This is a genomic window from Pseudomonas sp. Marseille-Q7302, from assembly GCF_965111925.1.
Map to the genome: position 1 here is coordinate 2,297,899 of NZ_CBCOPK010000001.1, position 112,569 is coordinate 2,410,467.

At 65.0% G+C, this 112,569-nt stretch carries 100 protein-coding genes, 3 tRNA genes and 1 pseudogene (2 of these 104 cut by a window edge); 54 read left to right on the forward strand and 50 right to left on the reverse strand.

The window, feature by feature from the left end; all coding sequences use genetic code 11:
* From pgsA to ACWPW1_RS10830, 4 genes are all read left to right on the forward strand, one after another.
* Positions 1-146: the 3' portion of a CDP-diacylglycerol--glycerol-3-phosphate 3-phosphatidyltransferase gene (gene pgsA, locus ACWPW1_RS10815; RefSeq protein ID WP_434776466.1), read on the forward strand. It extends 415 nt beyond the left edge of the window; only the last 146 of its 561 coding nucleotides appear in the window; its start codon lies beyond the left edge, outside the window; its stop codon occupies positions 144-146.
* Positions 147-207: 61 nt separating this feature from the next.
* Positions 208-283: transfer RNA gene (locus tag ACWPW1_RS10820), tRNA-Gly, on the forward strand.
* Positions 284-319: 36 nt separating this feature from the next.
* Positions 320-393: transfer RNA gene (locus ACWPW1_RS10825), tRNA-Cys, on the forward strand.
* 105 nt (positions 394-498) lie between these two features.
* A tRNA-Leu gene (locus ACWPW1_RS10830) sits at positions 499-585 on the forward strand.
* A 43-nt stretch (positions 586-628) separates the two neighbouring features.
* Here ACWPW1_RS10830 and ACWPW1_RS10835 read toward each other — a convergent pair.
* The 6 genes from ACWPW1_RS10835 to sseA form a co-directional block, all read right to left on the reverse strand.
* Complete coding sequence (locus ACWPW1_RS10835; RefSeq protein WP_059314739.1) at positions 629-889, reverse strand: hypothetical protein; 261 nt, start codon at positions 887-889, stop codon at positions 629-631.
* A gap of 126 nt (positions 890-1,015) precedes the next feature.
* Positions 1,016-1,243 carry a TIGR02450 family Trp-rich protein gene (locus tag ACWPW1_RS10840; protein ID WP_059314740.1) on the reverse strand — a complete coding sequence of 76 codons (228 nt, stop codon included), beginning with the start codon at positions 1,241-1,243 and terminating at the stop codon, positions 1,016-1,018.
* Positions 1,240-1,905: a gamma-glutamylcyclotransferase gene (locus ACWPW1_RS10845; RefSeq protein ID WP_059314741.1), complete on the reverse strand. Its 666-nt coding sequence runs from the start codon at positions 1,903-1,905 to the stop codon at positions 1,240-1,242. Before ACWPW1_RS10845 ends, ACWPW1_RS10840 begins: the two co-directional genes overlap by 4 nt.
* A gap of 211 nt (positions 1,906-2,116) precedes the next feature.
* Positions 2,117-3,676, reverse strand: a complete 1,560-nt coding sequence (gene ahpF / locus ACWPW1_RS10850; protein WP_313647563.1) for an alkyl hydroperoxide reductase subunit F — start codon at positions 3,674-3,676, stop codon at positions 2,117-2,119.
* Positions 3,677-3,759: 83 nt separating this feature from the next.
* A complete protein-coding gene (gene ahpC / locus ACWPW1_RS10855) occupies positions 3,760-4,323 on the reverse strand; it encodes an alkyl hydroperoxide reductase subunit C (RefSeq protein ID WP_059314743.1) in 564 nt (187 codons plus the stop codon).
* Positions 4,324-4,491: 168 nt separating this feature from the next.
* A complete protein-coding gene (gene sseA, locus ACWPW1_RS10860; protein WP_434776467.1) occupies positions 4,492-5,343 on the reverse strand; it encodes a 3-mercaptopyruvate sulfurtransferase in 852 nt (283 codons plus the stop codon).
* A gap of 114 nt (positions 5,344-5,457) precedes the next feature.
* On the opposite strand from sseA, the gene epsC reads away from it, so the two are divergent.
* Positions 5,458-6,402 (forward strand): serine O-acetyltransferase EpsC, encoded by a 945-nt coding sequence (gene epsC / locus ACWPW1_RS10865; RefSeq protein WP_059314745.1) that lies wholly within the window; start codon positions 5,458-5,460, stop codon positions 6,400-6,402.
* Here epsC and tcyN read toward each other — a convergent pair.
* From tcyN to ACWPW1_RS10890, 5 genes are all read right to left on the reverse strand, one after another.
* Positions 6,393-7,157 carry an L-cystine ABC transporter ATP-binding protein TcyN gene (tcyN, locus tag ACWPW1_RS10870; RefSeq protein WP_454252902.1) on the reverse strand — a complete coding sequence of 255 codons (765 nt, stop codon included), beginning with the start codon at positions 7,155-7,157 and terminating at the stop codon, positions 6,393-6,395. The two genes, epsC and tcyN, sit on opposite strands and share 10 nt — an antisense overlap.
* On the reverse strand, positions 7,154-7,828 hold the full coding sequence (gene tcyL / locus ACWPW1_RS10875; RefSeq protein ID WP_059314747.1) for a cystine ABC transporter permease: 675 nt from the start codon (positions 7,826-7,828) through the stop codon (positions 7,154-7,156). Before tcyL ends, tcyN begins: the two co-directional genes overlap by 4 nt.
* Positions 7,825-8,622 carry a cystine ABC transporter substrate-binding protein gene (gene tcyJ, locus ACWPW1_RS10880; RefSeq protein WP_434776469.1) on the reverse strand — a complete coding sequence of 266 codons (798 nt, stop codon included), beginning with the start codon at positions 8,620-8,622 and terminating at the stop codon, positions 7,825-7,827. Before tcyJ ends, tcyL begins: the two co-directional genes overlap by 4 nt.
* A 111-nt stretch (positions 8,623-8,733) precedes the next feature.
* Positions 8,734-9,726, reverse strand: a complete 993-nt coding sequence (locus tag ACWPW1_RS10885; RefSeq protein ID WP_434776470.1) for a D-cysteine desulfhydrase — start codon at positions 9,724-9,726, stop codon at positions 8,734-8,736.
* A gap of 68 nt (positions 9,727-9,794) precedes the next feature.
* Positions 9,795-10,448 (reverse strand): 7-cyano-7-deazaguanine/7-aminomethyl-7-deazaguanine transporter, encoded by a 654-nt coding sequence (locus ACWPW1_RS10890; protein WP_059314750.1) that lies wholly within the window; start codon positions 10,446-10,448, stop codon positions 9,795-9,797.
* A gap of 192 nt (positions 10,449-10,640) precedes the next feature.
* On the opposite strand from ACWPW1_RS10890, the gene ACWPW1_RS10895 reads away from it, so the two are divergent.
* From ACWPW1_RS10895 to ACWPW1_RS10905, 3 genes are all read left to right on the forward strand, one after another.
* A complete protein-coding gene (locus ACWPW1_RS10895; RefSeq protein WP_434776471.1) occupies positions 10,641-11,678 on the forward strand; it encodes an NADP(H)-dependent aldo-keto reductase in 1,038 nt (345 codons plus the stop codon).
* Between the two features lie 198 nt (positions 11,679-11,876).
* A complete protein-coding gene (locus tag ACWPW1_RS10900) occupies positions 11,877-12,368 on the forward strand; it encodes a hypothetical protein (protein ID WP_454253912.1) in 492 nt (163 codons plus the stop codon).
* Positions 12,365-12,721: an antibiotic biosynthesis monooxygenase family protein gene (locus ACWPW1_RS10905; RefSeq protein ID WP_454252903.1), complete on the forward strand. Its 357-nt coding sequence runs from the start codon at positions 12,365-12,367 to the stop codon at positions 12,719-12,721. The genes ACWPW1_RS10900 and ACWPW1_RS10905 overlap by 4 nt, the downstream gene beginning before the upstream one ends.
* On the opposite strand, the gene ACWPW1_RS10910 is transcribed toward ACWPW1_RS10905, so the two are convergent.
* Both ACWPW1_RS10910 and ACWPW1_RS10915 read right to left on the reverse strand, forming a co-directional pair.
* The gene (locus ACWPW1_RS10910; RefSeq protein WP_271654714.1) at positions 12,687-13,061 is read right to left on the reverse strand and encodes a hypothetical protein; all 375 of its coding nucleotides are present in this window, start codon (positions 13,059-13,061) and stop codon (positions 12,687-12,689) included. The genes ACWPW1_RS10905 and ACWPW1_RS10910 overlap by 35 nt on opposite strands.
* Before the next feature lie 151 nt (positions 13,062-13,212).
* Positions 13,213-13,695 (reverse strand): hypothetical protein, encoded by a 483-nt coding sequence (locus tag ACWPW1_RS10915; protein WP_454252904.1) that lies wholly within the window; start codon positions 13,693-13,695, stop codon positions 13,213-13,215.
* 239 nt (positions 13,696-13,934) lie between these two features.
* Here ACWPW1_RS10915 and galU point away from each other — a divergent pair, with 239 nt between their 5' ends.
* Together galU and gorA are read left to right on the forward strand one after the other, a co-directional pair.
* Positions 13,935-14,765 (forward strand): UTP--glucose-1-phosphate uridylyltransferase GalU, encoded by an 831-nt coding sequence (gene galU, locus ACWPW1_RS10920; protein WP_059314756.1) that lies wholly within the window; start codon positions 13,935-13,937, stop codon positions 14,763-14,765.
* A 125-nt stretch (positions 14,766-14,890) separates the two neighbouring features.
* A complete protein-coding gene (gorA, locus tag ACWPW1_RS10925; protein ID WP_313647568.1) occupies positions 14,891-16,264 on the forward strand; it encodes a glutathione-disulfide reductase in 1,374 nt (457 codons plus the stop codon).
* A gap of 23 nt (positions 16,265-16,287) precedes the next feature.
* Here the strand turns inward: gorA and ACWPW1_RS10930 are convergent, their stop codons facing one another.
* Positions 16,288-17,295 (reverse strand): bile acid:sodium symporter, encoded by a 1,008-nt coding sequence (locus tag ACWPW1_RS10930; RefSeq protein WP_434776475.1) that lies wholly within the window; start codon positions 17,293-17,295, stop codon positions 16,288-16,290.
* 76 nt (positions 17,296-17,371) lie between these two features.
* On the opposite strand from ACWPW1_RS10930, the gene ACWPW1_RS10935 reads away from it, so the two are divergent.
* Positions 17,372-18,166, forward strand: coding sequence for a helix-turn-helix domain-containing protein (locus ACWPW1_RS10935; RefSeq protein ID WP_434776476.1), 795 nt, complete (start codon positions 17,372-17,374; stop codon positions 18,164-18,166).
* A 3-nt stretch (positions 18,167-18,169) separates the two neighbouring features.
* Here ACWPW1_RS10935 and ACWPW1_RS10940 read toward each other — a convergent pair whose 3' ends face one another.
* From ACWPW1_RS10940 to ku, 6 genes are all read right to left on the reverse strand, one after another.
* Complete coding sequence (locus tag ACWPW1_RS10940) at positions 18,170-18,826, reverse strand: glycosyltransferase (protein ID WP_271654717.1); 657 nt, start codon at positions 18,824-18,826, stop codon at positions 18,170-18,172.
* Positions 18,823-19,422, reverse strand: a complete 600-nt coding sequence (locus ACWPW1_RS10945; protein ID WP_434776477.1) for an SAM-dependent methyltransferase — start codon at positions 19,420-19,422, stop codon at positions 18,823-18,825. The genes ACWPW1_RS10940 and ACWPW1_RS10945 overlap by 4 nt, the downstream gene beginning before the upstream one ends.
* Positions 19,419-20,180 carry a PIG-L deacetylase family protein gene (locus tag ACWPW1_RS10950; protein WP_454252905.1) on the reverse strand — a complete coding sequence of 254 codons (762 nt, stop codon included), beginning with the start codon at positions 20,178-20,180 and terminating at the stop codon, positions 19,419-19,421. Before ACWPW1_RS10950 ends, ACWPW1_RS10945 begins: the two co-directional genes overlap by 4 nt.
* Positions 20,168-21,190 carry an acyl-CoA dehydrogenase gene (locus ACWPW1_RS10955; protein ID WP_454253913.1) on the reverse strand — a complete coding sequence of 341 codons (1,023 nt, stop codon included), beginning with the start codon at positions 21,188-21,190 and terminating at the stop codon, positions 20,168-20,170. The genes ACWPW1_RS10950 and ACWPW1_RS10955 overlap by 13 nt, the downstream gene beginning before the upstream one ends.
* Before the next feature lie 108 nt (positions 21,191-21,298).
* Positions 21,299-23,875 (reverse strand): DNA ligase D, encoded by a 2,577-nt coding sequence (gene ligD, locus ACWPW1_RS10960; protein WP_454252906.1) that lies wholly within the window; start codon positions 23,873-23,875, stop codon positions 21,299-21,301.
* 11 nt (positions 23,876-23,886) lie between these two features.
* A complete protein-coding gene (ku, locus tag ACWPW1_RS10965) occupies positions 23,887-24,762 on the reverse strand; it encodes a non-homologous end joining protein Ku (protein WP_454252907.1) in 876 nt (291 codons plus the stop codon).
* Between the two features lie 145 nt (positions 24,763-24,907).
* Between ku and ACWPW1_RS10970 the strand changes: the two genes are divergently transcribed.
* The 8 genes and pseudogenes from ACWPW1_RS10970 to ACWPW1_RS11005 all read left to right on the forward strand — a co-directional run bounded on the left by ACWPW1_RS10970 (position 24,908) and on the right by ACWPW1_RS11005 (position 36,843).
* Positions 24,908-25,897 (forward strand): XdhC family protein, encoded by a 990-nt coding sequence (locus tag ACWPW1_RS10970; protein WP_434776481.1) that lies wholly within the window; start codon positions 24,908-24,910, stop codon positions 25,895-25,897.
* Positions 25,898-25,899: 2 nt separating this feature from the next.
* Positions 25,900-26,337 (forward strand): annotated as a pseudogene (locus ACWPW1_RS10975) (nucleotidyltransferase family protein); the annotation flags it as partial.
* Between the two features lie 210 nt (positions 26,338-26,547).
* The gene (locus ACWPW1_RS10980; RefSeq protein WP_059316868.1) at positions 26,548-27,057 is read left to right on the forward strand and encodes a CinA family protein; all 510 of its coding nucleotides are present in this window, start codon (positions 26,548-26,550) and stop codon (positions 27,055-27,057) included.
* Positions 27,054-27,884 carry an ammonia-dependent NAD(+) synthetase gene (gene nadE, locus ACWPW1_RS10985; RefSeq protein WP_271654724.1) on the forward strand — a complete coding sequence of 277 codons (831 nt, stop codon included), beginning with the start codon at positions 27,054-27,056 and terminating at the stop codon, positions 27,882-27,884. Before ACWPW1_RS10980 ends, nadE begins: the two co-directional genes overlap by 4 nt.
* 459 nt (positions 27,885-28,343) lie before the next feature.
* Positions 28,344-30,347 (forward strand): maltotransferase domain-containing protein, encoded by a 2,004-nt coding sequence (locus tag ACWPW1_RS10990; protein WP_434776483.1) that lies wholly within the window; start codon positions 28,344-28,346, stop codon positions 30,345-30,347.
* Positions 30,348-30,482: 135 nt separating this feature from the next.
* Positions 30,483-33,812, forward strand: coding sequence for a maltose alpha-D-glucosyltransferase (treS, locus tag ACWPW1_RS10995; protein WP_454252908.1), 3,330 nt, complete (start codon positions 30,483-30,485; stop codon positions 33,810-33,812).
* The gene (gene glgB, locus ACWPW1_RS11000; protein WP_454252909.1) at positions 33,809-36,028 is read left to right on the forward strand and encodes a 1,4-alpha-glucan branching protein GlgB; all 2,220 of its coding nucleotides are present in this window, start codon (positions 33,809-33,811) and stop codon (positions 36,026-36,028) included. Before treS ends, glgB begins: the two co-directional genes overlap by 4 nt.
* 86 nt (positions 36,029-36,114) lie before the next feature.
* Positions 36,115-36,843 (forward strand): polysaccharide lyase family 7 protein, encoded by a 729-nt coding sequence (locus ACWPW1_RS11005; RefSeq protein WP_434776485.1) that lies wholly within the window; start codon positions 36,115-36,117, stop codon positions 36,841-36,843.
* Between the two features lie 7 nt (positions 36,844-36,850).
* Here ACWPW1_RS11005 and ACWPW1_RS11010 read toward each other — a convergent pair whose 3' ends face one another.
* The 10 genes from ACWPW1_RS11010 to ACWPW1_RS11055 all read right to left on the reverse strand — a co-directional run bounded on the left by ACWPW1_RS11010 (position 36,851) and on the right by ACWPW1_RS11055 (position 52,705).
* Positions 36,851-37,900, reverse strand: coding sequence for a lysylphosphatidylglycerol synthase domain-containing protein (locus tag ACWPW1_RS11010; protein WP_434776486.1), 1,050 nt, complete (start codon positions 37,898-37,900; stop codon positions 36,851-36,853).
* On the reverse strand, positions 37,897-39,144 hold the full coding sequence (gene clsB, locus ACWPW1_RS11015; protein WP_454252910.1) for a cardiolipin synthase ClsB: 1,248 nt from the start codon (positions 39,142-39,144) through the stop codon (positions 37,897-37,899). Before clsB ends, ACWPW1_RS11010 begins: the two co-directional genes overlap by 4 nt.
* Entirely contained in the window at positions 39,141-39,902 is a 762-nt protein-coding gene (locus ACWPW1_RS11020) for an endonuclease/exonuclease/phosphatase family protein (protein WP_059314772.1), read from the reverse strand. The genes clsB and ACWPW1_RS11020 overlap by 4 nt, the downstream gene beginning before the upstream one ends.
* On the reverse strand, positions 39,899-42,088 hold the full coding sequence (gene glgX, locus ACWPW1_RS11025) for a glycogen debranching protein GlgX (RefSeq protein ID WP_271654730.1): 2,190 nt from the start codon (positions 42,086-42,088) through the stop codon (positions 39,899-39,901). The genes ACWPW1_RS11020 and glgX overlap by 4 nt, the downstream gene beginning before the upstream one ends.
* Before the next feature lie 249 nt (positions 42,089-42,337).
* Positions 42,338-42,826, reverse strand: coding sequence for a DUF2934 domain-containing protein (locus ACWPW1_RS11030; protein WP_323148071.1), 489 nt, complete (start codon positions 42,824-42,826; stop codon positions 42,338-42,340).
* On the reverse strand, positions 42,823-45,630 hold the full coding sequence (treY, locus tag ACWPW1_RS11035) for a malto-oligosyltrehalose synthase (protein WP_454252911.1): 2,808 nt from the start codon (positions 45,628-45,630) through the stop codon (positions 42,823-42,825). Before treY ends, ACWPW1_RS11030 begins: the two co-directional genes overlap by 4 nt.
* Positions 45,627-47,693: a 4-alpha-glucanotransferase gene (gene malQ, locus ACWPW1_RS11040; protein ID WP_434776488.1), complete on the reverse strand. Its 2,067-nt coding sequence runs from the start codon at positions 47,691-47,693 to the stop codon at positions 45,627-45,629. The genes treY and malQ overlap by 4 nt, the downstream gene beginning before the upstream one ends.
* Positions 47,690-49,495 (reverse strand): malto-oligosyltrehalose trehalohydrolase, encoded by a 1,806-nt coding sequence (gene treZ, locus ACWPW1_RS11045; RefSeq protein ID WP_454252912.1) that lies wholly within the window; start codon positions 49,493-49,495, stop codon positions 47,690-47,692. Before treZ ends, malQ begins: the two co-directional genes overlap by 4 nt.
* A gap of 159 nt (positions 49,496-49,654) precedes the next feature.
* Positions 49,655-51,238, reverse strand: a complete 1,584-nt coding sequence (gene glgA / locus ACWPW1_RS11050) for a glycogen synthase GlgA (RefSeq protein ID WP_271654735.1) — start codon at positions 51,236-51,238, stop codon at positions 49,655-49,657.
* 345 nt (positions 51,239-51,583) lie between these two features.
* Positions 51,584-52,705, reverse strand: coding sequence for a mechanosensitive ion channel family protein (locus ACWPW1_RS11055; RefSeq protein WP_059314777.1), 1,122 nt, complete (start codon positions 52,703-52,705; stop codon positions 51,584-51,586).
* Positions 52,706-53,042: 337 nt separating this feature from the next.
* Here ACWPW1_RS11055 and ACWPW1_RS11060 point away from each other — a divergent pair, with 337 nt between their 5' ends.
* A complete protein-coding gene (locus ACWPW1_RS11060; RefSeq protein WP_059314778.1) occupies positions 53,043-53,414 on the forward strand; it encodes a response regulator in 372 nt (123 codons plus the stop codon).
* Positions 53,415-53,516: 102 nt separating this feature from the next.
* Here ACWPW1_RS11060 and ACWPW1_RS11065 read toward each other — a convergent pair whose 3' ends face one another.
* The 3 genes from ACWPW1_RS11065 to ACWPW1_RS11075 all read right to left on the reverse strand — a co-directional run bounded on the left by ACWPW1_RS11065 (position 53,517) and on the right by ACWPW1_RS11075 (position 55,124).
* The gene (locus ACWPW1_RS11065; protein ID WP_257721115.1) at positions 53,517-53,651 is read right to left on the reverse strand and encodes a hypothetical protein; all 135 of its coding nucleotides are present in this window, start codon (positions 53,649-53,651) and stop codon (positions 53,517-53,519) included.
* Positions 53,652-53,754: 103 nt separating this feature from the next.
* Complete coding sequence (locus tag ACWPW1_RS11070) at positions 53,755-54,978, reverse strand: acyl-CoA dehydrogenase family protein (RefSeq protein ID WP_434776490.1); 1,224 nt, start codon at positions 54,976-54,978, stop codon at positions 53,755-53,757.
* Positions 54,975-55,124, reverse strand: a complete 150-nt coding sequence (locus ACWPW1_RS11075) for a hypothetical protein (RefSeq protein ID WP_454252913.1) — start codon at positions 55,122-55,124, stop codon at positions 54,975-54,977. The genes ACWPW1_RS11070 and ACWPW1_RS11075 overlap by 4 nt, the downstream gene beginning before the upstream one ends.
* A 559-nt stretch (positions 55,125-55,683) precedes the next feature.
* Here ACWPW1_RS11075 and ACWPW1_RS11080 point away from each other — a divergent pair.
* Entirely contained in the window at positions 55,684-56,691 is a 1,008-nt protein-coding gene (locus tag ACWPW1_RS11080; protein WP_454252914.1) for a fatty acid desaturase, read from the forward strand.
* 204 nt (positions 56,692-56,895) lie between these two features.
* Here the strand turns inward: ACWPW1_RS11080 and ACWPW1_RS11085 are convergent, their stop codons facing one another.
* A complete protein-coding gene (locus ACWPW1_RS11085; protein WP_434776493.1) occupies positions 56,896-57,810 on the reverse strand; it encodes a LysR substrate-binding domain-containing protein in 915 nt (304 codons plus the stop codon).
* 125 nt (positions 57,811-57,935) lie between these two features.
* Between ACWPW1_RS11085 and ACWPW1_RS11090 the strand changes: the two genes are divergently transcribed.
* The 9 genes from ACWPW1_RS11090 to solA all read left to right on the forward strand — a co-directional run bounded on the left by ACWPW1_RS11090 (position 57,936) and on the right by solA (position 67,929).
* Positions 57,936-58,763 (forward strand): FAS1-like dehydratase domain-containing protein, encoded by an 828-nt coding sequence (locus ACWPW1_RS11090; protein ID WP_434776494.1) that lies wholly within the window; start codon positions 57,936-57,938, stop codon positions 58,761-58,763.
* 34 nt (positions 58,764-58,797) lie between these two features.
* Positions 58,798-59,961 (forward strand): acyl-CoA dehydrogenase family protein, encoded by a 1,164-nt coding sequence (locus ACWPW1_RS11095; RefSeq protein WP_434776495.1) that lies wholly within the window; start codon positions 58,798-58,800, stop codon positions 59,959-59,961.
* Positions 59,962-59,971: 10 nt separating this feature from the next.
* On the forward strand, positions 59,972-61,321 hold the full coding sequence (locus ACWPW1_RS11100) for an MmgE/PrpD family protein (RefSeq protein ID WP_434776496.1): 1,350 nt from the start codon (positions 59,972-59,974) through the stop codon (positions 61,319-61,321).
* Between the two features lie 16 nt (positions 61,322-61,337).
* Positions 61,338-62,537 (forward strand): CaiB/BaiF CoA transferase family protein, encoded by a 1,200-nt coding sequence (locus tag ACWPW1_RS11105; RefSeq protein ID WP_454252915.1) that lies wholly within the window; start codon positions 61,338-61,340, stop codon positions 62,535-62,537.
* The gene (locus ACWPW1_RS11110; protein ID WP_454252916.1) at positions 62,534-63,397 is read left to right on the forward strand and encodes an HpcH/HpaI aldolase/citrate lyase family protein; all 864 of its coding nucleotides are present in this window, start codon (positions 62,534-62,536) and stop codon (positions 63,395-63,397) included. Before ACWPW1_RS11105 ends, ACWPW1_RS11110 begins: the two co-directional genes overlap by 4 nt.
* Before the next feature lie 91 nt (positions 63,398-63,488).
* Positions 63,489-64,490 carry a TRAP transporter substrate-binding protein gene (locus ACWPW1_RS11115; RefSeq protein ID WP_454252917.1) on the forward strand — a complete coding sequence of 334 codons (1,002 nt, stop codon included), beginning with the start codon at positions 63,489-63,491 and terminating at the stop codon, positions 64,488-64,490.
* A gap of 55 nt (positions 64,491-64,545) precedes the next feature.
* Complete coding sequence (locus ACWPW1_RS11120; protein WP_271654745.1) at positions 64,546-65,187, forward strand: TRAP transporter small permease; 642 nt, start codon at positions 64,546-64,548, stop codon at positions 65,185-65,187.
* Positions 65,184-66,467 (forward strand): TRAP transporter large permease subunit, encoded by a 1,284-nt coding sequence (locus ACWPW1_RS11125; protein WP_434776500.1) that lies wholly within the window; start codon positions 65,184-65,186, stop codon positions 66,465-66,467. Before ACWPW1_RS11120 ends, ACWPW1_RS11125 begins: the two co-directional genes overlap by 4 nt.
* Before the next feature lie 292 nt (positions 66,468-66,759).
* Positions 66,760-67,929 (forward strand): N-methyl-L-tryptophan oxidase, encoded by a 1,170-nt coding sequence (gene solA / locus ACWPW1_RS11130; RefSeq protein ID WP_434776501.1) that lies wholly within the window; start codon positions 66,760-66,762, stop codon positions 67,927-67,929.
* Here solA and ACWPW1_RS11135 read toward each other — a convergent pair.
* On the reverse strand, positions 67,926-68,582 hold the full coding sequence (locus ACWPW1_RS11135) for an ion channel (RefSeq protein WP_271654748.1): 657 nt from the start codon (positions 68,580-68,582) through the stop codon (positions 67,926-67,928). The genes solA and ACWPW1_RS11135 overlap by 4 nt on opposite strands.
* An 89-nt stretch (positions 68,583-68,671) precedes the next feature.
* On the reverse strand, positions 68,672-69,904 hold the full coding sequence (locus tag ACWPW1_RS11140; protein ID WP_059314782.1) for an MFS transporter: 1,233 nt from the start codon (positions 69,902-69,904) through the stop codon (positions 68,672-68,674).
* A 178-nt stretch (positions 69,905-70,082) separates the two neighbouring features.
* On the opposite strand from ACWPW1_RS11140, the gene ACWPW1_RS11145 reads away from it, so the two are divergent.
* Complete coding sequence (locus tag ACWPW1_RS11145) at positions 70,083-70,535, forward strand: MarR family winged helix-turn-helix transcriptional regulator (protein WP_059314783.1); 453 nt, start codon at positions 70,083-70,085, stop codon at positions 70,533-70,535.
* A 49-nt stretch (positions 70,536-70,584) separates the two neighbouring features.
* Positions 70,585-70,848, forward strand: a complete 264-nt coding sequence (locus ACWPW1_RS11150; protein ID WP_059314784.1) for a hypothetical protein — start codon at positions 70,585-70,587, stop codon at positions 70,846-70,848.
* Positions 70,849-70,855: 7 nt separating this feature from the next.
* Here the strand turns inward: ACWPW1_RS11150 and ACWPW1_RS11155 are convergent, their stop codons facing one another.
* Positions 70,856-72,055: an MFS transporter gene (locus ACWPW1_RS11155; RefSeq protein WP_434776502.1), complete on the reverse strand. Its 1,200-nt coding sequence runs from the start codon at positions 72,053-72,055 to the stop codon at positions 70,856-70,858.
* 162 nt (positions 72,056-72,217) lie between these two features.
* Between ACWPW1_RS11155 and ACWPW1_RS11160 the strand changes: the two genes are divergently transcribed.
* Entirely contained in the window at positions 72,218-73,888 is a 1,671-nt protein-coding gene (locus ACWPW1_RS11160) for a methyl-accepting chemotaxis protein (protein WP_454252918.1), read from the forward strand.
* Between the two features lie 18 nt (positions 73,889-73,906).
* Here the strand turns inward: ACWPW1_RS11160 and ACWPW1_RS11165 are convergent, their stop codons facing one another.
* Positions 73,907-74,938 carry a GGDEF domain-containing protein gene (locus ACWPW1_RS11165; protein ID WP_454252919.1) on the reverse strand — a complete coding sequence of 344 codons (1,032 nt, stop codon included), beginning with the start codon at positions 74,936-74,938 and terminating at the stop codon, positions 73,907-73,909.
* Between the two features lie 152 nt (positions 74,939-75,090).
* Positions 75,091-75,864, reverse strand: coding sequence for an IclR family transcriptional regulator (locus tag ACWPW1_RS11170; protein WP_323148061.1), 774 nt, complete (start codon positions 75,862-75,864; stop codon positions 75,091-75,093).
* A gap of 98 nt (positions 75,865-75,962) precedes the next feature.
* Here ACWPW1_RS11170 and hmgA point away from each other — a divergent pair, with 98 nt between their 5' ends.
* On the forward strand, positions 75,963-77,285 hold the full coding sequence (hmgA, locus tag ACWPW1_RS11175; protein WP_454252920.1) for a homogentisate 1,2-dioxygenase: 1,323 nt from the start codon (positions 75,963-75,965) through the stop codon (positions 77,283-77,285).
* Complete coding sequence (gene fahA / locus ACWPW1_RS11180; RefSeq protein WP_454252921.1) at positions 77,282-78,580, forward strand: fumarylacetoacetase; 1,299 nt, start codon at positions 77,282-77,284, stop codon at positions 78,578-78,580. The genes hmgA and fahA overlap by 4 nt, the downstream gene beginning before the upstream one ends.
* 3 nt (positions 78,581-78,583) lie before the next feature.
* Here fahA and ACWPW1_RS11185 read toward each other — a convergent pair whose 3' ends face one another.
* Positions 78,584-79,066, reverse strand: a complete 483-nt coding sequence (locus tag ACWPW1_RS11185) for an Lrp/AsnC family transcriptional regulator (protein ID WP_059314791.1) — start codon at positions 79,064-79,066, stop codon at positions 78,584-78,586.
* A 148-nt stretch (positions 79,067-79,214) separates the two neighbouring features.
* On the opposite strand from ACWPW1_RS11185, the gene ACWPW1_RS11190 reads away from it, so the two are divergent.
* The 7 genes from ACWPW1_RS11190 to ACWPW1_RS11220 all read left to right on the forward strand — a co-directional run bounded on the left by ACWPW1_RS11190 (position 79,215) and on the right by ACWPW1_RS11220 (position 87,418).
* On the forward strand, positions 79,215-81,311 hold the full coding sequence (locus ACWPW1_RS11190; protein ID WP_454252922.1) for an alpha-ketoacid dehydrogenase subunit alpha/beta: 2,097 nt from the start codon (positions 79,215-79,217) through the stop codon (positions 81,309-81,311).
* 1 nt (position 81,312) lies between these two features.
* Entirely contained in the window at positions 81,313-82,572 is a 1,260-nt protein-coding gene (locus ACWPW1_RS11195) for a dihydrolipoamide acetyltransferase family protein (RefSeq protein WP_454252923.1), read from the forward strand.
* A 102-nt stretch (positions 82,573-82,674) separates the two neighbouring features.
* The gene (gene maiA, locus ACWPW1_RS11200) at positions 82,675-83,313 is read left to right on the forward strand and encodes a maleylacetoacetate isomerase (protein WP_454252924.1); all 639 of its coding nucleotides are present in this window, start codon (positions 82,675-82,677) and stop codon (positions 83,311-83,313) included.
* Positions 83,314-83,450: 137 nt separating this feature from the next.
* Positions 83,451-84,530, forward strand: coding sequence for a 4-hydroxyphenylpyruvate dioxygenase (gene hppD / locus ACWPW1_RS11205; RefSeq protein ID WP_454252925.1), 1,080 nt, complete (start codon positions 83,451-83,453; stop codon positions 84,528-84,530).
* 90 nt (positions 84,531-84,620) lie between these two features.
* On the forward strand, positions 84,621-85,709 hold the full coding sequence (locus ACWPW1_RS11210) for a CdaR family transcriptional regulator (protein ID WP_454252926.1): 1,089 nt from the start codon (positions 84,621-84,623) through the stop codon (positions 85,707-85,709).
* An 87-nt stretch (positions 85,710-85,796) separates the two neighbouring features.
* On the forward strand, positions 85,797-86,933 hold the full coding sequence (locus tag ACWPW1_RS11215; protein WP_454252927.1) for a glycerate kinase: 1,137 nt from the start codon (positions 85,797-85,799) through the stop codon (positions 86,931-86,933).
* An 80-nt stretch (positions 86,934-87,013) separates the two neighbouring features.
* Entirely contained in the window at positions 87,014-87,418 is a 405-nt protein-coding gene (locus ACWPW1_RS11220) for a hypothetical protein (protein WP_454252928.1), read from the forward strand.
* Between the two features lie 69 nt (positions 87,419-87,487).
* Here the strand turns inward: ACWPW1_RS11220 and ACWPW1_RS11225 are convergent, their stop codons facing one another.
* On the reverse strand, positions 87,488-88,333 hold the full coding sequence (locus ACWPW1_RS11225) for a GNAT family N-acetyltransferase (protein WP_454252929.1): 846 nt from the start codon (positions 88,331-88,333) through the stop codon (positions 87,488-87,490).
* Positions 88,334-88,516: 183 nt separating this feature from the next.
* Here ACWPW1_RS11225 and ACWPW1_RS11230 point away from each other — a divergent pair, with 183 nt between their 5' ends.
* From ACWPW1_RS11230 to argE (ACWPW1_RS11280), 11 genes are all read left to right on the forward strand, one after another.
* The gene (locus ACWPW1_RS11230; protein ID WP_454252930.1) at positions 88,517-89,992 is read left to right on the forward strand and encodes an aldehyde dehydrogenase family protein; all 1,476 of its coding nucleotides are present in this window, start codon (positions 88,517-88,519) and stop codon (positions 89,990-89,992) included.
* A 164-nt stretch (positions 89,993-90,156) separates the two neighbouring features.
* Positions 90,157-90,828: a haloacid dehalogenase type II gene (locus ACWPW1_RS11235; RefSeq protein WP_271654765.1), complete on the forward strand. Its 672-nt coding sequence runs from the start codon at positions 90,157-90,159 to the stop codon at positions 90,826-90,828.
* 27 nt (positions 90,829-90,855) lie between these two features.
* Positions 90,856-92,148 (forward strand): NAD(P)/FAD-dependent oxidoreductase, encoded by a 1,293-nt coding sequence (locus ACWPW1_RS11240; protein WP_271654766.1) that lies wholly within the window; start codon positions 90,856-90,858, stop codon positions 92,146-92,148.
* 603 nt (positions 92,149-92,751) lie between these two features.
* The gene (locus ACWPW1_RS11245; RefSeq protein ID WP_454252931.1) at positions 92,752-94,389 is read left to right on the forward strand and encodes an ABC transporter substrate-binding protein; all 1,638 of its coding nucleotides are present in this window, start codon (positions 92,752-92,754) and stop codon (positions 94,387-94,389) included.
* A 73-nt stretch (positions 94,390-94,462) separates the two neighbouring features.
* Positions 94,463-95,419 carry an ABC transporter permease gene (locus tag ACWPW1_RS11250; protein WP_059314804.1) on the forward strand — a complete coding sequence of 319 codons (957 nt, stop codon included), beginning with the start codon at positions 94,463-94,465 and terminating at the stop codon, positions 95,417-95,419.
* Entirely contained in the window at positions 95,416-96,318 is a 903-nt protein-coding gene (locus tag ACWPW1_RS11255; protein ID WP_454252932.1) for an ABC transporter permease, read from the forward strand. Before ACWPW1_RS11250 ends, ACWPW1_RS11255 begins: the two co-directional genes overlap by 4 nt.
* 1 nt (position 96,319) lies before the next feature.
* Complete coding sequence (locus ACWPW1_RS11260) at positions 96,320-98,164, forward strand: ABC transporter ATP-binding protein (RefSeq protein ID WP_313648129.1); 1,845 nt, start codon at positions 96,320-96,322, stop codon at positions 98,162-98,164.
* Positions 98,161-98,466 carry a (2Fe-2S)-binding protein gene (locus ACWPW1_RS11265; RefSeq protein ID WP_059314807.1) on the forward strand — a complete coding sequence of 102 codons (306 nt, stop codon included), beginning with the start codon at positions 98,161-98,163 and terminating at the stop codon, positions 98,464-98,466. Before ACWPW1_RS11260 ends, ACWPW1_RS11265 begins: the two co-directional genes overlap by 4 nt.
* Positions 98,451-99,866, forward strand: coding sequence for an FAD-dependent oxidoreductase (locus ACWPW1_RS11270; RefSeq protein WP_454252933.1), 1,416 nt, complete (start codon positions 98,451-98,453; stop codon positions 99,864-99,866). The genes ACWPW1_RS11265 and ACWPW1_RS11270 overlap by 16 nt, the downstream gene beginning before the upstream one ends.
* Positions 99,863-101,023, forward strand: coding sequence for an NAD(P)/FAD-dependent oxidoreductase (locus ACWPW1_RS11275; RefSeq protein WP_454252934.1), 1,161 nt, complete (start codon positions 99,863-99,865; stop codon positions 101,021-101,023). Before ACWPW1_RS11270 ends, ACWPW1_RS11275 begins: the two co-directional genes overlap by 4 nt.
* A complete protein-coding gene (argE, locus tag ACWPW1_RS11280; protein ID WP_454252935.1) occupies positions 101,020-102,171 on the forward strand; it encodes an acetylornithine deacetylase in 1,152 nt (383 codons plus the stop codon). The genes ACWPW1_RS11275 and argE (ACWPW1_RS11280) overlap by 4 nt, the downstream gene beginning before the upstream one ends.
* An 18-nt stretch (positions 102,172-102,189) precedes the next feature.
* Here argE (ACWPW1_RS11280) and ACWPW1_RS11285 read toward each other — a convergent pair whose 3' ends face one another.
* A complete protein-coding gene (locus ACWPW1_RS11285) occupies positions 102,190-103,116 on the reverse strand; it encodes a 2-hydroxyacid dehydrogenase (protein WP_454252936.1) in 927 nt (308 codons plus the stop codon).
* A 231-nt stretch (positions 103,117-103,347) separates the two neighbouring features.
* On the opposite strand from ACWPW1_RS11285, the gene ACWPW1_RS11290 reads away from it, so the two are divergent.
* Positions 103,348-104,061, forward strand: a complete 714-nt coding sequence (locus ACWPW1_RS11290; RefSeq protein ID WP_454252937.1) for a cupin domain-containing protein — start codon at positions 103,348-103,350, stop codon at positions 104,059-104,061.
* Between the two features lie 53 nt (positions 104,062-104,114).
* Here the strand turns inward: ACWPW1_RS11290 and ACWPW1_RS11295 are convergent, their stop codons facing one another.
* The 8 genes from ACWPW1_RS11295 to argE (ACWPW1_RS11330) form a co-directional block, all read right to left on the reverse strand.
* The gene (locus ACWPW1_RS11295; protein ID WP_007161776.1) at positions 104,115-104,606 is read right to left on the reverse strand and encodes an Lrp/AsnC family transcriptional regulator; all 492 of its coding nucleotides are present in this window, start codon (positions 104,604-104,606) and stop codon (positions 104,115-104,117) included.
* 29 nt (positions 104,607-104,635) lie between these two features.
* Positions 104,636-105,325 (reverse strand): hypothetical protein, encoded by a 690-nt coding sequence (locus tag ACWPW1_RS11300; protein ID WP_454252938.1) that lies wholly within the window; start codon positions 105,323-105,325, stop codon positions 104,636-104,638.
* Positions 105,326-105,521: 196 nt separating this feature from the next.
* Entirely contained in the window at positions 105,522-106,811 is a 1,290-nt protein-coding gene (gene gabT, locus ACWPW1_RS11305) for a 4-aminobutyrate--2-oxoglutarate transaminase (RefSeq protein WP_454252939.1), read from the reverse strand.
* 143 nt (positions 106,812-106,954) lie between these two features.
* Positions 106,955-108,418, reverse strand: coding sequence for an NAD-dependent succinate-semialdehyde dehydrogenase (locus ACWPW1_RS11310; protein ID WP_313648136.1), 1,464 nt, complete (start codon positions 108,416-108,418; stop codon positions 106,955-106,957).
* A gap of 141 nt (positions 108,419-108,559) precedes the next feature.
* The gene (locus tag ACWPW1_RS11315) at positions 108,560-109,462 is read right to left on the reverse strand and encodes a LysR family transcriptional regulator (RefSeq protein WP_454252940.1); all 903 of its coding nucleotides are present in this window, start codon (positions 109,460-109,462) and stop codon (positions 108,560-108,562) included.
* Between the two features lie 76 nt (positions 109,463-109,538).
* Positions 109,539-111,566 carry a 2Fe-2S iron-sulfur cluster-binding protein gene (locus ACWPW1_RS11320; RefSeq protein ID WP_454252941.1) on the reverse strand — a complete coding sequence of 676 codons (2,028 nt, stop codon included), beginning with the start codon at positions 111,564-111,566 and terminating at the stop codon, positions 109,539-109,541.
* 30 nt (positions 111,567-111,596) lie between these two features.
* On the reverse strand, positions 111,597-112,208 hold the full coding sequence (locus tag ACWPW1_RS11325; protein WP_454252942.1) for a glutathione S-transferase family protein: 612 nt from the start codon (positions 112,206-112,208) through the stop codon (positions 111,597-111,599).
* A gap of 127 nt (positions 112,209-112,335) precedes the next feature.
* On the reverse strand, positions 112,336-112,569 hold the 3' end of the coding sequence (argE, locus tag ACWPW1_RS11330; protein WP_454252943.1) for an acetylornithine deacetylase. 918 nt of this gene lie beyond the right edge of the window; the window shows 234 of its 1,152 coding nt (coding positions 919-1,152); its start codon lies beyond the right edge, outside the window; it ends in the stop codon at positions 112,336-112,338.

Below are 112,569 nucleotides of genomic sequence, written 5' to 3' on the forward strand. Positions count from 1 at the left end.
TGTTGGCCAACCCGCCGCAACTGACCTTCTGGGTGATCAGTGGTTACACCTTGCTCATCGTCGCCGCGGCGCTGACGCTGTGGTCCATGTACACCTATCTGATGGCGGCCTGGCCCCATCTGATGAGCGCTGAGAAAAAGAAATAAGTTTTTTGAATCAATGGCTTGACATGGTGGGTGGCTCATATAAAATGGCGCCCGTCACCAAGCGGGAATAGCTCAGTTGGTAGAGCACGACCTTGCCAAGGTCGGGGTCGCGAGTTCGAGTCTCGTTTCCCGCTCCATGTTTTACATGAGTGTCGCAAGACATTCAGGTTTGAGGCCGGGTGGCAGAGTGGTCATGCAGCGGATTGCAAATCCGTGTACGCCGGTTCGATTCCGACCTCGGCCTCCACTATTGAAAGCCCCGTAGATTTAGGTCTACGGGGCTTTTCATCATCCAGGGATGTATAAATACTGGGTCACGTTTTACAAGCCTGCTTTACGTAGGTTTGGTTTTGCCCGAGTGGTGAAACTGGTAGACACAAGGGACTTAAAATCCCTCGACTTCACGGTCGTGCCGGTTCGATTCCGGCCTCGGGCACCATCCAATTGAAAAAGGCCACTCCTGTATGAGTGGCCTTTTTCGTTTAGGAGGGAATCGTCCAGTAGGGCGTTTCGTCCGCATCGCGTTCGATGCGCGAACGGCTGTCGAAGATGAAGGCTTCGAGCATGGCGGCATCGAGCAGCTCGGTACGGGCTATGGGGCGTTTGAGTACCGACTGGCCGCTGCGGGAAAAGACCTCGACATCGTAAGCTCGCTGATCTCTTGTTGAAATCACACAGCGCAACGGCTCGAAGCCGCCTTTCAGGGTGTTGAAGGCGCTGGCGAGTTCGACATAAAGGGTCATCCGGAAGAGCTTCCTGTTCAAAGGTGGCACTGTGACAGCATCGACTGCTACAGGGTTTCACCTTTGCAGAACAGTGCCGTCATATCGCGATGCTAGTCGCAAAATCCCGGCCCTGCGTTCGGAGTTTCATTGCCAGCCTTGCAGCCAGCATTCTGCATCCTGCAACTCGTGCCAGTCCAGCGTCCAAGTGCGACGAGTGAGAACGGCTTGTAGATCTATTTGCGAGATGGGGTCGGTCTCGACTTCAGGGGTGTGGACGTGGGTGACGATAAAGTGCTTTTGCCGTTCGCGTGGCTGGACAGCTGTCCATTTGCTCAGCAACAGTTTCTTGGGGTTGATCTGTCGCGATTTCATCCCTGCATCGCCTCCAGCAGCGGTGCGCCGCGATAACGCTGCAGCAGAGCTTCCAGGTTACGATCGGGCATGGCATGGGCCCTGAGCGCTGAAATGGTGCGTTCGACGTACTCCAGGGTGGTGCCGAAATGGCCGGAGGCTTCGGTCAGCACCCGATTGAGGATGTCGTCCGGCAGATTGCCCGCGTAGCAGGGGAGGTTGCGTTTCAACACGAAACCGAGCGCCTGCACCTTGCTGCCATCTTCCAGGTGGCATTGCAGCCAGCGGGGACGGTAGGAGCCATCCGGCATCTCGCGCTTCCACAGGGCCAGCAGATGGTCATCCAGCTGCTCATCGGGCAATTGGTAGGCGAAGCCCGAGCAGGAACCGCCACGATCCAGGCCCAGTACCAGGCCAGGCTGCTCCGGTGTACCGCGATGCAGCTGCGACCAGAGATAGAGGCCGCGGTGATAGCCATGCACCCGCGCGCGGCGTACGGCGACGGCCGGGCACTCGGGGCGCCAGATCAGCGAGCCGTAGGCGAACAGCCAGACGGGGCCAGGCTGGCGTTGAGCCAGGGTGGCTTCCAGAGAGGCGACGAGCTGCGGATGGGTGAGCGGCGTGGCAGGCGCGAGTTTGGGTGGATAGGAGTCGTGGATGCTGGAAGAAATCTGTCTGTGCATGAATGGCCTGTTCCTCAACCGCTGGAGCTGCCAGGTCTGCAGGACCCGGCCATAAGATCCTAACGAAAGTCCGAGGAGAACTCCTAGACCGTTCGTGCCCATCTTTATGACGCTTGGTTAGGTTGCAGCGAGAAACATGCCAAGGCGCTCGGGAAACGCACAGGCAAAAAAAGCCCGGCAGATGCCGGGCGGGAAAAGGAGAGCGGATCGATTAGGCGCTGGTGCGAATCATGTGATCGAAGGCAGCCAGGGACGCCTTGGCACCTTCGCCCAGGGCGATGACGATCTGCTTGTAAGGCACGGTGGTGACGTCGCCTGCGGCGAAGACGCCAGGTAGGGAGGTCTGGCAGCGGGCGTCCACTTCGATCTCGCCACGCGGCGACAACTCTACGGTGCCCTTGAGCCAATCGGTATTGGGGACCAGACCGATCTGCACAAAGACGCCTTCGAGCTCGATGTGATGGAACTCGCTGGAATTGCGATCCTTGTAGACCAAACCGTCGACTTTTTGACCATCACCTTTCACTTCGCTAGTGAGGGCGCTGGTGATGACGGTCACGTTGGGCAGGCTGAACAGCTTGCGCTGCAGCACGGCGTCGGCACGCAGCTGACCGTCGTATTCGATCAGGGTCACCTGGGCGACGATGCCGGCGAGGTCGATGGCGGCCTCGACACCCGAGTTACCACCGCCGATCACGGCAACGCGCTTGCCCTTGAACAGGGGGCCATCGCAGTGGGGGCAGTAGGCCACGCCGCGGTTGCGGTATTCCCGTTCGCCTGGAACGTTCATTTCACGCCAGCGGGCACCGGTGGCGAGGATCAGCGTCTTGGCCTTGAGCGAGCCGCCATCGGCGAAGCGGACTTCGTGCAGGCCGCCGGCTTCATGAGCCGGAATCAGCTGCTCGGCGCGCTGCAGATTCATGATGTCGACTTCATACTGCTTGACGTGTTCTTCCAGCGCCATGGCGAGCTTGGGACCTTCGGTCTCCTTGATGGAGATGAAGTTCTCAATGGCCAGGGTATCCAGCACCTGACCGCCGAAGCGCTCGGCGGCGACGCCGGTACGGATGCCCTTGCGTGCGGCGTAGACGGCTGCCGCGGCACCGGCAGGGCCACCGCCGATGACCAGGACGTCGAAGGCGTCCTTGGCGTTGAGCTTGTCGGCGGAGCGGGCAGCGGCGCCGGTGTCGAGCTTGGCGACGATTTCTTCCAGGCCCATGCGGCCTTGGCCGAAGGGTTCGCCGTTGAGGTAGACGCTAGGCACGGCCATGATCTGGCGGCGCTCGACTTCTTCCTGGAACAGGGCGCCGTCCACGGCGACGTGCTTGACCCGGGGATTGAGCACGGCCATCAGGTTCAGCGCCTGGACCACGTCCGGGCAGTTCTGGCAGGACAGGGAGAAATAGGTTTCGAACTGGTAGTCGCCGTCGAGGGCCTTGACCTGCTCAATGACATCCTGGCTGGCCTTGGATGGATGGCCGCCGACCTGCAGCAGTGCCAGTACCAGGGACGTGAATTCATGGCCCATGGGCAGGCCGGCGAAGCGCAGGTTGATGTTCTGGCCGGGGGTCAGCAGGGCGAAGGAGGGACGACGCTCATCGCTGCCGTCGGTGCTGAGGCTCACCTGATCGGACAGGCTGGCGATGTCCTGCAGCAAGCTGTGCATTTCACGGGACTTCGCGCCATCGTCGAGGGACGCGACGATCTCGATGGGGCGCGTGACGCGTTCGAGGTAGGTCTTGAGCTGGGCTTTCAGATTTGCGTCCAACATGGCGACGTGGCTTCCGTAAAAAATGGGCAAAAAAAGAGCGCGCGGGCAAGGCGCCCGGGCGCTCGGGCTAGATCAGGCGGGCGTTAGATCTTGCCGACCAGGTCCAGCGAGGGGGTCAGGGTCGCTTCGCCTTCTTTCCATTTGGCGGGGCAGACTTCGCCCGGGTGGTTGGCGACGTACTGGGCAGCGCGGACCTTGCGCAGCAGCTCGCTGGCGTCACGGCCGATGCCGTTGTCGTGGATTTCGCACAGCTTGATCTGGCCTTCCGGGTTGATCAGGAAGGTGCCACGCAGGGCCAGACCTTCTTCTTCGATCAGGACTTCGAAGTTGCGTGCCAGGCGCGCGGTGGGGTCGCCAACCAGCGGGTAGTTGACCTTCTTGATGGCGTCCGAGGTGTCGTGCCAGGCCTTGTGGGCGAAATGGGTGTCGCAGGACACGCCGTAGATCTCGACGCCCAGCTTCTGGAACTCGGGGTACAGGTCAGCAAGGTCTTCCAGTTCGGTGGGGCACACGAAGGTGAAGTCAGCCGGGTAGAAGACGATGGCGGACCACTTGCCCTTCAGATCGGCCTCAGTCACCTGGACGAATTTGCCGTTGTGGTAGGCGGTCGCGGTGAAAGGCTTCACTTCGGTGTTGATCAGGGACATTGATGACTCCTTGATGGGTTTAAGTCAGGGTTGAAATCGATAGGACGCATACTAATCGCATTTTGACGATTCACCTCATTGTTAAAGGCGATGTCGGCGATTGGGCGTCTCTATCGAATACTACAGGTTTTGTGTGAAATCAGAGTCTTAGCGCTGGCAAGCCCGGCGCTAGGCGGAGCCTAGGACCTTGATGGTGGCCGGGTGCTGCCCCCATTCGCTCCAGGAGCCGTCGTAGAGTCGCCCATCCGGCAGCCCTGCGACATTGAGCGCGAGCAGCAGGACCGCCGCGGTAACGCCGCTGCCGCAACTGGTGATCACCGGATGCAGGCCATCGACGCCCAGTGCCTGGAAGCGCTGGCGCAATTCCTGGGGTGGCAACAGGGTGCCGTCTTCGGCGAGCAGGCTGTCATAGGGGAGGCTTTGGCTACCAGGCATATGGCCGGATGCCACGCCCGGGCGTGGCTCGGGGATCTCGCCAGTGAAGCGCTTGGCGCCACGCGCATCCAGCACCTGGGTCTGGCCTACGCTAAGTGCGGTCTGGACGTCGCCCAGGCCGCAGAGCAGGCGATTGTTGAGGATGGTGGGATAGGGCGGCTGGGGCACGGGCTGGTTCACGCCAGCTTCCAGTGGCAGCCCCTGGTCACGCCAGAGCGGCAGGCCGCCATCCAGGACCGCGACCTGATCGTGACCGAACAGGCGGAATAGCCACCAGGCGCGAGCGGCGGAAAAGAGGCCCTTCTGGTCGTAGATCACCAGGGATGTCGTGGGTGTGACACCTAGCTCGCCAGTGAGTCTGGCGAAGCGCCCGGCGCTGGGTACCATGTGCGGCAGCGGCGTATCCGGATCGGAAAAGTGTTCGATGTCGAAACGCAGGGCACCGGGAATGTGCTGCTGCCGATAGGTTTCGTCGGCGACCTGAGGCTCGTTCGGTAGATAGAGACTGGCATCGAGGATCATGAGATCCGTGCGGCCGAGTTGATCTTGCAGCCAGGCGGCGGTGACCAGCGGGGAGGCGATCATGGAGCACTCCTTGATGGGCGAAGGGCGACAGCTTACCGCGCCTGGTGCGACGCAGGCTGTCAGGGATGATCGGATACTTTATCCTCGTCAGCCTGGCAACTGGGTAGATGACTTATGAGCGAATTTAATGGGCAACCCACGGGTGGCAACGACTGGCAGCTGAGTCGCATCGTTGGCGAACTGCATGCCGCACGCAGCCAATGGCGCGAAACGCACGGGCGCTTCCGTGAATTCAGCGGCCGCGAACTGCCATCACGCAGTGTCATGGCCAGCGTGATCGAATCCCTGAGCGGCGCGCTCTTTCCGCTGCGGCTCGGACCGGATCAGCTGCGCCAGGAAAGCGAGGACTTCTATGTCGGCTTCGAACTGGAACGCGCGCTCAATGCCCTGATGATCCAGGCGAAGCTGGAGCTCGACTATTTCGGCAAACAGCGTGGTGAGAACGGTGTCGATCGCGCCGACGAGGCCCGGCGGCTGGTACAGGCCTTCGCCCTGGCCCTGCCAGATCTGCGCCGTCTGCTGGACACCGACGTCATCGCCGCCTACCAGGGCGACCCGGCCGCGCGCAGCGTGGACGAGGTGCTGCTCTGCTATCCGGGCATCCACGCCATGATCCACCACCGCATCGCCCATCATTTCTATCGCAGCGGGCTGCCGCTGCTGGCGCGCATGGTGAGCGAGCGGGCACATTCGGCCACTGGCATCGACATCCACCCGGGCGCCCAGATCGGCGAAGGCTTCTTCATCGACCATGGTACCGGCGTGGTGATTGGCGAGACCTGCATCATCGGTGACCGGGTACGCATCTATCAGGCGGTGACCCTGGGCGCCAAGCGCTTCCCGGCCGATGCCGAGGGCAACCTCAAGAAGGGGCATCCGCGCCACCCCATCGTCGAGGACGACGTGGTGATCTATGCCGGGGCCACCATCCTCGGGCGCATCACCATCGGCCAGGGCTCGACCATTGGCGGCAACGTCTGGCTGACCCATGGCGTGCCAGCCAACAGCAACGTCAGTCAGGCCAGCCTGCAGGGGTGTGCCGGTCTGGCTCAGGAGTAGTCGGCAGCGCTATCACGAACGAACTTGGCAAGAAAACGCCGGGTTCGTTCCTCCCGCGGTCGATTGAACAGCTCGGCCGCCGGGCCCTGTTCGACGATGTGGCCACCGTCCATGAACAGCACGCGGTGGGCGACGTCGCGGGCGAACGCCATCTCATGGGTCACGATGAGCAGGGTACGGCCTTCCTGGGCCAGCCCACGAATCGTCTCCAGCACCTCGCCGACCCGCTCGGGATCGAGCGCCGAAGTCGGTTCGTCGAAAAGAATGGCCTGAGGCCGCATGGCCAGCGCGCGAGCGATGGCGACCCGTTGCTGCTGCCCACCGGACAACTGCCCTGGATAGCTGTCGGCCTTGTCGGCCAGGCCGACCTTGGACAAGAGTTCGCGGCCGTGGGCGAGGGCGCTGGCACGGTCCTCGCCCTGGACGATGAGCGGGCCTTCGATTACGTTCTCCAGCGCGGTGCGATGGGGAAACAGATTGAAGTTCTGGAAAACGAAACCCATGCGCTGGCGCACCTGGCGGATGGTCGCCTGCTGGGATTTCAGCGGCCGGCTCACGTCGATGGTCAACTCGCCCAAGCGGATGCTGCCGGCATCCGGCGTTTCCAGCAGGTTCAGGCAGCGCAACAGGGTGGTCTTGCCCGAACCGCTGGGGCCGATGATGGCCACCACCTCGCCCTGGGCTACCTCCAGATCGATGGCCTGGAGCACGGTCTGCTGCCGGAAGGACTTGGACAGCCCCTTCACCTGGATCATGACTGGCCTCGTTCGTTGATGTGGCGCCCGTAGTGCCGTTCCAGCCGGTTCTGCAAGGTGGACAGCAGGCTGGCGAGGATCCAGTAGAGCAGGGCTGCCGCCAGATAGAGACTGAAGATCTCGAAGGTGCGGGCGGTGATCAGCTGGGCCTGGCGGAAGAGTTCGGGCACCTGGATGGTGGCGGCCAGCGAGGTGTCCTTCACCAGTGAAATGAAGCTGTTGCCCAGCGGTGGCAGGGCGATGCGCAGGGCCTGGGGCAGGATGGCGCGTCTCAGGGTCTGCAGAGGCGTCATGCCGATGCTGGCGGCGGCTTCCCATTGGCCGCGGTCGATGGCACCGATGGCCGAGCGAATGATCTCCGCCGTATAGGCCGCCATGTTCAGCGAGAAGCCGATCAGTGCCGCCGGGAGCGGATCGAGTTGCAGGCCCAGCTCGGGCAGGCCGTAGTAGATGACGAACAACTGCACCAGCAGCGGCGTACCCCGGAAAAACGAGATGTACAGCCGCGCGAGGCTACGTAGCAGCAGATTGGATGAACGCCGCAACAGGGCCAGGCCGAAGCCCAGCAGCAGTCCGAAGAACATGCCGCCAAGGCTCAGGACCACGGTCCAGATCGCGCCCTTCAGCAGGAAGGGCAGCGAATCGAGCAGGAGCTGAAGGGTGCCACTCATTGGGTGACGTCGGCCTTGAACCACTTCTCGGAGATCTTCGCCAGGGTGCCGTCAGCGCGCAGCTTGGCGATGGCCTGGTCGACCGCGGCGTGGAATTCCGGATCGCCCTTGCGCTCGGCGACGCCCGATTCCTGACGGCTGAAGGGTTCGCCGGCCAGTGCCAGGCGGTCCTTGGTCTTGGACAGCAGCTCCAGGGCGGCCAGGCGGTCGACGAGGATGGCGTCGATGCGGCCTACGCGCAGGTCCTGGTATTTGGTCGGGTCGTCTTCGTAGGTGCGGACATCCGCCTTGGGTACGTTCTGGCGCAGCCACTGCTCATAGTTGGTGCCCAGACCGACGCCGACCTTCTTGCCGGCGAGATCGGCGGCGGTCTTGATGCTGTCGACGTCGTCCTTGCGTACCAGGGCCTGGATGCCGGAGACGGTGTAGGGGGTGGAGAAGTCGTATTTCTTCTTGCGCTCCTCGCTGATGGTCACCTGATTGATCACCACATCCAGGCGACGTGACTCAAGGGCGGCCAACAGGCCGTCCCACTTGCCGGGCTGGATCTTGGCATCGACGCCCAGTTCCTTGGCCAGGGCCTTGGCGAAGTCCACTTCGAAACCGGTCAGCTGGCCCTGCTCGTCCTGGAAGCTGAAGGGCGGGTAGGTACCCTCCAGCCCGACGACGAGCTGGCCGCGCTGCTTGACGGTCTGCAGCAGGTCTTCGGCCTGAGCGGTGGCCTGGTGCGCCAGGCCCAGGGCCAGCAACAGGGCAGCACTACGGAACAGACGCTGGGAGAGAGGTTTGCGCATGAGGTGATCCTTGAGTGTATGAGGGTGCGCCACTATGAGGGTGTCTGATCTGACATCCCAAGTCCGAAAACTGCTGACGTTATGCCATCGCCCAGTCAGTTGGCTAGCCGATCAAGCCAACCAATCGCCGTAGGCAAAGGTGCCCGGCGCCCCGCCGGTGTGCAGGAACACCACTGGCCCGGGTGGCAAGGCATCGGTAGTCACCAGGTCCAGCAGGCCGGCCATGGCCTTGCCGGTATAGACCGGATCCAGCACCAGGCCTTCCAGGCGGCCCAGGCAGCGGATGGCGGCCAGGGTGCCGGGATTGGGTTCGCCATAGCGTGGGCCAAAGTAGCCGTCGCGCAACACCGGGGGATCCTCAGGCGCGGTGACTTCCAGCAGCTCGGCGAGTTGTTGGCGCAACAGGGTCACCTTGGGCAACTGCTCGGCCTGAGTGCGTGAGACGGTGATGCCGATCACCGGCATGCCCGGTCGCAGATGATGGAAGGCGAGGTCCAGCCCGGCCTGGGTGCCGGCGCTGCCGGAGGCGAGAATGACGGCGGCCGGTTGCAGGTTCAGGGCATCCAGTTGCCCGGCCAGCTCCAGGCCGGCGCGGACATAGCCGAGAGCACCCAGGGCGCTTGAACCGCCGATGGGGATCACACGTGGCGTGCGCCCCTGCTGGCGCAGACGCTCGGCCTCGGCTTCCAGCTGATTGAGCGGATCATCGAGGGCCGCGACCGAACGGATCTGGGCGCCAAACAGCTCCAGTAGAAGGCGATTGCCGCCGTGCAGATAACCGGGATCTGTTGTGCCGAGGGGATTTTCCAGCAGGGCCACGCACTCCAGCCCCTGCTGGGCCGCGACGGCCGCGGTCTGGCGAACGTGGTTGGACTGGATGGCGCCCGCGGTCACCAGGGTGTCGGCACCTGCAGCCAGGGCCTCGGCGACGAGGTACTCCAGCTTGCGCACCTTGTTGCCGCCCAGGGCCAGGCTGGTGGTGTCGTCGCGCTTGCAATAGATCGGTCGGCCAAGTTCCGCCGACAGCCGTGGCAGGACATCCAGCGGGGTTGCCGAGGGTTGTAGCGTCAGGCGCGGGAAGCGGGCGAGGGCGGTGGCGAGCATGGCGAGGCCTGATGCGGGGAGCGGGTCGTCACTCTAGGCCGAAGCCGCGCTCGCCAGCAATCCTGGCCTCAGGCCAGATCAGGGCGGCGCGCCAGGGCCTGGGGCACCAGGGAGCGCAACAGCACCCCGTAGAGCGGCACGAAGAGCAGCAGGCTGACCGTCAGCTTGACGCCATAGTCGACCAGGGCGATCTCCGGCCAGTGACTGGCCATGAAGGGGTTGTCGCTGCGCCAGAAGGCCACGAAGAAGAAGGCGAGGGTATCGAGCCCATTGCCGAACAGGGTCGAGGCGGTTGGCGCCAGCCACCAGTGGGGTGAGCGCCGCAGCCGGTCGAACACCTGAATGTCGAGCAGTTGGCCGAGCACGTAGGCGCAAAAGCTGGCCAGCGAAATGCGCAGGACAAAGACGTTGACCACGGCCAGCGCCGTCCAGCCCTGGAAGCCGCCGTCCTGGAACAGCACGGAAACCAGGTAGGAGACCACCAGCGCCGGGACCATTACCCGCGCGATGACCTGGCGCGCAGGAGCCTTGCCCATTACCCGGACGGTAAGGTCGGTGGCCAGGAAGATGAAGGGGAAGCTGAAGGCGCCCCAGGTGGTATGCCAGCCGAAGAGCTGCAGCGGGAGCTGCACCAGGTAATTGCTGGCGATGATGATGAGGATGTGGAAACCGACGAGGGCGGCCACCAGGGCACGCCGCGGGGTAGCAGGCAAGGCAGACATGGGCAGTCCTTTTTTGATTACCTGGGGTGAGGGAACCCAGGGCGCTGAGGCGGGGCGGCATTCTACGGATTCACAATGCCCCTGGCGAGTGCGGCCCGGCGGGGGATGACCAAAAGACCCCGTTGAGCGATGGGCAGACCCCTCGGGCTCCTGATAACTTGTACGACTTCCGCACGAACAGAGAGCTTCCAGATGCACTTTCGATCGCTGGGTCGTACCGATCTCAAGGTTAGCGCCATCGCGCTGGGCACCATGACCTGGGGTGAGCAGAACACCGAAGCCGAGGCCTTCGAGCAGCTGCGCGCTGCCAAGGCTGCCGGGGTCAACTTCATCGACACGGCGGAGATGTATCCGGTACCGCCGCGCGCCGAAACCTATACCCGTACCGAAACCATCATCGGCAACTATTTCCGCCAGCAGGGTGACCGCGCCGACTGGATACTGGCCAGCAAGGCGGCCGGTCCCGGGCGCGACATGGACTATATCCGCGAGGGCGGGCTGGCGTTCACCAAGGCCAATCTCACCGCGGCGCTGGATGCCAGTCTCAAGCGCCTCAACACCGACTACCTGGATCTCTACCAGCTGCACTGGCCGGATCGCCGGACGAACTACTTCGGTCAGCTGGGTTATGAGCACAGCGGGGCGGCCTTCACGCCCCTGGAAGAGACTCTCGAAGCCCTCGACGGCCTGGTGCGCGCGGGCAAGGTCCGCCATGTGGGCCTGTCCAACGAGACGCCCTGGGGCGTACAGCAGTTTCTGCACCTGAGCGAGACTCGGGGCTGGCCACGGGTGGTCTCCATCCAGAATCCCTACAACCTGCTCAATCGCAGCTTCGAAGTCGGTCTGGCCGAGCAGGCCATCCGTGAGCAGGTGGGCTTGCTGGCCTATTCGCCGCTCGCCTTTGGCGTGCTGGCCGGCAAGTACCTGCAGGGCGCCCGTCCGGACGGTGCGCGGCTGACCCTGTTCGAGCGCTTCCAGCGCTACAGCAATCCCCAGGCGCAGCGTGCCGCCCAGGCCTATGTCGAGTTGGCGCGGGACCGTGGTCTGGATCCGGCGCAGATGGCCCTGGCTTTCGTTACCAGCCGCCCCTTCGTGACCAGCAACATCATCGGTGCCACCTCGCTCGCCCAGCTGGAAAGCAATCTGGCGAGCAGCGAACTGGTACTGGACAGCGAAACGCTGGCCGCCATCGAAGCCATCCACGTCGCCCAGCCCAATCCGGCGCCTTGATCCACGCGGCATCCCAACGCCCGGGTACAGCACTGTACCGGGCGTGTTTTTTGGGGAGATCCAGTGCCCAACAGGAGCAGCCGGTACGGCTGCGCTCGACAGGGCAGCGGCGCAAGGCCTGCTGACCCTGACGCCTATTAAAACCTTGGCCTTGACGCCCTAGAGTCGGTCGGACCTTTCCTCACGCGTGCAGGTGTCCTGGCGACGATCCGCATGGTCCGGGAGCAGCGGATTCCGTTTCTCGGTACCTGCGGCGGTCTGCAGTATGCCTTGCTGGAATACGCCCACTCGGTGCTGGGCTGGGCCGATGCCGCCCACGCCGAGGAAAATCCACTGACGACACGGGCATTGCTGGCGCCGCTGAGCTGTGCCCGCGTTGAATTTCACAATGAACTCCGTCTGCTAGCGGATTCGCGGCTGATAGGGCTGGACGGAAGCGAGCGGGCCGGGGCTGCCTATCATTGTCGCTTCGGCGTGAATGCCGACTACCTGCCGGCGCTGCTCGCCGCGGGCTGGCGCGTGCTGGCCTGGGATGACGAAGAGCTGCCGGTCGCCTTCGAACTCCAGACCCATCCCTGTCATTTCGGCACCCTCTACCAGCCGGAACGCGAAGCGCTGGCCGGGAAGGTGCCCGTGGCGGTGCGGTCCTGGCTGAAGGCGGTTATCGCCGCCCGGGCAGGGCAGCCATGAGCCGGGTGGCCGTGCCTGAGGACTGTGTGGTCGTCGCCTTCGTCTCACAGCGCGCGGACGAGGATCCCGGCTATGAGCGGATGGCCAGGCGCATGCTGGAGCTGGCGCAGGAGCAGCCGGGCTTTCTGGGGGTGGAGTCGGTGCGTGGCGCCGATGGCCTGGGCATCACGCTGTCCTACTGGGTCGACCAGGCCTCCGCAGCGGCCTGGGGAGCCCATCCGGAGCATCGTGAGGCGCAACGGCTGGGCCATGAACGCTGGTATCGCTGGCATGACACCCGGGTCATGCGGCTGCTGTCGTCGCGGTCCGGGGCCGCCGTCACTCCACCCGAACCGCCCCCAGGGCCGGCGTGACGCGAATCCAGCCGACGCGGCTGTCTTCACCGATCAGCATGACCTTCTTCCAGGGGCGGAAGGGCGCGCTGTCCAGGACCAGGATGCGATCACCGGGGTTGAGCAGGGTGATCAGCTGGCGGTTGGCGACCACGCTACGTTCGGGCATGGAGGGATACTGCATCAACGGAATCTGCCCGCCGCGAATCTGCCAGGTCTCGCCGCTGGAGGCGTTGATGAAGGTGGGCAGGCGCGTCAGCACGATGGCCAGCGCGAAGAACCCCAGCAACAACAGGACGAGGCGATGCGTCACCGTGCGGGCGGCGGCGATATCGGGTGACAGCTTTCCAAGCGAGGACATGGAAAAGGCTCTGGGCGGCAGGACGGTGGAGCTTGAATGCTACCGTCAGGCGGCCAATTGACATCATTCGAATGAACGAAAGGTCAACGGCTACTCATTCGCCAGTGCCAGAGTGTGACCGGCCGCAAAGCAGCCGGCTAGAGAGGTCGCCTCAAGGGGCCAGTTGGCGAGTGACTTCCACGGCCTTGTCGAAGGACGGATAGCCGCTCTTGGCCACGGCGAGCTCCGCATAGGCGCTCTTGTAGGTCTGCGCCTGGATGGGATCCGCCTCGGGCACCAGGAAGGGATCGGTGTACATGCGATAGAGCAGGGCGTACGCCAGGGGATAGTGGTGGCTGGCCGACGTGTTCAGCAGTTCCAGCACATCGTCGGTCTGCGGCCCCTGCTTGATGGCCACCACCGCCCGGTAGAATTCCACCTCCCCATCGGCACTGCTGCCACCGTTGCGCAACAGGAGGGCATCCGCGAGCTTGAGCTGTTCTTCACTGCCGCCCAGCACCAGCAGCTTGGCCTGCAAGAGGTCGTTCTGGCGCAGCAGGGCGGTCTGTTCCGCGGTCAGCGGGCGCGTCTCCTCGGCCTCGTGGTGACCGCCCAGGGAGCAGCCGGCGAGGGAAACACACAGCAACGGGAGCATCCATTTCTTCATATCGAGATCTATCCGCGGAGTCGTGACGCTGGTTCCAAACTTTGGACGATAGCAGTTCTTTGGCGCTTTGCGCAGAACCGGAAGCCAATCCTGGAGTCGTATCCGCACGTCCACTGAGCGCCCATGCCTGGCTATTTCCAGCGTCGCGCGCTTCGGGCATTGTATGCGACAAGCGGCTGGATAGACCGCCGTTCGTTTCGCCTTCACGTACAGATCAAAGGACTCCCATGATCACCAAATGTCTGTTTCCGGCAGCCGGCTATGGCACTCGTTTTCTCCCCGCGACCAAGGCCATGCCCAAGGAAATGCTGCCCATCGTGAACAAGCCTCTGGTGCAGTACGCCGTGGAGGAAGCTCTGGAGGCGGGCCTGCATCAAATCGGAATCGTCACCGGCCGTGGCAAGCGTTCGCTGGAAGACCATTTCGACATCAGCTACGAGCTGGAAAGCCAGATCAAGAACACCGACAAGGAAAAGTACCTGGTCGGCATTCGTAAACTGATCGACAACTGCACCTTCTCCTACACCCGTCAGGTGGAGATGAAGGGCCTGGGCCACGCCATCCTGACCGGCCGTCCGCTGATCGGTGACGAGCCCTTCGCCGTGGTGCTGGCGGACGACCTTTGCCTGAACCTCGATGGCGACAGCGTCCTCAAGCAGATGGTCAAGCTCTACAACCAGTTCCGTTGCTCCATCGTGGCCATCCAGGAAGTCCCGGCCAACGAGACCAACAAGTACGGTGTGATCGCCGGCGAGATGATCCGTGACGACATCTACCGCGTGAACAACATGGTCGAGAAGCCCAAGCCGGAAGATGCCCCTTCCAACCTGGCGATCATCGGTCGCTACATCCTGACGCCGGACATCTTCGACCTGATCGAACAGACCGAGCCGGGCAAGGGTGGCGAGATCCAGATCACCGACGCCCTGATGAAGCAGGCCCAGGACGGTTGCGTGCTGGCCTACAAATTCAAGGGTCAGCGATTCGATTGCGGTAGCGCGGAAGGCTTCGTCGAAGCCACCAACTTCTGCTTCGAGAATCTATACAAGGCGCTGTAAGCCGCTGCGTGCAGTCGAGAAGGCCACCTGCGGGTGGCCTTGTCGTTTCTGGCGGCTGGCCACTGGCACCGCGCCAGGGGTGGCTTGCGTTATGCTGACGCCAGCAGCAGCAGAGAGAAAGCTTCATGACGACCTATGATTTCGACCTCTTCGTGATAGGCGCCGGTTCGGGCGGGGTGCGTGCCGCACGCTTCGCCGCCGACCTCGGTGCCCGGGTGGCGGTAGCGGAAAGCCGCTACCTGGGTGGCACCTGCGTCAACGTGGGCTGCATGCCCAAGAAATACTTCATCTACGGCGCCTCCTTTCGCGATGAATTTCGCCAGGCGCGTGGCTATGGCTGGGATGCCGAGGTGCCGGCCTTCGATTGGAATACCCTGGTCGCCAGCAAGGACCACGAGATCCGCCGGCTGAATGGCATCTACCGGGCGCTGCTGGTCAACAGTGGGGTGACCCTGCTGGAAGCCCACGCGCGCATCCTCGACCCCCATACCGTCGAGGTGGAAGGCCAGCGCTACCGGTGCGAGCGCATCCTCATCGCCACCGGTGGCTGGCCGGACGTACCCGACTTCCCGGGGCGCGAGCACGCCATCACCTCGAACGAGGCGTTCTATCTGCCTGAGCTGCCCAAGCGGGTCGTGGTGGTGGGCGGTGGCTACATCGCCGTGGAATTCGCATCGATCTTCCAGGGCCTCGGCGCCAAGACCACCCTGTTGTATCGCCGGGAGCTGTTCCTGCGTGGCTTCGACCGCGGGGTGCGCGAACATCTGCGCGACGAGATGCTCAAGCGTGGCCACGACCTGCAATTCAACGCCGACGTGGCGCGGATCGACAAGGCCGCCGATGGCAGCCTGCAGGTGACGCTCAAGGACGGTCGCGTCCTGGAAGCCGATTGCGTCTTCTACGCCACCGGCCGCCGGCCGATGCTGGATGACCTGGGCCTGGAAAACACGGGCGTCGCCCTAGACGAGCGCGGCTTCATCGAGGTGGGCGAGACCTTCCAGACCTCCGAGCCCTCGATCTATGCCATCGGCGACGTCATTGGCCGGGTGCAGCTGACTCCCGTTGCCCTGGCCGAAGGCATGACCCTGGCGCGCCACCTGTTCAGTCCGGACAGCTATCGTCCACTGAACTACGACCTGATCGCCAGCGCCGTCTTCAGCCTGCCCAACCTGGCCAGCATCGGCCTGAGCGAGGAGGAGGCCCGCGAACGGGGCCATCGCCTGAAGATCTTCCAGAGCAGCTTCCGGCCGACCAAGCTCAGCCTGACCGAGGTGCAGGAGCGCACCCTGATGAAGCTGGTGGTGGATGCCGACAGCGATCAGGTACTGGGCTGCCACATGGTCGGACCGGATGCCGGCGAGCAGATCCAGTGCCTGGCCATCGCCCTCAAGGCCGGGGCGACCAAGGCCTGCTTCGACGATACCCTGGGCATCCATCCCACGGCAGCGGAGGAGTGGGTGACGATGCGCAAGCCGGTCCGCGAGGACGAGGCGCGCTAGGCAGGCGCCTCACCTTCAGTAGATCACTTGGAAAGCGGCGCCGCGACGGGCGCGGCTTCCACCGCCTCACGCCGGGCATAGCGCTGCGCCAGCACCGCGCAGACCATCAGCTGGATCTGGTGGAACAGCATGATCGGCAGCAGCACCGGACCCATGGTGCTGCCGGCGAACAGCACCTTGGCCATGGGTACGCCCGTGGCCAGGCTCTTCTTGGAGCCGCAGAAGACCACGGTGATCTCGTCTTCCTTGCTCATGCCCAGCAGCCGTGCGCTGTAACAGGTGGCGAGCAGCACCAGGGTCAGCAGGGTCGCGCAGATGAACACCAGGCCCACCAGCGACAGCATCGGCGTTTCTCGCCACAGGCCTTCGATCACCGCGGCACTGAAGGCGGTATAGACCACCAGCAGGATGGAACCCTGGTCGACGAACTTGAGCTTGCCCTTGTGGCGGTCCACCCAGTGGCCGATGACCGGGCGCAGCAGCTGGCCGGCGACGAAGGGCAGCAGTAACTGGACGCAGATCTTGACGATGGCGTCCAGGGTGCTCTGGCCGTCAGAGCCGCCATGGGCGTCGAGCAGCAGCCGTACCAGCAGCGGCGTGAGGAAGATACCTAGCAGGCTGGACAGGGAGGCACTGCAGACCGCCGCCGACACATTGCCGCGGGCCATGGAAACGAAGGCAATGGAAGACTGCACCGTGGCCGGCAGGGCGCACATGAACAGCACACCAAGGTAGAGCTCCGGCGTCACCAGGGGCGCCAGCAGCGGCTGCAACGCCCACCCGAGCAGTGGAAAGGTGACGAAGGTGAAGGCAAACACCAGCAGGTGCAGCCGCCAGTGGGTGATGCCCGCCACCAGTGCCTGGCGGGACAGCTTGGCGCCGTGCAGGAAGAACAGCAGGCCGATGGCGATGTTGGTCACCACGTTGGCGATCTGGGCCGCGAGGCCGCGGCAGGGCAGCACGCTGGCGAGGATCACCGTGGCGACCAACAGCAGGGTAAAGTTATCGGGCATCAGGCGGGGACGAGCCATGGTCTCTCTCGGGTTGTCTGCGAATAGCCTCAAGGCTATCGTCTCCTGATCGAGCCGACTAACGCGAAAAGCCCCAATGATGTCGTCAAACGGACAGTCTGCGGTCGAACGTCCCGTTCCCGAACTCACCAACCTGCCACGGCGCCTCTATGCCCGGGTCGAATCCCTGGCGCAACCCGCCTGGACGCCCTGGCACCGGCACCCCTGGGGGCAGCTGTCCTATGCCATCAGGGGTGTGCTGACGGTGACCACGGCCGAAGGCAGCTACGTGGCACCGCCACAGCGGGCGGTGTGGATCGCCGCCGATGTCGAGCACCAGGTGCGCTCTTCGCCCAAGGCCGAGATGCGCAGTCTCTATGTGGGCGCCGAGGCAGCGCCCTACGTAGGCGAGCGCTGTCGGGTGGTGGCGGTGAGTCCGTTGATTCGCGAGCTGATCAAGACCTTCAGTGGCTTCGCCCGGGAGTATGACGAGGCAGGGCCCGAGGGTAGGCTGGTGTCGGTGATGCTGGACCAGTTGCAGGCGGCGCCGGAAGTGGGGCTGTCCCTGCCAGCGCCGCAGGACGGTCGGTTGCGTCTGCTGTGCGAGGCGCTGGCGGCCAATCCGTCGGACGAACGCACCCTGGCGCAGTGGTCAGGGGTGCTGGGAGCTTCGGAAAAGACCCTGAGTCGGGCCTTCCTGCGTGATACCGAGTTGACCTTCCGAACCTGGCGGCAGCGGTTGCGGCTGATCAGTGCGCTGGAGCGCCTGGAGCAGGGCGTTGCGGTCACGGAAGTCGCCCTGGACTGCGGCTACAACTCACCGTCGGCCTTTATCGCCGCCTTTCGCCGGCAGTTCGGCGCGACACCCGGGGCTTTCGCCTTGGGCGTCTAGGGATCAGGCGGTGGCGCCGAGCAGGCTCAGGTAATCACCAAAGCCACCCCGGGCGCGGCAATCCAGCCGCGAGCTGGTACGGACGCGTACGCTGTTGCTCCAGGCGATCCGCGCGCCCTGGGTCTTGAGCGCCGTGACCAGGGTGACGTCCTCGTCCACGGTCATGGACGGGAAGCCCCCAGCCTGCAGATAGGCCGTCGCCGAGATGCCGAAGTTGGCACCATGGATGTGCTGATGGCCTTCACGGTCATGATAGGCCGCCTCGTAGCGGGCTCTCAGGCTGGGCGAATGGGGAGCCCAGTCGTCCACCTCGACTACGCCACAGACCGCGTCGGCACCATAGGCGAGCTGGGCGGCGAACCAGTCCGGCGCCACCTCGGAGTCCGCATCGGTGCAGGCCAGCCAGCGGGCGCCGCGTTGGATCAGATGGGCCGCGCCCGTCGCCCGGGTCAGGCCCACGTTGCACGCCCAGACCTCCAGGGCGGTCACCGGCAGACGCCGGACGATGTCGGCGGTGCCATCGGTGCAGCTGTCCAGGACGATGACGATCTGGACCTCTTCACCCAGCAGGGCCGGATGCCGTGCGGCGCGTAGAACGGATTGCAGACAGCGTTCGACGTGTTGCTCTTCGTTATGGGCAGGTATCACGGCACCTATCATAGAAGCTGCTCCCGGCGGGCGACGGAGGTGGGGTCGGAGGACCAGAGGGTAAGAACGAAATCGGCTTCTTCGAGCTGGCTCAGGCGGTGCAGGCCGGGCAGGGCGGCTATTCGCGCGTGGACCTGGTCGCCGGTCAGGGCGCACCCCTCGATGGGATGGCGCCAGTGGCAGCCGAGCAGTACGCCGCCAGGGAGCAGGGCACGTTGCGCCTGCGCCAGCAGGGTGTCGAGACCGTCAGCGCCGAGGTAATAGCCGATCTCGCTGATGACGATGAGATCGAAGCTGCCTTGCGGCCATGCGCCGGGCAGCAGCAGATGACGCACCTCGACATGGCTCTGGTCGGCCAGGCGTTCGCTGGCGGTGGCCACCGCCGAGGCGTTGCCGTCGCTCACCAGCAGCCGGTCGCAGCGCTCGGCCAGGCGGCGTGACAATTCGCCGGTAGAGCAACCGGGTTCATAGCCCTGGGCGTAGCGTTGATGAGGCAGCATGGCCAGGGTCAGGTCGCGCTTGCGCGCTTCGTACCAGCGGTGGCGATAGTCCCAGGGGTCTTCACTGTCGGCGTAGAGCGAGTCGAAATAGCTCATGGAGACGGTCATGTGAGGTAGACCTCCCAGGCACGCGTCAGGCGGGTGACGACGGTGTCCGGCAGAATCGGCCCCTGGCCCGTGCTGCTGTCCTCGGTCAACTGACTGCCGAAGGCATTCACCGCCTGCTTCTTGAGCGCCACGACGTCGTCTTGCAGATCGAGGCGCTGGGCGCGGGCCCAGGGTACCCGGGCATCGCCGGGCGCCGCCCAGTGCCAGGTCCAGATCGGCACCTCGATGCAGCGGGCTCCCCGTACCCGGCAGGCTTCCACCGCGGCGCGGCCGGTGGCCTCGTGATCGGGGTGACCATCCAGGCGCCAGGTGGCGAAGACCACGTCCTCGGGCGTGAAGAAATCAAGCAGGCGTTGGCACAGGAGGTCTTCCTGCTCGCTCACCTGGCCATCGGGGATCGCCAGCCGGGTCACGGTGGTACGCTCCAGCTGCAGACGGCGCAGGGCTTCGCGGGTTTCCAGTGGTCGAGTGTTGCGTAGTCGGCTGGCTGGCCACAGCGTCGATTGCGGATGGCTACCATCGCCGTCGGTGACCGCTACCAGCGCCAGGCGCCGACCCAATTCGCCCAGCAGGCAGAGCAGCCCGCCGCAACCGAGAATTTCATCATCCGGGTGAGGGGCGACGACCACCGCCCGGTGCCCCGGTGGTACCAGCTGGGAAGCTTCCACGGCCGGCATGTCGGCAAAGCCGCTCCACTGCAGCCAGGCTTCGGCTGTGGTGCCTGTTCCTTGAATCTGACGATCACCTACAGTTGCCAAGGAGCACCCTCCAGCAGATTGAGATCACCCAGCACGGCCAGGTCGCGTTCGGCGTGGCTCTGGCGTAGATAGACGGGCAGATCCGCCATATGGCGCGCGCAATAGGCGTCACGACACAGCGGGGCGGCGCCAAAGGCGCGACCGGCATGGCGAATAACGATCTCCGAGCACTGTTCCACCACGGCACGTAACTGGCAGATGGGATAGCGGGCATCTGCGGTGGGTTCGCGATCTATCCAGGCGGCCGCCTGGCGAAGCGCGGTCGCCGCGCCAAGCAGGGCGGCGTCCACATGCCCCAGGTGGGCCAGGGCGTGAGGTTCGCGATGGCGCTTGCAATGGGCCCGCAAGGTATCGGCCAAGGCGGTAGCCGAGCCATACCAGCAGGCCGCGATGCCGCCACCGCCATGCCAGAAGCCGGGACGATGCAGATAGCGACCCGGCGCACCAACGAGAACGCCCGCGGCGCCGTCGAACAGGACGTCGACGCTACCGGTGGCCTGCATGCCGACGGCGCGCCAGCCGTCCTGGGTCACCTCGACGCCGGGTTGATTCATTTCCACGGCGACCAGCATCGGATGATCGTCCATCCAGGCGGTCACCAGCGCGTGGCTGACCAGTGAAGCGCCCGAGCACCAGGACTTGCGGCCATGCAGGGTGACCATGCTGTCGGCGCCATAGCGGACCAGCAGGCGTGCATCCGGCGGTTCGGCCGCCCAGACACCCCAGAGGCTGTCGGGCAATGGCACGAAACCATCCAGTTCGCTCAGGATGGCGAGGGCATCGGTGTGGCCTTCGTACAGCTTGACCAGACCTAGGTCGTGATTGGCCACCTTGGCCAGGGCGCGCCAGCGATCCAGGGTCTTACCCTGGCCTGGCAGCGGCAGGCGGTCGAGACCACGCTGATTGAGAATCTGGAGGCGGTGTTGCAGCAGTACAGGAGTGACCTCTTCATAGGCCCACTCGTCCAGGGTGTCCTGAAGGCTATCCAGATCGATCGACATCGGCTCCATCCCGTGGCTGGCGACGGCGCTGTCCACGACAACGCTCGTTAGTGCAGACCACGGGTAGCGATAAGGGGTTTCGCTTAGGCGGTACGTTGGCCGACGATAGGCGCGTCGCTAATCCGCGCCCAAACGTTCGCGCCGCGCCCGGGTAAGCCCCTGGCGCACCTTCGCATATCCCGCCCAAGGGTCGTCCTTGAGCCCTTCGATGCGCTGCAGCAGGGTATCGAGGCGCCATTGGTCGCTGGCCTGGAGGGTCGACAGCTCGTCGCGGGCAATGGGTACCGAAACGCCGAGGTGCGGCCGGGCGCGCAGGGAAAAGGCGCTGACCGTGGTGGCGCCATGGCGGTTGCGCAGGTAGTCGACGAAGATCCGGCCCTGCCGATTCTGCGCGCCCATCTTGGCGGCAAAGAGCTTGGGCAGGGTAGTGGCCAGGTGCTGCGCCGCGGCCTGGGCGAAGCCCTTGACCGTTTCCCAGTCCTGCCGGCGATCCAGGGGGACCACCAGGTGCAGGCCGCGACCGCCGCTGGTCTTGACGAAGGCCTGCAGCCCCAGCTCGTCGAGGAGAGTGAGCACCAACTCCGTCGCCTCCACCATGCGTGACCAAGGCAGGGCGGGATCAGGGTCGAGATCGAGGATGAAGCGGTCGGGTCGGTCGATGCGGTCGGCGGTGGCGTTCCAGGTGTGGAATTCCACGGTACCCATCTGGGCGGCACCGATGAGGGCATCGCGGCTGTCGATGACCATCAACGGCGCATGACCGGGATCGAGCTCCGTATCCAGTTCGCGGATGTGGGGAATGGCCAGGGTCTGCTTGTGCTTCTGGAAGATCTGCTCGCCGGCGATGCCTTCGGGGGTACGCACCAGCGCTACGGGGCGGTCGGCCAGATGGGGCAGCATCCAGTCCGCCACGGCTTCGTAATACCGGGCGACGTCTAGCTTCGTCGCGCCGCTGGCCTCGTCGATCACTCGCCCCGGATGGCTGATACGCACGCCAGCTACGGTGGCATCCTTGGACGTGCGCGAGGATTTTCGGCTAGAGGAGGATGAAGGGCCGGATCGTTCAGCTTCGCGCGCTGGTGCCGCTTCTTCCAGTCCAATCTCCTGGGCTGGCTTGTCCTCGCGCAAACCGTGGAAGACGCCCTGACGGACGATGCGATCCTGGGTCATCTCGGCATAGGCGATCTCGCACAGCTGTTCCGGCTTCAGCCAGGTCACCTCGCGATAGGCGGCGCCCTTGGGCGGATCCACCACCGGTGGCCGTTCTACGATCAGCGGCTGGAATCTGGCGTGCAACTGCTTGAGCATCGCCGCGGTGAAGCCGGTGCCGACCTTGCCGGCATAGTGCAGCGCTCCCTGCTCATCATGCAGCGCTACCAGGAGGGCGCCCAGGTGCTGGCGACCCCCTTTGGGTGGGGTATAGCCGACGATGATGAATTCCTGGCGATGGGCACACTTGAGCTTGATCCAGTCCTTGTTGCGGCGGGAGCGATAGGGGCTGCCGAGGCGCTTGCCGATCACGCCTTCCAGACCAAGTTCGCAGGCGCTGGCCAGGATGCGATCGGCCGGTACCTCGAAGGCGGCGGAAAAGCGCAGCAGGTCGCTCTCGTTGCTGTTCTCCAGCAGTTTGCCCAGCAGCTCACGGCGTTGCTCGACCGGGACCTCGCGCAAATCCGCGCCGTTGAGATAGGGCAGGTCGAAGAGGTAATAGGCGATACGGCTGTCCTTGCCGGTCTCGAAGGCATTCTGCAGCGCCTGGAAGCTGGAGACCCCATGGGCGTCATTGACCACGATCTCGCCGTCCAGCCAGGCATTGTCGAGGCCAAGGGCGGCGAGGGCCTTGGCCTGGTCCGGCAGGCGCTCGGTCCAGTCGTTACCGCTGCGGGTGAACAGACTGACCGCGCTGCCCTCGATATGGGCGAGCAGACGATAGCCGTCGTATTTCACCTCGTACAGCCAGTCTCCCGCCGGTGGGCTGTCGACCAGGGTCGCCAGCTGGGCCTCCAGGGTCGCCGGCAGGTCGGCCTTTCGAGCCTTGGCGGTGGTCTTGCGCGCTGGCGCCTTGGGGCTGGCCGCTTGGGTGGAAGCCTTGGCTTCCTTGGCCTTGGTACCCTTGGCCAGGCGCGGCAGGGTCTTGTCGCTCAGTACGCTGTCAGGCGCCTCCACCGTGATGTCGTACTCGGCGGTTTCCCGTGCCTGATCGTCGCGCTCCTTGATCAGCAGCCACTGGGGCTTGTCGCTATGGCCCCGCAAGCGGGTGCGTACCAGGGTCCAGTGGCCACGGAGCTTTTCGCCCCTGAGCTCGAACTTGAGCTTGCCAGCGGCATAGGCTTGCGCAGGATCGCCGTCGGCCTGCCATTCGCCGCGATCCCAGACGATGACATCGCCTGCGCCATACTGGCCTTCGGGAATGCTGCCCTCGAAGCCACCGTAGGCGATCGGATGGTCCTCCACCTGGACCGCCAAGCGCTTTTCACCGGGGTCCAGGCTGGGGCCCTTGGGCACCGCCCAGCTCTTGAGCGTACCGTCCAGTTCCAGGCGGAAGTCATAGTGCAAGCGGCGCGCATCGTGCTTCTGGATGACGAAGCTCAGGGCACCCTTGGCCTTGCGCCGACGCGGGCTGTCCTCGTCACGCGGCTCGGCGGTGATATCGAAGTTGCGCTTGCGGTTGTATTCGCTGGACGAACTGGCCATGGCGGCGCTCCTCACTTGGCCTTGCGCGTACGGCTGGCAGCCGGGCTGCGCCGGCTAGTCGAGCGGCTCGCGCTCTTGGGCTTGGGCGCATCCTTGGTCTTGTCCTTCTTGCCACCCAGGCTGCGGCGCAGCAGTTCGGTCAGATCGATGACATCGGCACCGCTGTCATCGGCCTCGGGTTCCGCGGCGACGGCTTCGAGCTTGCCGTCCTTGAGCTTGCGCTCGACCAGGGCCATGACGTTGTCCTTGAAGGTGTCATGGTACTGGTCCGGGTCCCATTGCTCGGTCATGTCGGCCACCAGGCGCTGGGCCATGTCCACCTCCTTCTTGGTGACCTTGGCGTCCAGGCCTTCGAGCCCCACGTCTTCGACGGATCGAACCTCGTCGGCCCAGCGCAGGGTGTTGAGCACCAGGGCGTTGCCCAGGGGCATGATCACCGCCAGGTGCTGCTTGGAGTGCATCACCAGGTTGGCCACCCCGACCTTGCCAGCGGCGCTCAGGGTATCCCTGAGCAAGGCATAGACCTTCTCGCCATTCTTGTCCGGCGCCAGGTAGTAGGGCTTCTCGAAGTGCAGGATGGAGATCTCCCGGGCTTCGACGAAGGTGAGGATGTCGATGGTGCGCGTGGCCTCGGGGAGGGCATTGTGGATTTCGTCCTCACTGAGCACCACGTACTTGCCCTTGCCATGTTCGACCCCCTTAACGATGTGCTCGCTGGGCACCTCCTTGCCGGTGGTCTTGTTGATGCGCTTGTAGCCCACCGGGTCGAGACTGCGCTCGTCCAGCCAATCGAAATCGATGCCCGACTGCCGGGTCGCCGAAACGACCGATACGGGGATGTGCACCAGGCCGAAGCTGACGGCGCCTTTCCAGATCGAGCGGGGCATGAGCATTCTCCATAAGGGGGTATCCCTTATGGATAGGCCGGCGCTCCCGGGGGTTCCGCCGCTGGGGAACCCCGCTCCGTCGTTGGGTTCTACCCCCGGAACGACGATTTCGCCGTCACAGGCGCAGGATAGAGAGGAGCAGGGCGTGGACAGTGTCGATCAAGAGGTTTTGCGCAAGACCCTGGCCTGGCGACGGGAGGGTCATGGCGTGAGCCTGTTCACCGTGGTCCAGACTTGGGGCAGCTCGCCACGCCCGCCGGGCGCCATGCTGGCGCTGCGTGACGATGGTCAGGTCTGCGGCTCGGTCTCCGGCGGTTGCATCGAAGACGATCTCATCGCCCGGCTCCACGCGGGCCAGTTCGCTGGCGACCGTCCCGAAGTGATCACCTATGGTGTTTCGGGCGACGAAGCCGCGCGTTTTGGATTGCCCTGTGGCGGCACCCTGCGCCTGGTGCAGGAGCGAGTCGCGGATGCCGACTGGGTGGCGCAGCTGCTGGAGCGGTGCGAGCATCACCAACTGGCGTTGCGCGAACTGGACCTGGCGACTGGCGAAGTGCGTATTTCCAGCGCCGAGTGCGATGAGCCGGTTTCCCTGGACGAGCAGCTGCTGCGACTGGTGCACGGACCGCGCTGGCGGCTGTTGCTCATCGGTGCCGGTCAGCTGTCGCTCTATGTCGCCGACATGGCCGCCATGCTCGATTTCGAGGTGCTGGTTTGCGATCCCCGCGAGGAGTTCCGCCAGGGGTGGGAGACGCGCCAGGCGCGCTTCATCTCCGGCATGCCAGACGACGCCGTGCTGTCGATCCGGCCAGACGAGCGCACCGCGATAGTGGCCCTGACCCATGACCCTCGGCTGGATGACCTGGCACTGCTGACCGCGCTGCAATCCGATGCCTTCTACGTGGGGGCACTGGGCTCGCTGCGCAACAACGACAAACGCCGCGATCGTCTGCTGCAACTGGACGTACCGGTGGCCGCCATCAATCGGCTGCATGGCCCCATCGGCCTGCACATCGGCAGCCATACACCGCCCGAAATCGCCCTGTCGCTGCTGGCGGAGATCGTGGCGGTCAAGAATGGCATCGCCCTGACCCAGAAAAAGCGCGCCCTGGTGGCGGTGGAGCAGGTCGCCTAGGGATGGCATCGGTACAGGTGCTGATCCTGGCGGCTGGTGTCGGCAGTCGTTTTCGCGCGGCAGGCGGCGGCGACAAGTTGCAGGCGATGCTGCCTGGCGCGTCTCAACTGAGCGTATTGCAAACGACCTTTCGCCTCTGGAGGGGCCTGGGTCTGCCGTGCCTGGCCGTGGTCTCGGATAGCGTCCCCTGGCGCGCGGAGCTGGCGCTCCAGGAAGGGCTGCAGGTCTTGAGCCTGCCCACCACCGGCATGGGCGACAGCCTGGCCGCCGCAGTACAGGCGACCCCAACGGCAACAGGCTGGTTGGTCGCACTCGGTGATATGCCCTTCGTCCAGCCATCGACGGCTCGCCAGCTGCTGGAACTGCACGAGCCCGGGCGTATCGTCGTGCCCCGGAATCAGGGGCGGCGCGGTCATCCGGTGCTCTTTGGTCGGAATTTTGCCGCTGGGCTGAGCGAGCTCCAGGGTGACGAAGGAGCGAAACGGCTCCTGCGCCAAGGCCAGGTGCTAGAGCGGGAGGTCATGGATCCCGGCATCCACTGCGACATCGACACCCCTGCCGATCTGGAAAAACTGGCCCCGGTCAGCCCCGAACTTCCCCGAATCGCTGTTCTTCCAACGCAGGAGAACGCTATTTGGAGCAAGACGATCATGAACACCATCGAGTCCATGCTGGACTATCTCAAGGATCACGAGCTGCAGCTCACCACGGCGGAATCCTGCACCGCCGGCAAGGTGGTCGGACTATTGTCGGAAATCCCTGGCAGCGGGAGCTGCATCGAGTCCGGCTACGTCGTCTACTCGCCCGAAGCCAAACAGCGGCTGTTGGGTGTCAAGCCCGAGACCATCGAACGCTACAACCTCACCAGTGAAGAGGTCGCGCGGGAGATGGCCGAGGGCGCGCTGCGCGACAGCCCAGCCCAGATAGCCATCGCTAATACCGGTCTGGCCGGCCCAGGGGGTGCCGACGGCATCGCCCAGGGAACCGTCTGTTTCGCCTGGGGCTACCGGGTGAACGAAGACATCGTGCTCTATTCCGAAACGCGGCTTTTCCCAGGCGATCGGGAGGCGGTACAGCTGGCCGCCGCCCGTCATAGTCTTGATGCCGTGGTGCCCTATCATCAACGTCTTGAACGCGAATCCAAGGAGAACGCCCGATGACCGAAGCCCTTCAGCGCGACATCATCCAAGCCTTGCAGGTCCCAGAGCATTTCGATCCGGCCGAGGAAGCGGAGCGTCGCATCCAGTTTCTCAAGGATTATCTGCTGAACAGCCAACAGGAAAGCTATGTACTGGGCATCAGCGGCGGCGTGGATTCCTCCACCGCTGGCCGTCTGGCCCAATTGGCCGTGGCGCGGGCGCGAGAAGAGAGCGGCAACGCTCGCCTGAGATTCATCGCCATGCGCCTGCCCTATGGGGTCCAGCGCGATGAGGAAGATGCCCAGCGCGCGCTTGCATTCATCCAGCCCGATGAGACCCATACCGTCAACATAAAGCCCGCCAGCGACGCCATGCTTGCCTCGGTCCGAGAAGCCAAGGTGGCCTTCAATGACGAGCTCCATGAAGACTTCACCTTGGGAAACATCAAGGCGCGTCAGCGCATGATCGCCCAGTACGCCGTCGCCGGGGCGCGCCGGGGCCTGGTGATAGGGACCGACCATGCGGCAGAGGCCCTGATGGGTTTCTATACCAAGTTCGGTGATGGCGCCTGTGACCTCACCCCCTTGCACGGCCTCAACAAGCGGCGGGTACGGGCCGTGGCCGAGTGGCTGGGCGCGCCTGACGATCTGGTGCACAAGGTGCCCACCGCTGATCTGGAATCCCTGTCGCCAGGCAAGGCCGACGAAGATGCCTTTGGCATCACCTATGCGGAAATCGACGATTTCCTTGAAGGCAAGGCAGTGAGTCCGGCGACCCTGGAGATCATCCTCAACACCTACCGCCGTAGCGCACACAAGCGCGATTTGCCCTATACGCCTTTTCATTGATTTCAATGGCTTAGGCTACTTAGTTTAGGTGGATACTCATCTGTAGGGCCATTGCTCGGGTGTTCAGGCGCGACGCTTCGGTGCGGTGCGGTCGATACCGAAGCGTTCGCTCTACAGGCTATAAAAGACTTTAGATTTCTTGTTCAAGCTGTTGAATAATAAGGTTTTATTAGTATTTTTCGAAAGTCTCAGTCATCGCTGTTCGGCTGAACTTTTGCGCGTCGCCGGCGCTCAGACTCTTTCAGACATACCCGCGTGAGCGATTCCGGTAGCAGTAGGGCCGCGGCTGTCAGGAGTTGTGCCTTTCAAGGCATTACTGTGGACTATCGCCCCCCTGTCCCAGGGGGGCGGCCAGCCGGGTCTCTTTGGCGGTAAGCCAAGCAGTAGCGGGTTCATGACCTAGGTCGCATCGCTTGGGCGTTGCGGCCTTTCACGCGTCTCTAGATGGAGTCAGGCTCGATGTCGAACACCGATCTCCCCGGTTCTTTTTCCACGCTTTCCCTCGATCCCGCCACGGCTGCCCAGACCCCACGCATTGCCATCGAGTCGGTAACGCCGACCGTCGACAATGGCCAGTTTCCCGCCAAGGGTATCGCCGGCCGGGTCATTGAGGTGACCGCCAAGATCTTCGCCGACGGCCACGACAAGCTGGCCGCCACTGTGCTCTGGCGGCAGGAGGGTGAGGAGAACTGGCAGCAGGCTCCGTTGACCCTGGAAACCAACGACCTGTGGCGGGGCCGCTTCACGCCGCCAGCGGTGGGTCGCTATGAATTCGTTGTCCAGGCCTGGTGGGACGTCTGGGGTACCTATCGCTACGAGATCGAAAAGAAGTACGCCGCGGGCGTCGGGCTGAACCTGGAGTTGCAGGAGGGCCGTATCCATGTGGAGCAGGCGCTGTCCCGCGCCGAAGGCGAGCAGCGTGGTCCCCTGGAGGCCCTGCTGCAGCGGCTGGATCAGGCCGGTAGCGAAGGTGACAAGGTCGCCGTGCTGCTGGCGGGCGAGGCGAGCCAGGCGATGACGCCGGTGGATGCCTATGTCCATCTGACCCACAGCATTGAATATCCGCTGGACATCGAGCGGGTTCGTGCCGAGTTCGCCAGCTGGTACGAACTCTTTCCGCGTTCCATCACCGACGATCCCCAGCGTCACGGCACCTTCCGCAACGTGATCGGCGAATTGCCGCGCGTGCGCGACATGGGTTTCGATGTGCTGTATTTCCCACCGATCCACCCGATCGGCCTGGCGCACCGCAAGGGTAAGAACAACACCCTGGGCGCCGGTGCCGATCAGCCGGGCAGTCCCTATGCCATCGGCAGCCCGGATGGCGGTCACGATGCCGTGCATCCGGAGTTGGGTAACCTGGACGACTTCCGTGCCCTGGTGGCCGCGGCGGCCGACCATGGCCTGGAGATCGCACTAGACTTCGCCATCCAGTGTTCGCCTGATCACCCCTGGCTGCAGGAGCATCCGGGCTGGTTCTCCTGGCGTCCCGACGGGTCCATGCGCTATGCGGAAAACCCACCGAAGAAGTACCAGGACATCGTCAACGTCGACTTCTATGCCAAGGATGCCGTGCCGGATCTGTGGCTGGCGCTGCGTGACGTGGTCTGGCACTGGGTGGAGCAGGGTGTGAAGATCTTCCGCGTCGACAACCCCCATACCAAGCCGCTGCCGTTCTGGGAATGGCTGATCGCCGATATCCGCGGTCGCGACGCCGATGTGATGTTCCTCGCCGAGGCCTTCACCAAGCCGGCCATGATGGCGCGCCTGGGCAAGGTCGGGTACAGCCAGAGCTATACCTACTTCACCTGGCGCAACACCAAGGCCGAGCTGACCGAGTACCTCACCGAACTCAATGAAGCACCGCTGCGTGACTGCTATCGGCCGAATTTCTTCGTCAACACGCCGGACATCAATCCGGTCTTCCTGCAGAACAGCGGCCGTCCCGGCTTCCTGATCCGCGCGGCTCTGGCCACCATGGGTTCCGGTCTGTGGGGGATGTATGCCGGCTTCGAACTCTGCGAGGGCGCGCCCCTCACCCCGGGCAAGGAGGAATACCTGGACTCGGAGAAATACGAGCTGCGCCCGCGCGACTTCTATGCGCCTGGCAACATCATGGGCGAGATCGCCCAGCTCAACCGGATCCGCCGGCAGAATCCCGCATTGCAAACCCATTTGGGGCTGAAGGTCTACACCTGCTGGAACGACCAGATCCTCTACTTCGGCAAGCGTACCGATGACCTGGGCAACTTCATCCTGGTGGCCATCAACTTGGATCCTTTCAACGTGCAGGAAGGTCACTTCGAATTGCCGTTGTGGGAACTCGGCCTGGACGATAACGCCACCACCTACGGCGAGGACCTGATGACCGGGCATCGCTGGGCCTGGCACGGCAAGACCCAATGGACCCGACTGGAGCCGTCGATGCCCTTCGGCATCTGGCGTATCCAGGCGGGCCACTAGCGACCTCTCAGGCGGGTCGGCCAGGCAGCCAAGGGAGTATCCCGGCTTGCCTGGACCGGCCCGTCCCCATCGCCGGGCGGCATGGACGACCGGTGCACGCATCTGATTCAGACGCCCTGTTAAGGACCTGACGACATGGCAAAACCTAATAAAGCTCGTTCCCGCAAACCTGCCGCCTTCATCGATGATCCGCTGTGGTACAAGGACGCGATCATCTACCAGGTGCATGTGAAGTCGTTCTTCGACTCCAACAACGATGGCATCGGTGACTTCCCAGGCCTGATCGACAAGCTCGATTACATTGCCAGCCTGGGCGTCAACACCATCTGGCTGTTGCCGTTCTATCCGTCGCCACGTCGTGACGATGGCTACGACATCGCCGAATACCGCGGTATTCATCCTGACTACGGCACCATGGCCGATGCCAAGCGGTTCATCGCCGAGGCCCATGCCCGTGGCCTGCGGGTGATCACCGAGCTAGTCATCAACCACACCTCCGACCAGCACCCCTGGTTCCAGCGGGCACGGCGTGCCAAGAAGGGTTCGGCGGCGCGCAACTTCTACGTCTGGTCCGATGACGACCAGAAGTACGACGGCACCCGCATCATCTTCCTCGACACCGAGAAGTCCAACTGGACCTGGGACCCGGTCGCTGGCCAGTACTTCTGGCACCGCTTCTATTCCCACCAGCCGGACCTGAACTTCGATAATCCCCAGGTCATGAAGGCGGTCATCTCGATCATGAGGTACTGGCTGGACCTGGGCGTCGACGGTCTGCGCCTGGACGCGATTCCCTATCTGGTGGAGCGCGACGGTACCAACAACGAGAACCTCCCCGAGACCCATGTGGTGCTCAAGGAGATTCGCGCCGAGATCGACGCCAACTATCCGGACCGCATGCTGCTGGCCGAAGCCAACCAGTGGCCGGAGGACACCCAGCTGTACTTCGGTGATGGCGACGAATGCCACATGGCCTTCCACTTCCCGCTGATGCCACGTATGTACATGGCCATCGCCCAGGAAGACCGCTTCCCCATCACCGACATTCTGCGCCAGACCCCGGAGATCCCGGCCAATTGCCAGTGGTCGATCTTCCTGCGCAACCACGATGAACTGACCCTGGAGATGGTGACCGACCGCGAGCGGGACTATCTCTGGAACTACTACGCTTCGGATCGCCGGGCGCGTATCAATCTGGGTATCCGCCGTCGCCTCGCGCCCCTGCTGGAGCGCGATCGTCGGCGTATCGAGCTGCTCAACAGCCTGCTGTTGTCCATGCCCGGTACCCCGACGATGTACTACGGCGACGAAATCGGCATGGGTGACAACATCCACCTGGGCGATCGCGATGGCGTACGGACCCCGATGCAGTGGTCGGTCGACCGCAACGGCGGCTTCTCCCGCGCCGACCCAGCCAGCCTGGTGCTGCCGTCGATCATGGACCCGCTCTACGGCTACCAGGCGATCAACGTCGAGGCCCAGTCCCGCGATCCCCATTCGCTGCTCAACTGGACGCGTCGCATGCTGGCCGTGCGCAAGCAGCAGAAGGCGTTCGGCCGCGGCACCCTGAAGATGCTGTCGCCCACCAACAGACGGATCCTGGCCTACCTGCGGGATTTCACCAACGCCCAAGGTGAGCACGAGACCATCCTCTGCGTGGCCAACGTCTCCCGCGCTGCCCAGGCGGTGGAGCTGGACCTGTCCAACTTCGCCGGTCAGGTGCCGGTCGAAATGATCGGCGGCAGCGCCTTCCCGCCCATCGGCCAGCTGCCCTACATGCTGACCCTGCCGCCCTATGGCTTCTACTGGTTCTACCTGGCCGGCAACGAACAAATGCCCTCCTGGCACACCGAGCCACCAGCGCCGATGCCCGACTACCAGACGGTAGTGATCAAGCGCAATCTGCAGGAGCTGCTCGACGGCGAGCCGCGCCGCATCTTCGAAGAGGTGCTGCCGGTCTATCTGCCCAAGCGCCGCTGGTTCGGTTCCAAGGACGAGGCCATCACTGGCGTGCGTCTGGACTACGCCGCCCAGATCAATACCCCCAAGCTGCCGGTGATGTTCAGCGAAGTAGTGGTGACCAACGCCAAGGGCGAGGAGCGTTATGCGCTGCCACTGGGCTTCCTCGCCGAAGAGGACCAGCACTGCAGCCCGCTGGCGACCCAGCTGGCCATCTCCCGCATCCGGCACGTGCGCCGCGTTGGCCTGGTGACCGATGCCTTCGCCTTGACTAGCTTCGTGCATGGCGTGTTCGACGCCTTCCACAAGGGGGCCAAGCTCGCCTTGCCCGCGGGTGAACTGAGCTTCGAGGTCTATGATCAGTCCGAGGACTTCGCGCTGGATCCGGACATCGAGATCAAGCACCTGGGTGTCGAACAGTCCAATAGCTCGCTGATCGTCGGCGACCACCTGATGCTCAAGCTGATCCGCAAGGTGGCGCCGGGTATCCATCCGGAAGTGGAAATGGGGCGCTATCTGGCCCAGGCTGGGTTCGCCAATATCGCCGCCACCCACGCCGTGGCCCAACGCATCGCGGCCGATGGCACGCCGCATGTGCTGATGCTCGTGCAGCAACACATCCACAACCAAGGTGATGCTTGGACCTGGAGCCTCGACGGGCTGGATCGGGTCACGCGTGATCTGCTCAGCGGCGGCATCTCCGACGTGGAGAACGAGTTCACCGCCATGGGCGACCTGGCCGCCTTTGCCGGCGTGCTCGGCAAGCGCCTGGGTGAAATGCACCTGGTGCTCGCTCAGCCCACTGACGATGCGGCCTTCGCCCCGGAAACCGTGGACGCCCAGGCGGCCAAGGAGCTGGCGCATCGCGTCCGCGTTCAGGTGGACGGCGCGCTGGATACCCTGCAAGGCATGGGCGATCAGCTCGATGCCACCGGCAAGCAATTGCTGCAAGGGCTGGTCGGCAAGCGCGAGGCGCTGGCCAAGCGCATCGAGGCGCTGGCGGCCGATGTGGAAGGGGGCCTGCGCATCCGCGTCCATGGCGACCTGCACCTCGGTCAGGTACTGGTGGCGCAGGACGATGCCATCCTCATCGACTTCGAAGGTGAACCGGCGCGTTCGCTGGAAGAGCGGCGTGGCAAGTACGGTCCGCACAAGGATGTCGCCGGGGTCCTGCGTTCGTTCGACTACGCCGCAGCCATGGTTACCCAGTCCAGCAATGCCGGTGCCGATACCTCGGACGAGAATCTGCGTCTGCGTGCCAAGGCTGCGGAAACCTACCGGAATTCGTCCTATGCAGCCTTCCTGGAAGCCTATCGCACCGCAGCGGCCGACATCGGCCACCAGTGGAGCGAGCGGGGAGAACAGGCGGCGCTGGATCTCTACAGCCTGGAGAAGGCTGTCTACGAGATAGGCTACGAGGCTGCCAACCGACCCACCTGGATCAACATCCCGCTACGTGGCGTCGTCGCCATTGTCGAGACCCTCTTGTCTGGAGCCCGCGCATGACCGATCACACCACCGCCTCCGTCGCTCCCCTGGACGACGCTCGGCTCTCGGCTGCCGAAGCCGAGTCGCTGGCCCGCGGCGAGCACGGCAATCCCTTCGCCGTGCTTGGTCCCCATCCCGATGGCGAGGGCGTGATCGTCCGCGCCTTCCTGCCCAACGCCCTGGGTGCTGAGCTGGTCGATCGCGTGAGCGGTCGGCCACTGGCCCAGATGCAACCGGGACGGGTACCCGGCTTGTTCGTCGCGCGGCTGGAATATGCCGCGCCCTACAAGATGATGATCCGCTGGCCCAGCGGTGTGCAGGAAACCGAGGATCCCTATTCCTTCGGGATGCTGTTGGGAGAAACCGACCTCTATCTGTTCAACGAGGGGCGTCACCGCAACCTTGGCGAGACCTTCGGCGCCCAGCGCTGCCAGGTCGACGGCGTGGAGGGCGTACGCTTCGCGGTTTGGGCACCCAATGCCCGTCGGGTCTCGGTCGTCGGGGACTTCAACAGCTGGGACGGGCGCCGGTTGCCCATGCGCCTACGCGCCAACAGCGGCGTCTGGGAACTGTTCGTGCCGCGCCTGCCGGTGGGAACGGCCTACAAATACGAGATCCTCGGCCAGCACGGTGTGCTGCCGCTCAAGGCCGACCCCATCGCCTTGGCGGCGGAATTGCCCCCGCGTACCGCTTCGGTGGTCGCCGACAACAAGCCCTTCACCTGGCACGACCAGGACTGGATGGCTCGGCGCCGTGAACTCCAGGGCCTGGAGGCGCCGATATCGGTGTACGAATTGCACGCTGGGTCCTGGCGCCGGGAGGGCGGTGACGAAGGTCGCCTGTACAACTGGCGCGAGCTGGCCGAGCGCCTGATTCCCTACGTTCGCGAGATGGGTTTCACCCATATCGAGCTGTTGCCGATCATGGAGCACCCCTTTAGCGGCTCCTGGGGTTACCAGCCACTGGGTCAGTTCGCGCCCACCTCGCGTTTCGGCTCGCCGGCTGATTTTGCCGCCTTCGTCGATGCCTGCCACCAGGCGGACATCGGCGTCATCCTCGACTGGGTACCGGCGCATTTCCCCACCGACGAACACGGCCTGGCCCGCTTCGACGGCACCGCGTTGTACGAGTACGAACACCCCTACGAGGGCTTCCACCAGGATTGGAACACCTACATCTACAACCTGGGGCGCCATGAGGTGCATGGCTTCATGCTGGCCTCGGCCATGCACTGGCTGAAGCATTTCCACATCGACGGCCTGCGGGTCGACGCCGTGGCCTCCATGCTCTACCGCGACTACTCGCGCAAGCAGGGTGAGTGGATCCCCAACATCCATGGTGGCCGCGAGAACCTGGAGACCATCGCCTTCCTGCGTCATCTCAACGAGGTGGTCCATGAAGAAGCACCGGGTGCCCTGGTGATCGCCGAGGAATCCACCTCCTGGCCGGGCGTCAGCGCGCCGGTGAGCGAAGGTGGCCTGGGGTTCGACTTCAAGTGGAACATGGGCTGGATGAACGACACCCTCCACTATGTGGAAGAGGACCCGGTCTATCGCCAGTACCACCATCACCAGATGACCTTTGGCCTGGTGTACGCCTGGTCGGAGCGTTTCGTGCTGCCCATCTCCCATGACGAGGTGGTACACGGCAAGGGCTCGATGATCGAGAAGATGCCGGGTGACGTCTGGCAGAAATTCGCCAATCTGCGCAATTACCTGAGCTTCATGTGGACCCACCCGGGCAAGAAGCTGCTGTTCATGGGCTGTGAGTTCGGCCAGTGGCGCGAATGGAGCCACGACCGCGAGCTGGACTGGTTCCTGCTGGAGCATGGCACCCATCGCGGTGTGCAGCAGTTGCTCGCCGATCTCAACCATCTCTATCGTCACGAGCCGGCGTTGCACGAGCGCGACCACCTGCCCGAGGGCTTCGACTGGGTGGTGGACGATGATAACGGCAACAGCGTCTTCGCCTGGCTGCGTCGAGATGCCCAGCAGCGGCCCCTGCTGGTGATCGCCAATTTCACCCCGGTACCGCGTAACGACTATCGAGTGGGCGTGCCTGCGCTGGGTCACTGGCAGGAGATCTTCAACAGCGATGCCGAGCGCTATGGCGGCTCCAACCTGGGCAATGGTGGCGGCGTGACGGCGGAGGAGGTCGCGGCCCACGGCCAACCGGCGTCCCTCAACCTGAACCTGCCGCCCCTCGGCCTGCTGGTGTTCAAGCCGCAAGGCTGATCCGGAGCGCCTTCCACGGGCGCTCTGGCTGACAAGCATCACCTGTCTGGGTGATGCTTGTCAGGCATCTGGCAACCGAGAAGCCCATGATCGATCTCGCCGAATGGAATCTGACGGTACCGGTACCCATGCCTGTGGCTCAGGTACAGACCGCCGAACTCAACAGCAGCGGTTTTCGCAGTCCCTATCTCATGCGGGGCCAGGGCGGCACCTTGCTGTTCTGGGTGCCGGTGACGGGCACCCCGCAACCCTTCGATGACTATCCCGCCACCGAATTGCGCGAGACGCGACCGGATGGCAGCACCTATGCGTGGAAGTACCGCGATGCCGATGCGCTGTTGCAGGCGGAAGTCGCCGTACAGCAGGTGCCGTCGCGTCCAGAGGTCGTCATCAGCGAGATCGAGGACCAGGCCCGGGTGCCCGCCGCACCCGAACCGCTGTTGCAACTGGTCTACCGGGTGGAGCGCTCGACCGAAGAGGATCGGGGTCAGACGACGCAAGGCCAGCTGATTGCCCGGCTAAGGGAGAGCCCCAGCGACAGTCCCAAGGAGGTCATTCTGCTGGAACGCCTGCCACTTAACAGTCGTTTCAGCTACGACATCAAGCTGGCGCGCACCGGTGTACTCACCGTGCGCGCCCACGGCGCGGGTTCTCGCACGGGAGACCTGGGTCTGCAACTGGATGGCGCCTGGAGCGACCATCACCTGTATTTCAAGGCAGGCGCCCGCTTGCGCGATGGGGAGGGGCCCACCAACGAAGGCGGGCGGGTGCTGTTCTACCGCCTGATTTCCATGCACCAGCCCAACAACCGTTGAGGCTGCTTCAGCGTGCACCCTGTTCATGCTGCTTGCGTTCTTCCCGGCGGTCGTTGCTGCGCTTGAGCTTCTTGGCGCGGCTTTCCAGGGCGAAGTACAGCACGGCAGCGATAAGCAGGGGGACGATGAAATACAGCGTCCGATAGCCAAGCAGGGCGGCGATGATCTTGCCCTGGGAGAGGCCGTCATTGGCCAGCAGGGCGATGAATACCGTCTCCAGCACCCCTACACCGGCCGGGATGTGGACGATGACCATGGCGATGCTGGAGAGCAACAGCACCCCGAGCACATGCAGATAGTCCACCTGGCGGCCGAGGAAGAGATAGACGATCGCCGCCATGGCCATCCAGTTGACCGACGACACCAGCAGCTGCAGGCAGGCCATGCGCAGCGAGGGCAGGGCGAGACGCTGCTTGCGGATCGTCCACTCCCGTTGCTTGGCGAAGGTACACACCCCCAGGTAGAAGACGATGAAGGCGAGCAGGCCGAAGCCGATCAGGCGCAAGGTGGTATCGCCGACGAACCAGTTGGGCGGCATGTCCACCACACCGCTGACGAAGATACCGCCGGCCAACAGGACGTAGCCCAGCCAGTTGGTAGCGATGCTCAGCGAAAAGATCCGGGTGATGGTGCCGCTGGAAAGTCCTAATCGTGAGTAGAGGCGATACCTCATGCCAATGCCACCCACCCAGGTACTTAGGGTGAGGGTGAAGGCGTAGCAGATGAAGGACACCAGGAACACCTGGCGCTTGACCAGCTTGTGGCCACAGTAGGCACGGCCGATGAGGTCGTAGCAGCCGTACATGACGTACGACAGCACCACCAGGCCCCCGACCATGGCGAGGGTGGTGATCTTGTAGCCGGTGAATACTTTCCAGACTTCGCCCCAGTCGACCTTGCGGGCGTAGATCACCAGCAGGACGATGACCGCGATCAGGAAGACCCAGGCCAGGATGCGTTTGGCCAGGGCCCAGCGGCCGTTCTGCGGCTTGTCCGCGGTCTGCTGATGGTCTTCGTCGCCCTCTGTATGTTCGAGGGTGTCGCTGCGGCTGCTCATCGTTGGGGATACCTTGAAATCGTGGGGTCCACGCGGTCCTGGGTTTCGAGCTCGGGCTGAACCGGTGGGCTCACCAATTCGATCTTGGGCGTGTGACCGGGCAGCCAGCCGACCCAGGCAGGGAAATGGCGCAGGAAGTGAAAGACCAGCATCGTCTTCGCCAGGTGCCAGTAGGTGCGCTTGGGCACCTTGTTGCTGTCGACGTGCTCGCAGTGATTCTGGATCAGGGATTCCAGGCGACCGCGCAATTCACGGTTGAAGGCGTGGTCGTGAAAGATCAGATTGCATTCCAGGTTGAGCGACAGGCTCAGGGGATCGAGATTGCTCGATCCTACCGTGGACCAATGCTCGTCCATGGTCGCCACCTTGCCATGCAGGGGTCTGAGGCAATACTCATAGATCTCCACCCCGGCCTTGACCAGGTAGTTGTAGAGCATCTGGGCGCCCACCTTGACGATGGCCATGTCCGGCTCGCCCTGGACGATGAGGACGACCCGAACGCCACGTTGCGCCGCGTTGCGCATCTCTCGCAGCAGGCGATAGCCCGGGAAGAAATAGGCGTTGGCGATCACCACCTCGCGCTTGGCGTTGCGCAGCATCTCCAGGTAGTGCGTCTCGATGTCGGCACGGTGCTCGTCATTGTCACGGAATACCAGCAACGCCTGGGCATTGCCCGGATTGCGGTTGTTGGCCGGCTTCTGCGAGCGCTTTCCCCACCAGCGGTGGGTTTCCTCGGGAGAGTTGATGGCGTCACGAGCGAAACGGTGGATGTCGTCGACGATGGGACCTTCCACCTCGACGGCATAATCCTGCTTGGCTTCCGGTCCGAAGTCGCCCAGGTGCTCGGCGGAGTAATTGATGCCACCGATGAAACCCAACCGGGCATCCACGACCACGATCTTGCGATGCAGGCGGCGGAAGAGGTTGGTCCTCATTCCCATCACCAGCGGGCGCGGGTCGTAGTAGCGGAAGCGGACACCGGCATGGACCATCTCGTCGAGAAACTCCCGCGGCAGATCGGGCGAGCCATAGGCGTCCACGGTGATATCCACCTGGACGCCGCGCTTGGCGGCGGTTACCAGCTCCTGCTGCAGGGCTTTGCCGACCTTGTCATAGAAGAGAATGAAGGTCTCGATGATGACTTCACGCTCGGCCTCGCGGATCGCTTCGAAGACCCGTGGAAAGAAGTCTTCGCCGTTTTCCAGCAGGGCGATGCGGTTTCCGTCCCGCCATTCGAAATTCATAGATGGAAGTCCGCAGCCAAGGGGGCATGGTCGGACAGGTGCGACCATGGCTGATTGCCCAGCACCTGTGGGCGACCGACACTGACGTTGCGGGTATAGATGCGATCCAGGCAGAGCAGCGGGCGCTTTGCCGGGAAGGTCTTGGGTAGCCGTCCCGCGGTTTTCATGAACACTTCTTCGAGGCCTGCGCCCTGGCCAAGGATGTCATTGGCCTTCTGCCGCCAGTCGTTGAAATCCCCGGCCACCACGACAGGCGCGTCACTGGGCAGGGAATTGATGTGTTCGCAGATCAGCTTCATCTGCATCTGGCGATGCTTTTCGCGCAGACCCAGATGGACGCAGATGACATGCAGATCCAGGGCCTGATCCGGAATGCGCAGAACGCAGTGAAGCATTCCGCGCTTTTCCGGACCGGCGATGGAAATGTCGAAGTTGTCGTAACTGACGATGGGAAACTTCGACAGCACCGCATTACCGTGATGGCCGTCCGGGTAGACCGCATTTCGCCCGTAGGCGAAATCGGTCCACATCGAATCGGCCAGGAACTCGTACTGCGGCGCAGCCGGCCAGTTCTCGAAGCGCAACGGGTGTTTCTCGTGGGTGCCCAACACCTCCTGCAAGAAGACAATGTCCGCTGACACCGTCCGCACCGCTTCGCGCAACTCCGGCAAGATGAACTTGCGGTTGAAGGACGTGAAGCCCTTGTGCGTGTTGATGGTCAGGACCTTGAACGAAAAACCCTGTTGCGCATTCGTCATGCCTGGCGCTTCCTCCGCTTGGTCTGGGTCAGCTCGAACAGCAATACCGAACGTCCGGTGACCTGATAGGTTTCTCCGAATTTGAAGACGTCGCCGGTATCCAGGTCAGGCTGATTGGTATCCAGCTGCAGGGACCAATGCTCGCCCATGGGGACTTCCGGCAGGGTGAAATCCACCACGTCATAGTGAGCATTGACCAGAATCAGCAGCGAGGTATCCGCGCCCTTGCGGCGAATACCGGTCGGCTGGGCCCGGCCATCGAGCAGGATGCCCATGCACTTGTTGCTGCCGTCCTGCCACTGCTCGTCGCCCATCTCGGTACCACCGGGCTGCAGCCAGGTGACGTCCTTGACGCCCAGTTCCTCGTTGTAGGCACCGGTGAAGAAGCGGCTACGACGCAGCAGGGGATAACGACGACGCAAGTCGATCAGATTGCGCACGTACTCTTGGAGCTCGGCACTCTTGTCGCTGATCTCCCAGTTCACCCAGCCGATTTCGCTGTCCTGGCAGTAACCGTTGTTGTTACCGCCCTGGGTACGGGCGAATTCGTCACCCGCCAGCAGCATGGGCGTGCCCTGGGAGAGGAACAGCGTAGCCAGCAGATTGCGCATCTGCCGATAGCGCAGCTCGATGATTTCCGGATCGTCGGTCTCGCCTTCGACGCCGCAGTTCCACGACAGGTTGTGGGAGTGACCGTCGTTGTTGCCTTCGCCATTGGCCTCGTTGTGCTTGTCGTTGTACGACACGGTGTCGGCCAGGGTGAAGCCATCGTGGGCGGTCACGAAGTTCACGGAAGAATAAGGCTTGCGACCACGGCGGTTGAACTTGTCGCCGGAGCCCAGGAGGATCTTCGCGAAATCGCCGATCTTGTCTTCGTCACCCTTCCAGAAGGCACGCGCGGTGTCGCGGAAGGTATCGTTCCACTCCATCCAGCCGGGCGGGAAGTTGCCGACCTGGTAGCCACCGGGGCCACAGTCCCAGGGCTCGGCGATGAGCTTGGTCTCGGCCAGGATCGGATCCTGACGACAGGCATGCAGGAAACCGCCGCCTTCGTCGAAGCCATCCGGCTCACGGCCCAGGATGGTCGCCAGGTCGAAGCGGAAGCCGTCCACACCCATTTCGGTCGCCCAGTAGCGCAGCGAGTCGGTCACCATCTGCAGGACGCAGGGGTGGCTCATGTTCAGGGTATTACCGGTGCCGGTGTCGTTGATGTAGTAGCGCGCATCATCGGGCATCAGGCGGTAGTAGTTGGCGTTGTCGATGCCCTTGAGCGAGAGGGTCGGACCCATCTCGTTGCCTTCGGCGGTGTGGTTGTAGACCACGTCGAGAATGACTTCGAGGCCGGCATTGTGCATGCGCGCGACCATCACCTTGAATTCGCCGATGGACTGACTGGCCATGTAGCGCGAATGCGGGGCGAAGAACGCCAGGGTGTTGTAGCCCCAGAAGTTTCTCAGGCCCTTTTCCAGCAGGTGGTTGTCATCAAGGAAGTAGTGGATCGGCATCAGCTCGACGGAGGTCACGCCGAGGGACTTGATGTAGTCGATCACCTCGCTTTCCTGCAGACCGGAGAAGGTGCCTCGGGCATTCTCGGGCACTGCCGGGTGAAGCATGGTGTAGCCGCGGACGTGGGTCTCATAGAACACGGTGCGATCACGCGGGACACGCGGATGGGTGGTGTTACCCCAGGTGAAGGCAGGGTCGATCACCCGGCAGCGCGGCATGAAAGGGGCGCTGTCACGCTCGTCGAAGGACAGATCGCCATCGTCATGGCCGATGGTGTAGCCGAACAGGGCATCGTTCCACTCCAGCTCACCGACGATCTGCTTGGCGTAGGGATCGATCAGCAGCTTGTTGTGGTTGAAGCGATGGCCATTCTGCGGCTCGTAGGGGCCGTGTACACGGTAACCGTAGAGAGTGCCAGGACGGGCATCGGGCAGGTAGCCGTGCCAGATCTCGTTGGTGAATTCCGGCAGTTCGATGCGCTCGATTTCTTCCTTGCCTTCATCGTCGAAGAGGCAAAGTTCGACCTTGGTGGCGTTGGCGGAAAAGATGGCGAAGTTCACGCCGGAGCCGTCCCAGGTAGCGCCCAGGGGGTAGGGCAGGCCTTCACGAACACGAGACTTGGACTTACTGATGAAAGTGGTCGCTTCGGTTAAGGGCTTGTTGGAATCAGTTGAAGTCATTTCGACGCTCTCGGGATAGCTAGGAAGGAAGTAGCTCTGACTCGGCTCTCAATACCTGCCGGTGGCTGAATCGATACAGATCCGGCTACCTGTATATGAAAGGCCCGACGCAGCGCAGTTCCAAGCCCTGATGGCTAACCGACAAAGCGTTGTTTTTTCAAGAAAAAATGAGGAAAAAGGCAGTTGCACGGAGGCCGCAGCGAGGCGGCAGGGGGAAGGCCTGGCCGATTGGCCAGGCCGAACATCACATCACTCGCTGGCGGCGGGCTTGGCCGTCGCCGACTTGGCGCGGGAAGCACGAGGCTTCTTCGGCGTGGCAGGTGCCACACCTACGCCAGTCGCCTCGACATTGGCATCGGCTTTAGCCTTGCTAGCGGTGGTCTTGCTTGCACTGGGCTTGACCGCCTGCTTCACCTTGGAGGCGACCTTCTTGGCGGCCGACTCGACCTTCTCGGTCACCGACTCACCAGCGGCTGCGGCCTCGGTGGCAGCCTTCTCGCTGCCACTCTTGGTCTTGCCAGTGGTGCGCGCCTTGCCTGCAACGGGCTTTTCCGCGCTCGCTGCAGCCGTGGCAGCGCGCGGTTTCTTGGCAGCGGTCTTCTTGGCGACGCCTTCCTGTTCGGCTTCGTACAAGCGGGTCGCCATCTCCCAGTGGCGATCATGTTCATGGGCCGGCCGTCCTTCGGACTCCCAGATCTGATAGGCGAGCTGCTGGATGCGTTCGTCTTTTTGGGTCATTGCGGTGCGGCTCCTTGAGTGATGTCTTGTGTGCTGAGCAATCCAAGCGGAAAACGTGCCAGAACCTCGCCGACAGAAAGCTCTTTCTTCTGGTCATGGACAGACGAAGGGGCAAAAGTTTCCCCAAAACGGTACATGGACAAGGTTTCCGGGAGTTTTATCCGGGTGTCCTGCCACGCCTCTGCAGAAAAGGTGAGCTTCCCACCGGTTTCCAGCAGGTCGGAGGCATGTACCGGCACAATGACGATCACCGCGTGCTGCTGAAAGGTACGGGCGAAGGCCAGCACCTGATCGGCATGGGCTCCCGCGACGGTCAGCGGCAGGTAGGTACCTTCGGTGAACAGCTGCGGTTGCTGCTTGCGCAGTTGCAGCACGGTGGCCAGCACCTGTTGCTTGACCGCGCCGTCCTGCCAGGCGTCCAGTGCCGCACTGGCAGAGGCGTGTTGCGCCAGGGCCTGCTGGCGCGGCGCATAGTCCACGGCGCGGCGGTTGTCGGGTTCCACCAGACTGAAGTCCCAGAATTCACCGCCCTGATAGAGGTCGGGAACGCCGGGCGCGGTGTTGCGCAGCAGCATCTGCACCAGGCCGTTCAGAGCGCCAGCGGGAGCCAGTTCGCGTACGGCGGTCACGATCTCGCCGCGCAGGGCGCGGTAGTCGTCGTTGGTCAGCAGGCCTTCCAGGAAGGCTTTGCAGGCTGCCTCGTAGTCGCCGTTCGGCGCCCACCAGTCGGACTCCAGCTTCTCTTCACGCAGGGCCTTTTCCTGCCACTGCAGCAGGCGTTCCAGATAGGCCTGCAGGCCGGCCTGATCGTCGGCTTCCAGGTGCAGCGGCCAGCTGGCGAGCAGGGTCTGGTAGAGCATCAGCTCATCGCCCGGGGTCGGCGCGGGAGCATCGTTCCACTGGCCACGCAGGGGAGCCGCCTGATCCATCCAGCCACTGACCTGGGCGATATAGGCATCCGGTCGTTCGGAGACCACCGCCAGACGCGCACGGGTGTCTTCGCCGCGCTTGTGGTCGTGGGTCGCAGTGGTCAGCATGTTGCGCGGGAAGTGCTCGGCGCGCCAACCGCTGGCCTTGTGGAAGGCACTCACGGGTTGGGCGAAATGCTGGGGATCGAAACCCACATCGTTGCGCGAGAGCAGAGGGGCTGAACGATAGCAGGCGGTGTCTTCCACAGCCTTGGCGGCGATGGGCGAGGTGAGTTGCTGGAACTTGGTGATGGCGCGACGCTGTTCGCGACGGGCCACGCTGCCCACCGGCTTGTGCCGCGGTGCATCGCCACCCAGCCAGGCGCGCAATTGCTCCAGCAGCGGCTGTTCCGCTTCGCTGACGTGGGGGCGGGCCGCTTCCAGCGCGGTATCGAACCACTGGGCATCGGCACCGACGAAACCAGCTGCGCCGGCATAGGTGCGATAGACCTTGAACTGCACGATCAGCTCCAGCAGCACCCGGCGGATGGCGCCCTGGCTGGTGTCACGGGTACGCCAGTCCTGTTGGGCCAAGAGGTGCAGGGTATGCACGGCCGATTCGAATTCGCTGGACAGCGCGCCGGTGAGCACCAGGCGCCGTGCTTCCCGTACCTCTTCGAGGAAGTCCTCGGTACGACCGGTCTGCTCGGCCCAGAACTGACGCAGGGGCGCTTCGCCGCTGGCGGCATGCTGCACCGCCGAGACCTCGTTCATGAACTCGTAGCCGGTGGTGCCATCGATGCCCCAGCCTTCGCGCAGCTGCTCGCCGTCGGCCAGGATCTTCTCGATATAGATGGGGAAGCCATCTTCCGGCGCACCATCGGTGCGGCTGGCGCAGAGGTCGTCCACGCGGCGACGCAGCTTGCGGCAATAGGCACGGGGATTGGCCAGGCCGTCGATGTGATCCAGGCGCAGGCCGTCGAGCAGGCCTTCGCTGATGAGGCGGAAGATCAGCGAATGGGTTTCCTCGAACACCTCGTGGCGTTCCATGCGCAGGCCGCCCAGTTCGGTGATGTCGAAGAAGCGTCGCCAGTTGATGTCGTCCGAGGCGGTACGCCAGCTGGCCAGGCGGTAGTGCTGGCTTTCCAGCAAGGCGTGCAGGCGTTCCTGGTTGGCGGGCTGGCTACCGTCGAAGGCGGCGACCGCTTTCTCGATGGCGGCTGCCACGGCCGGGTCCTTGGCGGCGTCCGCCAGCTGGCGCTGGGCGCCGTGGGCTTCTTCCAGGTCCTTGGCACGCGCCGAGAAGGCATCAGCGAAGAGGCTCAGTTGAGGCAGGTCGCTCTCGCGCAGGATCTGGCCATAGGTGCCTGGGTTGATGGGGAAGTGGTGGGCGTAGTACTCCACGCGGAAGGCGCCTTGCTCGGCGTCGAACACCAGCTTGAGGTCACCGGCCTGCAGCACGTTGCCATAGGCATCTCCCAGGAAGGGCAGCAAGACCTGGCCTTGCAGATCCGGGTCCGGTCCGTACCAATTGATGTCATAGAAGCTGGCATAGCGGCTCTGGCGTCCCCATTCGAGGATGTCCAGCCACCAGGCGTTTTCCGAGCCACCCACATTGGTGTGGTTGGGCACGAAGTCGGCGATCAGGCCCATGCCGTGCTCGCGCAGGCGGGCCACCAGGCGACGCAACGCCTCTTCGCCGCCCAGCTCAGGGTTGACCCGGGTCGGGTCGACCACGTCGTAGCCGTGCACGGACCCGGCGCGGGCCGTGGTGATGGGGGATGCATAGACATGGCTGATGCCCAGCTTGGCGTAATAATCGACCAGGGGCAGGGCATCGTCGAAGGTGAAATCCTTGTGGAACTGCAGGCGTACGGTAGCGCGCAAGCGACTCATCGAGTGTTCTCCGGATTGTTACGGGCAGTGCTCAGCACGCTTAGGCGTCGTTCAGGGGTGGTTGCGTCCAGCAGGCGCTCCGCAGGAGCGTCCCAGCGGCGCAGCCAGTTGGGATGTTCGTTGGTGGTGCCAGGCAGGTTGGCCTGTTCCAGCTGACCCAGGGCGTCTTCAACCGGCAGGATGATCAGTGGCGCAGGGGTGCGGCCGATGAACTCGATGGCGGCGTCGACGGCCTGTTCGACATTGCTTTCGCGGGTGTCGTCCAGCTTCAGCACCTTGGCCAGGTATTGACGATCCTCGGCGCGCTCGTCGAGCCGGTCCTGGCGCGTGGTGCCGTCGGGCAGCAGGCCGAGCTTTTCCTGCCAGTCGGCATCACGGCCCTGCCACCAGCCGGTGAGGGTTGGCAGATCGTGGGTGGTGGGCATCCCCATGGCGGTGTCCGACCAGGCCGCGGCGGGCTTGAAGGCCTTGTCGTCGCGTTCGAACAGCAGTATCTGCATACCCATGACGGCGCGCTCGGCCAGGCGTTCGCGGAACCCCTCGGGCACCGTGCCCAGGTCCTCGCCCATGACCACGCAGCGATGGCGCCAGGACTCCAGGGCGACCAGCCGCAGCAGGTCGTCGATGGGGTAGGAGAGATAGGCACCGTCGGCCGGGGAAGCGCCCTCGGGTACCAGCCAGAGGCGCTGCAGGCCCATTACGTGATCGATGCGCACACCGCCGGCGTGAGCGAAGTTGGCCCTGAGCATCTCGATGAAGGCGCGGAAGCCGTGCTTGACCATCCCGGTGGGCGAGAAGGCGGAAATGCCCCAGCCCTGGCCCTTCTGGTTGAGCAGGTCCGGCGGACAACCCACGGTGACCGAAGCCAGCAGTTCTTCCTGACGACTCCAGGCCTGGCTGCCACCCCCATCCGCGCCCACGGCGATGTCGGCGATCAGACCGATCTTCATACCCGATTCTCGGCACTGCTTCTGGGCGGCGGACAGCCCTTCGCTGGCCAGCCACTGGGTGAAGGCATAGAACTCCACGTCCTGGGCGTGGCGTTCGGCGAACTCAGCCACGGCAGGATTCTTGGGGTCGCGATACTGCTGCGGCCAATGCTGCCAGCTCGGCGAGGCATTACCCTGGGTGAAGGAGGCATGCAGGGCTTCGAAGCGGCAGTGATTCTCCAGGGCTTCGCCACCGTCGCGGCGGAAGGCCTCGAAGCGCTCGCGCAGTGTGCCGGCGGCGGTGCGAAACTCCAGATGCAGGGTGCGCAGCAGGCGCAGCCGCAGCTTGGCCAGGGCCGGCCAGTCGATCAGCTCAAGCTGTTCGAGGCGCTCGGCTTCCGCCTGCAGGCCGGCACGCTGCATGGCCTGACGCACGGGCTCGGCGCCCAGCACCAGCTCTGGCGCGGCATAGAGCACATTGAAGAACACCCGACTCGACGGCGAATAGGGGCTGTAGCGACTGCCATCGGCGCTGAACATGGCGTGCAGCGGGCTGATGGCCAGGGCATCGGCGCCCTTGCCGGCAGCTGCCTTGGCGAGCTGCACCAGACCCTGCAAATCGCCCGCACCGCTGCCACCGTCGCGTCTGAGGCTATAGAGCTGCACAGCCAGGCCCCAGAGCCGGGCCTGCTCGTCGCCTGTAGCGTCGGCGATGGTGAAGCAGCGCTCCGGCGCAACGGCCAGGGTCAGGGCTTCACCACCGATTTCTGCCTGGTGATAACCGACGGCACTGATGGGCGCGAGCTGGCCCTGGTCATCTACCTGACCTTCCAGGCGCTCGCCGTCTTCCAACTGCACCTCATAGCGGACGCCACGCTTGAACTGGTCGGGTGTCCCGACGGGTTTACCGACCACGGCCGTGAGGAGGGGTGGCAGGTGATCCTTGTCACCGACCTCGGCCAGCTTGCGCAGGCTGGCATCAATGTCCGCGTCACTGTCCGCGGGTAGCTCGATGGCCTTGAGCAGATTGCGTAGCGCCTCGGGGCTCACCCGTTGGCGCTTGCCATCGTAGGCGGTCCATTCGATGGCGATACCGGCGGTCTTGGCTAATTGTTCCAGACGATCTCCACTCATGCCTGTTTCTCCAGCCAGACCAGTGCGCAGTGGGCAGCCAGCTGACCTTCCTGACGTGCTGGCGTTGCTGCAGCGTCGCTGCTGTGCAGCAATTCACCCTGGGGCGCCTCGTCCACCTGCACGGCGTTCTCGCTCAGGTTGAGTTCGATGGTCAGTCGGCTGCCATCGGCCAGGCTCCAGCGTGCCCGCACGGCGCGGTCAGCCAGGGCTTCGGCGCCTTCGGCACGAGCGCCTTCCAGGCGCGGGAAGAGTTCCCGGCGACGGATCTCCAGCAGCTCGCGATACAGGCCAAGCCAGGCGGCATGGTCAGGCTGATCGGCCTCGCCGAAGTTGGGTTTGGAATTTTCGAAGGTCTTGGGCGCATTCGGATCGGGGATCTGCTGGCGATGTTCTTCACTGGTGAAGAAGTCGAAGTCCTTGAACTCGTTGCGGCGGCCATCCCGTACCAGTTCGGCCAGCTCGTCGTTGTGGCTGGTGAAGAACAGGAAGGGTTGGCGGCTGCCCCATTCCTCACCGATGAACAGCAAGGGAATCATCGGGCTGAGCAGCAGCAGGGCGGTAGCGGCCTTCAGTGCGGGTTCCGGCGCCAGTCGGGTCAGGCGTTCACCGAAGGCGCGGTTACCCACCTGGTCGTGGTTCTGCAGGAAGATGACGAAGGCCGAGGCGGGCAGGTTCTTGCTCGGTTCACCCCGGGCCTTGCCATGACGGGTCGGCTCGCCTTGATAGATGAAGCCTTCGCCCAGGCAGCGCACCAGCTTGGCGGTCGCATCCTCGGTGAAGTCTTGGTAGTACCCTTCGTTCTCACCGGTCAGCAACGGGTGCATGACGTTGTGCCAGTCGTCCGCCCACTGGGCGTCGTAATGCCGTCCGCCCAACAGTGTGGCGGTGTTGTCTTCGTTTTCCAGCATGAGGTGGACATGGCGACCCGGCTCGACGGTACTGCGGATCTCCTCGGCCATTTCCTCGAGGAAGCCCTTGTCGCCAATGGCGTGGACGGCATCGAAGCGCAGGCCGTCGCTGCGGTACTCCATCAGCCACATCAGGGCGTTGTCGATGAAGTAGCGGCGCACGGCGTCCTGGCGGAAGTCGATGGCGGCGCCCCAGGGGGTATGGATGTCTTCGCGGAAGAAGCGCTCGGCGTAGGCGTGCAGGTAGTTGCCGTCGGGGCCGAAGTGGTTGTAGACCACGTCCAGATAGACCATGACGCCATGGGTGTGGGCGGTATCGATCAGCGACTTGAGATCGTCGGGGGTGCCGTAGGAAGCTTCCACGGCATAGGGCAGGACGCCGTCATAGCCCCAGTTGCGACTGCCCGGGAACTCCGACAGTGGCATCAGTTCGATGGCGGTGACGCCCAGCGCGGCCAGGCGAGGTACCAATTTCTCCACGCCCGAGAACCCGCCCAGGGTGCCGACATGCAATTCGTAGATGACGCTTTCGTGCCAGGGACGACCCTGCCACTCGACGGACTGCCAGTGGTAGGTGGTGGGGTCGATGACGATGCTCGGCTCGTGCACATCGCCGGCCTGGGCGCGGGAAGCGGGGTCCGGGACCAACAGATCTTCGATCTGATAGCGATAGCGGGTGCCGGCACCGCACTGCGCCTCCACTGCGAACCAGCCGTCTTGCTCGGCTTCCATGGGGATGGTCATGCCGCCTTCCAGCACCACCGACACGGCGTCGGCGCTGGGCGCCCAGAAGTGAAACAGCGTACGGTCCTTGCTCACCAGGGTGGCACCGGCGCGGGTTTGCCAGGCGTAGCCCCCGGTTACCGCGGCTGCGTCGCGCGAAATATCAGTCATGGATGGAGAACTCCCGAAACCGGACGGCAAAAAAGGCACTGCGGCCCAATTGGCCGCAGTTGCTGTTATGACCGGTGAGAGTTGCTCAAAGTTGGGCGGGGTGAGCGCTTTTCGTCGGCCTTTTGGCCAGGGAAAAGCGCTTGGTAGCCACGTCGGACATCAGACGCCGACGTGACGCTCCTGGTGAGCGGTGGCCTGGAGCAAATCGAGGTACAGCGAGGCATAGGGTTTGGCGCATTCGGACCAGAAGAACGGCCCTTGCATGGCCCTGTGACGCATGGCCAGCAGCAGGCCCTGGCGTTCGAAAACGCCCAGGGCGCGATCGATCGCACCGATGTAGTTTTCCAGCGACAGCGGGGCGAACAGGAAGCCGGTAGTGCCGTCTTCGATGCTGTCAGCCAGGCCGCCGGTACGGGTAGCGATTGGCAGCGAGGCGAAGCGCTGGGCATACATCTGGCTCAGGCCGCAGGGCTCGAAGCGCGAAGGCATCAGCAGGAAATCGCTGCCTGCATACATGCGTCGGGCTTCCGTCTCGCAAAAGCCGATGTGGGCGCTGACACGACCCGGATAGCGCAGAGCAAGAGCACGCACCTGCCGCTCGATGTGCGGCTCACCGCAACCGATGATCATCAACTGGCCGCCGCGGGCGACGATGTGATCGGCCGCCTGGATGGTCAGATCGATGCCTTTCTGCTGGACCAGACGCGAGACCACGGCGAACAACGGGCCATTGGACGGCTCGAGGTCGAATTCCTCGCGGATGCGGGCAGCGTTGACCGCCTTGCCGTCCCAGTCGGATTCGTGGAACTGCTGGCACAGGTGCGGATCGCTGCAGGCGCTCCAGCCATCGTCGATGCCATTGAGCAGACCGGTCAGCTTGCCCTGACGAGCCTTGACCTGCAGCAGGCCTTCAAGCCCGCAGCCGAATTCCGGGGTGGTGATTTCCTGGGCATAGGTATGGCTGACGGTGGTGATGTGGTCGGCGTAGACCAGGCCGGCCTTGAGGAAGGACACCTTGCCCCAGAATTCCAGACCTTCCATCTGGAAGGCGTGGGCGGGAATATCCAGGTCGGCCATGACCGAGGCCGGGAACAGGCCCTGATACGCCAGGTTGTGGATGGTGGTCAGGCAGGGGGTAGTGGCACCCTTCCAACGCAGGTAGCCGGCGGCAAGGCCCGTCTGCCAGTCGTTGAGGTGCAGCAGATCCGGCACCCAGCGAATGGAGGCGTCGCCCAGGGCGAAATCGGCAGCGGCGCTGGCAAGACGACCGAAACGGATATGGTTGTCAGCCCAGTCGGCGCCGTTCAGGTCGCCATAGGGATTGCCCGAGCGCTCGTAGAGCTCAGGGCAGATCAATACATAGACGACCAGCCCGTCGTCCAGATTGACGCGACCGATGTCGCAGGCCGGCATGGCAGCACGGGCGGCGATGCGGCCGACCATCTGCACCCGGTCCTTGATCGCGGCCATCACCTGACGATAACCAGGGATCAGTACCCGAACGTCATGGGAGGCGGCGAGGGCGCGGGGCAGGGCGCCGGATACCTCGCCCAGGCCGCCGGCCTTGACGAAGTCGGAAATCTCCGGGGTAACGAAAAGAATACGCTTGCGGCTTTCAACAACGGAGCTCAGCGTCAGCTGAGGCTCTTCAATACGCTTGTGAGGAGAGCTGGATCTGGTGGTGCGAGTGGCAGTTTCTACGGGCTCCAGAGCCCCAAATTTCCCCACGACGGCATTTGCCATGGTGCGCTCCCAATGCAGCAAGTTCGAGACTGAGGTTTACCTGATTGCTTCTTCCTGAAGCTCGATGCTCCTGGTTCAAAAACGCCTACAGCCGAGCTGCTACAGCCTTTTTGCCGGTCATCTCTTCTGAGATGTCTGGAATTGGGCGAGAACTGCTTCGCGGATTTCCAGATTGCTCTCGCACTGACTCATGGACAACGTCACAAGTTTCCCGCGTGAATGTTGCGGTTATCCTTCGTATTGCCAGATGCGTGCCCAAAGCTGACGATCATCTCTGGTGCGCTAAGGAATAAATGGCAAGTGAAGCGTTTTTTGCGCACCAGATCGCCGTAGATGACTACCAAGTCAGACTTCTGGCTGTCGCACCGCAGGTTCATGCCTTTCGTCGGAATGTAATGAAGGAAGATGATCGCGACGGCCCAGCTCGGTTCGCAGCTTGGGCAGACAGAGGGGGAATTCGCGGTTGACATAGGTGATCAGCCGCTCGCGCACGAAACAGCGCAGGTCCCAGTTCTTCGAGGAGTCGCCAGAGCTCACCAGCACTCGAACCTGCATGGATTCGCTCGAGGCATCAGTGACCTGCAGCACGCAGACGCGGCCATCCCATAAATGGGGCACTTCGGCACAGGCGCGTTCCAATTCGGTGCGGATCGGCGCCAGCGGCAATGAATAATCCACCCAGATGAATACCGAGCCGATCAGGCTGGAGGAGGAGCGAGTCCAGTTCTGGAAGGGTGTCTCGATGAAGTACTGGAGTGGCACTACCAGCCGGCGATCATCCCAGATGCGTACCACCACGTAGGTACCGGTGATCTCTTCCACCCGGCCCCATTCGCCCTCGACGATGACCACGTCGTCCAGCCGGATCGGCTGGGTCACGGCAATCTGCAAGCCAGCGATGAGGTTGCCCAGCACGGGGCGCGCCGCGATACCGGCCACCAGGCCGGCGACGCCAGCCGAGGCCAGCAGGCTGGCACCCACCTGCCGGACGGCCGGAAAGGTCATCAGCATCAGGGCGATACCGATCAGCAGCACGACGAAGCTGAGGCTGCGCACCAGTACCCGGCTTTGTGTCTGGATCCGACGGGCGCGCAGATTGTCGACCACATCCACCGGATTGCGCAGGGCGATGGTGGCGCCCACCGCCTTGACCATGCGCAGGCCCAGCCAGGTGAAGGCGGCGATGCTCAATAGCCCGGTCACATGCTGTACCGCACGCAACAGCGGCAGGGCATCGGGTGCTGAGTTCCAGACACCCTGGAGCACGACCAGCGGCACGGCGAGGCGTGCGGGTTTCTCCGCGTACTTGACCAGGTTGCGAGCGAGCAGGAAAGGGTTGGCCAGGCGGCGGATGGCGGCGAAGGCCAGGATCAGGGCAATGGTGCTGATCAGCAGGGCGACCGCCGCCGCGATCAGGGTGGTGATCCAGGGGGCGGTGAGCCAACCCGTCCAGTCGATGGCCGTCATGCGCTTTCTCCTATGGCAGACGGCTTCCCATGATCCTGAGAGCTGACGCGCCTGAATCGCGGGAAGCCCTTCGAGATACCTGGATTCCGACTGGAGCGGCCACCCGCGGTTCCCTGATCACCCGCCGAAACCCCTTCAGGAGTTAATACCACCCCTATGGTGTCTGGCCGTGTGCGGATCCCTTCTGCCTTTTTCTGTCGAGCAGTGAGGCAGGATGTCGCACCTCCGGTCTAAGCTGAGAGGAGACTGCGCAGCGGACGCAGGATAGGAGTAGAATTCGCGCCCCAACGAGACACGTCCAGTCAGATGGCGGACCTGCGGAGATCGAGACGGATTTATGAAACCAGTGGTAGTGGTCGTCGAAGACGAGAACATGTTGCTCGGGCTGATGGAAGAAGTGCTCGAAGGGGAAGGCTTTGAGGTACGGACCTTCGGTACTGCGGACCTGGCCTGGGAACACCTGTCCAGCGCGCAACCCACGCCGGACCTGCTGATCACCGATGTCCGCATGCCGGGCGCCATCGACGGCCTGGAGTTGGCTCGTCGCGTCAAGCAACAACTGCCGGGCCTGCCCATTATCGTCTCTTCCGGATACTTCGAAGAGCTGCAACCCGAGCGCGCACCGGACATCTACTACCTGCCCAAGCCCTGGCGCTTCGACGACCTGCTGGCCGGCTGCTTCCGCTTTCTCAATCAGCGCAAGGGCTGAGGGCAGTCCTCTCGCTGGAAGGCTGGCCGCGCGAAGCGGCCTGCGCAGAGAGCACCAGGCTGACCGTGCTCAGGGGCCTGTCGGCCTTTGAGTACGGATGGATCAGTCGCCCAGGACGTCGATCAGGCCCAGTACGAAAAACAGCACGATGCACACCGCCGCGACCGCGACGGGGATGAAGCGCGGATCCTTGATCGCCTTCCACATGACCTGACGATTACGGCGAGACCTTTCCATGACGGCGCTCCAAGAGGGAAGCCGGCAAGCTTAGCGCATCACCGAAGGTGGCGAACAGCGGTGCGGGGCGGCTCGCTTCGCCGTTTTCGACTGCCGTGCATGCTCAGGCAACACCGATCTTCCATTGGGGTGGCGGGGCAGTGCCATTGACCGCGAAGTCACCGACGATCCGGTCCTTGTAGATGCGCGGATTGTGGGAGGCGAGAGTGCGAGCATTGCGCCAGAAGCGATCCAGCCCCTGGGGCTTCAGCGTCGCCGATGCGCCCAGGGCGTCGAACAGGCGGCCGGAGGCGTCGAGGATGAGGTCCGTAACCACATTCAGCGACTGGCAGACCTCCAGTTCGGCCAAGTCCACCGCGCGATCCTCAGCGGCGGGATCGTTTGCGTGCCTGAGGTCATAGGCCCTTTGCAGCGCCTCGGCATTCTTTAGGGTGATCACCCCGGCGCAGTAGGCGGCGCTGCGCACCTGACCCACCACGGCCAGCACTTGCGGATCTTGGCTGACCCGGTCGGCATTGCCGATGGTGAAGGTACGGGTGCGGGCGGCCACTGCTGCGGCGACCTCGCCGCTCATGGCGCGTCCCAGGCCGGCCAGATTGGCGAGGTGAAACACCTGAAAGAACCCGGGCGAATAACGGAACCGCTCGCCCACCGGCACTACGTCCTCGGGCGCGACCCGAACACTGGTAAAGGTCGCTGTACCACTGGCGGTGAGGGTCTGGCCGAAGCCGTTCCAGTCATCCACTACCTCCACGCCGGGGGCGTCGCGGCGAAGGGTGGCCGTTACCCTGTTGCCCGCGTCGTCGGTGGCGCCCACGTCGATCCAATCGGCATAGAGCGAGCCGGTGGTGTAGAACTTGGTGCCGGAAAGCAGCAAAGAATCTCCGTCCCGGCAGAGGCAGGTACTGAACTCGGCACGCCGGGCGTCACCCACTTCGCTTGAAGCCGGGCCCAGGGTCTCGCCGGCGGAGATACGGGCGAACCAGCGCCTGCGCCGCGCCTCGTCCTCACTGTTCAGCAGCCCTTCGACAAAGCCCATATGCCCGCGCAGGGCCTGGACCAGGTTGGAGTCCGCCTCACCCAGTTCGATGAGCAGGGCAAAGAGCTCCGGCAGGGTGATACCTGCCCCGCCGTATTCGATCGGCAGACGCAAGGCGGTGAACCCCGCCGCCTTCAGCCAGCCAAGCTCCTCTACGGGTAGACGCCGTTGTACTTCACGCGAGATGGCCCCCTCGCGGATGCGCCGGAACAGCGGCTGAAACTGCGCCGAGAGTTCGGCGTATCGATCGGAAGGGCCTGCGCCCCAGCCTGCGCAAAGGGTACTCATGCGAACGGGGCTCCTTCAGATCCTGTCAGCGAGGTCGCAAGCTGGGTGATGCCAATACGGGCCATCGCCGTGTGCGCCATGTCGGTACGGCCGATCAGGAGGGCAGCCGCGACAAAGCGTTGGCCTGGCGCCCCGAGCAGCGCCATGGACGACTCCCGAGATAAAGCCGGGCGGCAACTGGTGAGGCCTTGGTTCGCCTCTGCGAGTCCGGCCTGGGGCCGTTGGCCTATTACCAAATCGGCCCAGGGATGCCCGGATTCTTCCCATTCAGTGGCATGGTTCGCGATGGGCGTTTGGGTGACATTGTCTGTATAAGGAGAGCGAGTAAAAAAGAGCATGGTGAGTTCATGACCACTAGGGAGGTTGCCAAAGTCTAGAAATACAACCTGGCGATCGACCAATGCTCAAAACTGCTAAGCATATGCACCGGCTTCGAATATCAATATCGCTGTCCATTGCGCAACAGCGGTAAAATCGGCGAAATATTTTTAATTTTAATAAATGTCTGATTTTTATAGTCATTTATTACTTTAAAAACAAAGAGAAAAGCTGTTTCATCTATTACTGTCCAATGGGCAACAGTGCGAAGCCTATCGGTCGTCAGCCAGCGCTGATCTTTTCATGAGGTAATACCTAAATATTATTTGGCGTCGTTCTCGACCGTACCTAGTGTTGTCGCTCGATTGTCCTGGTTGGGATCTGGCGGTGACTGTCTATCTGGATGCGCGGCATCGCCGCCTGGTCAAAATGCTCTCGCGTACCTTTGCCGCCCACAGTGAGTGGCCTACCTGGGCGCTGGTCTTCGGCGTCTACGGCAGCTGGCTGACGCTCCTCTGTGGCTGGCAGTCGCTTGGCTATTGGACGCTGCCGCCGCTGATACTGGTCGTCGTACTCCATCAGTCCCTGCAGCACGAGCTGATCCATGGCCATCCCACGCGCTGGCCGGGTGCGAACGCCATGCTTGCCTATCCGCCCCTCGGGCTCTGGTTTCCCTTTCCGCTCTATCGCGACAGTCATTTGGCTCACCACCACCGCGAGACGCTCACTGATCCACAACTCGATCCCGAGAGCCGCTATGTCGATGCGGAGCTCTGGGAGCGGAGAGGGCAGGCCGGACGCGCGCTGCTCTGGCTGGACAAGACGCTGATCAGACGTATCCTGGTAGGTCCGGCGCTGGCGCTGCACGGCATGCTCGATCATGAAGTCCGCCGCTGGCGACGCGGCGAGCCTGGCGTGCTGCGCGTCTGGCTGGTCCACCTGGCGCTAGGCGCTGGCCTGCTGGTGGCGGTTCAAGAATTGTCCGGAATGCCCGCGGCGGTCTATGCCCTGGGTATCGCCTGGCCCGGCCTGGCCGTGGCGCTGATCAGGTCCTTCTACGAACATCGGCCGGCACAGGATCCTGCCCAGCGCTGTGTGCTCAACGAGAGCGGCGGGGCGCTGCGGTGGCTGTTTCTCAACAACACCCTGCATCTGGTTCACCACGATCTGCCCGGCTTGCCCTGGTATCTCATCCCGCGGGTCTACCGCGCCAGACGCACGGCCTACAGGATGCGCAGCGGTGATTTCGTGTTCTCGGGTTATCGCGAACTAGGGCGACGTTTTGCCTGGCGTGCCGTCGATGGGCCGCTGCATCCCACTGCGCAGCCTTGGATACATGGCCTATGGATCCAGGCTACTCATATCAGCCTGGATCTTGATAATACCACCCCATGAGAATTGATTAAACCTGTCTTACTCCTCTGCCATAGCGATCAGGCAGGAGAGGTGGGCGGTCATGGCCGGAGCGGCTAGGTTGAACGTAATGGAGCTACCGCCGTTACCAGACGGATCAGAGGGCCCGAATGAAAAGCCGCCCGATGCTGATGGCCAGGGAGCGCCTTTGGCGGCGGAGAGGGGGGACGCTACCGTGTCATAGCGCTAGGCACGTCTTTGAATCCTTCCGCCATTGGCCGAACCCTGCAGCAGCCTGACCAGGGCGCGGACGCTTTCCGGCAGCGCCTCCAGGTCCCTGACCAGGATATTGCGCTCGCGCAGGGCCCAGGTTTCTTCGAGTCTTATCGTCCGGATCTGCATGCTTTGGCCGTGATGCTGGGCAGCGGATTCCGGCAGGATGCCGATGCCAACCTTGGCTTCCACCATGCGGCACACGGCCTCGAAACTGGAGAGCTGGATACGCATGTTCAGGGTGGCGCCCAGTCGCTCCACCTGATCCTGGAGAAAATTCAGCAGGCTGGTGCCCTCGCGCAGGCAGATGTGCTGGTAGGCCAAGGTCTCACGCAGCGTGACCTGATGCTGGTTCGCCAAGGGATGGTCAATCGGTACCACCAGCACCAGCCGGTCCATGCTGTAGGGCAGGATCTGCAGGTTGTTGGCCTCGATCAGGCCGGCGGTGATACCCAGATCGGCTGCGCCATCAATGACGCCCCTGACGATGTCGCGATTAAGGCGCTCCTGAAGGTCCACCGTCACGCCTGGGCGATCAGCGAGATAGCCGGCCAGCAGGCCTGGCAGGAATTCGGTGACCGCCGTGGTGTTGGCGAAGATCCGGATATGGCCGGTGGCATCGCTGCCGTATTCGGTGAATTCGCTCTTGAGAAAGTCGACCTGGCGCATCACCAGGCGGGCATGCTGCAGCAGGCGCTGGCCCGCGGGCGTGAGCTCTACGCCGCGGCTGTCCCGGTATAGCAGACGGATACCGAACTGGCTTTCGAGGGCCTTCACCCGGGCGCTGGCGGCCGCTGGCGAGAGCGCTGCGCGGCGTGCGCCCTGGGTCAGGCTGGGCGACTCGGCGATATGGATGAAAAGCCGCAGGTCAGGCAGGTCAAAATGCATGCTCTTGTGCTCCGTGCGCCTTTCGGGCGTTCAGCCTAGCCGAATGCCGGCTTACACAAATGTAAATTCACAGAACGAAACAACTCCCCGCAAGCTGGTCGTGAGCCCATCGAGGGGAGTCAAGCATGAACAAAACGTCGGCTGCAGCCTGGGTAGGGAGAACGCTCGAAACCCGGGATTTCTTGGGGCAACGCCAGATCGCCCGCATCGCCCATACCCTTGACGAGCTGCCCTTGGCAGCTGGCGAGGCGCTGCCGCCGCTCTGGCACTGGGCTTTCTTCGACAATCCTGTGGCAGGCGCCCAGCTCGGGCCAGACGGTCACGCCTCGCGGGGCACCTTCCTGCCCTCGGCAGAGGGGCGCAATCGCATGTGGGCAGGCGGACGCCTGGAGTTTCTTGGCGAGCTGCGCGTCGACGAAGAGGCCCGCTGCGTCTCGACCCTGCTGCGGGTCGAGGAAAAGGCCGGCCGTAGCGGTAGCTTGCTGTTCGTGACCGTGGAGCATCGCTATTTCCAGCAGGACGAGCTGGTGCTGCGCGAAGAGCAGGATCTGGTCTATCGCGAGCCTGGTGCGTCCAAGGCCGGAAGCGGCCAAGCCATCGCCCTCGGCAGTTGGGCGGAAGAGGTGGTACCGGAACCCACCCTGCTGTTTCGCTATTCCGCGGTGACCTTCAACGGCCATCGCATCCACTACGACTGGCCCTACGCGACGCAGCAGGAGGGCTACGCCGGTCTGGTCGTCCATGGCCCGCTCATCGCGACCCTGCTGCTGCGCAGCTTTCAGCGTGCCCATCCCGCTGCCCGGCTACGCCAATTCAGCTATCGCGGCCTACGTCCGCTGATCGCGCCCACCCCCTTCACCCTGAGTGGTCAGGTCGTCGCACCCGGCCAGGCCGAGCTGTGGGCTGGCAATGCCGACGGTGTGGCCCAGGTCGCCCAACTGCGTTTCGAATGACAGCGGCGCCCATACAACAAGAGAGGAGAGCCCCATGCTGGACGAACGACAAGAGGAATTCGCCGCCATTCGCGACGGAGTACGCGGCCTGTGTACCGGTTTTCCTGCCGAATACTGGCGCCGCCTCGACGAGCAGAAGGGGTTTCCCCAGGACTTCGTCCAGGCGATGACCGAGGCGGGCTGGCTATCCGCGATGATTCCGGAAGCCTATGGCGGCTCGGGTCTGGGCCTGGCTGAAGCCTCCATCATCCTGGAGGAGGTCAATCGCTGCGGCGGCAATTCCGGCACCATCCATGGGCAGATGTACAACATGTTCACCCTGCTGCGGAACGGCAGCGAGGAGCAGAAGAGCACCTATTTGCCTCGCCTGGCCAGCGGCGAATTGCGCCTGCAGTCCATGGGCGTGACCGAACCCACTACCGGCACCGACACCACCAAGATCAAGACCACCGCGGTGCGCAAGGGCGATCGCTATGTGATCAATGGGCAGAAGGTATGGATCTCCCGGGTGCAGCATTCCGATCTGATGATCCTGTTGGCGCGGACCACACCGTTGGAAGCCGTGCAGCGCAAGTCCGAGGGCATGTCGATCTTCCTGGTGGACCTGCGCGAGGCCATCGGCAAGGGGCTCACGGTTCGGCCCATCCCCAACATGGTCAACCACGAGACCAACGAGCTGTTCTTCGATGAACTGGAAATCCCTGCCAGCAACCTGATCGGGGAAGAGGGCAAGGGGTTTCGCTACATCCTCGATGGCCTCAATGCCGAGCGCACCCTGATTGCCGCGGAGTGCATTGGCGATGGTCGCTGGTTCGTCGAGAAGGCCAGTCACTATGCCCGCGACCGCGTGGTGTTCGGCCGGCCCATTGGGCAGAACCAGGGCGTGCAGTTTCCCATCGCCGAGGCCCATATCGAGATCGAGGCCGCCGACCTGATGCGCTGGCACGCCTGCGATCTGTACGACCGTGGCGAAAACGCAGGTGCGGCGGCGAACATGGCCAAGTACCTGGCGGCCAAGGCCAGCTGGGAGGCAGCCAATGCCTGCCTGCAGACCCACGGCGGCTTCGGCTTCGCCACCGAGTACGACGTCGAGCGCAAATTCCGCGAGACACGCCTGTACCAGGTCGCGCCCATCTCCACCAACCTCATTCTTTCCTACGTGGCCGAGCACCTGCTCGAACTGCCGCGCTCGTTCTAGGGTGACCTGCATGACCTATACCGAACGCCTGGCAGCCTTTCTCGGCGAGCTGGCCTACGCGGATCTGCCGGACGACGTCGTGGCCCGGACCGAAGAGCTGTTTCTCGATTGGTTGGGCTCCGCCCTGGCCAGCGACGGCAGCCATCCCATTCCACTGTTTCATGCCTATGCGCAAACCATGGGACCCACCGACGGGCGTGCCCGGGTGCTCGTCGCACCCTACGGCACCTCGGCCTACTTTGCGGCGCTGGTCAATGGCGCAGCCTCCCACCTGGTGGAGCAGGACGACCTGCATAATAGTTCGGTGCTGCACCCCGCCACGGTGGTCTTTTCCGCCGCCCTGGCCGCGGCCCAGGATCTGGGAAAAAGCGGACAGGAGCTGATCATTGCCGCAGTAGCCGGCTACGAGGCGGGCATTCGCATCGGTGAATTCCTCGGGCGCTCCCACTACCGGATCTTCCACACCACGGCCACGGTCGGCACCCTGGCCGCGGCCGTGGCGGTCGGCAAGCTGCTCGGCTTCAACCGGGAGCAATTCATCCAGGTGCTCGGCAACGCCGGTACCCAGGCTGCGGGTCTCTGGGAGTTCCTGCGCGACGCCGCCGATTCCAAGCAGCTGCACACTGCCAAGGCGGCAGCGGATGGACTGCTGGCGGCCTATCTCACGGCCCAGGGGCTGACCGGTGCGCGCAACATCCTGGAAGGTGAGCAGGGTATGGCCGCCGGTTTTTCCAGCGATGCCGATGCCCGCCGTCTGAGCGATGGTCTAGGGCACCGCTGGGCCTTGTTGGAAACCTCCTTCAAGTTTCATGCGTCCTGTCGCCATACCCATCCCGCGGCCGATGCCCTGCTGGACCTGATGCAGCGCGAGCGACTGGCGCCCGAGGACATCGCCCAGGTGACGGCGCAGGTCCATCAGGGCGCCCTGGACGTGCTGGGGCGGGTCGAGGTGCCTCGTACCGTGCACCAGGCCAAGTTTTCCATGGGCACGGTGCTGGGCCTGATCGCTGTGCACGGCAAGGCGCAACTGGGCGAGTTCGCGCATTCGGCCCTGAGCGATCCCGCGGTCACGGCCTTCCGCGCGCGAGTGGGCATGCGGCTGGACCCCGAGGTAGATGCGGCCTATCCCCAGCGCTGGCTGGGACGGGTGGAGGTGACCACTCGCCAGGGCGTCGTCCTGCAGGGACGGATCGACGAACCCAAGGGGGATCCCGGCAATACCCTCGACAGAACCGAACTGGAAGACAAGTTTCGCCGCCTGGTCGCCTTCGCCGGCAAACGCCCACCTGCCGAGGCCGATGCGCTGATCGCTCAGGCCTGGCGGCTGCACGAGTGTGCGGACCTCTACTGCTTCACCTGATCTGGAGTACTCCAAGATGGCTGTCGAAAAACCTCGTCCCCTGGATGGCATCACGGTCGTGAGTCTCGAACATGCGATCGCCGCGCCGTTCTGCTCCCGGCAACTGGCTGACCTGGGCGCCCGGGTCATCAAGATCGAGCGGCCAGGCAGCGGCGACTTCGCCCGCGGTTATGACGAGCGCGTCGCGGGTCTCGCCTCCCACTTCGTCTGGACCAACCGCTCCAAGGAGAGCGTGGCCCTGGATCTCAAGCAGGACGATGCCCTGGCCGTGCTGGACAAGCTGCTTGCCAAGGCCGATGTCCTGTTGCAGAACCTGGCGCCGGGCGCGGCGAGTCGGCTGGGGCTGGGCTTCGAGGCGCTGCACCAGCGCTTCCCCCGGCTGATCGTCTGTGACGTGTCCGGCTATGGCGCCGGGGGCAGCTACGAACGCAAGAAAGCCTATGACCTGCTCATTCAGAGCGAGGCGGGCTTTCTCTCGGTGACGGGTGGCCCTGAGGATGACCAGTTGGCCAAGGCTGGCTGCTCGATCGCCGACATCGCGGCCGGGATGTATGCCTACAGCGGCATCCTCTCTGCCCTGCTGCTGCGGGAGCGGACCGGGGGGGGCAGCCGCGTCGAGGTCAGCATGCTGGAGAGTCTCGTGGAGTGGATGGGCTATCCGCTGTACTACGCGTACGCGGGTATGCCCGCACCTGCACGCGCCGGTGCCGCTCACTCGACCATCTACCCCTACGGCCCCTTTCCGGCCGGCGATGGCGGCACGGTGATGCTGGGCCTGCAGAACGAGCGGGAGTGGCAGCTGTTTTGCGAGCAGGTGCTATTGCAGCCGGAAATGGCCGCGGATCCGCGGTTTTCCGCCAACTTCAAGCGCTCGGCGAATCGGGGCGTCCTGCGTGATCTGATCATCGAGGCTTTCGCGCAGCTCAAGACCGAGGAGGTCATTGCCCGTTTGGAGCGCGCGCAGATCGCCAATGCCCAGGTGAATGACATGGCGGCGGTCTGGGCGCATCCCCAGTTGCGTGACCGCGATCGCTGGCGTGAGGTCGGCAGCCCGGCCGGTCTCTTGCCGGCCTTGTTGCCGCCAGCCAGCAACAGCGCCTTCGCCCCCCGCATGGACCCGGTTCCTGGCCTGGGCGAGCACACCGAGGCGGTGCTGCAGGAGCTTGGGTATGATGCGGCCGCGCTGGACGCGCTGCGCCAGCGGGGTGTGCTATGACCGAGGCTGTCGACCTCAGGCCTGACGACCCTCGCTCCGCCCTGTTCGTACCAGCGACCCGCCCGGAGCGAATCGCCAAGGCCCTGGCCAGTGGCGCCGATGCGGTGATCGTGGACCTGGAAGATGCGGTTGCCGAAGCCGCCAAGACGGCGGCACGTGCTGACCTCGAACAGGCACTGCTCGCAGCGCCTGAGCTCAGGGTCTGGGTGCGCATCAATTCCGCCGCTCACCCGGCGCACGGCGCGGACCTGGCGCTGTGCCAACGGCTGGAGCAGGTGCGCGGGGTGGTGCTGCCAAAGGCGGAAAGCGCCGCTCAGATCGACCACGTCTTGGCCATGACGGCCAAGCCCGTCTGGCCGATCATCGAGAGCGCCTGTGGCCTGGATCGCCTCAAGGAGATTGCCAAGGCTGACGGGGTGGAGCGCCTGGTACTCGGCGGTCTGGACCTCGGCCTCGATCTCGGCCTTGAAAGTGGTACGGCGGCAGCGGAACGGCTGCTGGATCAGGCACGCTTCCGGCTCCTGCTGGAAGGGCGACTGGCCGGGCTGCCTGCGCCGCTGGACAGCGTCTTTCCGGCCATCGACGACTTGCCTGGTCTGGCAACTGCCACCCGCAGTGCCCGCGACCAGGGCTTCGGTGGCCTGCTGTGCATTCATCCCCGCCAAGTCGCCGTGGTGCACGACACCTTGACCCCGACGCAGACGGAAATCGACTGGGCACAGCGGGTGATCGCCGCGAGTCAGGGGGACCTGGGGGTCTTCGTCGTCGATGGAAAAATGGTCGATGCGCCGGTCATAGGGCGTGCACAGCGGCTGCTAAGGCGCCTGGGACGAACACTGTCCAGTGTTAGGCAGAGCTGAAGGCCCTGTTGGGCAATGATGAATTCCCCCCTGGTAAGGGGGCGCGTTAAATAACCCCGACCTGATTACAAAAACAAGATGAGGTGTCGCCATGCCCACGTTTCCCTTCAAGACGCTGTTCTGTGCCGCCGTGTTTTCGTTCGCCGGTTCGCTGCACGCCGCGGATGAAGCCCCCATCACCATCAAATTCGCCCACGTCGTCGCCGAACACACGCCCAAGGGGCAGGGCGCAGTGCTGTTCAAGAAGCTGGCGGAAGAACGCCTGCCTGGCCGGGTGAAGGTGGAGGTCTATCCCAACTCTTCGCTGTTCGGCGACGGCAAGGAGATGGAGGCCCTGCTGCTTGGCGATGTCCAGATGCTGGCGCCCTCGCTGGCCAAGTTCGAGCATTACGCCAAGGCGGTGCAGGTTTTCGATCTGCCGTTCCTGTTCGATGACATGGCTGCGGTCGACCGCTTCCAGGCCGGCCCCCAGGGCAAGGCGCTGCTGACCAGCATGGAAGGCAAGGGCATCACCGGTCTGGCCTACTGGCACAACGGCCTCAAGGTGCTCTCGGCCAACAAGCCACTGCGTGAGCCTAAGGATGCCCGCGGCTTGAAATTCCGCGTGCAGGCGTCCGCCGTCCTCGACGAGCAATTCAAGGCCTTGCGCGCCGCGCCCCGCAAGATGAGTTTCGCCGAGGTGTACCAAGGCCTGCAGACCGGGGTCGTCAATGGCACCGAGAACACCTGGTCCAACTACTACAGCCAGAAGGTCCATGAGGTTCAGCCCTATTTCACCGAGTCCAACCACGGCCTGATCGACTACATGGTCATCACCAATACCAAGTTCTGGCAGGGCTTGCCCGAGGACGTGCGCACCGAGCTGAACAAGGTGATGGGCGAGGTCACTGTCGAGGTGAACCGCCAAGCCCAGGCGCTCAACGACGAAGCCCGCAGCGCCATCGCCAAGGCCGGCACCAGCGAGATCATCGAGCTGACCCCCGCGCAACGCGAGGATTGGCGCAAGGCCATGCAGCCGGTCTGGAAGAAGTTCGAAGGTGAGATCGGCAGCGAGGTGATCGAGGCGGCGGTCAACTCCAACAAAGCCAGCTGAAGACTCGCGAGCGCTTCTTCCTTTCGTCCCCTGTCAGTGGTTGTCGGAGGTTCGTATGTCCGCCGTGACACGTCTTTGGGGCCGGCTAGAGGAGGCGCTCGTCGCCTTCCTGCTGGCGGTCATGACCCTGATCACCTTCGTCTACGTGGTGGTCAACAACGTTTACGCCGTTTTCTATTATCTCGCCGATCGCATCGCCTTCCTGGAAAGGCCCTTGTTCGCCCTGGGCGACGGCATCCTCTTCATCTCCCAGGAAATGACCTGGAGCATCGCCCTGACCAAGGCCGTGTTCGGCTGGCTGATCTTTATCGGCCTGGCCTGGGGCGTGCGCATCGGCGCCCACCTGGGGGTCGATCTGCTGGTCAAGACCTTTCCTCCCGGCCTGCGCAAGGCGGTTGCCTTGGTGGCGGTCGGCATCTGTATCTTCTATTGCGGGCTGATGACCTACTCCAGTCAGCAATGGGTGTCCGCCCTGATGACCGCCAACATCGGCGCCGAGGACCTCGATCGTTTCGGCCTGCGCCAGTGGCACATCGTGATGATCGTACCGATCGGCTTCGCGCTCATGCTGATCCGCTTCCTCGAAGTGTTCCTGCGCATCCTGCGCAACGAGCAGACCGGCTTCGGTGGACACAGTGAAGCCGAGGACGCCCTCAAGCTCGTCGACGGGCAGCACGGCACGGAGCGCCAGCCATGACCATCACCTTCCTGTTCCTCGCGCTGTTCGTCCTCATGTTCATCGGCATTCCGGTGGCCATTTCACTGGGCCTTTCCGGTGCCCTCACCATCCTGCTGTTCAGCAACGACTCGGTGCGCTCGCTGGCCATCAAGCTGTTCGAGACCAGCGAGCACTACACCCTGATGGCCATTCCGTTCTTTCTCCTGGCCGGCGCCTTCATGACCACCGGCGGGGTGGCCCATCGGCTGATCGAGTTCGCCAACGCCTGCGTCGGCCACATCAGGGGCGGCCTGGCCATCGCCGCGATCCTGGCGTGCATGCTGTTTGCCGCCCTCTGTGGCTCTTCGCCGGCGACCGTCGCCGCCGTAGGTTCCATCGTCATCGCTGGCATGGTTCGTTCGGGCTACAAGCGCGAGTTCGCCGCCGGCATCGTCTGCAATGCCGGCACCCTGGGAATTCTCATTCCGCCCTCCATCGTCATGGTGGTCTATGCGACGGCGACGGAATCCTCGGTGGGCAAGCTGTTCATGGCGGGTGTGGTGCCGGGATTGCTGCTGGGGCTGGTGCTGATGGTGACCATCTACGTCATCGCCCGCATCAAGAACATTCCGGCGCTGCCGCGAGCGTCCTTCCAGGAGGTGCTGCGCACCGGCCGGCGTGCCATCTGGGGTCTGATGCTGATCGTGATCATCCTCGGCGGCATCTACTCGGGCATGTTCACGCCCACGGAGGCGGCGGCGGTATCTGCGATCTATGCGGCCATCATCGCCGTCTTCGTGCACAAGGACATGAAGCTCTGGCAATGCCATCGGGTGCTGATCGATGCGGGCAAGCTGACCGTGGTGCTGATGTTCATCATCGCCAACGCCATGCTGTTCGCCCATGTCCTGACCACCGAGCAGATTCCCCAGTCGATCACCCGCTGGGTGGTGGACCAGGGCTTCTCGCCGGTGGAATTCCTGATCGTGGTGAATATCGTGCTGTTGATCGCCGGTACCTTCATGGAGCCATCGGCGATCATCCTCATCCTGGCACCCATCCTGTTCCCGATCGCGGTACAGCTAGGTATCGATCCGATCCACCTGGGGATCATCATGGTGGTCAACATGGAGATCGGCCTGATCACACCGCCGACAGGACTCAACCTGTTCGTTACCTCAGCGGTGACCGGCATGCCGCTGACCACCACCATCAAGGCCGTTTCCCCCTGGCTGCTGGTGATGCTGGCCTTCCTGATCCTGGTGACCTACGTGCCCTATGTGTCCCTCGCCTTGCCTAATTGGTTGGGCATGACCTGAGGTAGAGGAGGGTGGCGGTGTGAAGGAATCCGGTGATCATTCACCGGACTCCTTGCTTTGCTGATGATGGCGGCGTCCTGGGCACATTCACTGGCCTAGCCGTTTCGGTACCTACTCCCTCAAGGTCGATCTCGTTTAATACCACCCCTAATATTAGTAGATTTCAATTAACCATCTCCCTGCAATGGCGGTTTATCAAGACGATCAGGATCCTGCCTCGGATTGCGGCCTTGGCCCTGGGCGCCCCGTCTTGATAGCGTTCGATCCTTGAGCAGAAAAGGCAGGGGATGAAATGACCATCACGACTTATGACGTCGTTGTTGTCGGGCTAGGCGCCATGGGCGCGGCCACGCTCTATCAGTTGGCCAAGCGTGGGGTGAGGGTCGCAGGTATTGATCGCTATTCACCGCCCCACGACCTGGGCTCAAGCCATGGGGTGACCCGGATCACCCGCCAGGCGGTGGGCGAGGGAGCGGCTTATGTCCCGCTCGCGATCCGTTCGCACCAGCTCTGGCGCGAGCTGGAAGCGGAGCGGGGCGTCAATCTCTTCGAGCAGTGCGGCGTCTTGATCATGACGGCCACGACCACGGCCACCTCCCACCACGGCCGCCCGGACTTCACTCGGACCACCCTAGAGCTGGCTCGCCAATACGGCATCCAGCACCAAGAGTGGGATGGCGCCACCATCCGCCAGCGCTTTCCCCAATTTCGCGTCGCGGACGACGCCCTGGGCTACTTCGAACCGGGTGGTGGCTACCTCTACCCGGAAGCCTGCATCCAGGCGCAGCTAAACGCGGCTCGGGAGCGGGGTGCGCAGATTCATATCGATACCGTCATCGAGGGTCTTGAGCAAGACGAGGAGGGCGTGCGGCTGCATTCGGCGCAGGGCAGCTGGCGAGCCAAGCGGGTCATCGTCGCCGCTGGCATGTGGAGCTCCGAGCTGCTGGGTGCGCCTTTCGACCGGCTGCTGCGCGTCTGCCGTCAGACCCTGCACTGGTTCGAAGTCGACAATCCCACGCTGTTTCCGCCTGATTCACCCAGCTTCGTCCTGGCCCACGGCAGCGGCGACAGCGATCTCTTCTATGGCTTCCCACCCTTGCCGGGTGAAAACGCCATCAAGGTCGCCACGGAACAATATCAAGACAATACCACCCCTATAAGGATTGATAGATTTCCTCATCCTGATGAATCAAGCCAGCTGTTCAGTGATCAAGTGGGAAGGTGGATTGGCGGTCTCTCTGCGCGGGCAGTGCGCAGTGCCGTCTGTGCCTACACCGTCACCCCGGATTTCGGCTTCATCATCGACGAACATCCGAGGCTGCCCGGCGTGACCGTGGTCAGCGCCTGTTCGGGACATGGCTTCAAGCACTCGGCAGCGCTGGGCGAGGCGCTCGCCCAGCGGGTGACCACCGGGCGCAGCGACATCGATCTCGGCAGCTTCTCCCTGGCGCGATTCGGCTAGCGGCTGCGTACGGTGAGGGTCACCAGGCGGGTGACCACCAGCGCGATGTACATGACGCCGGAGAACTGGCCCAGCATGACCAGCGAGCGCGCCATCGGCTTGACCGGATAGATATCGCTCAGGCCGACGCCTGAAAGGATGGCGAAGCTGACGTAGAGCAGCTCCGTCCAAGTCCGTGCGGCCATGGGGTCGTTGGCGGCGGTGAAGCTGTTCGGCTGGAGGATCTGGCAGGCCGAGTAGGCGTGAGCGAAGGCCCAGGCCAGCAGCGTGAAGGTCGCGCCTACCGCGAAGAGTTCATCGGTGGTCGCGCGCTGGTCTTCCATCATGTAGGCGATGAGACTGCCGGCGGCATAGAAATAGAAGATCGCGTCGAGAATGGCCAAGGACACAACCAGGTGCCGATCGCCATGCCATTCCACCAGTACCGTGAGCACCAGGATGCAGCCGGCGAGGATAAAGCCCAGCCACTGGATGGTCGGGCTGCGGCGCACCATGCGCAGCGCCGTGGCCAGGACGATGATGCCGAAGGCACCGATGATGGCGCGCCCGTGCTCTTCCTGTTCCACGAAGGGATACAGGAGCAGACCGAGCAACTGGATGAACAGCAGGTTGGCGGAGGGGTAGCGGACCAGGTAGTGCAGCGGGCTCTTCATCGCGACTCGGCGGACGGCTCAGGGGCGGCCAGCGTAGCGGGTGCCGAAGCGGTTAGCCACGGGAGCTTGAGCCTCCCGTGGCGCCGTCGTCAGCTAGCCTTGCGGCGAGTGGAGGGCAACAGGATGGTGAGCACGCCCAGCAGCGGCATGTAGGAGCACAGCTGATACACGTACTCGATGCCGCGATGGTCTGCCAGATTGCCCAGGCCCGCCGCGGCGATGGCACTGAAGCCGAACATCAGACCAAAGAAGATCCCGGCGATCATGCCCACGTTGCCTGGCACCAGTTCCTGGGCGTAGACCACAATGGCCGAAAACGCCGAGGCCAGGATGAAGCCGATGATGACGCTGAGCACGCTGGTCCAGAACAGGTCGACGTAGGGTAGGGCGAGGGTGAAGGGCGCAGCCCCCAGAATCGAGAACCAGATGACCGCCTTGCGGCCGATACGATCACCAATGGGGCCGCCGAAAAAGGTGCCCGCCGCGACCGCGCCGAGAAACAGGAAGAGGTGCAGCTGGGAGCTGGCCACCGACAAGCCGAAGCGCTCGATCAGGTAGAAGGTGAAGTAGCTGGTGATGCTGGCCATGTAGATGTACTTGGAGAACACCAGCAGCGCCAGAATGATCAATGCGAAGGTCACGCGCCGGCGCGACAGACCATGGCTCACGGGAGCCGCCTTGCGTCCCTTGGCGCTGCGCAGGTGGTTGCGGTACCAGCGTGACAGCCCGTATTGCACGCCGATGGCGAACAGGGCGAAGACCGCGAACCAGGCGACATGGGTCTGGCCGTAGGGAATGACGATGGCCGCCGCCAGCAGCGGTCCGATGGCCGTGCCGGCATTGCCACCCACCTGGAAGGTGGATTGCGCGAGGCCGAAGCGGCCTCCCGAGGCGAGGCGTGCCACCCGCGATGTCTCGGGATGGAAGGTGGACGAGCCGACTCCGATCAGGGCCGAGGCGGCCAGGATGGCCGGAAAACTGCCGACGAAAGCGAGCAGCAGCACGCCGATCAGGGTGCAGACCATGCCGGCGGGAAGCAGATAGGGTTTGGGATGGCGATCGGTATGGAAACCGATCCAGGGCTGCAGCAGGGACGCGGTGATCTGAAAGGCCAGGGTGATGAGGCCGATCTGGGTAAAAGTCAGACCATAGCTGTCTTTGAGCATCGGGTAGATGGACGGCAGGACAGACTGGATCAGGTCGTTGATGAGGTGGGCAAGGGCACAGGAGGCAAGAATACCGGCCACCAGGGGCGAGGCGCCGGCCACGGCGGCGGTCGGGGTTTCGCCAGGCGACGCTGGCGCGGCAGAGGAAACGGCCATGCAGGTATTACCCTTATTATTTATGTCCAGCCGCTCACTGTGGCATCCTGTGCTATCGGAATCCAGTGCCAGTTACCGAATGTTTCTGGTAGCTGACGCCTAGTAACCACGGTCTTCACCCTGGTTTGGGTCGTTGGCACTGTCCATTCTTTTCACGCTTTTTGTAATGGCAAATCCCATGACAGCCAAAGATCCACTGCTTCTCGACCAACAACTGTGCTTTTCCCTTTATTCGGCTTCGCTCGCGATGACGCAGCTCTACAAGCCTCTGCTCGAGAGCATGGGGCTGACCTTTCCGCAGTACCTGATCATGCTGGTACTCTGGGAGCACGACGGCCTCACGCTCAAGGAATTGTCCAATCGCTTGCGTCAGGATTCGGGTGCCTTGACCCCGGTGGTCAAGCGCCTCGAAGCGGCCGGACTGGTCACGCGGCGCCGCAGCGCGGAAGACGAGCGCAACCTGTCGATCGAGCTCACGCCTGCCGGACGCGCCCTGCGGGAGCAGGCCAGCGGCGTCAACAGCCAGGTCCGGGAAGTCTGCGCCCTGGGTGATGCCGGCCTGGATGATCTGCGGGAAACCCTGGTCATGCTGCGCAATCGCCTGGACGAAGAAGGCACGTCGAGCGCCTGAACCATCGGCGGGTGAGCGGTTCCCATGGCTACAGCCGCCGGGAGTTTGTATGACCTTCACCTATCAGCCCGACCAAGATTATCTGCTCGTGGATCTCACCAGCGGGCGTACAGCGGGCAAGTTGCTGCGCGGCGAGCTGCATATCGCCGAGAGCTGCCATGGCGAGGATCCACGGACCTACGCGTGCCTGTCGGATCAAACCCTGCGCAGTACCCTGGGCGACGAAGTCGGCCAGCGCGAGGGGGATATTCTGACTTTGCGCCGTACCGGTATCCGTTTGCGCCTGGTGCCCCTGGAACTCGCCTGCGACTAGGGTCGCCTTAGCGTGGACGCTCGCGGTTGCCGAAGAGCCTCCTGAACAGCCAGGCGACCAGCGCCACGTTGATCAGCGCCAGCAGGCAGAGCAGCCCCAGCACGGCCCGAGGGCCGTGGTGTTCCAACAGGTAGCCACACAGCAGGGGGGTAGCCGCCTGGCCGAGTAGCGCTGGGCGAGCCATCCGCCCCAGGACGGTGGCGTAGTCCGCTGGACTCCAGAGCACCAAGGGCAGGGCGCCGCGAATGATGGCCCTGAGGCCATTGCCTGCGCCAAAGATCACCAGCCCCGTCACCGTGACCCAGACGACCCCCGGCCCCAGGGTTACCAGCAGCAGTCCGGCCGCCGTACAGACCACCGAGGCCAGGGCCGTCCATAGGGGATGTCCGTTGCGGTTCAGCAGGTCGATGATCCGCGAAGCCACCTGGCTTGGGCCCAGGCAGGCACTCAGGGCTACCGCGCTTGCCAGGCTGTAGCCAATGCCTTGCAGCAGGGTGATCAATTGGATGGAGATCGCCGTCATCAGCACCGCACCCAGGGTGAACAACGCCGTGAGCACCGTGTACAGCGCCTGGTTCACTGGGGTGGATGGCGCTACCGTCTGGGTCGAACGTGCGACCGATCCCCTGGCTACCGGCGCGGGCAAGGCGCGACGGTAGAGCGGCCAGATGGTCAGCAGCAGGACCGCGGCATAGGCCAGGCAGGCGCCGCGCCAGCCAAGGTGGGTGACCAACAGCGCCGCGACGGGCCAGGTGATGGCGGTGCAGAAGCCGGATACCAGGGTGATGCCGCTGATCGCCGAGCGTGCCTGGGCGCCATAACAGGTCCCTAGGGTTGCGAACAGCGCATCGTACAGACCGGCGGCCATGCCGATGCCCATCACCACCCAGGCCAGCAGGAACAGCGGCAGATGCTGAGCACTGGCCATCAGGATCAAACCAGCCGCCACGCCCAGGCCGCTCAGCGACAGCAGCGTGCGCCCGCCCTGGCGAGCGATCAGCCGCCCACAGGCCGGTGCCAGCAGCCCCGAGACCAGCACGCCAAGGGAGAGGCCGCCATAGACCCACTGGCGAGACCAGCCGGTTTCCTGCACCACCGGATCGGCGAGTACCGCGAGAATGAAGAAGGAGCCGCCCCAGACCAGAATCTGGCCGATGCCGAGCAGCAGGATCTGGAAGGTCGAAGCCTTGGGTGGCGCAAGAGACATGGGTGCGGCGATAGGGGAAGCGAGTTGAGGTTGCGGACCTTAGCCCCAGTAGCCAAGGGCTGCAATCGTCAGATCTTTATTCGGGACGGCAGTTTGTAATCAATCCGACATCTCGCTTGCCTAGGCTGCTCCGCTCGACCGTCTTTCTGCAGTGGCGCCTCCATGGTTCGTTTCCTCGCACGCTTTCGTCGTCCGTCCCGCCGTTCCTGGCTGAGAGCCCTCAAGACCGGCCCGCGAATGCTGTGCTCCTTTACCTTCGCGGCCGTACTGCTCGCCGGGCTCGGCAGCTTTTCCCTGTGGGAGATGCAGCAGTTGCGCCGTCAGGCCCTGAGCATGGAGCAGGACTGGTTGCCGAGCATCGCCATCGCCGATTCCCTGGCGATCAATCTTGGCAAGCTGCGCAATCAGGCCTCGGTGGTCCTGCTCAACGCCGAGGATCCGGGCGCCGTGGCCATGAGCAGGATCACCCTGGAGCAGCTGGTCAACGAGACCAATCAGCTGTTTCGCGACTATGAGCCGGTGATCACCGATGCCACCGAGGGCGATTCGATCAAGGCGCTGCACGAGGCCTATCTGCCATTCGTGGACGGTCTGCGCGAGGAAGTACAGCTGATCGAGCAACAGAAGATCCCGGCCGCGAGGATGCAGCTGGATACCGTGGTGGGCCTCAAGGGCGATCTGATGGACATGCAGGTACAGCTCCTGCGCGAACTGAACAAGCAGGGCGCCGCCCAAGCCAGGGAGGTGGCCAACGTCCAGTTCATCCAGGCCCGCGCCATCGTCTGGTCGGTGATCGGTGGCGCCATCGTGCTATTGCTGCTGCTGGCCTGGCGCCTGACCCGTAGCGTGGTGCAACCACTGCGCCAGGCGCTGGAGATCTCCAGCGGCATTGCCGCGGGTGACCTGCGCCAGACCATCCAGGCCAAGGGCCGTGACGAGGCGGCCCAGCTGCTGCTGACGCTGGAGCGCATGCAGGGCAATCTGCGCGAGGTGCTGGCACACACCGGCAATGCCTCCGAGCAGCTGGCGTCGGCGTCGACGCAGATGAGTGCGGTAATGGACGAAAGCTACCGCAGCCTGGAACAGCAGACCGCCGACATCCAGGATGCGGCCAATGCGGTCACCCAACTGAACCAGGCGGTTCAGGCCGTGTGCGAGCACGCGACGTCCACCTCTGCCGAATCACGGCTCTGCGTCGAGCAGGCCCAGCAAGGCCAGGCGCAGGTCCAGCAGACCCTGGTGGCCATTACCCAGTTGGTGGGCAATGTGGATGAAGCCGCCGCCCAGGCCGATCACCTGGCCGAGCAATCCAAGGGCATCAGCAAGATGCTCGATGTGATCCGCAACGTCGCCGAGCAGACCAATCTGCTGGCGCTCAACGCCGCCATCGAAGCCGCCCGTGCGGGTGATGCCGGGCGCGGCTTCGCCGTGGTGGCCGACGAGGTGCGCGGCCTGGCGCGGCGTACCGGCGAGTCCACCCGGGAAATCGAAGGCCTGATCGACGGCGTGCAGCAGGTGAGCGAAAAGACCGTGATCGCGCTCGATCAGAGTCGCATCCAGGCCAGCCATACCCGCGAGCAGGCAGAGGCGACCTGGCAGGTGCTGGAGGGCATCACCCAGGCGATCACCGCGATCGGTCAGCGCAACGACGCCATCGCGGCCGCCACCGAAGAGCAGACCGCCACCACCGCGGCGGTCGACCGTAATCTGACGCTGATCCGGGATGCGGCGACCCAGACCTCCGCCGGTGCCCAGCAGACCAGTGCCAGCAGCCAGCAGCTGTCGAGCCTGGCCGCCGATCTGCACGGCGCCCTGCAGCGTTTCGAGGTCTAGGGCGCGAGCGGCGTTGCTTCAGGCCGCCAGCATCACCCGGTCGCGGCCTTCCTGCTTGCCGCGATAGAGCGCTTGATCGGCGCGCTCCAGGGCGCTGGCGAAGGCTTCGCAGTCACGGATCTCGCAGACCGCCAGCGTCGCCGTGACCCGCGTGGGACCGCGTTCAAGGGACTGGGTGACCTCGCCTAGCCGCTGGCGAATCCGTTCCGCTACGCTCCAGGCCACTTCGGTCCGGGCCTGGGGTAGCAGCACCAGGAATTCCTCACCACCCCAGCGCGCAGCCAGATCCGTATGCCGGACCTCGCAGCGGATGACATCGGCGATCCGCTGCAGCACCAGATCGCCGCAGTCGTGGCCGAAGCGGTCGTTGATGTGCTTGAAGTGATCCACATCGAACAGGATGAGGCTGCCGTTCACGCCGGCCTGCTGCTCCGCCTGGTCGAGAATGCGCCGACGGTTGTACAGGTTGGTGAGGCTGTCGTGGCTGGCGGAATGCAGGAGATCCAGCTGCATCTTGGTGCTGTGATGGAAAGAGGCGCCGGTGCCATAGAGCAGCAGGACCAGGGCGCAAATGATGTTGACCGTGCCGAACAGCTTGATCGCCAGGGGCGCCAGGCTGGTGGCGGGATGCAGCAGGTAGCCACCCGCCAGGGTCACCAGGATGCCGATCACCAGCAGCAGGTGGCGTATGGGCGCGGTGCGGTAGTTGTAGATGACGATTGGCAGGATACACAGGACGTAGTAATGGAAGTTGCTGTCCCAGCCCAGCTGCCAGGTGGCGATCCAGGCGTGGGCGACTATCTCACAGCTCATCGTCAGGCTGGCGACGCGATAGCGACGCTGACGCAGGGCCGCCAGGCAACCCACGTAGGCCGCCACGCTGCCCACGTTGGCCCAGGCCATCAGGGCCTGATCGAGCAGGACGAAAACCACCAGCAGGGCGACGTGGATGCACATGGCCGCCTGGACCACGGGCTTGGCCACGTCCCAGAAACGTTCGAGCGAATGCTCCAGGGCCTGGTTGCGATCGCGATGGGAAAGAGCACTCATGAAGGGTCACCAGAAAGCAGTGCGCCAATGATAAACGCGCTAAATAATAAGCTTAATGGCAAACGGCCAGCCTGAGTAATCCTTTAGCCGAATGGAGTAGAGAAAGGACTCAATGGAGCTTGCCGAGCCCTCTGCTCACCGCGCAGGCCGGCCTAGCCGCCCAGGCGGGCGCTGATGGTCTGGGCAGCGGCCTCGAGGCGGGACGCGGCCTCACCTTCGGTGTCCGCGGTGAAACCAGGGGCCGCACCTACCACCGTCAATACTCCCGCGAGGCGACCGCCGACGCCCAGCAGCGGTGCGGAGAGCGCGTTGACACCGGCCATCAGCAGGCCATGCACGGGCTGAAGGCGGGTTTCGCGCAGTCGGCGAGTGCTGTCGTCCAGGCTGGCAGGCGAAGGGGCCTGCGGCTGCCGAAGTTCTTCTTCCCGCAGCGCGGCGGTCTCGGCATCTGGCAGGAAGGCGTTGAACACCAGGCCCGTGGAGGAGCCGAGCAAGGGCAGCACCGAGCCGACCTGGGTCACCAGGGTAACGGCGCGGACGGCCTGCTCGACCAGAACCACGGTCGGCCCCTTGTTGCCCCAGACCGCCAGGAAGCAGGTCTCGCCGACCTCGTCGCGCAACGCCGCCAGCACAGGCGCGGCCAGTTTCACCACGTCCAGGCGGCCCAATGCCGCGAGGCCGACGAACAGCGCGGCCTGGCCGAGGCCGTAGTGGTTGGTTCGCGGATCCTGCTCGGCGAAGCCACTGGCGATCAGCGCCTGCAGATAGCGGTGGACCTTGCTCGCCGGCATGTCCAGGTGACTGGCCAGGCGTGACAGCGAGGTGGAGGGCGCCAACTCGGCGAGCGCCTTGAGGATGTCGGTACCGACTTCCGCGGCCTGGACCTTTTGCCGCCGTGGCGGGGCTTCTTCGGAGGTATTCGTCATCTGCTCGACCGACTGGGTAAAGGCAGCGTTATAGCTTGACGCTCTCCTGGGTTCAATTTACTTTTTGCGTAAACCTGTTACGCAAATAGGTGATCCGGTTGAACGTACAACAAGAAGAAGACAGGTCAGCGACCTACCAGTCGGGCTTCGGCAACCACCTGAGCTCGGAAGCCTTGCCCGGCGCGCTGCCGATCGGGCAAAACTCACCACAGCTGGCCCCTTTCGGCCTCTATGCCGAGCAGCTGTCCGGTACCGCCTTCACCGTGCCGCGTGCCGAGGCGCGCCGCTCCTGGCTGTATCGGCTAAGGCCCTCGGCGGCCCACGGCCGCTTCCTGCGTTCGACGAGGCAGCTGACCGGAGATGAACCGGGCGAGGCCACGCCGAATCGGCTGCGCTGGAATCCCTTGCCGTTACCGACAGCCCCTACCGATTTCCTGGACGGCCTGGAACGGCTCGTGGCGACCGCCGCGGGGGATCAGGCCGAAGGCGCGAGCATCTATCGCTATGCCGCCAACACCTCCATGACGCGGGTGTTCTACGACGCCGATGGTGAATTGCTGATCGTGCCGGAATCGGGCCGACTCGATCTGGTCACCGAGCTTGGTCTGTTGCGCATCGAGCCGCTGCAGATCGCGGTGATTCCGCGCGGGATGAAATTCCGCGTGGAGATCCCCGAGGGCGGACCGGTCCGCGGTTATGTCTGCGAGAACCACGGGCGCTGCCTGCGGCTGCCCGAGCTGGGGCCCATCGGCAGCAACGGCCTGGCCAATCCGCGGGATTTCCAGGCACCCGTGGCACGTTTCGAAGATCGGGACGTGCCGACGCGCCTGGTACAGAAGTTTCTCGGCGAGCTCTGGGAAACCCAGCTGGACCACTCGCCCCTGGACGTGGTCGCCTGGCACGGCAACAACGTGCCCTACCGCTACGATCTGCGCCACTTCAATACCCTGGGCACGGTCAGCTTCGATCACCCGGACCCTTCGATCTTCACGGTGCTGACCGCTCCGGGCACCAGCGAAGGCATGGCCAACATCGACTTCGTGATCTTTCCGCCACGCTGGATGGTGGCCGAGCACACCTTTCGCCCACCCTGGTTCCATCGCAACCTGATGAACGAATTCATGGGCCTGATCCAGGGCGCCTACGACGCCAAGGCCGATGGCTTCGCGCCGGGCGGGGCGTCCCTGCATGGCTGCATGAGCGCCCATGGCCCAGATCATCTCTCGACGCAGAACGCGATCGCCGCGGAGCTGCGTCCGCACAAGATCGAGAACACCATGGCCTTCATGTTCGAAACCGGTCGCGTCCTGCGGCCAACCCGTCACGCGCTCGCCTCGCCGCAGCTGCAGCCTGACTATGACGCCTGCTGGGCCGATCTGGCCAAGTCCTTCGTGGCACCTTCCGGAGTACCGCAACCATGACCGCCGACGGACTTAGCTGGGTCGACTCGGCCAATGGCCATGCCGATTTTTCCCTGCACAACCTGCCCCTGGGCGTGTTCAGTCGCGGCCAGGAGACGCCGCGTGGCGGGATGGCCGTGGGTGATTTCATCCTCGATCTGCGCTTCGCTCTCGAAGCCGGGCTGTTCCAGGGCGAGGCGCAGCGGGCCGCGGAACTGGCCGGCGAGGAGACGCTGAATGCCTTCTTCGCCGCAGGCAAGGCGACACGGATCGCCCTGCGCCAAGCGGTGCAGGCGCTGCTGCGGGCCGATCATCCGCAACGTGACCAGCTCCTGGAACTGGGTGAGCACTTGCTGCACCCCCAGAGTGCCTGCCGGATGCACCTGCCGGCGCGCGTGGGCGACTACACCGATTTCTATGTCGGCATCCATCATGCCACCCAGATCGGACGGCTATTCCGCCCCGACAATCCACTGTTGCCCAACTACAAGCACGTGCCCATCGCCTACCACGGGCGCGCCTCGACGCTGGGCGTCTCCGGCGAAGCTTTCAAGCGCCCCAGGGGCCAGACGCTGCCGCCCGGACAGGAGGCGCCCGTCTTCGGACCCTGTCGCCGGCTGGACTACGAGCTGGAACTGGGCATCTGGATCGGGCCGGGCAACGCCCAGGGTGAGCCCATCGCCATCGCCGATGCGGCGGAGCATATCGCCGGTTTCTGTCTGCTCAACGACTGGTCGGCGCGGGATATCCAGGCCTGGGAATATCAACCTCTGGGTCCCTTCCTGTCGAAGAGCTTCGCCAGCACCCTGTCACCCTGGGTGGTGACCGCGGAAGCCCTGGCGCCTTATCGCACCGCGCAACCGGCGCGACCGGCCGGTGATCCGCAGCCCTTGCCCTATCTGTTCGACGAGGACGATCAGGCCGGGGGCGCCCTGGATATCGAGTTGGAGGTGCTGCTGCACACACCGCTCATGGCGCAGCAGGGGCTGCCCGCCCAGCGTATCGCCCTGAGCAACACCCTGAACATGTACTGGACCGTGGCGCAGATGGTGGCCCATCACACGGTCAATGGTTGCACCCTGAATCCGGGCGACTTCTTCGGCTCCGGCACGCTGTCTGGTCCGGACGCGGGCAGCTGCGGCAGCCTGCTGGAAGTCACCCAGGGCGGCAAACAGCCCCTGCAGCTGCCCAGCGGTGAAACCCGCACCTTTCTGGAGGACGGCGACGAGGTCATTCTCCGGGCACGCTGCCGCAAGCCCGGCCTGCCTGCGATCGGCTTCGGCGAGTGCCGCGGCCGGGTGCAGGCGGCGGACTAGGCGTCAGCCCAGCTGATCGAGGGGCAGGGGTGAGGGACGTTTGATCTCGCGCAACACCACGGCGGAACGGATCTCGCTCACCCCCGGCAACTTGAAGATGACGCTGTGCAGAAAGGCGTCGTAGCTGGCGATGTCGGCGGTGACCACCTTGAGCAGGTAGTCGGCCTGGCCAGTGGTGCTGAAGCATTCGATGATGGCGGGGCAGTCCTGCACCGCGCGCTCGAATTCCTCCACCACGTTTTCCACGTGGCGTGACAGGTTCACCTCGGCCAGCACACAGGTGGCCAGCCCGACACGGGTGCGGTCGACCACCGTGGTATAGCCCTGGATGACGCCGTCCTTTTCCAGGGCCTTGAGCCGTTTCCAGGTGGGCGTGGTGGACAGGCCGATGCGCTGGGACAGGTCCTGGACCGAGAGGCGACCGTCCTGCTGCAAGGCGGCGAGAATTTTCAGCGAATAGCTGTCGCGAGTAGATTCATTTTTCATTTGTTGTTTTCCGTACCTGCTCTTGCTCCGATTATGCGTTTTCCGAGAAAACGGAAAAGCACTTTCTCCGCCCCGGCTCTTACCATCCTGTCCTAGGGATTCGGCGCGCCTGCCGCCGGCACCGCACTCACCACAGGACAAGAACAAGATGACGGTGATTCAGAAGAAGCCTCGCCAGGCCGCGCCTGTGCCGGCAGCGCCTGTTCCTCACGCCGCCTATGACTGGCAGCGGGTGGCCTACCTGATGCTGGTCTCGCGCGCCCTCGACGAACTGGAGGAAACGAGGCTGGTGCCCGAGCGCAAGGTGCTCTACCAGTTTTCCGCGCGCGGCCATGATCTGGCGCAGATCCTTTTGGGCCTGTCCCTGACCGATGTGCACGACGCGGCCTGCGGCTACTACCGCTCGCGGCCGATGCTGCTGGCGCTCGGGGTGGACCTGGCCGACGCCCTGGGGTCGTCCATGGCCCGCGCCGGGGGCTATTCCGACGGTCGCGACATCGGTGTGGTGTTCAACCATCCCAATGTGGGGGGTGCCACGGCGCTGCCCATGTGCGGTGGCGTCGGCGCCCAGTACACGCCCACCGCCGGCTGGGCCCAGGCCGTCGAGTACCGCGCCCGGGTGATGGGCGACGCGAGCTTTGCCCGCTCCATCAGCGTGGTGATGGGCGGCGATGGCTCGGTCGCCACCAACGGCTTCTGGTCTGCCCTGACCATCGCCACCACCCAGAAGCTGCCCATGCTGTTCTATATCGAGGACAATGGCTTCGGCATCTCCGTCCCCTCGACCTTCCAGACCCCGGGCGCGGATATCGCCCGGAACCTCGCCAGCTTCCAGGGTCTGCATGTGCTGTCTGGCGACGGTTGCGACCCCCAGCAGAGCGCGGCCTTGATCCAGCAGGCCATCGCCCACGTGCGCGACCGCCAGGGTCCCTGCCTGCTGCGGCTCAAGGTGCCTCGCCTGCAGGGGCATAGCTTCCAGGACACCCAGGCCTACAAGAGCGCGGCGACGGTGAAGCGCGAATGGTCGCGCGATCCCTTGCCGCGCCTGCGCGATTTCCTGATGCCGGCGAGCCTGTCGGCGCACGCCTGGGAGGCGCTGGAGCGTTCCGCCCACGAAGCCGTCGAGGCGGCACGGGAAGCGGCCGAAGCCAGACCGGTCAGCGATCCGCAGCAGGTGACCCGCCACGTGTTCTTCGAGGGTGAACCGCAGCTCCGGGGTGGACAGCATCCCGAAGGCTATGTGCCGCCACCGGTCAGCGAAACACCCAGCCCCGCAGGCCAGCGCCTGAACATGGTCGCCGCCATCCGCCGCACTCTTGATCACGAATTGGCGGTGAACGAACGAGTCGCGCTGTTCGGAGAGGATGTCGGGCCCAAGGGCGGCGTTCATGCGGTGACCCTGGGGCTGCAGGAGAAGTACGGCGCCGAGCGCGTCTTCGACACCAGCCTGTCGGAGGAGGGCATCATCGGCCGGGCGGTGGGCATGGCCCTGGCGGGGCTGATGCCGGTGCCGGAGATCCAGTTCCGCAAGTATGCCGACCCGGCGATGGAGCAGATCAACGACTGCGGCACCATGCGCTGGCGTACCCACAACCGCTTCGCCGCGCCCATGGTGGTCCGCATTCCCGGCGGCTTCTTCAAGTGCGGCGATCCCTGGCACAGCCAAACCAACGAGGTCCAATTCGTGCACTCGCCCGGTTGGCGGGTGGCCGTGCCGTCCAATGCCGAGGATGCCGTCGGCCTGCTGCGTACGGCCCTGAGGGGCAATGACCCGGTGATCTTCTTCGAGCACCGCGCCATGCTCGACGCCGCTTCGGCGCGGCGGCCCTATCCCGGTGACGACTTCGTGCTGCCCTTCGGCAAGGCGCGCACGGTGGTAGCCGGCGACGCCCTGACGCTGGTGACCTGGGGAGCCATGGTCGAGCGCTGCGAGGCCGCCGCCGAGGGTCGCTCGGTAGAGGTCATCGACCTGCGCACCCTAATGCCCTGGGACTGCGAGGCGGTACTGGCCTCGGTCAACCGCACCCATAGGTGCCTGATCGTCCATGAGGACCTGGGCACGGCGGGCTTCGGCGCTGAAATTGCCGCCGTGGTCGCCGAGCAGGCCTTTCTGCAACTGGACGCCCCCGTGGCCCGGCTGACCATGCCCGACATCCCCAGTCCGCATCATCCGACGCTGATGGAATTCGTCTTGCCTTCGGTAGCGCGGATCCAGGCCAAGATCGACGAACTGGTGGGGTTCTGACATGAACGATCTGACCGTGCAGAACCCGCCAACGGTGGAGATCCGCGCGCCGCTGGAGCGCGATGGCACCAGGGCCGAGGTCCGCCGCTGGTTGAAGGAGAGCGGCGAGCCAGTCGCCAAGGACGAGCCCGTGGTCGAGCTGGAGACCGACAAGGTGGTGGTGGAGGTCGCCGCACCGGCGGCCGGTATCCTGGAGATACTTGAGGTGGCGGGCGGCGACGTCGAACCGGGGACCGTGCTCGGCCGTATCGGCGCGGGTGCAGGGCAGTCGCTCGAACCCCAGCCGGCGCCAAATGCGGAAGCCCCGCCATCGTCAGAGAGCGAGCAGGTCCGTTTCGATCCCGCGTTGCGCTTGTCGCCGGTGGTGCGCCGCCTGCTGGCGGAGCACGACCTGGACCCGGAGGCGCTGGCGGAGCAGGGCACCGGGCGCGACGGCCGCCTGACCCGCGAGGACGTGCTCAAGGTCATTGCCGAGCGCACGCAGCCGGCAGGAAAACAGTCGGTGCCAGCAGTCACCGAGGAAGCAGCACCGGAACGGCCGGCGCCGTCTGCGGGTCCCCGCGTGGCCGCCCAGGTCCCGCACAGCACCCTGCGCCGGACCATCGCCCTGCGTCTGCAACAGTCGGTGACGGTCGCGCCCCATGTGACGACCGTCTTCGAAGCCGACTTTACCGCCGTCGAAGCGCACCGGCGCCGTCACAAGCCGCGGTTCGCGGAACAGGGCGTGCGGCTGACCCACACGGCCTACCTGGTCCTGGCCGCCGTGGCGGCCATGCGCCGGGTGCCGGAGGTGAACAGCCGCTGGCATGACGACTACCTGGAAGTGTTCGCCGATGTGAACCTGGGCATAGGCACCGCCCTGGGCGAGCAGGGACTCATCGTGCCGGTCATCCACCAGGCGCAGGCGTTGTCGCTGCTGGGCGTCGCCACCCGCCTGCAGGAGCTGACCAATGCCGCACGCGGCGGCTTTCTCCGGCCGGAAGAGGTCCGCGGCGGCACCTTCACCCTGTCCAATCATGGCGTCTCCGGTTCGCTGCTGGCCACGCCCATCATCATCAACCAGCCGCAGTCCGCCATTCTGGGCGTGGGCGCCCTGGAAAAGCGCGTGGTGGTACGAGAGATCGAGGGTATCGACACCTTCCAGGCGCGGCTCAAGGCCTATGTATCCCTGACGATCGACCACCGGGTCCTTGATGGCAGTCAGGCCAATGCCTGGTTGACGCGCTTCATCGAGGTGATCGAGAGCTGGCCGCTGGAGTAGCGACCAGCCTTGACAAGTCACACGCGTCAGGAGCAGATTCCACTTAACGTAATTGAATTACGCAAAAACAAGAAACGGTAAGGCGATCGCGGGGCAGCCCTGATGGACCTCTACACCTATTACCGCTCGAGCTCGTCCTACCGGGTCCGCCTCGCGTTGGCCCTGAAGGGGCTCGACCATCGCGCCGTGCCGGTCAATTTGCTGAGCGACAAGCAGCGCCAGCCCGCCTACCGCGCGCTCAACCCCCAAGGGCGGCTGCCCAGCCTGCGCCTCGACGGCGGCGAAGTCCTGAACCAGTCACCCGCCATCATCGAATACCTGGAAGAACGCTATCCGGCGGTGCCGCTGCTGCCGACGGATCCACTGCTGCGCGCCCGCCATCGTGGTATCGCGGCCCTGATCAGTTGCGATATCCACCCACTGCATAACGTCTCGGTGCTCAATCGCCTGCGCGGCCTGGGCCTGGATGAGCCGGCGATTCTCGACTGGATTGCCCACTGGATAGGCGAGGGGCTGGCCGCGGTGGAGGCGCAGGTCGGCGATACCGGGTTCTGTTTCGGCGCACGGGGGCTGGCCGACGTCTACCTGCTGCCTCAGCTCTATGCCGCGCGGCGCTTCCAGGTGGACCTGTCGGTCTACCCGCGCCTGCTGCGCGTGGAGGCCTTAGCCGCAGCCGATCCCGCCTTTCAACAGGCCCACCCCGCGATGCAACCGGATAGCCCGGAGCGGGTGGCCTCGTGAAATTCCTCGGTTGCCAGCTCCTCCTTGGTGACTTCCTCGCCCGCAGCGTGCGGGGCCTCTCCTGCGCGCCGCCCTTGACCTGGTGCTAGACCGCGTTGCCGGCATCGTCCGTCCCGTCGCCAGTCAAGGAGCCAATCATGGCCGATCTGTTTGAAAACCCCATGGGCCTCATGGGTTTCGAGTTCATCGAATTCGCCTCGCCCACCCCGAATGTCATCGAGCCGGTGCTGGAAAGCCTCGGCTTCAGTCACGTCGCCAACCACAGGTCCAAGGACGTGCTGCTGTTCCGTCAGGGCGACATCAATGCCGTCGTCAACCGCGAGAAGACCGGCCATGCAGCCTATTTCGCCTCGGAGCACGGCCCATCCGTTTGCGGCATGGCCTTTCGTTGCCGCGATTCCCACCACGCCTACGCCAAGGCCCTCGAACTCGGCGCCCAGGCGGTGGACATGCCTACCGGCCCCATGGAATTGCGCCTGCCGGCGATCAAGGGCATCGGCGGCGCGCCGCTGTACCTCATCGACCGCTTCGAGGAGGGCAGCTCCATCTACGACATCGACTTCGTCTTTCTGGACGGGGTCGAGCGCAAGCCGGTGGGCGCCGGTCTCAAGGTCATCGACCACCTGACCCACAACGTCTATCGCGGACGCATGGCCTACTGGGCGGACTTCTACGAGCGGCTGTTCAACTTCCGCGAGCTGCGCTATTTCGACATCAAGGGCGAATACACCGGCCTCACCTCCAAGGCCATGACCGCGCCGGATGGCCTGGTGCGCATTCCGCTCAACGAGGAATCCTCGCGCGGCGCCGGACAGATCGAGGAATTCCTCATGCAGTTCAACGGTGAGGGCATCCAGCATGTGGCCTTCCTCACCGACGACCTGATCGCCACCTGGGATCGCCTCAGGGCCTGCGGCACTCGCTTCATGACGGCGCCACCGGAGACCTATTACGAGATGCTCGAAGGCCGCCTGCCGAATCATGGCGAGCCGGTGGAGGAGCTGAAGTCTCGTGGCATCCTGCTCGATGGCAGCGCCGAAGATGGCGAGCGCCGGCTGTTGCTGCAGATCTTTTCCCAGACCGTGCTGGGGCCGGTGTTCTTCGAGTTCATCCAGCGCAAGGGCGACACCGGTTTCGGCGAGGGCAACTTCAAGGCGCTGTTCGAATCCATCGAGCGCGACCAGGTGCGTCGTGGGGTGCTGAGCACCGCGGAGTAGCGCCTGGCTCCCCGTCGGCTTGCCCAGCGGTGGGGAGGCCTCTAAGGTGACGGCGCGCCGTGCAGGCGCTCTTCAACTCTAGAGGTGGCCATGGAACTGAGCCAGACCCTGGCGCAGGAAATCGTCGAGCGCGCCATGCGCATCCTGCCGGGCAACGTCAATGTCATGGATGCGTCCGGGCTGATCATCGGCTCGGGTGATCCCGCACGGTTGTTCACTCGTCATGCCGGGGCGCGTCAGGTGATCGCCGAGGGGCGCGCGGTGGCCCTGGATCGGGCTGCCGCTGCCCGGCTGCCCGGCGCCCAGGCCGGGATCAACCTGCCGTTGTATCGCCAGGGCGAGCTGGTCGGGGTGCTCGGGGTGACAGGCGAGGACGCCGAGCAGCTGCGCCTGCCGGCCGAACTCTTGCGCCTGACGGCCGAAATGCTCATCGAACAGGCAACCGGGCAGCTGCCCAGTACACCCTTCATGACAACGCCCCTGCTGCGTCAGCTGCTGGCACCGGGTGCGACAGTCGAGCTGGGTCGCCATGCCACTCTGCTCGGCCTGAAACCGGACCTGCCGCGGGACGTTCTGCTGCTGGCGTTCGCCGCGCCGGCGCCAGACTTTGGCGACTGGGCACAGCGGCGAGTGCCCGACAGCTGGTGCCTGCCGCGTGAGGACGGTCAGTGGCTCTGGTATCGCCCAGGGGCGGAGGCCCCGGAGGCGCTCCTGGAGGAATTGCCGGCCCAAGGCTGGGCACTCGCACGCAGCGCCTGGATTCCCCAGATACGGCCTTGGACAGGGCTGGCCGAGACAACCCTGCGCGCGTTGGATCTGCTGGCGGTGGCAAGGCGACTGCGACCGCAACGCCTTCAGGTGCGCCTGGATGACCTGGCCTTGCCGACCTGGTTGCAGGGGCAGGTCTCCCGCACGGACGGCGCCTGGCTGCTGGAACCGCTACTGCGGCTTCGCCAGGCTGATCGAGAGGGTCAGCTGCTGGCGACGTTGCACAGCTGGTTCGCCCAGGATGCCAGCCCCCAGGCCTGCGCCGAGGCGCTGGGGCTGCACCGCAACGGCCTGCGTCATCGACTCGATCGTATCCAGGCGCTGACGGGTCGGGATCCACGTCGCTTCGCCGACGCCGCCGAACTGTACTGCGCGTTGCTGCTAATGGATCATCACTGGGCAGACGCCTAGTCGTGATCCATCTTCGCTGGGCATTCGTCCCGTTGTAGTGCCGCCTGATCCGGGAAACACTCGGCGCACAACAACGGAGAATCGCTCATGAAGATCGTCATCGCCCCTGATTCCTTCAAGGAAAGTTTGTCGGCCGCCGGCGTCGCCCGCGCCCTGGCCCGAGGTCTGCGCCAGGCCCTGCCGGAGGCGGAGCTGATCGAGTGCCCGCTGGGCGATGGCGGTGAGGGCACCCTGGACGCGGTCCTCGCGGCTACTGACGGCGAGGTGCGCGAGGCGCAGGTGACCGGCCCCCTGGGCGAAGCGGTAACCGCCCGCTGGGGCTGGCTGGCCGAGCAGCGCACCGCCTTCGTCGAGATGGCCAGCGCCAGTGGCTTGGAGCTGGTACCGAAGGCGCGTCGCGATGTCCGGGTGGCGACCTCCCGAGGGACGGGTGAGCTCTTGCGGGCGGCACTGGATGCCGGGGCCGAGCGTCTGGTTCTGGCCATCGGCGGCAGCGCCACCAACGACGGTGGCGCGGGGCTGCTGCAGGCCCTGGGCGCGCGGCTGCTGGATGCCCAAGGGCAAGCGCTGGCACCCGGTGGTGCGGCCCTGGCCAACCTGGCGAGCATCGACCTGGCGGACCTGCACCCGCGTCTGGCCGAGGTAGCGGTGGTCATCGCCGCCGATGTCGACAATCCGCTCTGCGGCCCCCAGGGTGCCAGCCATGTCTTCGGGCCGCAAAAGGGTGCTTCGCCCGAACAGGTACAGGAACTCGATGGCGCGCTGGCGCATTTCGCCACGATCACCGCCGCCACGCTGGGCCGCGATGTCCGCGAGCGGCCTGGTGCCGGCGCCGCCGGCGGTGTGGGCTTTGCCGCCCTGGCCTTTCTCGGGGCGACCTTCCGCCCCGGTATCGAGGTGGTGGCGGACCTGGTGGGGCTGAAGGAAGCGCTGACGGGCGCTGATCTGGCGTTGACCGGGGAAGGGCGGCTCGACGGCCAGACCCTGAGGGGCAAGACGCCCGCCGGCGTGCTGCGCCTGGCGCAGCGCCAGGGCGTGCCCGTGGTGGCTGTGGCTGGCTCCCTGGGCGAGGGCTACGACGCCCTCTATGAGCAGGGCCTGACAGCGGCCTTCAGCCTGGTTTCCGGGCCGCTCAGCCTTGACGAGGCGCTGGCCCAGGCCGAGGTACTGCTGGAGCGTACCGCCCGCGACATCGGCCGCCTCTGGCGGACCGCCAGAAGCTGAGGTCAGAGCCCTTCATGATGGCTGGCAGGGCGGCCGGATTTACCTCATGCTGGGCGTCCCGTTCTCGATCGATTGCCGTGATGACCCCGACTGCGATCCTGCGTGCCGGCCTGCTGTCTTTGGCGCTGGTGCTGCCGCTGCATTCCGCCCTGGCGGTGATTCCCAGCCTCAAGCCCGCCAATACCTGCGTGCGTAGCGCCTTCGTGCTGCGCTGCCAGGACGGGCAGGGGGGCTGGTACAGCGTGGCGGTGCAGGGCAATGACACCCTGATGCGCGGCTATGATCCGGTCTCGGGTCTGTCCTGGTCCCAGACCAGTACCCGCCTCGGACGGCTGCAGTTCTTCAGCGGCCTGACCAGCGACGGCAACCTCTGGCTGGGTCGCACCCGCCAGCTGGGCTGGAACGTCATCAGCCGCTTTTCCACCTCACAGGGGGACCGCGCCCGCACCAGCTGTAATCGCGTGGCGGGGTGCGAGTGGCGCTAGGTGTCGAGTTGAATGGACCGGGCAGCTGACCCGGCAAGGTCTGAGCCGCGCTGCCAGGTAGGTTGCCCCTCAGCCCAACGCCTGGGTCAGTAGCGCGAACTGATCCACCCCGTCGCGGGACACCGGTGCCTCGCCCTTGGCCATCTGCTCGACCTCGTCGACCTGGGGGATGCCCAGCTCGCTGAGCCAGGGATTGAGGCCGCTACGAGCCGTCACATCAAAGCGTACATAACGCCCTTCGGCGTGACGGAGCAGGGCAAGGATCAGCGCCCTGGCCTGGTCGCCGGATTCGGCGATCACCGGGCCGACCGACAGACCGCGACCGTAAGGGCGCAACAAGGCGAAGCCGCGCAGCTGGCCGTCACGCTCCAGACCGACGATGCGCTCGGCCTGCGGCAGCAGCTCCTGTAATAGGGTGGTGCGGTCCAGGCCGGTAGCAGCCTGGGCGAGAAGCTGAAGCTGGGGGACAGCGGCCAGGGTCAACTCCAGAACCTGGCTTTCCAGCGGGTGTTGCTGTTCGTCCATGGCCGGCAACGTGGCGACCTGGTGCTGATAGATGCGCTCGTAGGAGACGAAGCCCTGGCTGCGGTAGAGCGGGGCACCGCGCAGGGTAGCGACCAGCAGTGGTGTGCGGGTGCCGGCCAGTCCGATAAGACCGTCCATGAGGCGGCGACCGTGACCCTGGCCCTGGTGGCTGTCGGCGACGATCACCAGGCCGATGGTGGCGTAATCGCCCTGGGGGACGCAGAAGCCGGTACCGAACACCCCCTGGTCGTCCTCCAGCGTCAGGCCTTCTCCGGTATGGAACAGGCATTGCCAGTCTTCCAGCCGATGGGGCCAGTGCAGCGCCTGGGACAGGCGGTAGGCGGTAGCGAGGTCAGTTTCGCGCAGAGGTCTCAGGGTGGCGTGGGACACGGCGGGGCTCCGGTTCGGGTCTGGCTGATGCAGACGTCAGCCTAGCAAGGCCCGACGGCAGATTCGGTTGCCGGTAGCAGGACGCAGCGGCGTGAGGCACCGAAGGTCCGGGCCAGTTCGGCAAAAGATGGCGGCCCGCCGGCCTAGCATGGGGCCAAGCCCACAGCCCTAGCGGAGCGCGCCATGGCCTCGTTCGACCCCAGAGAAGTTGCGGTTCGTTGTGCCCATTTCATCGGCGGCCGCAGCCGCGATGCCACCGCCGAACTGGAGGTCTTCCGCCCCTCGGACGGCCAGTTCCAGAGTGGTTTGCCGTGCGCCTCGGTAGACCTGGTGGATGAGGTGGTGGAGGGCGCCTGGCGCGCCTGGAAGGCCAGCGACTGGGCCAGCCGACCGCCGCGGGAGCGGGCGCGGGTGATGCGCCGCTGGGCCGATCTGGTCGAAGCCGATGGTGAAATCCTCGGCCCGCTGGAGGCGGTGGGTTCGACCCGTCCGCTGCGCGAGGTGCTGGCCTGGGACATTCCCTATGTCGCCGAGGGCATCCGCTTCTTTGCCGAATTCGCCGACAAGCACGGTGGCGAGGTGGCGGCCACCGCCACCAGCCACCTGGGCCTGCAGATCACCGAGCCCTATGGCGTGGTGGGCGCCATCGCGCCCTGGAATTTCCCCCTGAGCATGGCCGGCTGGAAGATCGCGCCGGCGCTCGCGGCCGGCAATGCGGTGGTGATCAAGCCGTCGGAGCTGACGCCATTCTCGATCCTGCGCCTGGCCGAACTGGCCACCCTGGCCGGGCTGCCCGCTGGCATTCTCAGCGTGGTCCAGGGTGATGGCCGGGTGACCGGCGATGCCCTGTGCCGGCATCCGCGCATCGGCAAGGTCACCTTTACCGGCTCCACCGGTACCGGCACGGCCATCATGACCGCCTGCGCCGAGAGCGGCCCCAAGCCGGTGACCCTGGAGCTGGGCGGCAAGAGTCCGCAGCTGGTGTTCGCCGATGCGCCGGATCTGGCGCGGACCGCCCGCAGCGTGGCGGCCGCCATCACTGGCAACGCCGGCCAGGTCTGCGTCTCGGGTTCGCGCCTGCTGGTGCAGCGCGCCGCCCTGGAGCCGATGCTGGAAGGGATCCGCGCGGCCTTCGCCGACTTGCGTCCGGGGCCGACCTGGTCGGCAGAAGCGACGCTGTCCCCGATCATTTCCCAGCGCCAGGGCCAACGTATCCAGGACATCGTCACCCGCAGCCAGGCGGCCGGCGCGGAGATCCTGGTCGGTGGCGCGCTGGAGGAGGGACTAGGCGGCGCCTACTATCAGCCGACGCTGATCACCGCGGTTGGCGCGGACAATCCCGCCGTGCGCGAAGAGATCTTTGGCCCGGTGCTGACCGTGCAGGTGTTCGACGATGAAGCCGAGGCCCTGGCGCTGGCCGACCACCCTACCTACGGCCTGGCGGCCGGCGTGCACACCGCCGACCTCGGCCGGGCGCTGCGCCTGACCCGGGCGCTGGAAGCCGGTACCGTCTGGGTCAATCGCTATGGCCGTAGCCACGACTGGATCATCCCCACCGGCGGCTACAAGCGCTCTGGCATCGGCAAGGACCTGGGCCGCGCCGCCTATGAGGCCACGCTGCGCAGCAAGAGTGTGCTGATCGATCTGGAGCATTCCTGAGCACACCGCAAACAATGCTGGGCCCTACCGGTAAAACGGTTTTTTCTATCTCTCGCGGCGTCTGAAAGCGGACAACTGTCAGGCCCGCCAATGCTGTAATGCTTGCCAGGGGCGCCACCGGCGTTCCGGCCTTCACCTACCATTCCCGTCAAAGGACCCTTGCCATGACCGCCTTTCGGCCCAAGTACATCACCTTCGACTGCTACGGCACCCTGACCCGTTTCCGCATGTCCGACATGGCCCGCGAGATGTTCGCCGACCGCATCCCGGCCGAGGCGATGGATAGGTTCTGCAAGGACTTCAACGGCTATCGCTTCGACGAGGTGCTTGGCGCTTGGAAGCCCTATTCGGAGGTGCTGTACACAGCGGTCGAGCGTACCTGCAAGCGCTGGGGCATCTCCTTCACCGATGCCGAGGCCAATGCCTACTACGAGGCGGTGCCGAGCTGGGGTCCGCATCCGGACGTGACCGCGGGCCTGGCCAAGATCGCCGACAAGATCCCGCTGGTGATCTATTCCAACGCCGCCGACGAGCAGATCATGTCCAACGTCGACAAGCTGGGCGTACCCTTCCACCGGGTCTTCACCGCCGAGCAGGGCCAGGCCTACAAGCCGCGCCTGCAGGCCTTCGAATACATGCTCGACACCCTTGGTTGTGGTCCGGAAGACGTGCTGCACGTGTCGTCGAGCTTCCGTTACGACCTCATCCCGGCCGACTACATGAACATCAAGAACAAGGTGTTCGTGAATCGCGGTCACGAGCCGAGCACGCCGTTCTACAGCAACACCGAGATCAAGGACATCGGCGGCCTGGCCGCCGTGGTCGGTCTCGAATAATACCTTGAGCCGCCGGAGCGCCTGCCCATGAGTCTTGGCCCTGCATCGTCCGATTCCTACTGGCTCGCGACCGCGCCGGGCTTTACCGGGGCCACCCCGGGGCCGGTGGCGGGCGAGGTGGATGTCGTCGTCATCGGCGGCGGCTTCACCGGGCTCTCGGCCGCGGTGGCCCTGCGCCGGCGCGGTGCCAGCGTGGCCGTGCTGGAGGCCGGACGGGTGATCGGCGAAGCCTCCGGGCGCAACGGGGGACACTGCAACACCGGTGTCGCCCAGGATTACGCGGCCCTGCATGCCAGCCTGGGTGCAGAGCGCGCGCGGGCCTTCTACCAGGCTTATGCCGATGCGGTGGCCAGCGTGGAGGCGGTGATCGCCGAGGAGGGTATCGGCTGCGATTTCCACAAAGCCGGCAAGCTCAAGTTGGCGGCCAAGCCGCAGCACTATGACAATCTGGCGCGTACCTGCGAGCTGATCCGCCAGGAGGTGGACCCGGACGTGGAGCTGCTCAGCGCCGCCCAGGTGCGCGTCGAGGTGGCCTCCGACGGCTTCCACGGGGGACTCCTGCAGCGTAACGGCGCCCAGATGCATATGGGGCGCTTCGGCGTGGGGCTGGCGGAGGCGGCGGTCCGGCGTGGCGCCCAGGTGTACGAAGGCGCGGCAGTCAGTGATCTGCAGCGGCTGCCCGATGGCAGCTTTCGCGTGTTCAGCGCCAAGGGCGAGCTGCGCGCCCGTCAGGTACTGGTGGCCACCGGCAATGCGCGGGTTGGTCCCTTCCAGTGGTTTCGCCGACGCATCGCCTCGGTGGGCAGCTTCATCATCGCCACCGCGCCGCTGCCCAGGGCGCAGCTGGACGAGCTCTTGCCCAATCGTCGGACCTATGTGACCAGCCGCATCATCGGCAACTACTTTCGTACCACCCCGGATCACCGTCTCATCTTTGGGGGAAGGGCGCGCTTCGCGCTGTCCGATCCACGCCAGGACGCCAAGAGTGGCGCCGTGCTGCGCGCTGCCCTGGGGCAGCTGTTTCCCAGCCTGGCCCAGGCGCCCATCGACTATTGCTGGGGCGGGCTGGTGGACATGACCGCCGACCGCCTGCCGCGTGCCGGCGAGCAGGACGGCCTGTTCTATGCCATGGGCTATAGCGGTCACGGCGTGCAGATGGCGGTACACATGGGCCGGGTGATGGCCGAGGTGCTGGAAGGCCGCAGCCAGGCCAACCCCTGGCGGGTGCTGGACTGGCCGGCCATTCCTGGCCACTTCGGCAAGCCCTGGTTCCTGCCCCTGGTGGGGTTGTACTACCGGGTCCAAGATCGCCTGCACTAGGTTCTGTACGAAAAGTGCCTGCGCTCGGTGATGCTTCGTTGAAAAAGGCTTCGGAATGCTCATTTACCGCTCGTAAACTCCGCTTCCTCAGCCTTTTTCGCCTCGCCTGACCTTCGCTCGTCGACTTTTCGTACAGAACCTAGATCCTGAGCAACGAACCGCCCGCCCGGACCCTGCCAATCGCAGTGTCCGGGCGGGCGGTTTTGTCGTTTCTGCAGGTCAACGGGCACCCTGGCATTTTCTTCTGTGTCTGGCTGGCGCGCGGCGTGGAAACTGCCGCGAGAGCCGGCCGTTCGCAGAGGGACGCGCCCTGTGCCTGGTCGGAAACGGCACCCCGCTGGCCAGCCAGACGTCCTGGCGGCGCGCCAAACCCGGGCATGGGCGGCCCCGCTGCGCTGTGGCGACGCACACCGCAAACAATGCTGAGCGGCTTGGCCAAAACGGTCTTTTCTGTCTCGTCGCCCACCCAATTCGACGGTATTCGACGAGGGGCCGGTGCTGTAATGAACCAGGCCGTGCGACACGGCGGCCACGAGGACAGCGCCGCGCGCCCGGGGAGGGGCACGCGGCCCTGGTGACAGAGCCCCCAACGAGCGAGCCGACATGACCGAGAAAAAGACTGGAAGTCCCCTGATAGGTGCTGCTGAAAGCGTGCGTGCCTTCGAGGCCCTGCATAGGGGTGTCTCGCGGCGCGATGCGCTCCGCCTGCTGGGCGCCGCCGGACTGCTGGCGAGTGGCGTGGGCAGTCTGATCGGCCGCGATGGCCAGGTGTTCGCGGCCGAGGACGCGGTCAGTGGCACCCCGCGCCGGGGCGGTCGGGTACGCGCCGCGGCGGCGGGTTCGTCCACCGCCGATACCCTCGATCCGGCCCGTGGCGCCTTTTCCGGTGACTACACCCGCCAGTATTTCTTCTATAACGGTCTCACGGTGTTCGACAGCCATCTCGAGCCCCAGATGGCCCTGGCCACCAGCCTGGAAAGCGCGGACGCCCTGACCTGGACGGTCAAGCTGCGCCAGGGCGTGCAATTCCACAACGGCAAGACCTTCGACAGCGCCGATGTCGTCTACTCGCTGCTGCGCCACAAGGATCCGGCGGTAGGCTCCAAGGTCAAGGCCCTGGCCGATCAATTCGCCGAGATCACCGCGGTCGCGCCCGATGAAGTACGGATCCGCCTGGTGTCGCCGAACTCCGAGCTGCCGGCGGTGCTGGCGATCTCGCCCTTCCTGATCATCGCCGATGGCACCAAGGACTTCTCCACCGCCAACGGCACCGGACCCTTCAAGGTCAAGGAGTTCAAGCCGGGCGTGCGCACCGTGGGCGTGCGCAACGAAAACTACTGGAATTCCGGCAAGCCCTATCTGGACGAGATCGAGCTGATCGGCATCGGCGACGAACCCTCGCGGGTCAATGCGCTGCTGGCCGGTGACGTCCAGCTCACCGTCTCGGTGGATCCGCGCTCCGCCGAACGTCTCAAGCAGAGCGGCAAGCTCAAGGTGGTGGCCAACACCTCCGGCAGCTATACCGACCTGATCATGCGCATTCCCAACCGGCCCTTCGACGATCCCAACGTGGTGGAGGGCATGAAGCTGCTGTTCGACCGCGAGCAGATCCTCAAGTCGGTGTTCCTGGGCTACGGCACCATCGGCAACGACCAGCCGATCATGCCCGGCACTCCCTATCATGCCGCGGACCTGCCGCAGCGGCCCTACGATCCGGACAAGGCCAAGTTCCTCTTCCAGAAGGCCGGCATCGCCGGGGCGAAGCTGCCGCTGGTGACCTCCACCGCCGCCGACAACGCCAACGAGATGGCCCTGGTGCTGCAGCAGTCGGCGCGTCAGGCGGGGCTCAACCTGATGGTCAACCGGGTCAGCGCCGATGGCTACTGGAACAGCCACTGGATGAAGGACCCCCTGGGTTTCGGCAACATCAACGCCCGGCCTACCGCCAACATCCTGCTGTCGCAATTCTTCAAGTCCGATGCACCCTTCAACGAGTCGGGCTGGAAAAACGAGCAGTTCGACCAGTTGCTGGTGGCCTCCCGCGGCGAAACCGACTTGGCCAAGCGCAAGCAGATGTACGCTGACATGCAGCTGTTGATCCACCAGCACTGCGGCATCGGCCTGCCCATCTTCACCAGTTCCATCGATGCCCATTCGCCCAAGCTCGGCGGTTACGGAATCATCCCCATCGGCGGCTTCATGGGCTACATGTTCGCCGAACACGTCTGGCTGGAGGCCTGACGCCCGGTGCCTGACGGCGCGTGCGGTCCGCCGTGACCGCGCTCGCCGCTCCACGCTCAAGCAGGAGGTGGCTTTGGACCTTTCCGTGTTTTCCCTCATCACCCGGCGGGTCGGGGGCGGGTTGCTGACCCTGCTCATCGTCTCGCTGCTGGTGTTCTTCGTCTCGGCGCTGTTGCCGGGCGACGCCGCGCAGCAGGCTTTGGGCCAGTTCGCGCTGCCCGAGCAGGTGGCGGCGCTGCGCGCCCAGATGGGCCTCGACCAGCCAGCGCTGCTGCGCTACTTCCATTGGCTCGGCGGTCTGGCGCACGGTGATCTGGGCCAGTCCCTGGCCAGCCAAATGCCCATCACCACCATGATCGGCGACCGGCTCGGCGGTTCGCTGATGCTGGCCGGCGTGACGGCCCTGGTGTCGGTGCCCCTGGCGCTCGGGCTGGGCATCGTCTCGGCCATGAACGCCGGAGGCCGGTTGGACCGCGCGCTCAACGTCTTCACCCTGGGCATCGTCGCCGTGCCGGAATTTCTCGTGGCGACCCTGGCGGTACTGGTGTTTGCCGTCCATCTGCAATGGACTTCGGCGCTGACCTTCGCCCACGACATCGACGGCCCCCTGGACTTCCTGCGCGCCTACGCGTTGCCGGTGGGCACCCTGTGCTGCGTGATCGTGGCGCAGATGGCGCGCATGACCCGGGCGGCCCTGGTGGAGCAGCTGCAGAGTCCCTATGTGGAAATGGCCAGGCTCAAGGGTGTCGGCCCGGTGCGCGCCGTGTTGCGCCATGCCTTGCCCAATGCCGTGGGACCCATCGCCAACGCCGTGGCCCTGAGTCTCTCCTACCTCATGGGCGGGGTAGTGATCGTCGAGACCATCTTCAACTATCCAGGGATCGCCCAATTGATGGTGGACGGCGTCGCCAGTCGCGACCTGCCCCTGATCCAGGCCTGCGCCATGCTGTTCTGCTGCGCCTACCTGGTCCTCATGACCCTGGCGGATCTCTGCGCCATCCTGTCCAACCCGAGGCTGAGAACGCTATGACCCGACCCGTGACTTCCGTACGAGGCGCGTCCATCGTGCCGGTGGATGGCAAGACGCTCGACACCCAGCTGTCGCCGCCCCGCACCCGTCGCCGCGCGCGCTGGTCCCTGACCGGACTCCTCGGTGGCATCCTGGTGGTCTTCTGGCTGTTCATCGCGGCCTTCGGCGTCTGGCTGGCGCCCTATGACCCGGGCGCCCTGGGTGACAGCGCGATACTCGCGAGCTACAGCGCCGCCCATCCCCTGGGCACCGATTACCTGGGCCGCGACGTGCTCAGCCGCATCCTCGATGGTGCCCGCTTTACCGTGGGCCTGGCGCTGGCGGCGGCGATGCTGGCCTGCGTGCTGGGGACCGGGCTCGGCCTCCTGGCGGCGTTGTCCGGGCGCTGGGTGGATGAGCCGCTGTCGCGGCTGGTCGATGCGCTGATCTCGCTGCCGAGCAAGATGCTGGCGCTGGTCATGGTGTCGGCCTTCGGCTCGTCGGTGCCGCTACTGATCGTCATGGCGGTAGTGGGCTACGCACCGGGCTGCTATCGCATCTCGCGCAGTCTGGCGATGAATCTGACCGAGATGGAGTATGTCCAGGTCGCCCGCACCCGCGGCGAGGGCCGGCTGTACATTGCCCTGATGGAGCTCCTGCCCAACATGCGCCTGCCGCTGCTCACTGACCTGGGCCTGAGATTCGTCTACATCGTGCTGCTGCTCAGCGGCATGAGCTTTCTCGGCCTCGGCGTGCAACCGCCCAATGCCGACCTGGGCTCCCTGGTGCGGGAAAACATCGGTGGCCTGGCCGACGGCGCCCCAGCGGTGCTGATGCCGGCGCTGGCCATCGGCACCCTGACCGTGGGCGTCAACCTGCTCATCGACCGGTTCGGCGCCCGACGTCGGGGAGGGCGCTGAGATGGTGCTCCTGGTAGAGGTCAAGGACCTGCGCGTGGTCGCGGAGAACGAGGACGGCAGCGAAACCCCCATCGTCAAGGACGTCGGCTTCAGCCTGGCCAAGGGCGAGGTGCTGGCGCTGATCGGCGAATCCGGGTCGGGCAAGACCACCATTGCCCTCTCGATGCTCGGCTATGCCCGGGCGGGATGCCGGTTGGCCGGCGGCTCGATCCGGGTGGGCGACACCCAGGTGCTGGAGCTGGACGCCGGCGGCCTGCGCCACCTGCGTGGCCGCACCGTGGCCTATATCGCCCAGAGCGCGGCAGCGGCCTTCAATCCGTCACGACGGCTGATGGCGCAGATCATCGAAAGCGCCTTGATTCACGGCGTGCTGACCCGGCAGGAGGCCGAGGCGCGCGCCCTGCAACTGTTCAAGGAACTGGCGCTGCCGGATCCGGAGCATATCGGCGAGCGCTACCCGCACCAGGTCTCGGGCGGTCAGTTGCAGCGGCTGATGGCGGCCATGGCGCTGATCACCGATCCGACCCTGGTGATCCTCGACGAACCCACCACGGCGCTGGACGTGACCACCCAGATCGAGGTGCTGCGGGTGTTCAAGCAGGTGGTCCGCGAGCGTGGCGTGACCGCCATCTACGTCTCCCACGACCTGGCCGTGGTGGCCCAGATGGCCGACCGCATCCTGGTGCTCAACGGCGGCGAGGTCTATGAGAATCGCCGCACCGAGCGGCTGCTCGCCAGCGCCCGCCATCCCTATACCCGCAGCCTGCTGGCCGCGGCCCAGCCGGAACCCCTGGCGGAACGTGGCCTGCCGACCATCGACAGCCAGGCGCCGGTGCTAGAGATCAAGGACCTGGTGGCCGGCTATGGCCCCATCGGCGCCGACGACCTGCCGCGTTATCGGGTGCTGGAGGGTATCGATCTGCGTATCGGCGCCGGCCAGGCGCTGGGGGTCATCGGCGAATCCGGCTCCGGCAAGTCGACCCTGGCGCGGGTCATCGCCGGCTTGCTGCCGCCGGCCCAGGGCAGCGTGCGCCTAGGTGGCGAACTCCTGCCACCGGGCCTGGAAGGACGCACCCGCGAGCAGTTCCGCCGGGTGCAGCTGGTCTACCAGAATGCCGACACGGCGCTCAATCCGGCCCATAGCGTGGAGCGCATCCTCACGCGTCCACTGGAGACCTATCACGCCTTCGACAAGGCTACCCGTCAGCGCAAGGTTCGCGAATTGCTCGACCGGGTGCAGCTGCCGGCCAGTCTGGCCAGCCGGCGACCGGGCGAGCTGTCCGGCGGCCAGAAGCAGCGGGTCAACCTGGCACGCGCCCTGGCCGCCGAACCCGAGCTGATCCTCTGTGACGAGGTGACCTCGGCGCTGGATACCGTGGTCGGCGCGGCCATTCTCGACCTGCTCGCCGAACTGCGCCGCGAACTGGGGCTGGCCTATCTGTTCATCAGCCACGACATCTCCACGGTGCGCAGCCTTTGCGACGAGGTGCTGGTGCTCTATTCCGGGCAGCCCGTGGAACTCGGCACCCCCGCCACACTGCAGCACCCGCCGCTGCACCCCTACACCGAATTGCTCACTGCCTCGGTGCCCGCGCTGCGCCAGGGCTGGCTGGAAGAACAACCGGTCCGCACGCTGCTGCCCCTGGCCTCGTCGGCTCCGGCCAGCGGACGCCTCTGCAGCTTCCTGCAGCGTTGCCCGGTACGGCTGGAAGGGCGCTGCGACCGGGTGCCGCCACGACCCCAGACGCTGGCCGGCGGCAACCGCATCCTCTGTCACCATGATGGCGAGACCCTGCAACGTCTGCAGGGTGGCGCCGTGCTGCATTCCCAAGGAGTTCGCGCATGACTTCCCGCTTCCAGCGACTCGCCGAAACCGGCCGGCCGCAGGTCAGTCTCACCGTCGATGGCCTGCCGGTCACGGCACTGGCCGGCGATACCCTGATGGTCGCCTTGCTCGCCAACGGCCCGGCGCTGCGGCGTTCCGAATTCGGTGACGAGCGCCGTGCCGGCTTCTGCCTGATGGGCGCCTGTCAGGATTGCTGGGTGTGGACCGCCGAGGGCGAGCGCCTGCGTGCCTGCGGCACCGAGGTCCGCGAAGGACTGCAGATCCTCACCGCGCAACCGGAGGCCATATGGAATCTGGCCTAGCCCAACCGGGCAAGAGCACTCCCCGGGTGGTCATCGTCGGCGCCGGTCCGGCCGGTGTGCGGTGCGCCGAGACCCTGCTGGCCGCCGGTATCACCCCGGTGGTGATCGACGAGAATCGGCGCGACGGCGGTCAGATCTATCGTCGCCAGCCCGAGGGCTTCCAGCGGGCCTATGCCACCCTCTATGGCAGCGAGGCGGCCAAGGCCGAGGACCTGCACCGCACCTTCGACGGCCTGCGCGGACGCCTCGATTACCGCCCCGACACCCTGGCCTGGCATCTGCACGAGCGCACCCTCTACACGGTGCAGGGCAATCGCCAGCGAACCCTGGACTTCGACGCCCTGGTGCTCTGTACCGGCGCGAGCGACCGCCTGCTGCCGGTACCGGGCTGGAACCTGGCCGGCACCTATACCCTGGGCGGCGCCCAGATCGCCCTCAAGGCCCAGGCGGTGTCCATCGGCCGGCGGGTGATCTTCGTGGGTAGCGGTCCCTTGCTCTATCTGGTCGCCAGCCAGTATCAGCAGGCCGGGGCCACGGTGGCGGCGGTGCTCGATACCGCGCCCCTGCGCCTGCGCGCCCTTGCCACCCCCAAGCTGCTGGCCCGCCCGGGTGTGGCCTGGAAGGGCGTGCAGCTCATGGCCTCGCTCAAGCGCGCCGGGGTGCCCTTGCACCTGGGCGTCACCCCGCTGGAGATCCTGGGCGATGCCGAGCAGGGCGTGCGTGGCGTGGCCTTCGCCGATGCCCGCGGACTGCGTCAGGAGGTGGCCGGCGACGCCGTGGGGCTGGGCTACCACCTGCGTCCGGAAACCCAGCTGGCCGACCTGGCCCGCTGCGCCTTCGAGTTCGAGCGGGCCACTGGCCAATGGGTGCTGCAACTGGATGGGGAGGGGCGAACCTCCACTTCGGGCGTCTATGCCGCGGGCGATGGCGCCCGGGTGCGCGGCGCCGACGGGGCCGAGCTGGCCGGCCGACTGGCCGCCTGCGCGGTGCTGGCGGACCTCCAGTTGACGCTGCCCACGGGGCTCGCCGAGCGCTGCCGCGAGGACCTGGCGGTGCAGGAGCGCTTTCGCCTGGGCCTCGCGGAAGCCTTTCCCTGGCCGGCCAGGCAGATGGCGAGCCTGCCGGACACGGCGGTGGTCTGCCGCTGCGAAGGCATCACCGCCGGCGAGTTGCGCGCCGTGGTTCGTGAGAAGGGCGCTCGCGAGGCCAATCGCGCCAAGGCCTTCAGCCGCGTCGGCATGGGTCGCTGCCAGGGTCGCTATTGCGCCCAGGCCGGTGCGGAGATCATCGCCGCCGAATCCGGGGTGCCGGTCGAGACCGTCGGCCGCCTGCGTGGCCAGGCGCCGGTCCGGCCATTGCCGCTGGGGATCATTACCAGCGAAGAGGAGGTTTCATCATGAGCCAGAATGCCGCCAACCAGGCCGACGTCATCATCGTCGGCGCCGGCATCATGGGCAGCGCCAGCGCCTTTTTCCTACGTCGCCGGGGCTTGTCGGTGCTCCTGCTGGAGCGTGATCAGGTCGGGCGCTTCGCCAGTGGCACCAATTTCGGCAATGTCCGCCGTCAGGGGCGCTACCTGAGTCAGGTAGCGCTCGCCACGCGCTCGCGGGGGGTCTGGGGTCGGCTACCGGAGCTTATCGGAGATGATCTGGAGTTCATTCCAGGCGGTCATCTGCGGGTGGTCTACGATCCGTCGCGCATCGCCATGCTGCACGAGTATGCACAGGCGCCGGAGACCGCCGCCCTGGAACTTCAGGTGCTCGAAGGCGCGGCGCTGCACGATAAATTCCCTTACCTGGGGCCCGAGGTGGTGGCAGGTTCCTATGCGCCCCACGATGGCCATGCCAATCCGCGCCTGGCCGCCCCGGCGTTCGCTCGCGCTGCGGTGCGCGAAGGCGTCAATCTCCAGGAAGGGGTCGAGATCACCCAGGTCACCAAGCCGGACGGTGACTTCCTGGTGCAGGCCGCCGATGGCCGCCGTTATCAGGCGCCACGGCTGCTGATCACCGCCGGTGCCTGGGGCAGCCGGCTGTCGAGCCAGTTCGGCGAGCCGGTGCCCATCGAGACCCATGGCCCGCAAATGGGGGTCACCGAGCCCTTGCCCTATGTCTTCAGGGAGGCGGTGGGCGTGTCTTCGCCGCTGGTGAGCGAGACCATCTACTTCCGCCAGATCCCGCGGGGCAACGTGATCTTCGGCGGCTGCTTCCGCACCCGGCCGGATCTGGACACCCGTCTGGCCCGCGCCGAACCCCACGGCCTGCTCAATCAGCTCACTCAGCTGCGCCGCCTGGCGCCGGCCCTGGGGCGGGTCAACGTGATCCGTACCTGGAGCGGGGTCGAGGGCTACATCGCTGACGACCTGCCGATCATGGGCCCCAGCAGCCAGGTCGAGGGCCTCTACTACGCCTTCGGCTTCTGTGGCGCCGGCTTCCAGCTCGGCCCGGGGGTAGGGGACACCATGGCCGAGCTGATCGCCACCGGCCGTACCGACACCCCCCTGGCGGCCTTCGATGTGGCCCGTTTCGCGCAACCGCGCCAGGAGAGCCTTGCCGGATGAACAGCCAGGATCTGCTGCGCACCCTGATCGGCTTCCCCACCGTTTCCGCCGACTCCAACCTGGCGCTGATCAGGCATGTGCAGGGGCTGCTGGAAGCGGCCGATATCGCCTGCCGGCTGGTGCTGGACGAGAGCGGCCGCAAGGCCAATCTCTACGCCAGCGTGGGGCCTGCCGACATACCCGGGGTGCTGTTGTCCGGGCATACCGATGTGGTGCCGGTGGAAGGCCAGGCCTGGACCCTGCCACCCTTCGCCGGCACCCTGCAAGACGGTCGGATCTACGGGCGCGGCGCCTGCGACATGAAGGGTTTCGTCGCCTGCGCGGTGGTCGCCCTGCTGGATGCCGCTCGTGGTGAACCGCTGAAACGACCCCTGCAGTTGGCGCTCTCCCACGACGAGGAGATCGGCTGCGTCGGCGTACGGCGACTGCTGGAGGTGCTGGAACTGGCACCCGTGCGGCCTTTCCTCTGCATCGTCGGCGAACCCACCCAATTGCAGGTCGCCCTTGGCCACAAGGGCAAGGCGGCGCTGCGGGCTCACTGCCATGGCCAGGAAGGGCACTCTTCGCGAGCCCCGCAGCACGTCAACGCCATCCACCTGGCCAGCGATCTGGTCACGGCCCTGCGCACCAGCCAGCGGCGCCTGGCGGAAGAGGGCGCCCGTGACGCGGCCTACGACATTCCCTACACCACCTTGCATGTCGGCCGGATCGACGGCGGTAAGGCGCTGAACATCGTGCCCAATCTCTGCACCCTGGATTTCGAGATCCGCCACCTGCCGGTGGACGATCCCGCGAGCCTGGTGGCCACGCTGCAGGACACGGCGGACGCCCTGGTCGCCCAGGCGCGGCAGCTGTCGCCAAAGGCCGCCATCGAGATCGAGACGGTCAACGCCTATCCCGGACTGGATACCCATCCCAGCGTCGAGGCCGTGCGCTTCCTGCAGACCCTGGTCGAGCCGGGGACGGCGCAGCTCAAGGTGGCCTTCGGCACCGAGGGCGGCCTCTTCGCCAATCGTCTGGATACCCCGGTGGTGGTCTGCGGGCCTGGCAGCATCGAACAGGCGCACAAGCCCGATGAATACGTCGAGATCAGCCAGCTGGAAGCCTGCGATGCCCTGCTCGGACGGTTGCGAGTGGCCTTGGGTTAAGGCCACCCCGAGCCTCGGCTAATACCCCCGCTGCCGATCGACCAGCCCACGCATCGGCTCGCCGCGCTGGTGGCGGCGGATGTTCTCCAGCAAGACCGTGAAGGCCGTTTCCGGCACCGTCATGGCGCCCACGTGGGGTGTCAGCCAGATGCGCGGGTGCTGCCAGAAGGGATGGTCGGCCGCGGGCGGTTCCGGCTCCACCACATCCAGCACCGCCTGGCTCAGCTGACCGCTGTCCAGCGCCGCCAGCAGATCGGCCTCCACCAGCTGGGCGCCACGCCCCAGGTTGATCAGGCTGGCGCCACGAGGCAGGGCGGCGAACAGTTCGGCATCGAGAATTCCACGCGTCTCCCGGGTCAGCGGCAGCAAACAGATGAGAATCTCGCAGTCGGCAAGAAAGGCAGGCAGCTGCTCGGCGCCGGCATGACAGCGTACCCCTGGCAGCTCATGGGGCGATCGTGACCAACCCGACAGCGCGAAGCCAAAGCTCGTCAGGCGCTCCAGCACCGCCTGGCCGATCTGGCCAAGGCCAAGCACCCCAACGCGTCTGTTCTCCGCTGTCACCAAGGCATGTTCCTGCCAGCGCCCCGCACCTTGCTGGTCGAGGTAGCGCGGCAGCTGGCGATGCAGGGCCAGCACCATGAGCGTCGCGTACTCCACCATGCCGGCGACAATGCCGGGATCGAGCATGCGCACCACCGGCAGGTCGGCAGGCAGCAGGCTCAGGTCGAACTGATCGACCCCTGCCGAGGTGGCGAACAACACCTCCAGGTTGGGAAAGCGGCTGGCGAGGTCTTCTGGTGGTTGCCAGCAGGCCAGGTAGCGGACCTCGTCGGCGTTGCCCACCTCCGGCCACTGGCGAAATTCGATATCGGGCGCGCGTTCCTGGAACAGGCGGCGCCAGGCCTGGCCGCGTTCGGGATCGGCCTTGTAGAGCAGCGTCATGGGAAGGTCTCCGGCAAAGCTCAAGGATGGCGCAAGGGGGCGGTAGTTTGTCCTGAAATCCCAGGCGTCGCCGTCATGATCGGTGGTGCGGCGGAAACTGCGCCGCATCTGGGAAAAACGGCAGCTTCTGTGCTGCGTCGCGACGGAAACGCCATAACCCGGCCGTCTTGGCGGTCGATACTGACCCTGTCCGCGGCACGCCCGCCGCGCCTCTGGTCGTGAGGATTCGCCATGCCCCTGTTGCACTACTGCCAACCGCCCAATGACCGCCAGTTGCCGCGCGCGCTGCAACCCCTGCACGATGATCCCCTGGCCGCTGGCCGGGAACTGCACTTGCACGACGGCCGCCTGGGCTATGTCATGGGCAGCGCCACCAGCCACTCCGCCGATTGCCAGCTGGATGACTTTCCCTGGGTGGAAGTGAGCATTCTCGAAGCGGGCGAGTTGCAGCTGGAGTGGGCCGGTGGCGGCCTGCAGCTCAAGGCCGGCGATGCTTTCATCCTGCCGCGTGACCTGAGTTGCCGCTGGCGCCACAGTGGCGAGCTACGCCGCCTGTTCATGGCCTTTCCCGGCCGCGCCAGCGAAGGCCCGATGCCGTCGGCGCCATTACTGCTGGACCCGGCCGCCGTGCGTGAGCCTTCGCCGCCACCGGCCGCCAGCGTGCTGCTCAGCCCGGCGCCCACTGCCACGGGCTGCGATCTGTTCGAAAGCGGCGGCGGCGCCCTGCGGGTAGGAATGTGGGAATGCACCGGCTACGTGCGCAAGGCAGTGACCAATCCCCATTGCGAACTGATGCTGCTTTACGCCGGCTCGGTGACCCTGGCCGTCGAGGGTGAAGCGCCCTGCAGCATCAGGGCGGGCGAGGCGGTGCTGGTACCCGCGGAGACCCCCATGGCCTGGGACAGCCAGGAGACGGTGCGCAAGCTCTATTGCATCCTGCGCTAGGAACGGCGCGCTCCGGCAGCAGGGGTGCTGGCGGAGCGTCGAGGTGCGAAGTACTAGCCCGCCTTGATCAGACTGCGCAGCGGCAGGGCGTTCTTGACCACCGGCGACTTGATGACGATGTAGCTGAAGTACTTCTCGATGCCGACGTTGCGGTCGAGGATGGATTCCATCAGCTCCTGGTAGTGACCGATGCTGCTGCACATGAAGCGCAGCAGGTAGTCGTAGCCGCCGCTGATGAGATGGCATTCGAGGATCTCATCGACCCCGCGGATGAAGGACTCGAACTTCACGAAGTCGGCGCGCTTGTGGTCGGAGAGGGTGACTTCGGTGAACACCGTCACCGAGTTGGCGATCTTGGCGAGGTTGACGTGGGCCTCGTAGCCACTGATGTAGCCGGCCGCCTCCAGGCGCTTGACCCGCTGCAGGCAGGGGCTGGGAGAGAGGCCCACGGCTTCGGCGAGACTGACATTGGTCATCCGGCCATCCTTCTGCAGCTGCACCAGGATGTTGATGTCGATGCGATCCAGTTTTGTTGCGGCGTCCATCGTCGTTCCTCGCAATCGTGAACGGCAGGCTAGGCACGCAGGGCGGTCTGGTGGGCGTGTACCAGATCGGCGAGACTTGCGTACTCGCACCGCGTGCCATCCAGGGCCTGCCGCGAAAGGTTCCAGGGCCGCGAGCGATCACGGCGCAGGGTACACAGCGGAAAATCCACCAGGGGGTTCCAGGGATCGTCCGGTTCGCTGCCTCTTACCGGCAGCAAGTCCCCACGCACCAGGCCAAGTTCTTCCAGGGTGCCATCCAGCGCCAGGCGCAGATCGCCACCCCGGTTGGGTATGACGGCGGCGAACACCTCAGGCAACCGCGCCGTGATCGCTGCCGCCTCGCCGTCATCGGGCGAGGCCAGCAACACCAATCGATAGAACTTGCTCAGGTACTGCAGCGCGCCCGGAGCATCCTCGAACACCGGCCAGCACGCCGTGGCGTTTCCAAAAGCCACGCTGGCATCCAGGTCTGCTTCCTGTTGCAACTCCTGCGCCAGTCGCTGGTGAATGCGCAGATGCAGACTGATCTGACTGGCAGTGGGTGCTGTCTGGCGCAGTTCGCGGGCCAGGCGGTGATAGCTGCCGAGCAGCCAGTCGGGATGGGTGCTCAGCCCCGCCTGCGCCACGAGGGGGCGCAGGGCTTCGAGGATGCCCCCTTCACGGTCGACGAGGGTGCCGTAGCAGGAAAAGCCTATGGCCTGGTAACGCGTGATTCTCATGGTCGGATTCCCCTTCGCCGCCACAGTGGGGCCGGGCGGCGTTACGTTCGACCTCAGAAGCCGCTCACGATCTGCTGCGCGTCGGCCAAACTTCGTTGAAAACGCCTTCGAAATGCTCATTTACCACTTGTAAACTGCGCTTTCTCAGGCCTTTTCGCCTTGTTTGGCTCTAGCTCGCGAGATCGTGAGCAACTTCTCAGGCACTGGCCTGGGCGAGGGCCTGGCCGAACATCTGCAAGGCTTCAGCCAGTTGTGCTTCTGTAGTGACCAGAGGCGCCAGGAAGCGGATGACGTTGCGCTCCACCCCGCACTTGATCACCAGCAATCCGGCCTGACGGGCGCCCTCGATTACTTGCTGAGCGAGGGCGGCGTCCGGGCTCCTGCCGTCCGCGCCGACCATCTCCACCGCCAGCATGAAGCCGCGGCCGCGGACCTCGCCGATACGCGGATGGCGGCGCTGCAGGTCGAGCAGACCGCTGCGCAGCTGTTCGCCCAGGGCGACCCCTCGGGCGACCAGGTCCTCCTCTTTAAAGATGTCCAGGACCGCCAGCGCTGCGGCGCAGGCCAGGGCGTTGCCGCCGTAGGTACCGCCCAAGCCGCCGGGCAGGGGCGCGTCCATGATGGCGGCGCGACCGACCACCCCGGAGAGCGGCAGGCCGCCGGCCAGGCTCTTGGCCACCGTCACCAGGTCGGGCTGGATGCCGGTCTGCTGGAAGGCGAAGAGGCTGCCGGTACGGCCGAAGCCGGTCTGGATCTCGTCAGCGATGAGGACGATACCGTGCTGGTCGCACAGCGCGCGCAACCCCTGGAGGAATTCCACCGGCGCCGGACGGAAGCCGCCGTCGCCCTGTACCGGTTCGATCAGGATGGCGGCCACCTGGTCGGGGGAGACCTGGGTGGCGAGCACTTCGCGCAGGCCGGCCAGGGCCTGCTGGGTGTCCACGCCGTGGAAGGGATCGGGGTAGGGCGCGTGATAGATGTCGCCGGGGAAGGGGCCGAAGTTCTGCTTGTAGGGCTGGGCGAAGCCGGTCAGGGTCACGCCCAGCAGCGTGCGGCCATGGAAGCCGCCGCGGAAGGCGATCACCCCCGGCCGCTTGGTATGGGCACGGGCGATCTTGATGGCGTTCTCCACCGCTTCGGCCCCGGAGGTCAGCAGCAGCGTCTTGTAGGCCTCCCCATTGCCGATCAGGGTGTTGAGGCGGCTGGCCAGTTCCAGGTAGGGCTCGTAGGCCATCACCTGGAAACTGGCGTGGGAGATCTCCCCGACCTGGCGGCGGACGGCCTCCACCACCCGCGGGTGATTGTGGCCGACGTTGAGCACGCCGATGCCGCCGACGAAATCGAGGTAGCGGCGACCATCCACGTCCCAGACTTCGCTGCCCTGGGCGCGGGCCACCACGACGGGGTGGGCGGTGATGATGCCGCGGGGAACGCCTTGTTCGCGATAACCCAACAGACGTTCGGTGGCTTTGGCAGCGGAATTCATGCAGCGATACTCCAGGCGGGGGCGAGAGTTCCAGCCTACGCAGGCCGTGGGGTCGGTAACGCTGAAGTTGCCGGCCCCCGCATCGCGATCGGCTGTTTTGATCAGGGGTGACAGCATTTTCGGTTGCTCGCCGCCGTGGGATTTCAGTCGAGCCCGCCCAGGTGCCAGGCCTTGACCTCCAGGTACTCGTCCAATCCCAGGTGCGAACCCTCGCGGCCCAGTCCCGACTGCTTCACGCCGCCGAAGGGGGCGACTTCCATCGACAGGGTGCCGGTGTTGAGCGCCACCATGCCGAAATCCAACTGTTCGCCCACCCGCCAGGCGCGGCGCAGATCCTGGGTGTAGTAGTAGGCGGCCAGGCCGTAGGGCGTGGCATTGGCCAGGGTCAGGGCCTCGGCCTCGTCGCGGAAGCGAAACAGCGGCGCCACCGGGCCGAAGGTCTCCTCGCTGGCCAGCAGCATGTCCGCCGTGGCGCCGGTCAGCACCGTGGGGGCGACGAACTGGTCGCGGCCGCCGGGCAGGCCACCGAACAGGGCCTTGGCGCCCTGGGTTAGGGCGTCGTCGACGTGGCGGGCCACCTTGTCCACCGCCTGGCGATTGATCAGCGGACCCAGCGTCACCCCGGCCTCCAGGCCGTTGCCCACCTTGAACTTGGCGACCTCGGCGGCCAGGCGCTCGGCGAAGCGATCATGGATGCCGTCCTGTACCAGGATGCGGTTGGCGCAGACGCAGGTCTGGCCAGCGTTGCGGAATTTGCTCTGCAACACCCCCGCGACGGCCAGGTCCAGGTCGGCATCGTCGAAGATGATGAAGGGGGCGTTGCCGCCCAGTTCCATGCTGGTGCGCTTCACCGTGGCCGCGCATTGCGCCAGCAGCAGCTGGCCGATGCGGGTGGAGCCGGTGAAGGACAGCTTGCGTACCGCCGGATTACGGGTCAGTTCGCCGCCGATGCCGGCGGGCATCCCGGTGAGCACATTGAATACGCCGGGCGGAAAGCCGGCGCGGTCGGCCAGTTCGGCGAGCGCCAGGGCCGAGAGCGGGGTGAGGTCCGAGGGCTTGATCACCACCGGGCAGCCGGCCGCGAGGGCCGGCGCGGCTTTGCGGGTGATCATGGCGTTGGGGAAGTTCCACGGGGTGATGGCAGCGGCGACGCCCACCGGCTGCCTGAGCACCAGCACACGGCGATCGCGCGCCGGGGCGGGCAGGATATCGCCATAGGCGCGCCGGGCTTCTTCGGCGAACCATTTGACAAAGCTGGCGCCATAGGCGATCTCGCCACGGGCCTCGCCCAACGGCTTGCCCTGTTCCAGGGTCATCAGCAGGGCCAGATCGTTCTGGTGTTCCAGCATCAGGGCGTACCAGCGCTCCAGCAACGCCGCGCGCTCGGCCGCCGGACGCTCGCGCCAGGCTGGCCAGGCCGCTTCCGCCGCGGCGATGGCCCGGGCGGTTTCCGCAGCCTCCAGGGCCGCTACCTGGGCGATGGTCTCGCCGGTGGCAGGGTTTTCCACGGCGAAGGTGGCGCCGTTGTCGGCGGTTATCCAGTGGCCGTCGACATAGGCGGATTCCTTGAACAGGCGGGGGTCTTGAAGATCGAGGTGCAGCGGCATGGTGGCGCTCCCAATGGCAGGTCAGGCCCTGAGTCTAGGGAGCGGCGGCGGCGGCGGATGCCGAATTGGCCCCATGCGAGCGGCGGGAGAACGCGTTCGGCGCGCCCTGGCCGCAGTTTGTGCGGCGGCTATCCGGCTTGGTCAACCGGGCATTTCGCCAAACAGCGGATCGGCACGCAGCGCGGCCGCCGCCAGCGCAACGAAGAGTCTGACCTTGGCCGCCGCCTGACGGCCTTGCGGATAGACCAGATGCACCGGCAGAGGCGCCTCTTCATGGGCTTCGAGCACCAGGCGCAAGGAGCCGTCGGCCAGCGCCGGGGCGATCTGGTAGTGCGGCACCCGGGTAAGGCCCCATCCAGCCCGGGCAGCGGCGATGGCGGCCTCGTTGGTGTTGCACAGCAGCAGCGGATCCACCACTACCCGTTGACCCTGGGCGAAACGCCATTCCGGCGACGCCCAGGCCCCCTGGCAGGCGAGGATGCGGTGCTCGCGCAGCGCAGCCGGCGTGGTGGGAATGCCCTGGGCGTCCAGATAGGCAGGGGCGGCGCACACCACCCGCCGCACGCGGCCGACCTGGACGGCGGTGAAACCCGAGTCCGGCAGCTGGCCGATGCGCAAGGCGACGTCCATGCCTTCGTCCAGGAGATTGACCTGGCGATCAACGAAGAGGGTACGGACACGCATCTCCGGATAGCGAGCGAGAAAGTCCAGCACCAGGGGCAGCACGTGCAGTTGCCCGAACAACATGGGCGCGGTGATCGCCAGGGTTCCCGAGGGCCTGGCCTGGTGTCCCGCGGCCGCCAGCTCCGCCTCGGCGATCTCGCCGAGGATGCGCCGACAATCCTGCAGATAGCGCGCACCGGCCTCGGTGGGCTTTACGGAACGGGTAGTACGCACCAGCAGCTGGGCGCCGACCAGGGCCTCCAGGCCGGCCACCAGGCGCGTCACCGCCGGGGCGCTCAGGTGCAGTTCCCGGGCCGCACGGGCGAAACTCTCGGTTTCGGCCACCTTTACGAACACGCGCATCGCCTGCCAACGATCCATCTGCGGGGTTTTCCTCACGACGCCGGAGAGGGCCGGCCAGACGCCCATGGTAGTCGACACGCCCTGGCTGACCAGCCTAGAGGTCGAATTCCAGCGGCGCGGACCCGGCAGCCGGCAGCGCGCAACAGAGCAGGGCCTGCTCGGCGGTCACCGCCGCGGCGGGTTCCTTGGCGTAGGTAACGGCGCCCTTGAGCAGCCGGGTGCGGCAGCTGCCACAGTGCCCCTCGCGACAACTGAACGCAGGTTCCAGCCCCAGGGCCTCGGCCAACGCCAGCAGGCTACCGGTAGCGGGTATCCACTGGGTCTCCCGGCCGGACGCCGTGAAGCGCACCGGGACGGCTGCCGTGGACGCCACGGGACGTGCAAGCTGCGTAGCTGCGGCAAGGGTGCGTACCAGCCCGGCCGGACCGAAGGCTTCGGCATGGATACTGCCATCCTCGATGCCATGACCCCGCAGGCCGTCGTAGAGGCCCTGGGTAAAGGCAGCCGGACCACAGAGGTAGAAGTCGTAGTCGCCGACGGGCAGGTAGCGCCCGAGCAGGGCCGGATCGATCCGGCCGGCGGCGTCATAGTCGACCTCAGCGATGGCGTCCGCGGGATCGCTCAGTACCCTGATTACCTGCACCGAGCCGGCGGCCAGGGCCGTCAGTTCGGCGAGTTCCCTGTCGAAGGCCCGTTCCGCCCCGGTGCGGGCGCCATAGAACAGCGTGACGGTTCGCTGACCTTCATGGACCAGCTGCCGCAACATGGCCAGCAGCGGAGTGATGCCGATTCCGGCGGCAAGCAGCACCAGCGGACGGGTGCCGGCAGGTCGCAAGGTGAAGTCACCAGCGGGCGCCCGCGCTTCGATCAGATCGCCTTCGCGCAACTGGTCGTGCAGCAGCCGCGAGACCGTACCCTCGCGCTTGACGCTGATGCGGTAGTGGCCATCTGCGGGAAGGGAGGTCAGGGTATAGGTCCGCACCAGGGATGGCTGGCCTTCCCTGGGTATCATCCGAATCGGTAGGAACTGGCCGGCCTGATAGGGAGACAGCGCTGCGCCATCCACCGGCTCCAGATGGAAGGAGCGGATGGTGGTGCTTTCCTGGATGATCCGGGTAACGCGCAGCGGTCGCCAGTGTCGCGCCCGGGCCCCAGCCTCTAGGCGCCGCTCGACTTCCAGCCAGCTGCCGGTCAGTTGACTGCTGGCCGATGCGCCTCCGGCCTGCGCCTTCCAGCGCAGCGCCAGGGTGGCACGGCGGCGGACGATCCGCCGTGGGCGGAAGGTCCAGAGCCGCTCGGCCCCTTCGAACGCCACGATCTCCGGCGAGTCGAACAGCACCTCGGCGGTGCCGCTGAGGTGCAGCAGATCGCCGTGTTCGTAGTCCACGAACAGCAGGCCGGCCTGGCCGTTGGCGACGACATTGCCCAGCGTGTTGAAGAACAGGTTGCCGTTGAAGTCGGGAATGGTCAGCAAGCCCTCGGCGTCGACCCGGACGAAACCCGGCTTACCGCCGCGGTGGGAGACATCGACCCGCCGCTGGCCCTGCTGGTCGGTATAGGAGGCGACGAAAAAGGTATCGGCGCCAGCAATCACCGCGCGGGCATCGGCGTCCAGGCAGGCAAGGTGCTCCACCGTCGCGACCGGGGTCGCGCCCGGTGCGTGGGCGAACATCGGATCGCGCAGCTGGATATAGCGCGGGCAGTTGCCGAAGCTCTGGTCCACCGTCACGCGCAGACCCTGGGCGGTAGCGTTGAGGATGCCGTTCATACGATTGCGTCGACGCGAGTGCAGCTCGATGCCGAGCAGCGCCACGGCGGCGCCGTCGCCCAGTCCCGGTGTTGCCGGATCCTCAGCTGAAAGGTGGGCCGCGATATCTAGGGTGGTGGGCGTGGGCGAGGCAAGAAAGCCCGGCTGGCCTTCCAGGATGGTCGCCCAGGCCGCGCCCTCGGCATCGACGCTGCCCAGTACCACAAAGGGCAACTGCGCGAAGAACTGCCGATGCTGGTCGGGCATGAACGAGCGGATCACCCGCGGACCCAGGGCCGCCATGCGCTCACGGACGCCCAGTTGTTCCTGGATGAGGGTTTCACCGGCGTGCCAGGTGGGTAGGGATTCGTGCATGACCGTGACCTCCAGCTAGGCGACGCGCGATCAGGTCCTGAGGCCTGCCGCGGTCCGGGGGAAGGCCACGAAGCCCGGCAACGCTTCCACCCGCTGGAGGAAGGCACGCACGGCCGCATAGGGTGCCAGATCCACATTGCCTTCCGGCGCCCCGGCCAGGTAGCTGTAGAGGGCGATGTCGGCGATGGTCGGGTGATCGGCAGCCAACCACTCGCGCGTGGTCAGGTGCGCCTCCAGGCGTCCGAGCAGGACATGGGCGCGGGCGATGACTTCCTCGGGATTCAGGCGGGCGCCGAATACCGTGATCAGTCGTGCCGCTGCCGGGCCATAGGCCAGTTCGCCTGCAGCCACCGATAGCCAGCGCTGGACGGCGGCGGCACCGGCCGGATCTTCCGGTAGCCAATCGGTGCGCCCGGCCTTTTTCGCCAGGTAGACGAGGATGGCATTGGAATCGGCGACCACCGTCGCGCCGTCCTCCAGCACCGGCACCTGGCCGAAGGGATTGAGGGCGAGGAATTCCGCCGTGCGATTGGCACCGCCCGGGATATCGACATCGATCAGCTCGACTTCGAACCCCAGCAGCGAAGCGAAGAGCTCGGCGCGATGGGCATGACCGGACAACGGGGTGTGATAGAGCTTCATGATCCAACTCCTGGCAGGCCTCGGGCCGAGGGCGGTCCCGATAGGTGCTACCAGCTTGGAATCAGAACCTTTGCGAGGGAATGGGCCTTCTGGTCAGTTCAGCATTCCGCAAAATGGAATGATGGCGCTAGCGACGGGCAAAGGCGAGCACCCGCGCCAGCATGGCATCGCAGCCGTCCAGCTGCGCCTGGGTGATGAATTCGTCCGGCTTGTGACCTTGGGCCATGCTGCCGGGCCCACAGACTACCGTGGGGATACCGGCCGCGGCGAACAGACCCCCTTCGGTACCGAAGGCCACCGTACCGAACTCACGGGAGCCACAGAACTGTGCGACCCAACTGGCCGCCTCGCTTTCGACGTC

Bases quoted from the DNA above. Each gene is read 5' to 3' on its own strand.
- ACWPW1_RS10835 (WP_059314739.1), bottom strand. From the start codon at position 889: ATGACCCTTTATGTCGAACTCGCCAGCGCCTTCAACACCCTGAAAGGC.
- ACWPW1_RS10840 (WP_059314740.1), bottom strand. From the start codon at position 1,243: ATGAAATCGCGACAGATCAACCCCAAGAAACTGTTGCTGAGCAAATGG.
- ACWPW1_RS10845 (WP_059314741.1), bottom strand. From the start codon at position 1,905: ATGCACAGACAGATTTCTTCCAGCATCCACGACTCCTATCCACCCAAA.
- ahpF (WP_313647563.1), bottom strand. From the start codon at position 3,676: ATGTTGGACGCAAATCTGAAAGCCCAGCTCAAGACCTACCTCGAACGC.
- ahpC (WP_059314743.1), bottom strand. From the start codon at position 4,323: ATGTCCCTGATCAACACCGAAGTGAAGCCTTTCACCGCGACCGCCTAC.
- sseA (WP_434776467.1), bottom strand. From the start codon at position 5,343: ATGATCGCCTCCCCGCTGGTCACCGCCGCCTGGCTGCAAGATCAACTC.
- epsC (WP_059314745.1), top strand. From the start codon at position 5,458: ATGAGCGAATTTAATGGGCAACCCACGGGTGGCAACGACTGGCAGCTG.
- tcyN (WP_454252902.1), bottom strand. From the start codon at position 7,157: ATGATCCAGGTGAAGGGGCTGTCCAAGTCCTTCCGGCAGCAGACCGTG.
- tcyL (WP_059314747.1), bottom strand. From the start codon at position 7,828: ATGAGTGGCACCCTTCAGCTCCTGCTCGATTCGCTGCCCTTCCTGCTG.
- tcyJ (WP_434776469.1), bottom strand. From the start codon at position 8,622: ATGCGCAAACCTCTCTCCCAGCGTCTGTTCCGTAGTGCTGCCCTGTTG.
- ACWPW1_RS10885 (WP_434776470.1), bottom strand. From the start codon at position 9,726: ATGCTCGCCACCGCCCTCGCCCGCTTCCCGCGCCTGACGCTACAACCC.
- ACWPW1_RS10890 (WP_059314750.1), bottom strand. From the start codon at position 10,448: ATGTCTGCCTTGCCTGCTACCCCGCGGCGTGCCCTGGTGGCCGCCCTC.
- ACWPW1_RS10895 (WP_434776471.1), top strand. From the start codon at position 10,641: ATGCACTTTCGATCGCTGGGTCGTACCGATCTCAAGGTTAGCGCCATC.
- ACWPW1_RS10905 (WP_454252903.1), top strand. From the start codon at position 12,365: ATGAGCCGGGTGGCCGTGCCTGAGGACTGTGTGGTCGTCGCCTTCGTC.
- ACWPW1_RS10910 (WP_271654714.1), bottom strand. From the start codon at position 13,061: ATGTCCTCGCTTGGAAAGCTGTCACCCGATATCGCCGCCGCCCGCACG.
- ACWPW1_RS10915 (WP_454252904.1), bottom strand. From the start codon at position 13,695: ATGCTCCCGTTGCTGTGTGTTTCCCTCGCCGGCTGCTCCCTGGGCGGT.
- galU (WP_059314756.1), top strand. From the start codon at position 13,935: ATGATCACCAAATGTCTGTTTCCGGCAGCCGGCTATGGCACTCGTTTT.
- gorA (WP_313647568.1), top strand. From the start codon at position 14,891: ATGACGACCTATGATTTCGACCTCTTCGTGATAGGCGCCGGTTCGGGC.
- ACWPW1_RS10930 (WP_434776475.1), bottom strand. From the start codon at position 17,295: ATGGCTCGTCCCCGCCTGATGCCCGATAACTTTACCCTGCTGTTGGTC.
- ACWPW1_RS10935 (WP_434776476.1), top strand. From the start codon at position 17,372: ATGATGTCGTCAAACGGACAGTCTGCGGTCGAACGTCCCGTTCCCGAA.
- ACWPW1_RS10940 (WP_271654717.1), bottom strand. From the start codon at position 18,826: ATGATAGGTGCCGTGATACCTGCCCATAACGAAGAGCAACACGTCGAA.
- ACWPW1_RS10945 (WP_434776477.1), bottom strand. From the start codon at position 19,422: ATGACCGTCTCCATGAGCTATTTCGACTCGCTCTACGCCGACAGTGAA.
- ACWPW1_RS10955 (WP_454253913.1), bottom strand. From the start codon at position 21,190: ATGGAGCCGATGTCGATCGATCTGGATAGCCTTCAGGACACCCTGGAC.
- ligD (WP_454252906.1), bottom strand. From the start codon at position 23,875: ATGGCCAGTTCGTCCAGCGAATACAACCGCAAGCGCAACTTCGATATC.
- ku (WP_454252907.1), bottom strand. From the start codon at position 24,762: ATGCCCCGCTCGATCTGGAAAGGCGCCGTCAGCTTCGGCCTGGTGCAC.
- ACWPW1_RS10980 (WP_059316868.1), top strand. From the start codon at position 26,548: ATGAACACCATCGAGTCCATGCTGGACTATCTCAAGGATCACGAGCTG.
- nadE (WP_271654724.1), top strand. From the start codon at position 27,054: ATGACCGAAGCCCTTCAGCGCGACATCATCCAAGCCTTGCAGGTCCCA.
- ACWPW1_RS10990 (WP_434776483.1), top strand. From the start codon at position 28,344: ATGTCGAACACCGATCTCCCCGGTTCTTTTTCCACGCTTTCCCTCGAT.
- treS (WP_454252908.1), top strand. From the start codon at position 30,483: ATGGCAAAACCTAATAAAGCTCGTTCCCGCAAACCTGCCGCCTTCATC.
- glgB (WP_454252909.1), top strand. From the start codon at position 33,809: ATGACCGATCACACCACCGCCTCCGTCGCTCCCCTGGACGACGCTCGG.
- ACWPW1_RS11005 (WP_434776485.1), top strand. From the start codon at position 36,115: ATGATCGATCTCGCCGAATGGAATCTGACGGTACCGGTACCCATGCCT.
- ACWPW1_RS11010 (WP_434776486.1), bottom strand. From the start codon at position 37,900: ATGAGCAGCCGCAGCGACACCCTCGAACATACAGAGGGCGACGAAGAC.
- clsB (WP_454252910.1), bottom strand. From the start codon at position 39,144: ATGAATTTCGAATGGCGGGACGGAAACCGCATCGCCCTGCTGGAAAAC.
- ACWPW1_RS11020 (WP_059314772.1), bottom strand. From the start codon at position 39,902: ATGACGAATGCGCAACAGGGTTTTTCGTTCAAGGTCCTGACCATCAAC.
- glgX (WP_271654730.1), bottom strand. From the start codon at position 42,088: ATGACTTCAACTGATTCCAACAAGCCCTTAACCGAAGCGACCACTTTC.
- ACWPW1_RS11030 (WP_323148071.1), bottom strand. From the start codon at position 42,826: ATGACCCAAAAAGACGAACGCATCCAGCAGCTCGCCTATCAGATCTGG.
- treY (WP_454252911.1), bottom strand. From the start codon at position 45,630: ATGAGTCGCTTGCGCGCTACCGTACGCCTGCAGTTCCACAAGGATTTC.
- malQ (WP_434776488.1), bottom strand. From the start codon at position 47,693: ATGAGTGGAGATCGTCTGGAACAATTAGCCAAGACCGCCGGTATCGCC.
- treZ (WP_454252912.1), bottom strand. From the start codon at position 49,495: ATGACTGATATTTCGCGCGACGCAGCCGCGGTAACCGGGGGCTACGCC.
- glgA (WP_271654735.1), bottom strand. From the start codon at position 51,238: ATGGCAAATGCCGTCGTGGGGAAATTTGGGGCTCTGGAGCCCGTAGAA.
- ACWPW1_RS11055 (WP_059314777.1), bottom strand. From the start codon at position 52,705: ATGACGGCCATCGACTGGACGGGTTGGCTCACCGCCCCCTGGATCACC.
- ACWPW1_RS11060 (WP_059314778.1), top strand. From the start codon at position 53,043: ATGAAACCAGTGGTAGTGGTCGTCGAAGACGAGAACATGTTGCTCGGG.
- ACWPW1_RS11065 (WP_257721115.1), bottom strand. From the start codon at position 53,651: ATGGAAAGGTCTCGCCGTAATCGTCAGGTCATGTGGAAGGCGATCAAG.
- ACWPW1_RS11070 (WP_434776490.1), bottom strand. From the start codon at position 54,978: ATGAGTACCCTTTGCGCAGGCTGGGGCGCAGGCCCTTCCGATCGATAC.
- ACWPW1_RS11075 (WP_454252913.1), bottom strand. From the start codon at position 55,124: ATGGCGCTGCTCGGGGCGCCAGGCCAACGCTTTGTCGCGGCTGCCCTC.
- ACWPW1_RS11085 (WP_434776493.1), bottom strand. From the start codon at position 57,810: ATGCATTTTGACCTGCCTGACCTGCGGCTTTTCATCCATATCGCCGAG.
- ACWPW1_RS11090 (WP_434776494.1), top strand. From the start codon at position 57,936: ATGAACAAAACGTCGGCTGCAGCCTGGGTAGGGAGAACGCTCGAAACC.
- ACWPW1_RS11095 (WP_434776495.1), top strand. From the start codon at position 58,798: ATGCTGGACGAACGACAAGAGGAATTCGCCGCCATTCGCGACGGAGTA.
- ACWPW1_RS11100 (WP_434776496.1), top strand. From the start codon at position 59,972: ATGACCTATACCGAACGCCTGGCAGCCTTTCTCGGCGAGCTGGCCTAC.
- ACWPW1_RS11105 (WP_454252915.1), top strand. From the start codon at position 61,338: ATGGCTGTCGAAAAACCTCGTCCCCTGGATGGCATCACGGTCGTGAGT.
- ACWPW1_RS11110 (WP_454252916.1), top strand. From the start codon at position 62,534: ATGACCGAGGCTGTCGACCTCAGGCCTGACGACCCTCGCTCCGCCCTG.
- ACWPW1_RS11115 (WP_454252917.1), top strand. From the start codon at position 63,489: ATGCCCACGTTTCCCTTCAAGACGCTGTTCTGTGCCGCCGTGTTTTCG.
- ACWPW1_RS11120 (WP_271654745.1), top strand. From the start codon at position 64,546: ATGTCCGCCGTGACACGTCTTTGGGGCCGGCTAGAGGAGGCGCTCGTC.
- ACWPW1_RS11125 (WP_434776500.1), top strand. From the start codon at position 65,184: ATGACCATCACCTTCCTGTTCCTCGCGCTGTTCGTCCTCATGTTCATC.
- solA (WP_434776501.1), top strand. From the start codon at position 66,760: ATGACCATCACGACTTATGACGTCGTTGTTGTCGGGCTAGGCGCCATG.
- ACWPW1_RS11135 (WP_271654748.1), bottom strand. From the start codon at position 68,582: ATGAAGAGCCCGCTGCACTACCTGGTCCGCTACCCCTCCGCCAACCTG.
- ACWPW1_RS11140 (WP_059314782.1), bottom strand. From the start codon at position 69,904: ATGGCCGTTTCCTCTGCCGCGCCAGCGTCGCCTGGCGAAACCCCGACC.
- ACWPW1_RS11145 (WP_059314783.1), top strand. From the start codon at position 70,083: ATGACAGCCAAAGATCCACTGCTTCTCGACCAACAACTGTGCTTTTCC.
- ACWPW1_RS11150 (WP_059314784.1), top strand. From the start codon at position 70,585: ATGACCTTCACCTATCAGCCCGACCAAGATTATCTGCTCGTGGATCTC.
- ACWPW1_RS11155 (WP_434776502.1), bottom strand. From the start codon at position 72,055: ATGTCTCTTGCGCCACCCAAGGCTTCGACCTTCCAGATCCTGCTGCTC.
- ACWPW1_RS11160 (WP_454252918.1), top strand. From the start codon at position 72,218: ATGGTTCGTTTCCTCGCACGCTTTCGTCGTCCGTCCCGCCGTTCCTGG.
- ACWPW1_RS11165 (WP_454252919.1), bottom strand. From the start codon at position 74,938: ATGAGTGCTCTTTCCCATCGCGATCGCAACCAGGCCCTGGAGCATTCG.
- ACWPW1_RS11170 (WP_323148061.1), bottom strand. From the start codon at position 75,864: ATGACGAATACCTCCGAAGAAGCCCCGCCACGGCGGCAAAAGGTCCAG.
- fahA (WP_454252921.1), top strand. From the start codon at position 77,282: ATGACCGCCGACGGACTTAGCTGGGTCGACTCGGCCAATGGCCATGCC.
- ACWPW1_RS11185 (WP_059314791.1), bottom strand. From the start codon at position 79,066: ATGAAAAATGAATCTACTCGCGACAGCTATTCGCTGAAAATTCTCGCC.
- ACWPW1_RS11190 (WP_454252922.1), top strand. From the start codon at position 79,215: ATGACGGTGATTCAGAAGAAGCCTCGCCAGGCCGCGCCTGTGCCGGCA.
- ACWPW1_RS11195 (WP_454252923.1), top strand. From the start codon at position 81,313: ATGAACGATCTGACCGTGCAGAACCCGCCAACGGTGGAGATCCGCGCG.
- maiA (WP_454252924.1), top strand. From the start codon at position 82,675: ATGGACCTCTACACCTATTACCGCTCGAGCTCGTCCTACCGGGTCCGC.
- hppD (WP_454252925.1), top strand. From the start codon at position 83,451: ATGGCCGATCTGTTTGAAAACCCCATGGGCCTCATGGGTTTCGAGTTC.
- ACWPW1_RS11210 (WP_454252926.1), top strand. From the start codon at position 84,621: ATGGAACTGAGCCAGACCCTGGCGCAGGAAATCGTCGAGCGCGCCATG.
- ACWPW1_RS11215 (WP_454252927.1), top strand. From the start codon at position 85,797: ATGAAGATCGTCATCGCCCCTGATTCCTTCAAGGAAAGTTTGTCGGCC.
- ACWPW1_RS11220 (WP_454252928.1), top strand. From the start codon at position 87,014: ATGACCCCGACTGCGATCCTGCGTGCCGGCCTGCTGTCTTTGGCGCTG.
- ACWPW1_RS11230 (WP_454252930.1), top strand. From the start codon at position 88,517: ATGGCCTCGTTCGACCCCAGAGAAGTTGCGGTTCGTTGTGCCCATTTC.
- ACWPW1_RS11235 (WP_271654765.1), top strand. From the start codon at position 90,157: ATGACCGCCTTTCGGCCCAAGTACATCACCTTCGACTGCTACGGCACC.
- ACWPW1_RS11240 (WP_271654766.1), top strand. From the start codon at position 90,856: ATGAGTCTTGGCCCTGCATCGTCCGATTCCTACTGGCTCGCGACCGCG.
- ACWPW1_RS11245 (WP_454252931.1), top strand. From the start codon at position 92,752: ATGACCGAGAAAAAGACTGGAAGTCCCCTGATAGGTGCTGCTGAAAGC.
- ACWPW1_RS11255 (WP_454252932.1), top strand. From the start codon at position 95,416: ATGACCCGACCCGTGACTTCCGTACGAGGCGCGTCCATCGTGCCGGTG.
- ACWPW1_RS11260 (WP_313648129.1), top strand. From the start codon at position 96,320: ATGGTGCTCCTGGTAGAGGTCAAGGACCTGCGCGTGGTCGCGGAGAAC.
- ACWPW1_RS11265 (WP_059314807.1), top strand. From the start codon at position 98,161: ATGACTTCCCGCTTCCAGCGACTCGCCGAAACCGGCCGGCCGCAGGTC.
- ACWPW1_RS11270 (WP_454252933.1), top strand. From the start codon at position 98,451: ATGGAATCTGGCCTAGCCCAACCGGGCAAGAGCACTCCCCGGGTGGTC.
- ACWPW1_RS11275 (WP_454252934.1), top strand. From the start codon at position 99,863: ATGAGCCAGAATGCCGCCAACCAGGCCGACGTCATCATCGTCGGCGCC.
- argE (WP_454252935.1), top strand. From the start codon at position 101,020: ATGAACAGCCAGGATCTGCTGCGCACCCTGATCGGCTTCCCCACCGTT.
- ACWPW1_RS11285 (WP_454252936.1), bottom strand. From the start codon at position 103,116: ATGACGCTGCTCTACAAGGCCGATCCCGAACGCGGCCAGGCCTGGCGC.
- ACWPW1_RS11290 (WP_454252937.1), top strand. From the start codon at position 103,348: ATGCCCCTGTTGCACTACTGCCAACCGCCCAATGACCGCCAGTTGCCG.
- ACWPW1_RS11295 (WP_007161776.1), bottom strand. From the start codon at position 104,606: ATGGACGCCGCAACAAAACTGGATCGCATCGACATCAACATCCTGGTG.
- ACWPW1_RS11300 (WP_454252938.1), bottom strand. From the start codon at position 105,325: ATGAGAATCACGCGTTACCAGGCCATAGGCTTTTCCTGCTACGGCACC.
- gabT (WP_454252939.1), bottom strand. From the start codon at position 106,811: ATGAATTCCGCTGCCAAAGCCACCGAACGTCTGTTGGGTTATCGCGAA.
- ACWPW1_RS11310 (WP_313648136.1), bottom strand. From the start codon at position 108,418: ATGCCGCTGCACCTCGATCTTCAAGACCCCCGCCTGTTCAAGGAATCC.
- ACWPW1_RS11315 (WP_454252940.1), bottom strand. From the start codon at position 109,462: ATGGATCGTTGGCAGGCGATGCGCGTGTTCGTAAAGGTGGCCGAAACC.
- ACWPW1_RS11320 (WP_454252941.1), bottom strand. From the start codon at position 111,566: ATGCACGAATCCCTACCCACCTGGCACGCCGGTGAAACCCTCATCCAG.
- ACWPW1_RS11325 (WP_454252942.1), bottom strand. From the start codon at position 112,208: ATGAAGCTCTATCACACCCCGTTGTCCGGTCATGCCCATCGCGCCGAG.